The following is a 115,343-nucleotide window of genomic DNA, read 5'->3' as shown; positions in this document are numbered from 1 at the left end:
CGACCAATGTCGCCGCGTTAAAAAGTATGAAGGGCTAGATCATCAAAAAGAAGATAAGTAGGCAGTAAACATTAACCATAGATATTAGATATACGGCACAAGGGGGCAGATGATGGCACACAAAAAAGTAAATTTACCGCAAAAAACCTGCCCCATCTGCCAGCGCCCATTTACGTGGCGTAAAAAGTGGGAGAAAGATTGGGAGCAGGTGATTTACTGTTCTGAGCGGTGTCGCAGTAAAAAGAAGAGATAAAAAATATTTAAGAATTATTATATATGACTCAAGAACACTAAAACTTTGATATCTCTTTATTCAAATTTTTCCAGTGATTTTTTGTTTGTTTTTTGACTTTATTAGAATCAAGTATCTTACTTGCCATATTAGTATAAGTAATGAAATTTCCCCAATTATAAACGGATGTTTTTTTCCACTGATCTGTTTTACCAAAGACACGTTTATACTTCAAACTACGATAAGATCCTATATAAGAATACTGTTTATACAATGCTCTGTTGAAAATTTTTCCGTTAGAATCATTTCTCATTCTTTTTGAATAAAACGCCCTACGTCGAACGCCAGATTTCATTTTTCTATAATATCTAGATAAAGAACTTGTCTTTAAATAGGTTTGTTCTCCATCAAAGCTAAAACCTAGATATTCAAAATTGCTATTAATGCTATTTGAGTTAATCTTCTCTGAGAATTCCTGTAAACAAACTCTTTTGTTTTTTCTATACTCAAAATGAAATATTTGAGTTTTTTCAGCCTTTATTTCTAATCGAGAAACATTTACAATTGATTGGTTTAATAATGAGGTAATTTGTTCTTTATGTTCTTTATCACAAATAACAACAATGTCATCAGAATACCTTCTATATAAGCCATTTATTTCTTTAACTTTGTTATAAATAATATCATCGAAATCCAACATATATAAGTTTGCTAAAGTGGAACTGATCGGAGAACCTTGACAAATCCCATAATCTTTTAATTTTCCTTTCTTATCATATTTGTTATCTACTATTAGACCCTTAGACCGGATTTTATGAATATCTTTTTTTTCACAAAAAGCAATAGCATTTTGTGTTTTCATGTATTCTATTCTTTTTACTTTTTTACGCTTAATAAAACCTGGGTTTTTTTCAGTTAAAATTTCGTTTTTGAATATTTTAAAAAGTAGGTTTTCTTCGATATGTGAATATTTAGTTATACTCTTGAATACTTTATAGTGGTCGATAGGTAAAGTATCATAGTTCATTACTTTACACCAAGATTTCTTAAGAATTTTATGATCTAGATTATCGAAAAACCCCGTAATATCTACAGCTATAGCGACTAAATGTCGATCATTATTTTCTCTAATATAGTTGAAAACCTCATTAGCAAAATCAATATTACATTTATTTCTATTTTGGTTATGACGTATCTTCCTATATGCAGTAACAACTTCATTTAATTCTTTAGATACTAATAGATTTTCATAGTTCTTCATAAGCAATGATGAATAGTAAGAATAAATATTAGCATCTAGATGACTAGCGTAATAGATATCTCTAATTTTAGGCTGTATTGTTTTACGAATTTTTTTATTTTCATGATTACGACGAGGCGAACCAAATTCATCATATTGTTTTTTAGTTCGTTTAGAATGTATCTGTTTGTGGATAAACGGAAGAAAGGAATGTTTTGATATTTTTTTACTATCTTTAACATATTTACATACTTTGCTCTTTTCTTTTGCTGTTATTGGTAGTCCGATATGAGGGTATTTTCTCAGTTTAAACCATTCTTCATTTGTCATTAAGGTATTACCAATAATAATAAGGTGTAGAGAGCGAACCTATACGGGGCATTGCTTTTTTACGCTTTCGATTAATATCTAATAACGAATCTCACAAGTACTCAGAAACATCACTATCATAAGTGACACCCCTTTTTAGATAGGAAAAGTATAATAACAGAGACTAACATTATTACGGAGATTACAAGCATGTACAAAGAGCTTATACTAAACTTTACCGTGCAAATTATTGTCATATTATTAATAAGTAGTACCAAATATTGGTTGACATCAGTCAATATATTTGGTATAGCCTATACTCACTAACTTTAAAGCCTTAGTAAGCGCTGTATGTGCTTGCTCATACAGTTATATACCTGAACAAACTTGAGAAATTAGCTTCGCTCTCCACAGAGTTAGTTTAACAAATAAAATATCTATATCACACTGCATATTGATGAATAATTTTAAAGTTATTAGATTCTCAATAACTTATTATTTAACTATGAAATATTTTCAAATTATTTACAACTAAATAACAAAATACTTACTTAGCATCTCTCTTAGCAAAAATATTCGCAACCAGCGCGCCACTAAAGTTATGCCACACGCTAAATATCGCACTAGGTAAGGCGGCGACAGGGTTAAAATACGTCGCGGCAAGGGCAGCGCTCAGACCAGAGTTTTGCATGCCCACTTCCACCATAATCGCGCGGCGTTGTTTCTCCGTAAAGCCAGACAAGCGAGCGATGACATATCCCAAGGTATAACCCGTCATATTATGCAAGGCAACCACGATAAATACGATAGCACCGCTATCCAATATGGTCGCTTTAGACACTGCAACCACTGCCGCTATAATGATGGAAATACCCAATACCGACACCATCGGTAATACCTCGGTGACGAACTCGATCTTTTTACCCAAAAATTTATGAAAGATAACACCCAGTAATATGGGCAAGATGACGATTTTTGTGATGGTCATCATCATACTGGCTAGGTCGATATCGATCAGCTGACCAGCAAACACATTTAATAGAATCGGGGTCAAAAAAGGCGCAAGTAGGGTGGAGATAGAGGTAATCGCCACACTCAGCGCCACATCGCCTTTTGCCAAGAACGTAATCACGTTACTCGACGTGCCGCCCGGGCAACAACCAACCAAAATAACACCGACTGCTATTAAAGGATCGAGGTTGAAAATTACTGTTAATAAGTAAGCAATAAACGGCATGAGCGTAAACTGTGCCAACATTCCTACCAGTACAGGCTTGGGGCGTTTGATAATCTCTAGGAAATCTTCCGTCTTGAGCGTCATGCCCATCCCAAACATAATGATGCCAAGTATAGGAACGATCAAAAAAGCCAACGAAGCAAAAAATTCAGGAAAAATAAATCCCAAAACAGCACTGACCAATGCCCAGATTGCAAAGGTTTTGCCAATCCAACTAGAAAGTAATGCAATCTGATTCATAGCCTGTCTCAAAATAATAAAGTAGACAATAATCTAGCATGGTTGTTGTCAGTAAATGATAAAAGTATTTTGCTATGAACGTAGCGATAAGTTTGCTGAGGGTAGGCAAAATAGAATGCCATAAAAAATGGCTTACCCATATTAAATGAGTAAGCCAAAAAGTAACTATTAGGTTTTTATAATTGCATTAGCCAATAGACTACAAATTCGGATTTAACCACTTCTCAGCCGTTTTCATATCCCAGCCTTTACGCTCAGCATAACTCTCTAACTGATCACGGCTTATCTTACCCACGTTGAAGTATTCACTATCAGGATGCGAGTAATAGAATCCGCTGACCGATGACGCAGGCCACATCGCATAGCTTTCGGTTAGCGTTGTACCGATAGCATCTACCGTACCGAGCCAGTCAAACAATTTGCCTTTTTCCGTATGCTCAGGGCAAGCAGGGTAGCCAGGTGCAGGGCGAATACCCACGTATTTTTCTTTAATCATCTCATCATTGGTGAGTGACTCAGTCGGTTGGTAACCCCAATATTCTTTACGAATTAACTCATGCAGATGCTCAGCGAAAGCTTCGGCTAAACGGTCAGACAGCGCCTGTACCATGATGGCATTATAGTCATCACCTGCCGCTTTATATTGCTCAGCCAGTGCTTCTGTACCGACGATAGAGACGGTAAAACCACCCAAGTGATCGGTATGCGTCTCTGATGGCGAGATAAAGTCTGCCAAGCTAAAGTTTGGCTTGCCGCTTGCCTTGTCGCTTTGCTGACGTAAGTGTTCGAACTGATAGGTTGGTTTGCCACCATCAGCAGGCGCATTATCATAGACCGTGACCGTATCGGCTCCAGTACGGCGCGCGGGCATCAGTTTAAACACCCCTTTAGCCACGATTGATTTCTCATCAATCATCTTTTGTAGTAGATCTTCTGCATTTTCAAACAGATCGCGAGCCGCTTCACCAACCACATCATCTTGCAATATTTTCGGGTATTTACCGGTCAGACCCCAAGAGATGAAGAATGGTGTCCAATCAATATAAGGTAGCAGATTCGCGATTGGATAGTCATCCAATATCACTTGTCCTAGCTTATTTGGCACTGGTGGCACATAGGTTTCCCAATCATACTGAAAGCCAATCTTGACCGATTCGGCATAGGTGACTTTGGCAGCTTTTGGTTGACGCTTAGCCAGACGCTCACGCACTTTAACATATTCTTCACGTGTCTCATCGATGAGTGCTTGACGATGCTCTTTTGATAGCAATTTGGTCACCACGCCGACTGAGCGCGACGCATCCGATACATAGATGACGCCGTCGTTTTGATATTGTGGCTCGACCTTGACAGCAGTATGCGCTTTCGACGTCGTTGCACCGCCGATCATCAGTGGTAGTGTCATGCCGCGCTCTTGCATTTGCTTGGCGACATAGACCATCTCATCGAGACTTGGAGTAATTAGACCAGACAGACCGATGATATCAACTTTCTCTGCGATGGCAGTATCGAGGATTTTTTCACATGGCACCATGACGCCCAAATCGACGATATCATAGCCGTTACAGCCAAGCACCACGCCGACTATGTTTTTGCCGATATCATGCACGTCGCCTTTGACGGTTGCCATTAGGATTTTACCTTTGACCTCGCCTTCGACTTTTTCCGCTTCGATATATGGGTTTAGCCATGCGACAGATTGCTTCATCACGCGGGCAGATTTTACGACTTGCGGGAGGAACATTTTACCAGCACCGAATAGATCACCGACGATATTCATACCGTCCATGAGTGGCCCTTCGATGACTTCTAGCGGTTTAGGATATTTCTCCCATGCTTCTTTGGTATCCGCTTCGATAAAGGTCGTTACACCTTTGACCAGTGCGTGGGCGATACGTTCTTCTACCGTACCTTCGCGCCAACTCATATCGACGGTACTGTCTTTTTTCTTGCCGCCATCTTGGTAGTTTTCAGCGACGGTCATCAGACGCTCAGTCGCATCTTGACCAGTTTCACCTTGATTGCGGTTGAGCATGACATCTTCGATGGCGTCACGCGCTTCCTTTGGAATATCATCGTACAGCTCAAGCATGGCTGGATTAACGATACCCATGGTCAGGCCGTTTTTGATCGCATGGTATAAGAATACGGAGTTGATCGCTTCACGGATTGGGTTACCACGGAAACTAAACGAGACGTTGGATACGCCACCCGAGACCATCGCGTTCGGTAGATTTTCCGTAATCCAGCGTGTGGCATTGATAAAGTCAGCGCCATAGTTGTTATGCTCAGTGATACCCGTGGCAACGGCAAAGATATTTGGGTCAAAGATAATGTCTTCTGATGGGAAACCCACTTCGTTGACCAATACATCATAGCTGCGCTTAGATATTTCAATCTTGCGCTCGTAAGTGTCAGCCTGTCCGTCTTCATCGAATGCCATAACGATAATCGCAGCACCATAACGCATGCATAATTTGGCACGTTCAACGAACTCAGCGTGACCTTCTTTTAATGAGATAGAGTTGACGACCGACTTGCCTTGCGTACGTTTAAGGCCTTCTTCGATAATGTCCCATTTAGACGAGTCAATCATCAGTGGGACACGGCTGATATCTGGTTCGCCTGAGACCAAGTTGACGAAGTGAATCATCGCCTGCTTGGAGTCGAGCATGCCTTCGTCCATATTGATATCGACGATCTGCGCGCCGCCCTCGACCTGATCGCGAGCGACATCAAGCGCTTCGGTATAGGCTTCGGTTTTAATCAAACGTAAGAATTTTTTAGAGCCTGTGACGTTGGTACGCTCACCGACATTGACAAACAAGCTATCAGAATTGATGGTAAATGGCTCTAGACCTGATAGTCGGCAGGCAGGCGCTATCTCAGGAATGACACGCGGTGGATAGTTCGCCACGACTTTAGCAATTTGACGGATGTGCTCAGGCGTCGTACCACAGCAGCCGCCGACGATGTTTAAGATACCTGCTTTGGCAAAACCTTCAAGTAGGGCAGCCGTTTCTTCAGCGGTTTCATCATACTCACCAAACTCATTGGGCAGACCAGCGTTTGGATGCGCAGAGACAAAAGTATCAGCGATGTTTGACAATGTCTGAATATGTGGACGCAGCGCATCAGCACCTAGCGCACAGTTAAAGCCAACAGATAGAGGCTTGGCATGGCGAATCGAGTTATAAAACGCCTCGGCCGTTTGTCCCGATAGTGTGCGACCTGACGCGTCGGTAATCGTACCCGAAATCATAATTGGCAACTCAAAGCCAATATCGTCAAACACACCGGTGATGGCAAATATCGCGGCTTTGGCATTTAGCGTATCAAAGATCGTCTCAATCAAAATGATATCGACGCCGCCTTCTATTAGGCATAAGGTCGCTTCACGGTAGTTGAGTACCAACTCATCAAAGGTAATATTACGAAACGCAGGATCATTGACATCAGGTGATAGCGAACACGTACGTGACGTCGGACCCACAACACCCGCAACGAAGCGCGGTTTCTCAGGCGTTTTTGCGGTAAATTCATCTGCTGCTTCTCGAGCAATCTTGGCCGCCGTCCTGTTCAGTTCTGGGACCAAATACTGCATGTCATAGTCAGCCATCGACAGACGCGTACCATTAAAGGTATTGGTCTCGATGATATCAGCGCCCGCTAGCAGATGATCGTGATGAATGTCTTTAATCATGTGCGGCTGAGTCAGTACCAGCAAGTCGTTGTTGCCGCGTACATCTTGGTCAATATCAGCAAAACGCTCACCACGATAATCCGCTTCTTCTAGTTTATAAGTCTGAATCTGCGTACCCATCGCACCGTCTAACATCAAAATGCGTGATGCCATCTGCTCAGTGATACGGGCACGAGCGGTTAGTTGCTGCTCTTTAAACGGAAATACAGCAGGTGGCGTCAATATAAAGTCATTAGCGGATGAGGAACTAGAGGCGGTATCGGTATGAGAATCGTTTGGTGAGGTCGTCGTTGGAATCATAGGTGTGCTGCTTATATCGTAATTATTAAAAAAAGAAGGAATAACAAACCAGTAGCGTGCAGAGTCTCACGAAGAGGACCGCAAATTTGCATTATTTTAGCATGAAAAGTTTGCTACATAGGGATACTGCATATTCCTCTTTGGCAATAGATAAATAAGAGGAGAGCTAAGTAACAAATCAAGGTATTAGAGTCTATTTCATAAAGCAGATACGCACAAATGAATATCATTTCGCTAAGGGCTTACATAAAGCTTTTCTTTTGCAAATGAAAGCCAACGGGAACGCTAAGAAGTCAGACAGAATTTACACCCATACTACAAAAAATTGCGCAAAGGCAGGTTGATAAAGATTGCTTACATGTTAATTTAATTTCAGAAATACAAGGTCTTAGTAAGTCCTACTTATAAATACAGGCTCATTTATTAGCAATAACTGGTACTAAGAGTAAGAGTATTAGTGTTAGCAGTACACTATGGTGAGCAATTGGCATTAGCAGGCAAGATGATCTGTAAGACAGTAATATCATAGTTGAAACAATACCAACGTCAAAGAAATTTAAATCATTAAGGAAAATGTTATGAAACTTACTAAAATTGCCACCATCGGTACATTGGCTATCTCAATCGCAGGTCTAAGTGCTTGTAATAATATGATGCCAGCAAAGACGGGCGATATGAAAGCACCAATGCACAGTCAGAGTATGGCTAAGATGAATGTTGTACAAATTGCCCAAAGCAATCCTGATTTCTCAGTATTGGTAGAAGCGGTACAAGCAGCAGGTCTAGTCGATATGTTGTCTGATCCTAACGCTCACTATACAGTATTTGCACCGACCAATGCCGCCTTTATGCAAGCATTGCAAGAAACAGGTATGACCAAAGCACAGCTATTTGCTAACAAGCCACTATTGACCAAAGTATTGGGTTATCACGTAGTCGCTGGTGATATGGCTATGTATGCCAAAGATGTGAAGCCTGGTAACGTAATGACCGCTAGCAAAGATACGTTGATGGTAACTAAAGAAGGCAAATTGATGGATGAGAATGGTCGCACGACGAACATTGTGAAGACTGATATTGCTGCCAACAATGGTGTTGTCCATGTAATCGATAGAGTATTGTTGCCTAAATAAGTATTTACTGAGGCATACCTACTGTATTTATTATAAGACTAAGCAGCCATTGTTTGTGATGATTTCATTATCAGACAATGGCTGTTTTAGACTTTAGAGTTTTATCTATATAAGTTTCTATTTAGGTTGGATTTTTAAAGTAAAAATCCGAAAATAGTTAATTACCATCATTTTGTCTGAAAAATCGCAATAACTGATATACAAGCAAACAATGCTATATACGTGATTGATACAGTGTTGCTACTTAAGTAAATACCATTTAAAAATTAAACAGTTAGACTGAGAACTATCAATATAACGGACTAAATAGTATGACTAAGTAGTTGATACATTTATCAATCATTGGTCGCCACTATATTTATCGGAAGTTATTAATTTAAATAAATCCCCTAATCAATTATTTATCCAAAAAGGAATTACCTATGTTAAAGAAGAACTTATTATCTATCGCAGTTGTAACCGCAGCCATGTCATTAGCGGCGTGTAATGACACTGAAACTGTTGCAGAGCCAACTGAACCAGAAGCCACTGAAGAAATGGCAGTTGAGCCAGTTGCTGAGACAGAAGCTGTTGAAGCAGAGCCAATGGCCGAAATGGACATGGAAGCGACTCAAACTATCGCTGAGATCGCAGCAGAGAACGAAAACCTAACTATCTTAACCGCTGCGCTACAGGCTGCTGGTCTTGATACCATGCTAATGGAAGAAACCAAGCATACTGTATTTGCCCCAACTGATGATGCGTTTGCGCCAGTACTAGAGAAACTAGGCGTGACTAAAGAAGAGTTATTGGCCAATACAGACTTGCTAAAAACTGTCCTTCCTTACCATGTGTTAGCAATGGAAGTTAAAGCAGCTGATATCCCATACGGTACTGAGATTGAAACGGCGAACGGTAAAACTATTACTATCAGTGAAGATAACGTGATTACCGATGCTACTGGTAATACAGCAAATATCACTGGTACAGATATCATGGCAACCAACGGTGTGGTTCATACTATCGATGCAGTATTAATGCCTGAATAAGTTATCTTTTAGTTTGTAGGTTTTGAATCTACAAGTTAATTAAAGAAAGCCTAGCCATCGCGCTAGGCTTTTTTGTGTCTATGAATTAGAAATAGAGGAACTGTGGGTTAATTATACGGGTACGACCACCTAATAAAAATAAGGTCATAAAACACTAAGGTAAGCTTTATAAAAGAGGATAAAAAAATAAGGTGACTGTCATATGTTATTTCAAAGACAGGTTAATTTTGAGAGATAAAAGGGTAGCTTTAAGGTATTGAATCAGCTTGTATGAACGTGGGCTTTGATGTTTTTTCGGTAAGCTATTCTTTAACAGTGTATAAAATTAACCAAACAAAAAAGCCCGAGAACATGGTCTCGGGCTTTTTGTTTATTCAATAAGATTAAATATCAATCTTATTAAATCGACTTACACTTTATCTTTACGTAATGGGTCAGCGTTCATGCTTTTTTGCTGTGCTAGATGACGCTCTTCCCAATACGGTGCGTTTTTGATACCGAATTTAGCAGGATCAAAACTATAGCGAGTTACGCCAGCTTTGCGCTGAGCTTCATAGTCTTTAAGCATAGTAAGGGTTGGACGAGCCACGATGAAGATGACAAGAATACCAACAATGTTAAGCCAAGCCATAAGACCAACACCGATATCACCGATTGCCCAGATATAACCAGCTGAGTTTAGACCACCATAAGCAACCATCGCCATGATAAGAACTTTCACTAGGAATAAACCAGTTCTGTTCGCACTACGACCAAGGAAGCGTGTTAAGTAAGCGACGTTTACTTCAGCGATGTAGTAGTAAGCCAGAATTGTTGTAAAGGCAAAGAAGAATACAGCGATTGCGATAAAGGCATTACCAAACGTACCGTATACAGATTCCATTGCCATTTGCGTGAACGCAGGAGCATTGATTTCAGTAGTAGCAGCAACGTTCTGTACGATGAACTGACCATCTGGTAGCGTACCTTGAATGTTGTACATACCAGTAGATAAGATCATGAATGCAGTAGCAGAACATACTAGCAATGTATCAACATATACTGAGAATGCCTGAACTAGACCCTGCTGTGATGGATGCTCAACTTCAGCAGCAGCAGCAGCGTGAGGACCCGTACCCTGACCAGCTTCGTTAGAGTAAATACCACGTTTCACACCCCAACCGATCGCAGCACCAAAACCTGCTTGTGCAGTGAATGCATCACCAACGATCATACCAAATACATCTGGAATCAAGCTGAAGTTGCTGAACATGATGATTAGCGCTAGGGCAATATAACCTAATGCCATGAAAGGTACTGCAAACTCGGTAAAGGTTGCAATACGCTTAATACCACCAAAGATGATGATACCTAGCACGACTAAGATGATAGCCAAGCCGACCAAACGCATAGAGCCAACTTCTAGGCCTGCAACGTTCATGATCGTACCTTCGCCCATTACCTGTGCAAATGCACTGATAACACCGTTCGCCTGTACACCAGGTAAGAACATACCACATGATAAAATAGAAGCGATTGCGAAGAGGATACCGTACCACTTTTGACCAAGGGCACGTTCAAAGTAATAAGCTGGGCCACCGCGATATTCGCCAGTTACCACATCTTTTTCTTTGTAAATTTGAGCAAGAGTAGATTCGACATAGGCTGTAGATGCGCCTAGGAAGGCTACGATCCACATCCAGAAAACGGCACCTGGGCCACCGAAGCCGATAGCAGCAGCTACCCCAGCGATGTTACCCATACCCACACGACCGGCGAGTGAGACGGCAAGTGCCTGAAATGATGAGATACCCTGTGCACTAGATTTACCAGTGAATAGGAGTTTGATCATCTCACCGAATAGACGTACTTGTACAAAGCGCGTCATAATGGAATAGAACAGACCGGCACCCAAGCAGAGATAAATCAGCGCTGGGCTCCAGATAATTCCATTTACTAAGTTAACTAAACCTTCCATATTTATGTTCCTAGTACTGTCTCAAGGTGGCACTGTTTGCTAGGAGTAAACTAACTGGTTAACTTACTTATTTAAGTTAAGCAGTTAAAGTCTCTGCATCGACTTATTTGTTGTCTAAGTCTCATTTGCTTGGCCACCAAGAATGGACTGTAGTTGTCTGTATTTACCCGCGTATCTCATCAGTAATACGGACTATTTGCATAGCGCTTATCACTGACAATATAAATATCAGCTGCGTTTACTATTATTCTACAACCTCAACTACTGCGGTCTTCTATCATCATGTTATACATCAGATGATTCATAAGTTGACCGGCGGATAAAACAGGCGGTTATATAATTAAATATCCATCACCATGATGGCATTCAACTTACTATGAGCTGTCCTGAATGAATCCATGGCTGGTATGGCGAATTGACAGTATTTAGCGATAATTTGACAGTTAATTGATGTTTTTATTAAGAAATTAACAACTCGCTAATACTAATCAAACTATAAGTCCACTACCAAATGTATTCAAACCGTACGGCTACGTAACTGCAATTTGCCATATTTTTGTACTAATTACTAGAAATTTCTTTATAGACGGTAGATATATTCGTATTTTATTTGGCTGATACATTAGCAAGATTTAGATAATATATAAATAATTGTTTGTACTTTCATAACATTTAGTCTAATTCCTCTAGACTGCTAGATTTTTGCTCTATATCTATCATGATAAAAACGCGTTATCGTTGACACTATGCGGTTGTGTTTTGGTAACGGTCAATTGTAAAAAGCCGTATATAACGCCATCATTAGGAGAACTTCTTTTGATATCATGCTGATAGAGTGATGCGAAAATATACAATATATAGAGCGTATGACCGCCGTATGAATACCAAGAAAACTTAAAAATATTAAAAACGTGCTACTGGATATTTGTTATTTATCATTATTAGGAGAATCAACAATGACGCGTAAATCTATTATGAAGCCGATGTTGCTAGCCACTTTATTGACAACTTCTACGGTTGGTCTAAGCGGCTGTGGCTACAACAACCTGCAAGCACAAGATGAGCAGGTCACTGCTTCATGGTCAGAAGTGGTCAACCAGTATCAGCGCCGTTCTGATTTGGTGCCAAACTTAGTCAAAGTCGTACAGCAATACGCCGAGCAAGAGCAGGAAGTCTTCACCCAAGTGGCAGAAGCTCGCTCACGTGCAGGTGGTATCACGGTAACGCCAGAAGTGCTTAATGATCCAGAAGCGATGGAGCGTTATGCAGCAGCGCAAGAGCAGATGACAGGTGCCTTGTCACGTTTGATGGCAGTATCTGAGCGTTATCCAGATCTAAAATCAGATGCACTGTTTCAAGACCTGCAAGCACAGTTAGAAGGTACTGAGAACCGTATTGCTGTGGCTCGTAACCGTTATATCCAAGAAGTGCAGGGATACAATACAACGGTACGTCAGTTCCCAACCAACATCACTGCAAAAGTATTTGGGATGGACACTAAGCCCAACTTTAGTGTGGCCAATGAAGAGGCGATTTCAACCGCACCAAGTGTTGATTTTGGCGACTCTACAGAAAAGTCTGCTGAATAAAATTTAGAATTAATGTGACGACAGAGCAGTATAGGCAGCTCTGTTCATTTAGCTAATGGTTTGACAATGATTAGTTAGAGTCTATCAATTGGTAAAGATGTTATCTGAGGTGGTATAGATTAGATGAATAATTCAAAAGCAATCTTATCAGCATTACTGTTTACGTTAGGTGTCGTCAGCGTGCCTGCATTGCACGCTGCACCCAATGATACAGCGGTGGCGACAGATAGCACCTCGAATCTGCAAAACCGTAGTGTCGAAGAGTTGGTGGCTGTTGCTAAAGCAGGCGAGTCTAACGAAGCAATCAATGATGCTGTATTAAATAACGATGCTATCAATGAAGCGGTGCTCGGCAACGACGCTATCAATCAAAATGCAGATAACCAAAGCACAGCAAATGATACTGCCAATGCCCAAACAACCGCTCAGCCACCTGTACGCTCCAGTGCCGAGGGTGTTGACGCTGATAAGTTGATACTCAATGAACCAGTCGTTGATCAGGCCAATATCCTAAATCCCCAAGAGAAGCTACGTCTAGAGGCTCAGCTTCGAAGTATCTATCAGCAGGGTCTAGCACAAGCAGCGGTAGTTATCGTACCGACTACCAATGGCGTACCAATATTTGATTATGCATTGCAAGTTGCTGAGAAGTGGGAATTGGGTGATGAAGCTATCGATGATGGTCTACTGATTGTCGTCGCTGTCAATGACCGTGATATGTATATCCTAACGGGTTATGGATTAGAAGGCGTCTTGCCCGATGCGGCGGTTAACCGTGTCATTCGCGAAGATATCACGCCGCTATTTAAGCAAAATAACTATGGTGCAGGGATAATCGCTGGCGTTGAAGCTCTTAAAACACGATTGACTGCTGACCCTGAAGTCTTAGCCCGTGCTGATGCACAAGCTGCAGAACGTACTGCTCAGCAAAGCTCAGACGAGCTGCCGTCACCTATTTTCTTATTTATCATGGCGATGATTTTTGGTAGCTTTATTACTAATATATTGGGCCGAGTATTTGGTTCTATTATTACCGCTGGCGGGTTTTTTGCAGGTTCGATGGCATTAGGCGGCGGTTTCTTCATGACGCTGATTATGGCAATCTTTATCTGGATGTTTTTGATCTCACGCGGCGGTGGCGGTGGAAAAGGCGGCGGCGGTAAAGGTGGGCGCAGAGGCGGCATGATTTTCTTACCCGGTATGGGCGGCGGCAGTGGAGGCGGCTTTGGCGGTGGTGGTTTCGGTGGCGGTGGTTTCGGCGGTGGCGGCGGTGGTTTCGGCGGCGGCGGAGCAGGTGGCTCGTGGTAAGTATTCCACATACGCAAACAAAATAAACTCTACATAACCATCGAAATGACGTACTTGAGGAAATAATATAATGGTAGAAGACAACGCTTCAAACCCCAGTTTTGCCCGCTGGTGGCGTCAAGTTTTGTTCGTCCCTTTATTACATAGTAAGTGGCTAACAACAGAATCCAAGGCGCGTTTAACAGATGCTGTGACAAGAGCTGAGCGTGGACATCGTGGTGAGGTGTTCTTAATTGTAGAAAACCATCTGCCTATCCAAGAAGCTTATCGCATGAACTGCCGTGAGCGTGCGATTGATTTGTTTAGCGAGTATCGCGTCTGGGATACCGAAGAAAATACGGGCGTCTTGATCTATGTCAATGTATGCGAGCGTAAACTAGAGATTGTCGCAGACCGAGGTATCAGCGCTCACGTTAGTCCAACGGTATGGAATGCAATGTGTGAAAAGGCAGTATCTGGTATCGCTACCCAAAAGACAGAAGAGAGCTTGGCTGAACTGCTAGACGAAGTGGGGCAGGTATTACGTCAATACTATCATCTAGAGCATGATCCAGAAGGCAATGAGCTGTCTGATACAGTGGTGTTTTTAAAGTAATTTGCGCCTTATACAGTTGTATTAAGAAGGTTGCTTTTATAAGTAGCTTATCTATAAGGTCAAAGGGTTTTGTTTTAGGCGATACGCTTTTAGTGTTAAAATGATTTTTCTGAGACAGATAACGCCTCATATATGCATGGTTTGATTATCCTACTGTGCAACATTTACTAGGGCTCGTCTCGATAACACCATTATTGGAATACTATGATTGAATTAATAAAGAAACTACCGAAAGCTGAACTTCATCTACATATTGAAGGTTCGTTAGAGCCTGAGCTGATGTTTAGACTGGCCAAAAAGAACAACGTAGAGATACCTTATAAAGATATCGAAGATGTACGCAGTGCTTATAACTTCACCAATCTACAGACCTTTTTAGATATTTACTATGCGGGTGCCAACGTCCTGCTTACAAAGGATGATTTCTATGATTTGACGTGGGAATATATTCTTAAATGTGTCGAAGATAATGTCATCCACACAGAGATATTCTTTGATCCGCAGACGCATACTGAACGTGGCGTACCTTTTGAAGCGGTCATCACAGGTATCAAAGAAGCGCTTGCAGATGCCAAAGTAAAATACGGTATCACGTCATGCATCATCATGTGTTTCTTGCGTCATTTATCACAAGAAGAAGCGTTTGAGACATTAGAGCAAGCACTGGAGTATAAAGACGACATCATCGGTGTTGGCCTTGATTCATCGGAATTGGGTAACCCACCATCGAAATTCAAAGAAGTCTTCCAAAAAGCCAAAGAAGAAGGCTTTAAGTTGGTCGCTCATGCAGGCGAAGAAGCAGACTTCTCGTACATCTACGAAGCATTAGATTTATTGAATATTAATAGAATCGATCATGGTGTGCAGTCTATAAAAAGTCCAGAGTTGATGCAAAGACTCAAAGATGAGCAAATGCCACTGACGGTTTGCCCGAACTCAAATATCGAGCTAAAAGTCTTTGAGACTTATAAAGAGCACAATATTAAAGAGCTTTTAGATTACGGTCTAAATATCAGCGTTAACTCGGATGATCCTGCGTATTTCAAAGGCTACGTGAATCAAAACTTTATCAATCTATATGAGAATTTACCGATTACGGAAGACGATGTTATCACGTTGGTCAAAAACTCGTTTAAATCGGCATTTATCAGTGATGAGTTAAAAGAAGCTTACTTGGCGAGAGTTGATCTTGCATTGAAATAACTTTAACGAGCTTATTCTTAGTAGCAAAGGCTTAATGATTTATATAAATCGTTAAGCCTTTTTTATTGTCTGTCATGCAGCAATGTTTATAAGTAGTAGCATTTATAAAGTAGTAATCTCTTCTATAAGCAGTGGTAAAACGATTCCTGCCTTTTCTGCTAATGTGATATCGACGATAGTATTTGGCGTTGGGTCGGGGTTTATCTCAATAACTTGCGCGCCATTCTGTTTGGCTGATTGTGCCAATCCAGCAGCAGGATAAACCAAGCTTGATGTACCGATACTGATAAACACTTCGCAATTAGCTGCAGCTTCTTCGGAAGTGTGCCATGCCTGCACAGGTAGAGCTTCGCCAAACCAAACAATATCTGGTCTAATATAACCACCGCAATGCGGACAGCTAAGCAGTGTTTCATCAAAGTTCATGGTGCCTTGATTGTCGTATGACGCTCTCGATTGATCTTGATAGGGTGTCTCACACTGACTACAGCGGTTACGCCACAGATGACCATGTAGGTGGGTCACTGCGCTACCAGCTTGCTCGTGCAAATCATCGACATTTTGGGTGATGAGTGTTACCTGCTGATCGGAGGTTTGCGCATGATACTGCCACTGGGCCAACGCATGATGGGCAGGATTTGGTGCTTTGTCTGCGACCATTTGCCGACGCCATTGATACCATGACCACACCAGCTTTGGATCACGAGTGAACGCTTCAGGGGTGGCCAAGTCTTCGACACCGTAATTCTCCCACAGTCCTGTTTGCTTATCTCGAAACGTTGGGATGCCGCTTTCTGCTGAAATGCCAGCTCCAGTCAAAACGCAAATACGCTGTTTCGACGCCAGTAGTTGTGCTGCAAGTTTTACTTCTGCTATTAACGCTGGTGATAATTCTGCTAACATGAGCCAACCCTTGCTAATAATGGATGTTTTTACTTATGATAGACGGAATTTGGTGGCTTGTCATATTGTTCGCTGTCATCGCAGTTTTATGGTTCGTGGCAAAATCGCGCGGCGCAAAAGTAGGCGAAAAGCATAGCGGCATAAAATCAAAAAATGCAACACCGAATGATGCGCTGCAAAAAACATCAGCGATATTAAAACAGCATTTTGCTGATTATCGAGTCACACGTAAGGCAAATCATTTGCTTGTTAGCAAACAAGACAAAAAAATTGCAATGATTACGATTGATAAAAAGATTGCTGAGGGTCAGCGCCGTTTGGGTGATGTGCCAGTGATTAATTATCACCGTATACCTAGCCGTGCTCAGCTAACAGCTAACTTACAAGATGCAGAGTAAGTTATATATAGATGAGAGCACTAGAAATATACAAGCACAGAAAAACCGCAAACATTTTGATATGTAGGTTTGATGAGTATAGGAAGTTTAAGAGAGTACTAAGGGAAAGGTAGAGCGAGATTGTAAACAGTATAGTTGGTGCGCTCGGCGGGAATCGAACCCACGACCCTCGGCTTCGGAGACCGATACTCTATCCAACTGAGCTACGAGCGCATATGATAACGATATGTCTGACTGTCACGCTTAGATGCGCATGATAATTAGCATAAGGTGTCTAGAAATAAAGACCGCTTAGTCTAACAAATAAAAAGCATAAAGCCAATAAATGACAGTCGCGATTGAGGTTTTTTAAGAAAAAACAGTCAAGTCATTAAACAAGCATGGCAATTTACCTGCCTTTTCCCTTATAATGTTGGGGAGAATTCATATTTATAATCACCGATTGCAAGTGCGTTGGCACGCGGGATGGCTGTCTGCTATTGAAGACTTAGAAGTCGTCAAAGGAGGACAGACAGAATGTCCGAGCCGTGCTAGTCCTTGTATACGTAATAAGAGAACGTGACGAATGAGAAAAGTAGTTATGTTATCGGCAGCTGCCATTCTAGGAATCGCTAGTATCGCGGTGAGCCAAGCTGAAGATGTTGTAGACACTCCTGTAACTGCGTCAGACGTAGCAGAAGGCCAAGAGGTCGTAGAAGCTGCTCCTGAAACGCTAGGTGACGATACCCAAGCTGCTGCAGATACGACAGATGGTGCTGCGCCTACTGACGAAGCCGCTCCAGCAGAAGGCGAAGAAACTGCTGCTGCAGCGCCTGCCGCTGATGAAGAGCCAATTCCACAAGATACGCCGCAAGTACAGAAGCTAATTGCTTTGTATCCTAATCTGATTGCGCGTATCCAGCCTGTTGCCAATATCTGTTTTGAAGATGGTGAAGCTTGTGATGTAACGGCACGCTCATCTGGCCCAGCTGCTGGCGACGGTCCTCGTGACGGTAAAGCGGTATATAACGCCGTATGCCATACTTGTCATACAGCAGGCTTGCTAGGCTCTCCTATCTTTGGTGATGCTGGCGCTTGGGGTCCACGTATCGCAAAAGGTAAAGATACGCTATATACCCATGCTATCAACGGTTTCAATGCGATGCCTGCAAAAGGTGGCGCGGATATTCCTGATGAAGAAGTTCAAAATGCTGTAGATTATATGGTCGCAGAAGCAAGCTAATCTTTATTGATTATCTTCCAAGCTTTTACGATAGTTATCTATAAAGCGCCTATTTCAGTGATGAGATAGGCGCTTTTTCATGATGAGTATTATTAATATGGTACTTCGAATATAAGGCAGTTGAAATTCGTCATGAGTAGCCTCATTTTATGAGATTAGTTCGTTTATTACCGTACATTGTCACCTTTAGAGAGTAGAGTGTGTTGAACATTCTTATATGGCTTCTGCCTATATGCTAATGATAGTCGAATGTTCAACACGGCCTATTATTCTAAAATCGCATTTTATATAAATTGATAACAAATAAAGAGGTCTTCATGTCTGATGCACCAGCACTCTCCATAAAAAACCTATCCAAAACCTACGACAATGGGTTTTCGGCATTAAAGGGGGTTGATTTAACAGTACCACAAGGTGGATTCTTTGCGTTACTCGGGCCAAACGGCGCAGGCAAATCTACCATGATTGGCATTATTAGCTCATTGTTTAAGCCAACCACCGGTAGCGTCCATATTTTTGGCACAGACCTATTAGAAAATCCTTCTATTGCTAAGCAATACCTTGGTGTTGTACCGCAAGAATTTAACTTTAATATGTTCGAAAAAGTCGAAGATATCCTCATTACACAAGCGGGTTATTTTGGTATTCCGGCAAAAGAAGCCAAACCACGCGCAAAGAGACTGTTAACAGCGCTGGGATTATGGGATAAACGCGACAGTAAGTCACGTGAGCTATCTGGCGGTATGAAACGTCGTCTGATGATTGCGCGAGCATTGATTCATAAGCCAAAATTATTGATTCTTGATGAGCCAACAGCGGGTGTCGATATCGAGCTACGCCGCTCAATGTGGGAATTCATGCAGCAGATTAATATCGAAGAAAACACCACCATTATTCTGACGACTCATTATCTCGAAGAAGCTGAGCAATTGTGTAAGCGTATTGCGATCTTGGATCACGGTGAGATTCGAATCAATACAGAAATGAAAGAACTACTGGCGCAGTTGTCGGTAGAGACGTTTGTATTTGATTTGGATACGCCGCTCACTGAACAATTGGCTTTGACAGGAGTTACAGGGGTCTCGCAACCAGATGAGCAAACGCTAGAAGTTACCTTGACAGAAGGTGAGTCACTAAACGGTGTCTTTGATCAGCTATCTGAGAAAGGTATCAGTGTGGCAAGTATGCGCAATAAAGCTAACCGACTAGAAGAGTTATTTATGCGCTTGGTAGACAAAAACATTCAGAGTGCAGATAGCATGAAGGAGGCGGGATTATGAGTCAGGAACTAATCGATCATAATAAAACAATGTCATTGAGTAAGAAGTGGATTGCGTTTCGTACTATTTGGTTCAAAGAAGTGCGCCGTATTTTACGTATCTGGCCGCAGACGTTGCTACCGCCAGTTATCACGATGAGTTTGTATTTTGTCATCTTTGGTAAGATGATTGGTTCGCGTGTGGGTGAGATGGGCGGCGTGCCTTACATGCAGTTTATCGTGCCTGGTTTGATCATGATGTCGATCATTACCAACAGTTACTCTAACGTCGTCTCAAGCTTCTTTAGTGCCAAGTTCACGTCTAGTATCGAAGAGCTTTTGGTCTCGCCCGTATCCAAGCATGCTATTTTGATGGGTTATATCAGTGGTGGTATCTTCCGTGGACTGGCTATCGGCGTGATTGTCTCGATAGTGGCGCTGTTCTTTACTGATCTTGGTATCGAGCATTTATTTGTGACTGTATTTACGGTACTTGGCACGTCTATTTTGTTTTCATTAGGCGGCTTTATCAATGCGGTATTTGCACGCTCATTTGATGATATCTCTATCATTCCAAGCTTCGTATTGACGCCATTGACCTATCTTGGCGGTGTGTTTTATTCGATGGAGAACTTATCGCCATTTTGGCAGAATATCTCGCTACTGAATCCTATCGTTTATATGGTTAACTCATTCCGTTACGGTATTCTTGGCTACTCTGATGTCAATGTTTGGTATTCGATGGCGGCTATTTTTGTGTTCTGTGCGATATTTTATACCATCGCCTATCGCTTGCTAAGTAACGGTTCGCGTGTACGTTTATAGTGTGTATTATTCGCTAAGCATATTATTTAGAGCAAATTTTAAACGGTTTAATATTAGGAAGACAGATGAGTATTCACGGTATCTTGGGTGAGCAAACCACAGACTATCCAACTGAGTATAGCCCAGAGACGCTATATCCGATTGCGCGCAGCATGGGACGTGATGCGATTGGTTGGCAAGACGACAAGTTAACCGTCGGTGTCGATTGGTGGCAGGCTTTTGAGATATCTTGGTTAAATCTGCAAGGTATCTCGCAAGTGGCTATCGCGCGCTTTAGCATTCCTGCTAGCTCACCGTTTATCGTAGAATCAAAGTCGCTTAAGTTATATTTGAATAGTATTAACTTTACCGAGTTCGCCAGTTGGAATGACGTACAAGCGTTGATTGCGAAAGACTTGTCAGCTTGTTTGCAAACAGACGTACAGGTAGCGTTATTTGGTCTAAACGATGATCTAGATGGTAATGAAACAGCGTTATTGATTGCTCAGCCTGAGGGTGTTTGTATTGATGAGGCACTAGCAGGAAACACGGACAAAGTTGCGTTAACTGAACATCCTGATGCGTCATTGCTAAGTGCTAGCGAAGAAATAGAGGCGAGTAGTGAAAGCATGGTAAATGATGGTACGCAGCCGTATACCTTTTATTCCAATCTACTGCGCAGTAACTGCCCAGTGACCAATCAACCAGATTGGGGCACTTTGGCCGTATCGATTACAACTGATAAGTCTTTTAATAATGCAAATATGCTGCGTTATATATTGAGCTTCCGTCAGCACAATGGTTTCCATGAGCAGTGTGTCGAGCAGATATTTGCTGATTTGAGCCAATACTATCAGCCAAGTGAGCTAATGGTACGGGCATGGTATACGCGCCGCGGTGGTATTGATATCAATCCTTGCCGTGTTAGTGATATTCGTTTATTGCCTAAGCCAAGCCGTTTGATCCGCCAGTAAGTTCTCGCTAAAAATACAATGTTAAATAGTTTTTAAGCCCATAAAAAGCGCCTATCTCACATGATGAGATAGGCGCTTTTTGTTATATAGTCTTTAATTACAAGACTATTTACCGCTTACTTTTGCCATGACTTCTTCACGGCTTAGCATTTGCTTTTCAGCTTCACGGCGATTGACGTACTCATACTTGTCTTCCGCCAAGTTGCGATCAGAGACGACGATACGATGCGGTATACCAATCAACTCAAGGTCAGCAAACTTAACGCCTGGGCGCTCGTTACGATCGTCCAATAGTACGTTGATACCTTGAGCTTTTAACTCTTCATACAGAGCGGTTGCCGTCTGCATGACCGTCTCTTCTTTAGACTTCATCGGGATGATAGCGACTTCAAAAGGAGCGATTGAATCATCAACCGTTGGTGTTTTTGGCCACATGATGCCGTTTTCATCATTGTTCTGCTCGATAGCAGCGGCGATGATACGGCTAACACCAATACCATAACAGCCCATCATCAAGGTAACAGGTTTGCCATCTTCACCAGAAACCGTACAGTTCATCGCTTGTGAGTATTTATCACCCAACTGGAAGATATGACCAACTTCGATACCGCGTTTGATTTTCAGGCTGCCTTTGCCATCAGGAGACGGGTCGCCTTCTTGTACATTGCGCACATCAACGATGCGAGTAATGCGAGTATCACGTGCCCAGTTCATACCGATAGTATGTTTGTTCACTTCATTGGCACCGCAAACAAAATCTGACAACGCAGCTGCTGAACGATCAACGAACACAGGCATATCTAAATTAACGCCGATATAGCCTTTATGCAGACCTGCTGCTTTTAACTCTTCGTCAGATGCTAATGTCAATGGTACGTTGGCTTCTTCGATTTTCTCAGCTTTGATAGTGTTGAGCTGGTGGTCGCCGCGCAATACGATAGCAATCAGTTGTGGCTCATCATTCTCAGTATGACCATGAACGATCAAGGTTTTAACCGTCGTTTCTAACGGGATGTCCAAGTGTTCAGCAACCATTTTGCAGCTGGTCATGCCTTCGGTTAGAACGTCTTCACGCTCCATTTTCGGTGGTTGACGCTCAGCGGTGCTGACAGACTCTGCTAGCTCTACGTTGGCTGCATAGTCAGATGAGTCCGAAAACGCAATGTCGTCTTCGCCGCTATCTGCCAATACATGGAACTCATGTGAGGCAAAGCCACCGATAGAGCCCGTATCTGCTTGTACCGCACGGAAATCTAAGCCCAAGCGGGTAAAGATGCGTGTATAAGCGTCATACATATCATGGTAAGTCTTGGCCAACGAGGCTTGATCCACATGGAAAGAGTAAGCATCTTTCATGGTGAATTCACGAGCGCGCATCACACCGAAGCGTGGACGAATCTCATCACGGAACTTACCTTGAATCTGAAAGAAGGTAATCGGTAGTTGTTTATAACTACGTAGCTCACCTTGTGCTAGATTGGTGATGACTTCTTCGTGCGTTGGACCAAGTACAAAGTCGCGATCATGACGGTCTTTGAAGCGCAGTAGCTCAGGACCATAATCATCAAAACGTCCGGTCGTCTGCCAAAGTTCAGCAGGCTGAGTCATCGGCATAAGCACTTCTTGTGCACCGACGTTTTGCATCTCTTCACGAACAATGCGTTCGACCTTTTGCAAGACACGCAGACCCATAGGCAACCAAATATATAATCCAGAAGCAATCTTGCGGATAAGACCAGCACGCACCATCAATTGGCTTGAGGCGATGTCGGCGTCACTTGGGGTTTCTTTTAGTGTGGCAAATAAAAATTGACTGGCTTTCATAAATAAAGCGTAACCTTATCAACGATAAAAAAATAAGAAATAGTAGGATGTTGAGCGTATGGCTAATCGTTTCATTGCCGCCGCAAGCTTACCTTTATCACTTAGCAATAATCTAGGGTATTTCCTAGTTACCAACCTGCTTATATACAAAGCACATCAGTAAAAACCACTCTCATAAAAGAGAGGCAAATTTGATTTGATGTATCAATATGCCAAAAATGCAATATATTCAGGTCAAAACCCTGATAAATGCTTTAAGACTGACATTTTATTCATACAATCTGACTATGTTAGGTAAAGTTCGCCTAAGACGCAATGACTTTTTGTCTTTTCAGACCGAACGTGACGCAAAGGGTTCAATAAGGGATAAATAATTGAACTATTTATATGATTTTATAGCGAAAGTACTGCTTATTTTAGAGACAGTTTATTAAGATGATTGCGTAGAGGTTTATGCATAAAGTTATGTAGAGGAATGGTAGCCATTACTTGAAGTTACTGCACAATAGTCGCATTTATAGACTAAGCATCTGTTCCGTTTTTACAACGCTTTTAGCCTTACCAAACGATGCAACATTATAAAGGTAGCTTCTATGGATAATCCTGATATGAATAACGCTAAAGCCACTCAAAAGCCTGAGAAACGTCCTATTGCGACAATGTCGTGGGTGATATTACTCATTGGCTTAGTAGCGATTGTCTTTGCTATTTATAGCGCGCAAAACAAACCAGAAGAAGCGCCGATAGAAACTATTACTCGCGAAGGGGTGGTTACGCAAATTCAGCAGTTAAATCGCTTACATACCGTCGCATTTAGTGTCGATACAGTGATTACGAGCGAGCGACCTGGGAGCTGGATGAAACTGTGGCAGGATGAGCAAAAGGCATTGTTTATCGCCCATGGTCGCGTAGAGGCAGGCGTTGATTTGAGTGCACTGACACCTGAGATGGTACAAGTAGTGCAACCTGCTCAAGCTAATGAGGATGAAGAGCAAGTAGCTGAGCCCAACTCACCAGCTGCCACTATGCCGCAAATCAATATTACTTTACCGCCTACAGAGATATTTTCAGTATATCTGGATGATATTGAAATTTATGACTGGCAGACAGGTGCTTTTGGCATGATGCAAGTCGATCCTAAGATATTGGCACAAGCACAGACTATGGCAAAGAAAGACGTGCTTGAGCGTGCCTGCCGAGGTGATGTCATGAATATGGCACTGCAAAATGCGCAAACCCAGTTGCAGCAGCTATTTGCACTCACGGGAGCGGTAGTGACGGTTAACACTCAGGGTGCAGGCGCTTGTCAGTTGCCAGTCACTACCAATGGCTAATCTGCTAGTTGTTTTTTAAACTTAAGCTTCTTTTTTAAACTCAGCAATAGCTAGCTTGCGTGCTGATTTATGCTCGACCATTGGCGCAGGATAGTCGACATCGGCAAACTTACCACCTTTTGCCAGTTCTTTACGCATCTTATCTTCGTTGTGCAAGATACTGTTAGGAATATCTTTTAACTCTGGTAGCCAAGTTTTAATAAACAGAGCTTTAGGATCGTGCGTATTGGCTTGGCTAAAGGGGTTCATAATACGGAAGTAGGGCGCTGAGTCCGTACCTGTCGACGCGCTCCATTGCCAGCCACCGTTATTGGAGGCAAAGTCTCCATCTATCAGTTGCTGCATAAAGTATCGCTCACCCAAGCGCCAATCAATCAGCAAGTCTTTTGTCAAAAACATCGCGGTGACCATTCGCAGGCGATTATGCATAAATCCCGTCGCATTTAGACAACGCATTGCTGCATCTACGAGCGGTACGCCTGTCTTACCAGTGCACCATGTCTCAAAATCATCGTTATCGTACGACCAATTAACTTTAGTATCAGTCTCTTCTTTATACGCTTTATGACGAATCAGATTTGGTTTTTCGACCAGTACATGACGATAAAAGTCTCGCCACGCAAGCTCACTTATCCAACGATTGATGTCTTCATTATCACCGTCATTACCGTGTAGCTTCTCTTGTGCTGCATTTGCCTGTAGATAGCAAAATCTAGGGCTTATAGAGCCTATAGTGAGATAAGCTGATAGCTGACTGGTTGCGTGCAGATGAGGGACATCACGGCTCACATCATAATTATTGATATCATCATCGACGAATGCCTCTAGACGTTGGCAAGCGGCAGACTCACCTGCAGGATAGGCGTCTCTTGCTTGGTCAAGCTGAGCTGTCATATCGATATGCTGCAATGATTCATTCTTTTCTAATGTCTGCTGATAATCACTGAGCATCTTCTCACTTAGTGCTTTGATATCGTCGATTGTATTGGTAAACGTTTGCGATGATGGTAGTTTGATTTTATAATCGCTATCCACTGCGGATGCTTCATGCATTTGGATGGTGCTGACGTCCAACGTATGTCGCCATTTTTTATAAAATGGGGTAAAGACCTTATACATACTATCGCTATCATTGGTCGTGATACTTTGCGGTGGCAAAATGCATTGGTCATGCCAGCGGACAAACTCGATATCGCCTTTTGCAAGTTGTTTGCTTAACTGCTCATCACGGCCAATCTCATTGCCTTCGTACTCGTGATTGGCCATGACGCAGCTGATTTCATTGTCATTGCATAAAGTCGTGAGCGCATCTATACAGTCAGCAAAGCTTGAGCAGAGCTGTACTGTTAAAGTGATATTCAATTGCGATTGTAATTCCTTCGCTAGAATAGGTAGCGTGCGAGCAATGTGATCAACTTGTACAAGGGAGGTATCGTGTGCTTGCCACTGCTCAGGTGTCAAAAAGAATACGGCAGACACTGAGGCGTTGTCTTCATTGGCACGTTCGCAAAGCGCTGCTAAAGCAGTATTGTCATGGATACGTAGGTCACGACGAAACCACATCAAGTAATGCGGTGGATTTTTGCTAGTATCATTGTCGTCAGTATCAGTATCAGTATCAGTATCAGTAGCGGCTGTCTGTGCAGTCTTAGACATCAAAGTATCCCTATATTAATCAATCGCAATCATAAACAAAACTAAGGATAAAAGTATGCTAGGATAAGTTTTTGGATGCAATGGCTTTGCCGTTTGGTTAACAAAACCTCATCACATCTAACGATTTATCTTTGGCTTGAACCTATCTGATGCCGCTATAATCGGTGTCATATTCAGTACCATGAAACGCAAGGTCACAAAATGCACGTTAAGTTTTGCGGGTTTACTCAGCTTAGTGATATACAGACTGCGGCACAGCTAGGGGCAGATGCAGTGGGTTTGGTGTTTTATCCACCAAGCCCACGTGCGGTCACGATAGCGCAGGCGCAAACCCTAAGCGCTGCCGTACCTGCTTTTGTCAGTGTGGTGGCATTGGTAGTCAATATGACCAAAGATGAGCTGATTAACTTAGCAAGCAACGTCTCTTTTGATATTATCCAGTTTCATGGTGATGAAACGCCTGAGCAGTGCCAACAGCTGGCAGGTATGGTCAATAAACGCTGGATCAAAGCATTGCGTATCAATACAGAGCAAGACAGTCTCGATAGCGTTCGCGCCCAAATTAATCAATTTGCGACCGCAGGTGCCAGTAGTATTTTACTGGATGCTTATCATCAAGATGCATACGGCGGTACAGGGCAGCGTTTTGATTGGAGTCTCATTCCACATGACAGTGCACTGCCAATCGTTTTGGCTGGTGGACTCAATGCCGACAATGTTGCGGCGACATTAGATTTGCCGATTTATGGCGTCGATGTGAGCGGTGGTATTGAGGTTGATAAAGGTAAAAAAGACGCTGCCAAAATGCGTGCCTTTATGAAAGCGGTCAAGCGCGATCGATGGCAAAACGCTACGGTCACTGGCGCCATCTAAGTGGGTGTGTATCTAGCTATTTGCGATAAATAATCTGCTTAGTTGATCGTTATTCCGATTTTTCTGCTTAAATCTGATTAGATTGTTATCCTTTTTATTATTTTCTCTCTATTTATCTAAAGTTATCTAAAAAATACCACTTATTACAGTAGGAATTATCATGAGTCATGTCGAGAACAAAGATTTATCTGCTACCGCACAATCGGTTAATACTTTTACCAACCCTGAAAACGTACAGGACTTTAATCAGTATCCTGATGCGCGCGGTCATTTCGGTGTACATGGGGGGCGTTTTGTCTCTGAGACGCTAATGGCTGCTTTAGAAGAGCTAGAAACGCTTTATACCAAAGTAAAAGCAGACCCAGCATTCTGGGAAGAGTATCACAACGATTTGGTCAATTATGTCGGTCGTCCAACGCCGCTGTATCATGCTAAACGTTTGAGCGATGAGATTGGCGGTGCGCAAATTTACTTCAAACGTGAAGACCTAAACCATACAGGCGCACATAAAGTAAATAACACCATTGGTCAGGCACTGCTTGCCAAAATGTGTGGTAAAAAACGTATCATCGCTGAGACTGGTGCAGGACAGCATGGCGTAGCGACGGCGACAATTGCCGCACGCTTAGGGCTAGAGTGTATCGTCTATATGGGTGCTGACGATGTCGAGCGTCAAAAGATGAATGTCTATCGTATGCGCTTGCTTGGCGCGACAGTTGTGCCCGTCACTTCTGGCTCACGCACGCTCAAGGACGCAATGAATGAAGCCATGCGTGACTGGGTGACCAATGTGGATAGCACCTATTACATTATCGGTACTGTGGCAGGCCCGCATCCTTATCCGCTGTTGGTTCGTGATTTCCAAGCGATTATCGGTAAAGAAGCACGTATTCAGCATCTAGAAAAAACAGGCAAAATGCCAGATGCCTTGGTTGCGTGTGTCGGTGGTGGCTCAAATGCTATTGGTTTGTTCTTTGACTTCCTAAACGATACTGACGTTAAAATGTATGGTGTCGAAGCGACAGGCGATGGTATCGAGTCAGGTCGTCATTCAGCACCATTGGCTGCTGGTCGTATTGGCGTGCTACATGGTAACCGTACTTACCTCATGGCAGATGATGATGGCCAGATTCAAGAGACGCATTCTATCTCAGCGGGTCTTGATTATCCTGGTGTCGGCCCAGAGCATAGCTTCCTAAAAGATATGAAGCGCGTTGAGTATGTTGGCTGTACGGATAAAGAAGCGTTAGAAGGCTTCCATGAGGCAACTCGTAAAGAAGGTATCATTCCTGCGCTTGAGACTGCTCATGCTGTCGCTTATGCATTGAAACTGGCTAAAACCATGACCCCTGATCAGACGATTATCGTTAATATGTCAGGTCGCGGTGACAAGGATCTGCATTCAGTGATGAAAGCAGAAGGGATTGAGTTGTAGTAACGAGTATCTTTGTAAGTTATCAAATTTATAAGTTACTAGATTCTTCTTTATAAGAAAAATTGTTTGACCTTTTATTGTTCAATATAGGTTATTAAATGAAAGGTCAAACAAGCCAGTTTATAACAATTAAGAGACCACTATGACCAGAATTGAAAGTACCTTTGAAACCTTAAAATCACAAAATAAAAAAGCCTTAATTCCTTATGTAATGGCAGGCGATCCTAATCCGACCACTACAGTAGGTCTGTTGCACGATTTAGTGAAACACGGTGCAGATATGATCGAAGTCGGTCTACCATTCTCTGACCCAATGGCCGATGGCCCAACTGTAGCCTTGGCTGGCGAGCGTGCATTAGCAGCAGGTACGAGTACTCGTGATGCATTAAAGATGGTTGCAGAGTTCCGTCAAACAGATACGCAAACGCCAATTATCTTGATGGGCTATCTTAATCCCGTTGAAATCATCGGCTATGACAACTTTGTGGCGCTATGTGAGCAGTCAGGCGTTGATGGTTTGTTGATGGTAGATTTGCCACCAGCAGAAGCGGGTAGCTTCACTCAGCATTTAACTGATCATTCGATGAATGAGATTTTCTTACTATCACCAACGACGTTGCCCGAGCGTCGTGAACAAGTATTGACTCATTGTGGCGGCTATATTTATTATGTATCACTAAAAGGCGTGACTGGTTCAGCCACACTAGATACTGACGATGTAGCGACCCAAGTTCAAGCAATCAAAGCAGAAACAGACTTGCCAGTATGCGTCGGCTTTGGTATCCGTGATGGTGCCTCTGCAAAAGCGATCGGTACTCATGCAGATGGCGTTATCGTCGGTAGTGCCTTGGTACAGAACTTTGCCGATATTGATGCCAATGACGCGGCTGCGGTTGCAAATGCACAGCAGAACATCATGGCAAAAATGGATGAGCTACGCGAAGCGTTAGACAGTTTAAGCGCTTAATAGCTATTGCTTTCATATTGTTATTACTTAAAGAGATAGTTATTTGAAGAAATAGTTATTTGAAACAGCAAAGTCAAATCGCAGCTATTGTTTACCTAAGACTTTACGCAAATGCTTTACGTGAAGACAATACTAAATGACTTTGCTAAAATTAGTTTACGAGTGTAAACTAACATCACTATTATATGGTGTCTGATAGCAATGATTTATTAGTCATTTTGATTGGCAAATATATCATCTATCAACAAGCGCATAATCAAATTACCGACATACGAGATTTATTTATCAGTATGTCGCATGATTGCTCATGTTATGACTGTATTAGACGCTTTGTTTAGACAACCATTAAACTCTCAATGACAAGCGAATGAGCAAACTTGTCAATAAGCCTTTTATGATGGCAAATAATATGACTGATACAATAACAAAACCCGATAACAATACTGCTAAAGCCGCGCCAAACAGCAATACGGATAGGCAGTCATGGTTTAACCGTCCTATTCCAGGCATCAAGCAGCATTTGACTGCGCCACTGTCTGCGGTAGAGACTGAACCATCAACTAAGTGTAGTAATTGTCATTCGATGATTACCAACACAGCGCTGATTTTTAATTGCTATGTGTGCCCGCATTGTGATCATCATTTACCGATGAGTGCTCGTGAGCGCTTGAACTGGCTGCTTGATCAAGTAGACGGCGAGACAGGGCAAGAATTTACGGCAAAAGATCCATTGAGCTTTGTGGATAGTAAACCATATCCTGCGCGTATGAGTGAAGCACAAGAAAAAACAGGTGAGTCTGAGGCGTTGGTTGCGATGTATGGCAAACTGCGTAACCTTGATATCGTCGCCTGTGCTTTTGACTTCCGCTTTATGGGTGGGTCAATGGGTTCAGTCGTTGGTGATCGTTTCGTTCAAGCAGCTGAAAAAGCGCTAGAGCAAAAAGTACCTTTGGTTTGCTTTGCCGCTTCTGGTGGTGCACGTATGCAAGAAGGCCTGCTATCGTTGATGCAAATGGCACGCACGGCAGCGGCGATTGAGCGTCTAAGAATCGCTGGGATTCCCTACATCGTGGTATTGACCAATCCGGTATACGGCGGTGTAACTGCATCACTGGCGATGCTGGGTGATATCCATCTAGCAGAACCAAAAGCGATGATTGGTTTCGCTGGTAAGCGTGTGATCGAGCAGACTGTACGTGAGACGTTAGAAGAGCCATTCCAGCGCGCTGAGTTCTTATTAGAGCATGGCGTAGTGGATGAAGTAGTACACCGTCATCAGCTAATTGATACAATCTATCGTCTGCTTGCAAAACTATGCCGCGTACCAAATGTAGATGCTCAGTAAAATGAGATGCTCAATAAGGTAAATGACTAAGTATAATGAATCATTTATTGAGTGCATAAAGACTTAGCTGCGTGCTAACATCTACTGCATATGCAAGACCCCTAATAGCATTTATCGTCATTGCACGGTAAGTGCTATTTTTGGTTTTAGCTAACACATATATTTTTATCTCTTATTAAATTTTATATAGGTTTTATCCATGTCTGACCTTTTAGCATCTGACCTTCGCAGCCCCAACGCCCATAGTCCTAATGAAAGTGCTAGCCTAACTGAATGGCTCGATTATATGCAGCAGATTCATGTATCTGCAATTGATATGGGATTGTCACGTGTGTTACCTGTCGCAGAAGCGTTAGGCGTGGTGCAATCAGCGAAAGATGACGCTTATGTATTTACTGTAGCAGGTACCAATGGCAAAGGTTCTACAACCGCTGTCATCGCCGAAATGTGTAAAGCCGCAGGCTACAAGACGGCACTATATCAGTCGCCACATCTGAGCGTTTTCAACGAGCGTGTGCGTATCAATGGCGAGATGGTCAGCGACCAGACGCTGATTGAGGCTTTTAGCAAAGTAGAGGCAGCACGCTTACAGTGCGATTTGACGTTGTCGTTCTTTGAGATGACTACACTAGCAGCACTATTGATATTCGCTGAAGCAGACTGTGACGTGTGGGTATTAGAAGTAGGATTGGGTGGACGGCTAGATGTGGTCAATATTATTGATCCTGACATGACAGTTATTACCAATATCGGTATCGATCACGTTGACTGGTTGGGTGATAATGTCGAGGATATTGGTCGCGAGAAAGCAGGTATCTTGCGCAAAGGCATTCCTTTGATTTACGGTGCTACTGAGATGCCATCCAGCGTGCAACAAACCATCGATACTCAGCAGGCAACTTGTTATCAGATTGGACAAGATTTTAGCTACCGCGATATTGATTCAACGACTTGGCAATACAGTAATGCGGCGGTTACCTTGCAGTTACCACGTCCTGCGCTATCGTTAACTAACACGGCCAATGCACTATCAGCAGTATTAGCAAGTCCATTAGATGTTGAAATCAATGCGATTGAGCAAGCACTACAAACTGTCAAATTAGCTGGTCGCTTCGATTATCGTGAGAGCCATAGCCGCCATTGGTTGTTTGATGTGGCGCATAATGAGCAAGGCGTTGAGTTCTTATTAGCCCAGCTATTACCGTTTTGGCAGCAGCACGTAGCCAAGCAAAGTAATCAAAATAGCTCAGCGGATATCCCTACACCAAAAATAAAAATGCTATTTTCTATGTTAGGTGATAAAGATATTGGTAAGGTTGTGCAGCGCCTAACCCAAGCAGGCTTACCGATTAGTGATTGGTTTATCGCTGAAATCGATTATCCTCGTGCCGCGACTACTGAACAGCTGCAAGATGTTTTGGTTAAATATGTTGATAGCACCAATATATATGAGTTTGACGGTCTGTATACAGCGACCCATGCAGTGATAGAGGCGAGCCAGCCGCAAGACCTTATCGTCGTATGTGGCTCGTTTCATACGATTGGGGAAGCATTAATTGCCCTTAGCGTATGATAATTTAAGTTAAAGTAGTGCCTGTTTAATGTTAATCTTAGTCGTAGCCTGATAGCAGACAGCATGAAAAATATGCTTTATAATCAAAATGATTTGCCAGACTGGTAGAAGATGGTCGGCACAAATTTTGAACTCTGATGGCATTAACTGACAGTAACTGGCGGTAAGAGATTATGATTAAAGCGATTGGATACACTGCTTTGAGATTGTCGCTGCACCGCTCAATCAACCTTATTACCAACTAAGAGACGTAAACGGATGAACTTTTCGAGACAAGCCTTATTGGGCATTGGGATGATTATCGGCGGTAGCGTGATGCTATACGCCATGGTGCAACAGATTGGCGATAGCGATCAACCAGAGCCGATGTCAGCGATGGTTGATAAATCAAGCTCGGAGCAAGAGTCTCCGCAGCCGCTCACCACTGATATCGAAACAGAAAAACGTATCCTTGCGCAAAAGCAAAAAGAGCGTGCAGCCCGCGTTGCAGAGCAAGAAAAACGTGCAAAAGAGTTTTTGACAGAGCAGGAAGTTGCAGAAGCAGAAGCATTGGCTAAGGCACGTGCTGAGAGCCAGCAATATGTTGATAATAGTGCGCCAACTACTGATGAAACTACCAATACAGAGGCTACAAAAGACGTTACTACAGATCTGACCGTTCAGCCTCGTACTGAGAGTCAGTCTGCTACTGATATTACAAAGTCTAGCGAAGCCGAGAAGCAAAAAGCGGTTCAAGAGCAACAAGAAGCTCAAAGGCAAGCGGCCATCAAAGAGCAAGCGGCCGCCAAAAAACTTGCTGAGAGCAAAAAACAAGCGGAGGCAGAGAAACTAGCCGAAGCAAAAAAGCAGGCTGAAGCCCAAGCAGCGGCTGAGAGAAAAAGAGAAGCAGCTGAAGCGGCTAAAAATGAGCCACCAAAATCGCCTTCTGAATATCAGATTAAGAAAGGTGATGGACTCATAAAGCTAGCAAGACAATACAATATGCCTGTAGAAGTATTGGCTCAAGCCAACAACCTATCACCATCAGCAGCGCTACAACTGGGTCAGAGCATCACCATCCCATCGAGCAAACAGGTACAGCGTCTGGAGCGTGAAGCGGCGGCCGCTGAACAAGCGCGTGAGAAGAAGCGCCAACAAGAAGAAGCGCTGGCGAAGAAATCTGCCGATGCCAAACGTGAAGCGCAGAAGAAACTGAGCGAAGCGCGTAAAGAGGTTAAAGAAACAGACGCTAAAGGTAGCTTTGGGGTGCAAGTGGCTCTAGCAAATGACCAAGCCAAAGCGGATGAGTTAGCGAAAAAGTTCCGAGCAGCAGGTTATCAAGTCAAGACCAGTGCCACCAGTCGTGGAGTGCGTGTTGTGGTTGGGCCTGAACGTGGCAAAGTCGCAGCATTGGCACTAAAAGATAAAATCAATAGTGACCCCAAAGTAAATACGACCAGCGCTTGGGTGCTTTACTGGCGTTAAGCTAGAGTTTCTAGCGGTCTCGATTCGGCTTTTATCTACTTTATATAAAAACACGACAAATACTGTCGTGTTTTTTGTTTTATAGATTGCTGATTTGCGCCGCCTTAGTTAAGATGAGCGCCATTTTTACAATCCGTTGTTGTATAACCTGTCAGCCTATATAGGTTGCCTTGTCGTGGTCGGTGCATTGTTCATTGCTATTAATAATGACAAGTAGCCCATCACTCTCATATTGTATAAGGTAGAACCATGTCGTTTGGTGTTATATTTTTAATATTGGCCGTTGGGTTTTTGGGTCTGATTACGTTACCGAAGCTGCTACCAACACTACTGACGAAGCGCCCCGTCGTCGAGCCTGATCCAAAACCTGTGCGCGGTGATGAGCTAGCGATCTGGCCATTTGCGCCGATGCCAATCATGACCGATACGGAAGTGATATTTTTTAATAAGTTAAAAAACGCGCTGCCGGAGTATCACATATTTGTCCAAGTACAGCTGTCACGGATCATTGAAGCCAATAGTAGTGAGACATCAGAGCGTAGCTTTTGGTTCAATCGTATCTGCCGTCAGAGCGTTGACTATGTGATTGTGGATGTCGATGCTCAGACCACATTGGTCGCTATCGAGCTTGATGACTGGACGCATAGTAGCAAAGCCCGCCAAAAAGCGGATGATAAGAAGGATAAGGCGCTTGCCAGTGCAGGTATTGCGATGGTGCGCTTCCACGCTGAGCGTATGCCGAGTGCCGATATGCTTAGATATGAGCTAATGCAAGTGATTGAAAGCTATTAAGCATTCTGTGAAAGCTGTCCGATTGTTAAGGCTAAAACATTATCCAAGCAGTTTCATTTTAAAACTTTAGGTTAGCTAAATTTATTCATCGAGTTGGTCTGACTGCCTTGGATAAATAACGACTAGTCGATTACCTTCAAAATATAAACCTGTTTTAGGTAGTTCGCTATCTGACCAAACTATCGGCTGCTGATGACCATCATAAGTATTTCGCTCATCATAAAAGTCGCGCTTGGTGAACCATTCAATATAATGCGCGGCTCGCAAAGCGGTAGTGTCAATCGTTGCAAGACTTGCCATGTCTCTTTTATCACACCATTCGTGTATCGGAAAGCTCGGCGTTAGCCAATATGGCCAGTCATAATCACCGCAATCAGCTGTGTTAATCGGTAAAAAGAATCGCCCTTTGATCACGCCATAACGCTTATCGATTTTTACCTGTCCGTGATTTTCTGTATCTACCCACACCGCTCGAAACTGCTTGGTTTGCATGTGTGTCATCTTGCGCTGTAGATTATCATTGGAATTAATACCAACCCAGTTCACAGGCTCAAAAGGTGCTGATCCCATAAAAAACTTAATGGCTAGCTCCCAATGCTCTACTAGCTGTTCTGCATGGTTATACAAAATCAAATCAAGCTCGCCAGTCGTCTGCTTACCATTATAGAGCTGCACATTGCTAGCCAATGTCTCATACGAATGCAGCTTGCGCGCAAATCCATCCTCTAACCAAAATGACAGTAAGCCTTCAAAATGAAATCCCAGCCGATTGGGACTTGGGCGTTTGAGTAAATAGCGAGTCAGCACTTGATAGGCGGCAGTGGTGTCTAGCTCTGTTAATCGTTGCTCATACGCCTCAAATTGCGTCTGCCAAAATTGCGCGCTATGCACGGCAACGGTATGTGTACTCTGATGTGGCGCAAAGTCTAGCCACTGTGTCAACACATTGGGACAAGACAGTACATAAGACAAATCGCGCACATAAGGTCGGCGGTAACGTTCCCAAGGAGCGTCATTCATGAGGCGATTAGGTGTGGGCTGATTGACAGGCTCGGACATAGGATAAACCAGTGTAAAGGTGTAGCATTTACCCTAACGGCTCGCTCTATAAAAGTCTATAGATGACAAGTATCTGCTAGGGTAGTGCTCAGCTTTTTGGCTTTAAAACATGATATTAATGTGATAAATATGAATGCTGATATCAAGCGGTGATAGCAGGTAGGGTAAAAGGATGCTGAGTACTATTTTAAGTAGAGAGAGTTGCCATTTAGGTTGATGTTGAGATGGTTTTTGTTTTGGCTTAGTTGGAATATGATTTTTCTGTTTCATGTGTCTAGCTCCATACTTACCGTAACTTGATTGCTGCGGCTTATGGTTGCTAGTTTATGAGGTGAAGTTAGTGAATAAATTAAGGTTGATTAATTAAAGTTAAAGTTCATCTTTCAGCTTATTTTTAATAATGTGAGAATACTCTTTAATGGCGTTGCTTATTTTAGCTGTATTACCTTTTAGTCCAAACATATCATCATCAATAACTTGTAGTTCTTGTTGTGCAAGGTTAACGATAGCTTCATTTATCTGTGTCGCATTAGGTCTATTACCTACTTGGAATACATTGGATTTTTGAGCAAGTAAAATCGCTAACATTGCTATCAATTTTTTATCTTGGCTTCTACTACTAACTTCTTCATTTATAGTTTTTGTTAGCGCTTCTTTTTGTGGTATCTCATTAGGCATTGATGCTATAAGATCTATAGCCTTGTTTAATGTCTCTAATGACAGCTTAGGTTGTGGGACATCTTTATCACGCTCTTTAGCTAAATTTATTTTTTTCTGTTGTAAAGTAATAGGATGCCAACCCGTACCGCTAGAAACCCCCTCAGGCTTTACCGTAGCATCAATACCATCACAGCTATAAGTATGATAAATATAATCACTTGCTTGATCAAAATTGAGATTCAAGCCTTTTATGTAATCTAACTCGTAAAGCTCTGCTTTATTTAGGTAGAAGTTGGAATAAACTAATTTATAGTAATCTTCGTTTATAAAGCTATCTTTCCAATGACTACTATCTATACCGTCTTCTTTGTCTCTAATGAAACATACATACGCATGGTAAGCATGGTAACCATCAAAGGTAATCTGTTCAAAAAATCTTTCTATGTTTTTATCAGCTCCAGATTTTATCTTCCCTTTAAAGACTCTGTAGTGCCGATCAATTTCATAAGATGTAATATCCTTTGAAAAGGCGTTGTAAAGTAACCATGAAGCAACGTCGCTAACTGTTTCTTTTTGAGTGAAAGCAACGTAGAAAAGAAAATCTTTTATGGATACATATTCTTTGTAGAAGTCTGTTTTAGGTTTATCCATTAAACTCATAATTTATATTCCTACATCTTTAGATTGAACGAGTCTAGCTCACTTTCTATTTAGTACACCACAAACTAACCAACCAAATTTAGCACAAAAAAAAGCCAACCATTGAAAACAATGATTGGCTTTTCTTATTACTGCTATGTTTGGTCGGAACGGCAGGATTTGAACCTGCGACCACTACACCCCCAGTGTAGTGCGCTACCAGACTGCGCTACGCCCCGAATGACTGACTATTTTACGCAAAACTATGTATATTGCAAGGATTAATTATTGTACAAATAACCCACTAACCTATATTGTCAAAAAGCCACTTGCCTTCTTTTGTACGTCTAAAAAACATGCCCCAAGCGGTATTAACAATGCTTGAAACATACTCTAGATTAACTTCATCGTCTTGCAAATTAATTTCGACTTCATATATGTACGGCTGATACTTTTCAATCGTATTTTGCTGATTTTTGTTTGCCTCTAAATCCATCTCTACTATTTGAGACATAACTTCTCTAGCGCGCTGTAATAAATCAGAGGTAGGTTCGCCTTTATTTAAAGTCAAACGCACATCAAATTCATTTGCAATAATAATATTTAATTCTGCCGCATTTTTATCAAACAAAGCAGAATTAAAATATTGAACGATCATATTTTCTTGCGAATTCAAGGAATCTAGACATTGTATAGACGTAACATTCTTGCTCAAGCTATACTTATTGATCATTTAAAATTTCCCTAAAGCTACGTATGTAGAAATATTTAAAAAGCTTATGAAACACCTAGAATGTATAAATAAAAATGCTAATCTAAATTCATTGCAAGCATAGTAAGAGAATCCCTCTTATAAGTTACTTGTACTTTTATCGATGAATAGTAACTTTTCATGTAAAAGTACAAGCAACGTGCTCTTATCACAAAGTTAACCCAATAATTCTTTTAGAATTTGGTTCACTTGCTGTGGGTTAGCACTACCGCGACTGGCTTTCATGACCTGACCGACCAGACCGTTAAAGGCTTTTTCCTTACCGCCGCGATATTCTTCGACCATCGCTTCATTTTTTGCAATGACTTCTTCGACCATCGCTTTGATAGCGCCAGTATCGGTTTCTTGCTTAAGGCCTTTGTCTTTGATGATTTTATCTGCTGCATCATCGCCATCGCCGCCTTCGCGCTCGTATAGAGCACTAAAGACTTTTTTAGCCAGTTTGCCAGATAGCGTGTCATCTTTGATACGCTTGAGCATGCCAGCCAACTGTTTGGCGCTGATAGGGGAGTCGATGATATCGGTGTCATCTTTGTTCAGCGCGCCGAGCAAGTCGCCCATGACCCAGTTGCCAGCCATTTTGGCATCTTGCTGTCCGATTTCAGCTACCACATCTTCGAAGTAATCAGCAATTTGACGACTACCAGTCAAGATACGAGCGTCATATTCTGACAGACCAAGTGCTTCTTCAAAGCGTGCGCGACGAGCAACTGGTAGCTCAGGCATCGCTGCTTTGATCGCATCAACCGTATGCTGCTCGATACGGACAGGTAGCAGGTCAGGATCAGGGAAGTAGCGATAGTCGTTGGCGTCTTCTTTGGTACGCATGGTACGCGTTTCATCACGCTCTGGATCATATAGCATCGTTGCTTGGACAACTTTGCCGCCATCTTCTAGGATATCGATTTGACGCTCGATTTCACGATTGATAGCACGTTCGATAAAGCGGAACGAGTTTAGGTTTTTTAGTTCAGTACGTGTACCGAGATCAGCGCCTGGCTTGCGCACAGAGACGTTACAGTCACAGCGGAATGAGCCTTCGGCCATTACTGCGTCTGAAATACCTAGCCACGTGACTAGCTGATGGATGGCTTTGATGTAGGCAAGTGCTTCGTGAGCTGAGCGCATGTCTGGCTCAGAGACGATTTCGATTAGTGGCGTACCTGCACGGTTCAAATCCACACCAGTCATACCGTCGACTGCATCATGGACAGATTTACCAGCATCTTCTTCTAGATGTGCGCGGGTGATACCCATACGCTTCGGATATTCGTTCTTTTCCCCTTCATTGACCACGACATCGATATAGCCTTCACCTACAATAGGATTGGCCATCTGAGTGATTTGATAGCCTTTAGGCAAATCAGGGTAGAAGTAGTTTTTACGGTCAAACGTATTAAATAGACCCAACTCAGCATTAACACCGATACCGAATTTTAGCGCGCGATCGACCACACCAGCATTTAGCACTGGTAATACGCCAGGCAAACCCAAATCGACGATACTTGCTTGGCTGTTTGGCTCATGACCAAAGTCAGTCGGCGCACTTGAGAAGATCTTACTTTCCGTATTTAGCTGGCAGTGAATCTCGATACCGATGACCACTTCATAGCCATCGACAAATAGCTCTTTACGCACGGCGTGTTCACGGACGGCATTGTTATCAGTAGTAGCTGTACTCATTATACCGTCTCCTTTGCGATGGTAGAGTGTTGTAGGTGATGATCAGTATGTTGCTGGAACAGATGCGCAGTCGTGAGCAGTTGACTTTCTTGCCAGTGCTTACCGATCAATTGCAAACCAATAGGTAGACCTTCCGTCGTCAAACCAACTGGCTGACTGAGGGCAGGTAGACCCGCTAGGTTGACCGCGATGGTATAAACGTCACCTAAATACATCGTTGCAGGATCTAGGTCTTCACTGAGTTTATAAGCCGCAGTCGGTGCAGTCGGGCTAGCGATCACATCACAGCTAGCAAATGCTTCGTCAAAGTCTTTGACGATCAAACGACGAATCTTCTGTGCCTTAGTATAGTAAGCATCAAAGTAGCCAGCCGATAGCGCATAAGTCCCTGTCAAAATACGACGTTGTACTTCAGGGCCAAAGCCTTCAGAGCGTGAGCGTGTATATAGATCGATAAGGTCGGTTGGGTTCTCACAGCGATAGCCAAAACGTACGCCATCGAAGCGTGAAAGGTTCGATGATGCTTCAGCAGGTGCTAACATATAGTAAGTGGCAAGCGTGATCTCAGGATCAGTGATGTTTACTTCTACAATCGTTGCACCAAGCTCTTCGTATTTCTTGAGCGCAGCACGTGCTGCTTGCTCGACTTCGCTATCAAGCCCTGTACCAAAGTATTCTTTGGCTACACCAATACGAAGACCTTCAAATGGCTTATCACCAGCAGCAGCCTCCGCATCATTGATGTCTTGTACGTAGTCAGGCATCTCGTATTTGATAGAAGTGGCATCGCGCGGATCATGACCAATCATTGGCTGGAGCAGATAGGCGCAATCTTTAGCGCTGCGTCCCATGCTACCCGCCTGATCCAAACTTGAGGCGTAGGCAATCATACCAAAGCGTGACACACGGCCATAAGTAGGCTTGATACCTGTTAGGCCACAGAATGAGGCAGGCTGACGAATAGAGCCACCCGTATCACTACCGGTAGCAACAGGAACAAAACCAGCAGCAACAGCAGCAGCACTACCACCTGACGAGCCACCAGGCACGCGCTCTAGATTCCAAGGATTCTGTACCGTACCGTAGTAAGAGCTACTGTTGTCTGAGCCCATCGCAAACTCATCCATATTGAGCTTACCTAAGCTAATCATGCCAGCTTTGTCGATGTTAGAAACGATAGTCGCGTCATATGGTGAGACAAAGTTATGTAGCATCTTAGAGCCACAAGTGGTCAGTACGCCTTGGGTACAAAAGATATCTTTGTGCGCCATTGGTACGCCGAGTAGTGGACGCTGATCGCCTTGTGCACGCATCTCGTCTGCCGCTTTTGCTTGTGCGCGTGCTGTCTCAGAAGTATGAGTGATAAAGCTATTGATCTTGCTGTCTAGCGCATCGATACGCTTGATGTAGTGTTCGGTTAATTCCGCGCTGCTAAATTGTTTGTTTTGCAAGCCAGTAATGAGCTGCTCGGTACTTAATAAATGAAGTTCAGACATAAGGTGTCGTCCGTCAAAATGTTAATAGCATAAAATAAAATAGGATAGTGACAAATGCATGGTTGTATTATTCAGCCACTATTATTCAATCACCTGAGGCACTAGATACAAGCCTTCTTCTACAGCAGGCGCGACTGACTGATTACGCTCACGATTGATATCGTGTTTTGCCACATCAGCACGCAGCTCTTGGCAAGCTTCATGGATATTGGCTAGTGGCTTGATGTCTGTCGTATCAACGTTAGATAGCGTATTCATCAGTTTTAATACTTTACTGATATCATCAGCATAGCTATCGGCTGTACTTTCATCGACACCTAAGCGGGCAAGGTTGGCAACTTCTAGGATTTCTTCACGGCTGACGTTGCTGTCAGACGTTGCTGGCTGCTGAGACATAGTTTCTCCAGTTAAGGACAGTTTTTGTTAGAGTAGTTGATTACGAAAACGAAAATACGTAAGCGCTAAAATAGAAACAACTAAAATAGAGATAAATAATCAGTGAGCTTATTATAAAGCATCTGACTCAAGTTTACAGAGCATGACGCTTGATTGATGCACAATCTCAACCAAGAGGCTGAGTTGATAAAGACGTAATATTAAATAAGATATGGTGCTAGCTGATCCATAATGCCAATTAAGACACAATGATTTACAGAGAATTGCAAAACTGACCCCCTAATTCATCATTGTTCCTCAATTGCTCTCCAATTAGCTTCTAAAATACGTTACAGTATGCATCTGCTATTAAGCAAAACATTCATCTGCCTGTAGAGCCTTGTTAGTTATCAGATTAAATGATGTTTCATTGAGTTGAATGATATTCACTACTATTTCAAACTTTGTAACAACTTTTGGCGTCTAAGACAAAAATCCTTACTTACTGATGCAAATATCTATGTTTTTTTTGAGCTAAATCGGTATAATTTAGCTCAGTTTTTTCATTTCATCATTATAGTTTGGATTTTGACTTGTTGGGATGATTAACTGTTGCCACAAGTAATGTTTAACGACGACCTGCTCAACACTGACGAGTAACACCTCAGTCAATCTCATTCGCCTCATTCGTAAGACGCTGGATATATTAGTCATGAACCTGTTTGGATTTTTATCAAATAATATCGCTATCGACCTCGGTACTGCGAACACCCTAATTTTTATTCCTAATAAAGGCGTCGTGCTTGACGAGCCTACGGTGGTCGCGTTACGAAGCAATCGTACTCAAAACCCGACCGTCGCCGCTGTTGGTATCGATGCCAAGCAGATGCTAGGTCGTACGCCTGCGAACATCACAGCGATTCGCCCGTTGAAAGACGGTGTGATTGCTGATTTTGAAGTGACGCAAAAAATGCTTAAGCACTTTATCGCTAAAGTAAAAGCCAAGCGTTTTATGGCACAGCCTAACGTCGTGGTTTGTGTGCCATGTAAGTCTACCTTGGTTGAGCGTAAGGCGATTCGTGAGGCAGTATCATCAGCAGGTGCGAGCAAAGTACTATTGCTAGAAGAGCCAATGGCTGCGGCAATCGGTGCTGGTATGCCAGTTCATGAAGCCAGTGGTTCTATGGTGGTGGACATCGGTGGTGGTACAACTGAGATTGCTGTTATCGCACTATCTGGTTGCGTATATGCTGAGTCGATTCGTATCGGTGGCGATATGTTTGATGAAGCGATCATCACCCATGTACGCCGTACGCATGGTTGTGTCATTGGTGAGACGACTGCTGAGCGTATCAAAAAAGAAGTCGGTTCTGCATTGAATGAAGACAGCCAACTAGAAGTAGAAGTTCGTGGTCGTAGCATGGCAGAAGGTGTGCCAAAGACCTTTACTGTCAATTCAGAAGAAGTGCAAAAAGCGTTGACTGATCCATTGAGTGGTATTGTTAGCGCTGTAAAAGTAGCACTTGAGCAGACTCCGCCAGAGTTATCATCAGATATCGCTGAGCGTGGCATTGTATTGACAGGTGGCGGCGCACTATTACGTGACTTAGATAAACTTATCTCGCAAGAGACCGGTTTGCCAGTGACGGTAGCAGAAGACCCATTAACCTGCGTCAGCCGTGGTGGTGGTATCGCGCTTGATTTCATCAATAACAAAAGTTTAAACATGATTTTTGTTTAAGTCATCTTTATCCTTAATTGCTATATAGTCTTGGCAATATATGATGATTTATGTGAATGATGAAACTATAAATATAGTCGGTTCAATATAATTTGGATACAAAGAAGCCGAGCGAAAGTACTACAAATAGTAGGCTGAGCGTGACTGACACCGTATCCAATTTATAGAAAATTGACTATATATAAAATTAAAGGTAGCCGATTGTGCTACCTTTAATTGCATTCATTTGTGCTAGAACACAATATCCTCGATAAACACTCATGCTGTAAATAAGTGCTATTGTTCATTTTAGAATCCTTAAATCAGACGACTTATGACTCCAAGTATTTTTGCTCGCCAGCCGTTATCACTTCGTAAGACTGTTATTGTATTGATAGCAGCCTTAATTTTGATGTGGTTTGATAGCAAAAACTCTGATTGGTTCAAGCCTGTACGTAGCACCAGTCATGCCGCCATGCAACCAATCTATGAGCTGTCTCTATTACCAAGCTATGCCAAGCACTGGGCAGGTGGTAGTCTACAATCAAAAGAAGCACTGCGTCGCGAAAACATGCAGCTAAAGTCGCAATTGATACACGCGCATGCCAAGCTACAACAGCAAGATTATATCTTGGCGCAGAACGCACGTCTGCAAGGTATCTTATCTACCACCAAGCCTGAGCAGTTCGATCTTAATTTGGCGCAAGTCATCGGCACAGATACCAACTTGCTCAGACAGATTGTCGTGCTTAATAAAGGTGAGCAAGATGGCGTACAAGTTGGGCAAACGGTCATCGATGAAGACGGTGTATTAGGACAGATTATCAATGTCTACCCGAATACTAGCCGTTTGTTGTTGATTACAGATGAGCAGCAGTCAGTTGCGGTTACTGTTAAGCGTACTGGTCAGCGTGCTATCGTCACAGGCCAAGGCATCCCATCTTCATTAAGTCTCAATTACGTCTTCAAAACATCGGATGTGCGAGTAGGTGATGAACTAGTGTCTTCAGGACTGGGCGGTCGTATTCCGGCAGGTTATCGAGTAGGGCGTATCGCGCATGTCAAAGACGAGCAAACCGATAACTTTAGAACGATCGAAGTTACTCCAGCAGCCAACTTTATCGATAATGCCTATGTTTTAATACTTCAAGACAAGCTGTTAAATGAGAACAATGCTGCTGCTAGTGATCCATAGATAACGACGTAAGCCACAGTATTGACGGCTAATTAGCTGGCTTATTAATGTTTTAAAGCTTTCCATTTATGGTATTCACCTTGCCAATATCCAATCAACAATATAACAGCAACCATCAAACACTCGCTAAGGTAAGTACCCATGTCGTATCCTGATTCTGAGAATGCCACGGTACTATTGATAGTTGTGATTGTTCTGAGTTTCATCGCTGCATCATCACTCAATGTCTATCCACTAAGCCCAAGCATGGCCACATTGCGTCCCATGGTCATGATCATGGTGCTGATTTATTGGTTGCTGTTTCAGCCGCGCTATGTCGGCATTTTTACCGCATTCACAGTTGGACTAATTGCTGATTTATTGATGGATACCCATTTAGGGCAGCAAGCGTTCGCCGCTGTTGTGGTTGCACTGGTTATTAAAATTACTAGTATCTACGTCAGACAGTTGAATACCGTGAGCGCGTGGCTGATTGCTAGTCTAGGGCTGATTGTCTTTCAGTTAAATCTATGGATACTACAGATGTTTATTCAAAACGTCTTTGTCGCCCAGTCTGCATTGTCATTGTTTATGAGTATTATTAGCTGGCCACTCGTGCTGTTTGCTTTGCGCAAGTTTTCGCGTTGATAAATCATCAGTTATCAAGATTACTTTGTTTAACAGCTTAGCTTGCTCTGTATACAATATTGTACAACCACACACATCATAAATTTATAAATGAAGAGAAGATTGATGGATATCGTTTTGGCATCTGGCTCTCCGCGTCGTCGTGAGCTACTAGAAAGAGTGCAACTAGATTTTACTATCTTGAGCGTAGATATTGATGAGACGGCGTTAGATAATGAGTCGCCGACAGACTATATCGAACGCATGGTCGCAACCAAAGCCGATGCCGCGATACAAAAATTGTGCGACACGTCTCGAGCAGATTACGATAGCCTCACATCACCATTTATGATTTTGACCTCTGACACCATCGGTGTGCTGTCAGATGGTAAGACAGTCTTGGTCAAGCCCGTCGATCGCGATCATGCATATAGTATGTGGCAGCGTATGTCTGATAACGTCCACGAAGTATGGACTGCCGTTCAAGCGACTCAAGTACAGTTATTGCCTAAAGCAGAACCAAGCCCATCAGAACCTACACAGTCCTTGCAAATTATTAATCAGCAGCGAATCACTGAGCGTACGGAAGTGACCTTTATACCACTGACGACACAGATGATGAGCGATTATTGGGATAGTGGCGAACCTGCTGATAAAGCGGGCGGGTATGGTATTCAAGGACTGGGTGCGGCATGGGTTAGTCGTATTAATGGCAGCTATACCAATGTCGTTGGTCTGCCACTGGCACAAACACTGGCACTAATCAAAGGAATCAAAGAAGGCAGTATGGACACAGTCAACCCGTTATAATGGGATATGCACATAATGACACGGTAGGGTAATGGGCAAGAGCAAGTCGCATTTGTTACACTGTCAATCTAATAGGCGATGACCGTCTAATAAGAAAGCTGAGAGATAAGAGAAAAAACTATGTCCGAAGAGCTGCTGATTAATATTAGTCCAATGGAATCCCGTGTTGCGGTTTTAGACAATGGTATTTTGGGCGAGATTTATATTGAACGACATCACAAACTGGGGTTGGTCGGCAATATCTATCTGGGGACGGTCGTACGTGTCCTTCCTGGTATGCAGGCAGCCTTCGTAGATATTGGTCAATCACGGACCGCATTTCTACATGTCAACGATATGCAGCGTGAACCACGCCCCGTTGCAGAAAAAAACAAAGCGGCTAAGGTCACTAAGCACGAGATAAATGAGGACGATGCGACTACCAACGCTTCTGCTGATAGCTTGGCTGTGACACCGCCTATTGTCAGTGCACAAAGCACAGAGATCGTACCAGCGTCTAAAACTTTGATTCAGCATCGCCTACATGAAAGTCAGCGTATTTTGGTACAGGTAACCAAAGACCAGTTAGGAAGTAAAGGTGCTCGTCTAACGACCAACATCTCACTACCATCACGTTATCTAGTATATTTGCCATCGAGTGATCATATTGGCATATCGCAGCGTATCGATGGCGAAGAAGAGCGTAGCCGATTAAAGACCGAACTTAGCAGCCTAATGCAGACGGTCAATCTAAAAGGTGGCCTTATCGCCCGTACCGCTGCTGAGCGTGTGCCCGTCGATAAGCTAGAAGAAGACATCTATTATCTATTGCAGCTGTGGCGTACTATCTGTGCTCGTCGTCAAGAGATTAATCATCATCAGAGCTCAGAGCTAATCTATCAAGAACTGTCATTACCATTACGTTCTATCCGTGACTTGGTTCACGCTGATACCGAAAAAGTCATCATTGATAATACGCAAATCTATGAGCAAGTCAGATACTTTGCTAAAGAGTTTGTTCCATTTGTCTATGATCGTATTGTGCATTATACTGCTGAGCAGTCGCTATTCGATGTACACCGTGTTGAAGATGACTTGCGTGACGCATTAAAGCGCCGTGTCGATCTCAAGTCTGGCGGCTATCTGATTATCGATCAGACCGAAGCTATGACCACGATTGATGTTAATACAGGTTCTTTTGTGGGTGGTCGCTCATTAGAGGATACGGTTTATAAGACTAATCTAGAAGCCACACATGCTATCGCTCGACAGCTACGACTACGTAATCTAGGCGGCATCATTATTCTAGATTTTATCGATATGCTTGAACAGCAGCATAAAGATGACGTGCTTGAGAGCCTACAGGCACAGCTTACTCAAGATTATGCAAAAACCAAAATTACGCAGGTTAGTGAACTTGGCTTAGTAGAGATGACACGCAAACGCACGCGTGAATCATTGGGTCAGCAGCTTTGTGAGCCGTGTTCGACTTGTCAAGGTCGAGGGTTTGTCAAAACCGCAGAGACGGTTTGCTTTGAGATTTTCCGCGAAATCATGCGCTGCGCCCGCACTTATAATTCTCCCAAAAAGTTCACAGTGGTTGCTCATGCGGCAGTCATTGATTTATTGCTTACAACAGAGTCAGACACAGTGGCTGATTTAGAGTATCTGCTAGGTAGGGTGATTACTTTTGATGTAGAGAATCTATATACCCAAGAGCAGTATGATATTGTTTTAGATTAATATTATCCAAAACAAATAATAATTTTAGATGAAAATATTTGTGTGATTAGTGGCTAGTATAAGAAGGAGCATCTCTAATGATACTAGAGATTGCTCTTGCAATACCTAAAATACTATGTATAATATACACCACTGAATTATATATGCGCAGCTGAATAAAAAAAGCTAGCGCTATGACAGCTAGAGCATCGTTTCTAGCACTATTTCATTATGCCTTTGCTACTTTCCAATTAATAGGAGGGTTGGCGGGGCTTTAAACTATTTTGCTTTTGGCACGCTATAAGTTCGGATAAAGAACTCATTCTGGTTAAGAACAGAAGGCCGCTTTAAGTGAATATTTAACCAAACTGCTTTTGATCATGGTCTTGCGACGCAAGAATGACAAAGGCACATATTAGGAGCTTGCTGGCATGGCTAACCAGAGAATCCGTATCCGTCTTAAGTCTTTTGATCATCGTCTGATTGATCAATCTGCACAAGAGATTGTTGATACTGCAAAGCGCACCGGTGCGCAAGTTTGTGGTCCTGTACCGTTGCCGACTCGCATTGAGCGCTTCAACGTTCTAACCTCACCACACGTTAACAAAGACGCTCGTGACCAGTACGAAATCCGTACTCATAAGCGTATGGTTGATATCGTTCAGCCAACTGACAAAACTGTGGATGCGCTAATGAAATTAGATTTAGCGGCGGGTGTTGACGTTCAAATTGCTTTGGGTTAATGCACATTAAACACCCAACCCATTAATATAAGATATAAAGAGGTCTAAAATGGCGATCGGTTTAGTCGGTAAAAAGTGCGGCATGACCCGTGTCTTCACTGAAACAGGCGCATCTATCCCTGTAACAGTTGTTGAGGTCGATGCAAACCGCATTACTCAAGTAAAAAATACTGATGTAGATGGTTATCAAGCCATCCAAATTACCACAGGTACTCGTCGTGACAGCCGCGTAACAGCTGCACAAAAGGGTCACTTCGCTAAAGCTGGTGTTAAAGCTGGCCGTGGTGTTTGGGAATTCCGTGCCAACGAAAGCGATCTTGAAGGTCGTGAGATTGGTGGCGAGATTCTAGCTGACTTGTTCGAACAAGGTCAGATGGTTGATGTGACAGGACAGAGCAAAGGTAAAGGTTTCCAAGGCCCTGTTAAGCGTCACAACTTTAGTATGCAAGATGCTACTCATGGTAACTCAGTGTCTCATCGTGCGCATGGTTCAACTGGTCAAAACCAGTCACCAGGTAAAGTATTCAAAGGCAAGAAGATGGCGGGTCAGATGGGTAACAAGCGTGTTACCGTTCAGGGCCTAGAAGTGATTTCGGTTGATGCCGAAAAAGGGTTACTTGTCATCAAGGGTGCTATCCCAGGTGCCACCGGTGGCGATGTTATCGTACGTCCGTCAGTCAAAGCCTAAGCAAGGGGATTAACGTGGATTTAAAAACAGTTACAGGTGCGGCGGTTGAGCTTTCTGATACGGCATTTGGTCGTGAATTCAACGAAGCACTAGTGCATCAAGTCGTCACCGCTTATTTAGCTGGTGCTCGCCAAGGTACACGCGCACAAAAAACACGTGCCGAAGTTTCTGGCGGTGGTATTAAGCCATGGCGCCAAAAAGGTACTGGTCGCGCTCGTGCGGGTTCTATTCGTAGCCCAATCTGGCGTTCAGGTGGTCGTGCATTCGCTGCAAAACCACAAGATTGGTCACAGAAAGTAAACCGTAAAATGTATCGCGGTGCGATGCAGTGCATCCTAGCAGAATTGATTCGTCAAGAGCGTCTGATTTTGGTAGAAGAGTTGAGCGTTTCTGGGCCGAAAACCAAAGAACTGATTGCTAAGTTAAACGATTTAAATGCACCTCGTGCACTAATCGTTACTAAAGAAGTTGATGAAAACTTATACTTAGCTGCTCGCAACATTCCACATGTCAATGTACTTGGTACAAACGAAGTGGACCCAGTGAGCTTGATCGCATTTGATAAAGTGATCATGTCAGTTGAAGCTGCGAAACAATTTGAGGAAGCACTAGCATGAATAACGCAAGACTTTATCAGGTCTTAAGAGGGCCTGTATTCTCAGAAAAATCTCAAATGCTTGGCGACTCACTTGGTGTGCAGGTATTTAAAATTGATTCTAATGCTACTAAGCTTGAAGTCAAGAAAGCAGTTGAGTTGATGTTTGAAGGTGTTGAAGTCACTAAAGTAAACACTTTGAATGTTAAAGGTAAGACAAAGCGTTTTGGTAAAAGCATTGGCCGTCGTAACGACTACAAAAAAGCCTATGTTACCTTAAAAGCTGGTCAAGATGTACAAATGGCTGATGCTGGTGAAGAAGTAGCGAATACTACTGATTCTACTAGTGAAACAGCGAATAACGAATAAGGATTACACTCATGCCTATCGTAAGAGCAAAGCCAACATCACCAGGCCGTCGTTTTGTTGAAAAAGTAGTGCATCCACACCTGTACAAAGGTCGTCCGTTTGCAGCACTTCTAGAATCAAAAAGCAAGTCAGGTGGTCGTAACAATAATGGCCGCATTACTACTCGTCACATTGGCGGTGGTCATAAGCAACATTATCGCATTATCGATTTCAAACGTACTAAAGACAATATCCCAGCAACGGTAGAGCGTATCGAATACGATCCTAACCGTACTGCTCATATTGCTCTACTTAAGTATGCTGATGGCGAACGTCGTTACATTATCGCTGCTAAGAAACAAGTAGTTGGTGATACAGTAATGTCAGGCGAGACTTCTCCAATTCGTCCAGGTAACTGCTTACCGCTAAAAAACATCCCATTGGGTACTGTGATTCACAATATCGAGCTTAAAATCGGTAAAGGTGCACAGATGGCTCGTTCTGCGGGTGCTAGCGTTCAGTTACTAGGTCGTGACGGTGTTTATGCTATTCTACGTATGCGTTCTGGCGAAACTCGCCGTGTACACGTAAATTGCCGCGCTGTTATTGGTGAAGTTTCTAACACTGAAAACAACTTGAAATCACTTGGTAAAGCCGGTGCTTCACGTTGGCGTGGTGTTCGTCCTTCTGTTCGTGGTGTCGCTATGAACCCGGTTGATCACCCACACGGTGGTGGTGAAGGTCGTAACAAAGGTCGCCATCCAACCAGCCCTTGGGGTCAGAAGTCTAAAGGACTTAAAACGCGTCACAATAAGCGTACTGACAACATGATCATCCGCCGTCGCGCCAAGAAGAAATAAAGGAAGAATTTCATGCCTCGTTCATTGAAAAAAGGTCCATTCATAGACGCGCACTTGTTTGCTAAAGTTGAGAATGCATTAGACACCAACTCACGCAAGCCAATTAAGACTTGGTCGCGCCGCTCGATGATTCTGCCACAAATGGTTGGCCTAACTTTATCTGTTCACAACGGCCGTACTCATGTACCGGTTATCGTGAGCGAGCAGATGGTTGGTCATAAACTAGGTGAATTTGCCCCGACTCGTACGTATCGTGGTCACGGCATTGACAAAAAAGCTAAGAGATAAGGTGCTTACCATGGAAGTAACTGCAAAATTACGCGGTGCCGCCATATCGGCACAAAAAGTTAGACTCGTTGCTGATGAAGTTCGTGGCAAATCTATTGAGCGTGCTTTGGATATCCTAACGTATAGCAATAAAAAAGGCGCTGTGTTTGTTAAGAAATGCCTTAACTCAGCCATCGCCAATGCCGAAAACAACAACGGTCTAGATATCGATACTCTTAAAGTATCAACTATCTACGTTGATGAAGGCATTACGCTAAAACGTATCCTACCACGTGCCAAAGGCCGTGCTGATCGTATCAGCAAGCGTACTTGTCACATCACTATAAAGGTAGGAGAATAAGTTATGGGTCAAAAAGTACATCCAATCGGAATTCGTCTTGGTGTTGTAAAAAAGCATAACGCAAACTGGTATGCTAACCCTAAACAATACTCAGAATACCTAATCAACGACATTCAAGTTCGTGAATATCTACGCAAAAAGCTAGACAACGCTATGATCAGCAACATCATGATCGAGCGTCCTACTGGCGCTGCTAAGATTACCATCGCCACTGCGCGTCCTGGTATTGTTATCGGTAAGAAAGGCGAAGATATCGAAAGACTTCAAAAAGAATTGACCAAAATTATGGGCGTACCTGCTCAGGTCAACATTGAAGAAATCACGTCACCTGACCTTGATGCACGTTTGGTAGCAGACGGCATTGGTAGCCAGCTTGAGCGTCGTGTTATGTTCCGTCGTGCGATGAAACGCGCGGTACAGAACAGCATGCGTTCTGGTGCTAAAGGTATCAAGGTTGAGCTGTCTGGCCGTCTAGGCGGTGCTGAGATTGCTCGTAGTGAATGGTACCGTGAAGGTCGTGTGCCATTGCATACACTCCGTGCTGATATTGACTACTCGTCAATTCGTGCAGAGACAACTTACGGCACCATCGGTGTTAAAGTTTGGATTTTCCGTGGCGAAATCCTTGACGGTATGAACAGCGTATATAATCCCGTCAAAGAAGAGCAGACTCGTGCGCCAAAACGCCGTGGTCGTGGAAACCGTCGAAACTCAGACAGAGGTTAAACTATGTTACAGCCAAAACGTACCAAGTTTCGTAAAATGCACAAAGGTCGTAACACTGGGCTAGCTCATCGTGGAAGCACCGTTGCATTCGGACAAATTGGTCTAAAATCATTGACGCGTGGTCGTATGACAGCTCGTCAAATCGAAGCAGCACGTCGTACCATCACTCGTAAAATTAAGCGTGGCGGTAAGATTTGGATTCGTGTATTCCCTGACAAACCAATTACCAACAAACCATTAGAAGTACGTATGGGTAAAGGTAAAGGTCCAGTTGAATATTGGGTATGCGAAATCAAACCTGGTAAAGTGCTATATGAAATTGAAGGGGTATCTGAAGAGCTTGCTCGTGATGCATTAACGCTCGCTGCAGCAAAATTGCCCTTTAAAACTACCATTGTTAAGCGGACGATAATGTAATGAAGATCAGTGAATTACGTGATAAATCATTAGAAGAACTGACCCAGTTACTTGATGAAAAGCAACTTGATGCTTTCCGTATTCGTATGGCTAAAGCAACTGGTCAGTTGGGTAATACCCATGAAGTTAGAGCCAATCGTCGCACGATTGCCCAGCTTCAGACTTTGATTAACGAGAAACAACGAGGCGACTCATGAGCGATAACAATCAAACAGCTACCAATGCTAGCGTATTGACAGGACGAGTTGTCAGCGACAAGATGGATAAGTCCATCACAGTTTTGATTGAGCGTCTGGTTCGTCATCCTTTGTATGGCAAGCAGCTTCGTCGTTCTACGAAAATCAAAGCTCATGATGAGAATAACGTTTGCCAACAAGGCGACCTTGTCCGCATCAAAGAAACGCGTCCAATCTCAAAAACTAAGTCTTGGACTTTAGTTGATGTGGTTGAAAAAGTAGAAAAAATCTAAGTAAATTGCATTAAAAGCCAGAAGCTGTTAAAATAGCCGCCTTTTTAAGGATGCTGATTGCGCCGAGCGTATATCACTCACATTAAGAGTAAGTCGCGGTTATTTATATTAAAATGCCGTCCTACTCATTCTGTGCTAGCGGCAGCAACTGGTTTTTATTGCTCATACGTGTGGAGTAACGCTATGATTCAGGTTGAGTCAATGCTGGAAGTTGCAGACAATAGCGGTGCAAGGCGAGTTCAGTGCATTAAAGTACTGGGTGGTTCTCATCGTCGTTATGCATCAGTTGGCGACATTATTAAAGTAACGGTTAAAGAAGCCATTCCTCGTGGTCGTGTTAAAAAAGGCGACGTGATGAATGCAGTAGTTGTACGTACCAAAAAAGGCGTTCGTCGTCCAGATGGTTCTGTGTTACGTTTTGACGACAATGCTGCGGTATTGTTGAACCAAAACAAAGCGCCGATTGCAACTCGTATTTTTGGACCGGTAACTCGTGAACTACGTGGTGATCAGTTTATGAAAATTGTATCACTAGCACCAGAAGTATTGTGAGGTAATCCATGTCAAAATTACGTAAAGGCGATACAGTTATCGTGATTGCTGGGAAAGACAAAGGCAAGCAAGGTACTGTACAAGCTGTAAAAAACGATCGTATTAAAGTTGAAGGCATTAATATTGTTACCAAACATCAGAAGCCAAATCAGGCAACTGGCGTTGAAGGTGGCATTCTTAAGCAAGAAGCTTTTCTGCATATCTCAAATGTCGCAATCTTAAATGCGCAAACCCAAAAAGCAGACCGTATTACTTATCAGTTTGGCGAAGACGGCAAGAAACAACGCGTCTATCGTTCAAGCGGTGAAGTAGTGGCGACTGCGTAAGACACTAAGGGTGTAATGGTAATGGCAAGATTAAAATCTTTATATAACGATGAACTAAAGCAGCAAATCAAAGAAGAGCTTGGTTTGGCAAATGTGATGCAAGTGCCTAAAATCACTAAAATCACACTTAACATGGGTGTAGGCGGCGCGTCTCAAGACAAGAAATTGTTGGAAGGTGCTGTAGCTGATATGACCGCGATTGCTGGTCAAAAACCTGTTGTCACCAAAGCGCGTAAATCAGTTGCTGGCTTTAAGATTCGTGAAGAATGGCCAATTGGCTGTAAAGTAACGCTACGCGGTGAGCAAATGTACGAATTTTTAGATCGTCTCGTTGCCATTGCAATTCCTCGTATTCGTGATTTCCGCGGTTTTTCACCTAAAGCCTTTGACGGACGTGGTAACTACTCATTGGGTATCAAAGAACAAATCGTATTCCCAGAAGTAGATTTTGACAAGATTGATCGTATCCGTGGTATGGATGTGACAATCACCACGTCAGCTCAATCTGATGAAGAAGGTCGTGCGTTGCTTAAAGCATTCGGCTTCCCATTTAAATAAGGTAAAGACGTTATGGCAAAGAAGAGCATGATTAACCGCGAATTAAAGCGCGAAAAAATGGTTGCTAAATATGCTGAAAAGCGTATCAAGCTAAAAGAAACTATCAGTGATATGACTGCAAGTGACGAAACTCGTATGGAAGCGATGTTAGAGCTACAAGCTCTTCCACGCAACTCATCACCAGTACGTCTGCGTAATCGTTGTGCTATCACCGGTCGTCCTCACGGTTACTTCCGCAAGTTTGGCTTATCACGCAATATGCTGCGTGAGCGTGTCATGCAAGGCGATGTGCCTGGTGTTCGTAAAGCAAGCTGGTAAGGAGTAACTATATGAGTATGCAAGATACCGTTGGGGATATGCTAACCCGTATCCGTAACGCACAAATGGCTAACAAAGTATCGGTAGCAATGCCGAGCTCTAAATTACGTAAATCAATTGCTGATTTACTAGTTAGCGAAGGTTATGTGGCTAGCGCTGTTGTTGCTGAAGAAGAAAACAACAAAGCAACCCTTACTATTGAATTGAAATATTTCGAAGGCCGTGCTGTCATCGAAACTATCCAACGTTACAGCCGTCCTGGTTTACGCCAGTTCCGCGGTAAAGACGCTATCCCTACTGTTAAGCAAGGTATGGGTGTTGCTATCGTATCTACTAGCCAAGGTATCATGAGCGATCGTGCTGCACGCGCTGCTGGTATCGGTGGTGAAATCGTCGCATTTGTAGCGTAAGCTATACGACGATGAAGTCTATTTGATGGTTGTTAGGCTTCTATTGATTGAGTAATATTAAATTATTTCGAATTGATAGATGTCTAACACAGTCAACTATGCTAAACTAACACGCTTTTTAGCCTGTTAGTTTTTTCGCTAATATAAAGAAGTTAAATTTTTTAAGGAATATTCCTATGTCTCGTGTGGCTAAAGCCCCAGTGACGCTGCCAAACGGCGTAAGCGTTACTTTGAACGATCGGCAGGTCGAAGTTAAAGGCAAGAACGGTTCTATGTCTTTACGCCTGCATGAATTGGTCGAGCTGAAACAGGAAGATGATGCTATCATTTTCTCACCTACAGTCGATTCAAAAGAAGCTATGATGCACACTGGCACCATGCGTGCTCTCGTTAACAACTATGTTACTGGCGTGAACGAAGGCTTTGAAAGACGTCTTCAGTTGATTGGTGTTGGTTATCGCGCGCAAGTTACTGGTAACAAAGTAACCTTGAACGTTGGTTATTCTCATCCAGTAGAGTATACGTTACCTGAAGGTGTATCAGCTGAAACGCCAACGCAAACTGAAATTGTTTTGAAATCAAACAATAAACAGCAGCTTGGTCAAGCAGCCGCCAACATCCGTGGTTTCCGCCCACCTGAGCCTTACAAAGGCAAAGGTATTCGTTATAGTGACGAGCATGTGATTCGCAAAGAAGCTAAGAAAAAATAAGGTGAGTTGAAATGTTTGATAAAAAAGCAGCTCGTCTGCGTCGAGCTAAGAAAACACGCGCGCATATCCGTTTCTTAGGCGTTCATCGCTTAACGGTTAACCGCACGTCAAAACATATTTATGCCCAGATTATCTCTCCAAATGGTGGTGAAGTGATTGCTCAGGCATCTACCTTAGACAGCAGCTTGCGTTCAGGCGCGACTGGTAATGCTGATTCAGCAACGTCTGTAGGCCAAATGATCGCAGAACGCGCAAAAGCAGCTGGCATTACTAAAGTTGCCTTTGACCGTAGTGGTTTCAAATATCATGGTCGAGTTAAAGCTTTAGCAGAAGCTGCTCGCGAAAACGGATTGGAGTTTTAATCATGGCTAGAAATGATAAAAATGATAAAAATGAACAGACTGACGGTCTAGTAGAACGCTTAGTTACCGTTGATCGCGTAGCGAAAGTTGTTAAAGGTGGTCGTATTTTCTCTTTCACTGCATTGACTGTAGTGGGCGATGGCAATGGTCGTGTTGGTTTTGGTCGCGGTAAAGCACGTGAAGTGCCAGCTGCTATCCAAAAAGCACTAGAAGCTGCCAAACGTAATATGATTACTGTTGAGCTAAATGATGCAACTTTGCATCATCCAATCAAAGCACGTCATGGTGCTAGTAAAGTCTACATGCAACCTGCATCTGAAGGTACTGGCGTAATCGCTGGTGGCGCAATGCGTGCTGTATTAGAAGTTGCTGGTGTCAAAGATGTTTTGACTAAATGTTATGGTTCTACCAATACTGCTAACGTTGTTCGCGCAACGTTTAACGGTTTACGTGATATGTCAACTCCAGAGAAGATGGCAGCTAAACGTGGTAAATCTGTAGACGAAATCTTGGGTTAACTTAGACTAGGTGAGTTACGATGAAAAAAATGAAAGTCACTCAATTTAAATCGGGTGCCCATCGCCTAAAGAGCCACAAAGCGAGCTTGAAAGGATTGGGTTTACGCCGTATTAATCATACTGTAGTAGTAGAAGATACTCCTTCGACTCGTGGTATGGTCAATCGCGTTAACTACATGGTAAAAGTGGAGGAAGCGTAATGGGTCTTAGATTAAATGAATTATCACCAGGTGTTGGCGCAAAGAAAACTGCCCAACGTCGTGGTCGTGGTATCGGTTCAGGTCTTGGTAAGACTGGTGGTCGTGGTGTAAAAGGTCAGAAATCTCGTTCAGGTTCTAGCATTCGCTCAGGATTTGAAGGTGGTCAAATGCCTTTATATCGTCGTCTACCAAAATTTGGTTTTACCAGTAAACTGGCTATGAAGACTGCTGAAGTACGTCTTTCTGAACTGAATAAAATTGAAGGCGATGTAGTTAGCCTTGAAACACTTAAAGCTGCTAACCTTATCCGTCACGATATGAAACGTGCTCGTGTAATGCTATCAGGCGAAGTCACTAGAGCTTATACTTTCAAAGGTATTAAAGTGACTAAAGGTGCTAAGCAAGCTATCGAAGCTGCTGGTGGTAGCATCGAGGAGTAGTAACGTGTCAAAACAATCAATGTCATCGGCTGGTATACCGCTTAATCCATTCGCATTTATACGTAAGTATGATGAGCTATGGACGCGTTTATTATTTTTAATCGGCGCATTGATTGTTTATCGTTTAGGGTCACATATTCCAGTTCCGGGTATCAACCCAGTTAACTTGGCTGATCTGTTTTCGCGCAACGAAAACACCATTCTGAGCATGTTTAATATGTTCTCAGGTGGTGCACTAGAGCGTATGTCTATCATGGCACTTGGCATTATGCCATATATCTCAGCATCGATTATCGTACAGATGATGTCTGCAGTATTGCCATCGCTTGAAGCCCTCAAAAAAGAAGGTGAAGCGGGACGACGCAAGCTAAACAAGTATACCCGTCAGGGAACGCTTGCTTTAGCACTAGTACAGTCATTAGGAATGTGTGCCGGCTTAATCAGCCAAAACCTTACTTTATCTACTGGTCTTACCTTTTATATTCCAGCTGTTACTTCTTTAGTAGCAGGCGCAATGTTCTTAATGTGGCTTGGTGAGCAGATTACAGAGCGCGGCGTAGGTAATGGTATTTCAATGCTCATTTTTGCGAGTATTGTGGCTGGTACGCCAGGTATGATTTCGCAGTCTATTGAACAGGTCAATCAAGGTCAGATGAACTTGATTGTGCTATTTATTTTTGTACTGCTAGGTATCGCGGTTACTGCGGGTATCGTTTATATTGAACGTGCTCAACGCCGTGTTCCCGTGAACTATGCACAAAAACAGCAACAAGGCCGCAAAATTTATGCTCAGCAGCAATCACATTTGCCGCTTAAGCTAAATATGGCAGGGGTTATCCCAGCTATTTTTGCCAGTTCTTTGTTATTGTTTCCTGCAAGTTTAGGGCAGTGGGTTGGTCAATCGACTGATCCTACCTTTGTACAGAAAATACTTCAAAATATGGCATTGGTGTTGTCTCCAGGGCAGCCGCTATATTTAGTACTGTTTGGCGCAATGATTATTTTCTTCTGTTATTTTTATACGGCATTGGTATTTAGTCCGCGTGAGGTAGCAGAGAACCTTAAACGTAGTGGTGCGTATATCCCAGGTATTCGCCCAGGACAACAAACTCAGCGTTACCTCGATCATGTATTAAACCGACTGACCTTTATTGGCGCGATGTATATGACGGTTATTTGTTTAATGCCAATGGTCGTCCAGTCATCGTTTGGTGTGCCGTTTCAACTCGGTGGTACGTCTTTACTGATTATGGTGGTTGTGGTAATGGACTTCATCTCGCAGATTCAAGCGCATTTGATGACCCATCAATATCATGATCAGACGTTAATTCAATCGCCCACTCAACCTTAAATGAGCGGTACGATATTTCAAGGAGCATGCTATGAAAGTTCAAGCATCAGTTAAAAAGATTTGTGGTAGCTGTAAAGTTGTGCGCCGTAAAGGCCGTGTACATATTATTTGTACAGCAGAACCTCGCCACAAGCAACGTCAAGGTTAATATTTAGTATTAGAAAACATTTAGTTTTCGCTGCTAATTAAATTAATACTTGAAAAATAACGGCGGATGCGATATCATCCGCCACTTGCCGTGTTTATACAAAATCTTTTATAATAGAATCGATGAGCAGACTTATAGTCAAAACATCGATAATGACTATAAAAGCTCTAGTATTGACAGCAACAAATCTGAAGAGTAAAGCCTTATCGCTAGATAACGCTTATTTTTCTTTAATGGAGAGAAATCAATGGCTCGTATTGCCGGCGTAAACATTCCGGATAATAAGCATGCTGTTATTTCACTAACTTACATCTTTGGTGTAGGTCGTACCACTGCTCAGAAAATCTTAGAAGCAGTTGGCATCGCCCCTACTACTAAAGTCAGTCAGTTAGATGATACACAGTTAGATGCTATCCGTGCACAAGTTGCAAACTACATGACCGAAGGTGACCTTCGTCGTGAAGTTTCAATGAACATCAAGCGTTTAGTTGATCTTGGTTGTTACCGTGGCATCCGTCATCGTCGTAACCTACCAGTTAGAGGTCAGAACACCAAGAACAACGCTCGTACTCGTAAGGGTCCGACACGCCCTCTCAAAAGATAATTAACTTAGGAAGCTAAAAGATGGCAAAAGACACTCGCAGTCGCAAAAAGGTGGCTCGTCGTTCAGTATCGGAGGGCATTGCCCATATCCATGCGTCTTTTAATAACACCATTGTTACGATTACCGATCGTCAAGGTAATGCATTGGCTTGGGCCACTTCAGGTGGACAAGGCTTCCGTGGTTCACGTAAATCTACACCATTTGCAGCTCAGGTTGCAGCTGAAGTCGCTGGTAAAGCGGCCCAAGAATATGGTGTTAAGAATATCGATGTTTTGGTCAAAGGACCAGGACCGGGTCGTGAGTCTGCGGTAAGAGCACTAGGTGCATTGGGTTATAAAGTTAACAGCATCTCTGATGTAACCCCAATCCCACACAATGGTTGCCGTGCGCCGAAAAAGCGCCGCGTCTAATATTAAAGACGAAGCTTTTTATACTAAAAGCTTATAGGAGACATAACAATGGCCCGCTATATTGGACCAAAACTGAAATTATCACGTCGTGAAGGTACGGATTTAGGCCTTAAGTCTGGCGTTAAACCGTATGACGTAAAAACGAAGAAAGCTGGTCGTCCACCAGGTCAGCATGGCGTAAGCCGTAACAAGACCTCAGAATATGCTCTACAGTTGCGTGAAAAGCAAAAAGTTAAGCGTATTTATGGTGTACTAGAGCGTCAATTCGCGAACTACTATAAAGAAGCTGCTCGTAAGCGTGGCGCTACTGGTGAAAACCTACTAGCAATGCTTGAGAGCCGTCTAGATAACGTTGTATATCGCATGGGCTTTGGCTCAACTCGCGCAGAAGCACGTCAGCTAGTCAGTCATCGTACTGTTATGGTAAAAAAAGCTGGCCGTGATGAGTTTGTTCGTGTGAACATTCCTTCAATTCAGCTTCAAGATGGTGATGTCATCGCTATCCAAGAGAAATCTCGCGAACAACTACGTATTAAAAACGCTATCGAATTAGCGACACAACGTGGTATTCCAGAATGGCTTGATGTTGACCACAGCAAACTACAAGGCACGTTTAAACATGCGCCTGATCGTATTGATCTACCTGCTGAAATCAACGAAAGCTTGATCGTTGAGCTATACTCTAAGTAATGACGTAATGCTCAATGTTATGAAAATGGCATTGAGCAATTAACGTTAATTAAACCAGTTTAATAAATCGAGGTGACATCATGATGCTAAATGCAACTGAGTTTCTAACGCCGAATGCCATTAATGTGGATACGGTTAACGAAACGATTGCGAAAGTCACGCTCGAACCGTTAGAACGCGGCTTTGGGCATACCCTAGGTAATGCTCTGCGTCGCATCTTGTTATCTTCATTACCTGGTGCTGCAGTCATTGAAGCTGAGATTGATGGTGTTGACCATGAATACTCAACGCTTGAAGGCCTGCAAGAAGACGTACTTGATTTGCTTTTGAACCTAAAAGGCTTAGCAATTACTCTTCATGACCAAAATGAAGTATTTTTGACCTTGGATAAACAAGGTCCAGGCACTATTACTGCTGCAGACATCGCGTTGCCGCACAATGTTGACATCATCAATCCAGAATTGGTCTTGGGTACATTGAGCGATCGTGGTCATCTTAAGATGCGTTTGCGTGTAGTGATGGGTCGTGGATATGAGCCAGCAAACCAGCGCCGTGAAGATGGTGATACTAAAGCAATTGGACGTTTAAAGCTTGATGCAAGTTTTAGTCCTGTGCTTCGTGTTGCTTATCAGGTTGAGAACGCTCGTGTAGAGCAGCGTACTGATCTTGATCGTCTTATCATTGAGCTTGAAACTAATGGCACTATAGATCCAGAAGAAGCAATTCGTAAAGCAGCCACTATTTTACAACAACAGATTTCTATCTTTGTTGACCTAGAAGCTGAAGAAGCGCCTGAGCCTGTGAAAGAGAAAGAAGAGGTTGATCCGGTGCTATTACGCCCTGTGGACGATCTTGAACTAACGGTTCGCTCAGCCAACTGCTTGAAAGCTGAAAACATTTACTATATCGGTGATTTGGTACAGCGTTCAGAGACTGAACTTCTAAAAACCCCAAATCTTGGTAAGAAATCATTGACAGAAATCAAGGACGTATTAGCGTCTAAAGATTTAGAGCTCGGTATGCGCCTAGATAACTGGCCACCAGCTGATTTACGTGTTGATGATCGCTTTTCTTATCGTAGCCGTTAAACTTTAAGGATTTTTGACTATGCGCCATCGTAAGAGTGGAGTCAAGCTGGGTCGTACCGGCAGTCATCGTAAGGCAATGTTTCAGAACATGACTAACTCATTATTTGAGCATGAACTGATTAAAACAACTTTACCAAAAGCTAAAGAACTACGTCGCGTTGCCGAGCCATTGATCACTATGGCTAAAGAAGACAGCGTTGCTAACCGTCGTTTAGCATTCAGCCGTATGCGTAGCAAAGCTATGGTAGGCAAATTATTTGGCACGTTAGGTCCTCGTTACCAAACGCGTCCAGGTGGTTATTTGCGTATCGTAAAATGCGGTTACCGTGATGGTGACAATGCGCCAATGGCTTATGTAGAATTGGTTGATCGTGACTAGTTTTACACCTAAGACATATTCCATAAAAAAGCTCCAATGCAATTGGAGCTTTTTTTTGTCTTAAATTTGACTATTTATACTATTAGCTGTTTAGAGCAATAACTAGCGATTTAGAGTAATAACGAATCGACATCAGCCGCACCTTGCCTGATAACTTCAGGAACGCTGCTAGTCATATCTACGATAGTAGTAAGCTTGGTCGTCTTTATACCTGCATTGATTAGTCCATCGATCTGGTTGCCTAGCAAATCTTCAATCTCAAATGGGTCATCCAAAATATCGTCTCGATTAGGCAAAATCAGTGAGCTGGTTAAGATAGGTTCATCCATCGCTTCTAACAATGCTTGAGCAATGGGGTTGCTAGGTACCCGAATACCAATGGTTTTTTTCTTTGCATGCGCCAGTTTTTTCGGTACGTCTTTGGTGGCAGTAAGAATAAAAGTAATTGGGGCAGGTGTGTGGGCTTTCAGCTGTTTAAATTGCACATTATCAACTGTTGCATAATTGGCAATTTCGCTTAGGTCTCGGCACAATAGCGTGAATTGATGCTTATCATCGAGTTCGCGGATTTGCTTAAGCTTCGCTAGGGCATCCTTTGCACCCAAACGGCAACCGAAAGCATAACTGGTATCAGTTGGGTAAATAATTAACTGATCTCTGCGCAATAGGTCAGCGGCTTGCTCAATGAGACGTGGCTGCGGATTATCGGGGTGAATATAGAAGACTTCCATAATGGTTCCTTATTTTATAATTATTGGTTTTTAATTGAGACAAATTCTTCATTGATTAGATGTAGTTCAATCATAAGTTATATTAGAAAAACTATTCTAGAACTAAAGCAGATCGATATCTTCAAAATACCACTTCAGTTACCAGTATAGCTCAAAGCAGATATAAGTTTAGTGGCAAGGCGTTACCAACCGTAGAAAATCGTTAATAAGTAGGGAAGCTCAGTAATTTAAACTAAGCGCTGATCTGAGATGAAGAAGTGCAAGCACTAAGTAACGCAGTCAATAATGTCTTAGCGTCACGTGGTAGAGTATGAGGTTTGGCTATATAGCTTTGGACTTGCTGGTAGACATCACTAGCAAAGGTGCTACTACTGGTGTCGAAGTCGGCAAACAAGTTATCTTGTGAGACTTGGAAATTTCGTCCACACGCCAAGGTGAACAAACACTCTAATGCTTGAGGTTTGATTTCTACACGCTCAAATGCCTGCTGCTGAGCCGCTGATCGTCCATCTGGGGCATACCAGTAGCCAAAGTCAGATAGCTGTCTACGAGTGTCACCAGCCACGCACCAATGACTTAGCTCATGCAGAGCACTGGCAAAAAATCCATGAGCAAATTCAATTCGAGCGGGTTCATTATCTTGAGCTGGAAAATACTCGGGTTCATCATTGCTACGAGCCAATATAACTTCCTGATTAGCGAACAAAGTATTAAATAGCTGTATGAGCCAATCGGTAGCTAATCGTTCGCTATCAATTATCAATTCTGCTGTGTGAGTATTGTCAAATTGAGTAATAGACAACTCTTGCCACTGACTTCTTAATTCGTTTAAATACTCATCTTTATCGAAGCACAGTCTATTATTAGGAACATTTTCAGTATGACCCCTTAATTGAATAAGCTGTTGTAGCAACGAACTTGCTTCAGCAGGAGGAAGTAAGTCAGAAAAATTCATTTTATTATCGGATAGATTCATAGAGAAGACATTGACTTAATAAATACTAAAGACAAAAAACTTTAGGTAAAAGGTAAGTAGTAGAAGAGCTTAAACAAATTTACTATCAAAAAATCTTAACATACTAGCGCTAGCAGAATATGGCACTTTCCGTTAGTATGGCAGGCAATATTATACACCGTTTTTATGAATGAGGCCGCGCATGTCAAGCACTCCAGAAACTAAACCGTCAGCACCTCACGCTGACAATAAAAAAGCGCCTGTATCTACTGGCATGCCTGAGCACATCTCCTTAGATAAGTGGGCAGACACTGGTTACGAATGGTCAGGAGAGGTCAAGCCAAGCTCGTTTGATCGTCTTGCTACTACTTTGAGTACTGAACATGAGCAGTCAGACATACAGCTCAACGCTAACTTGTATCGTCGTAACAACGTCTTGCATTTAGCATTTACTTTGACAGGTGATGTTTGGCTAACTTGTCAGCGCTGCTTACAACCAATCGCGATAGACTTGTCTGATGATTATGACATCGCGCTACTAGAAAACGATAGTCAGGTTCGCCTAGTTAAAGATGAACAAGATTATTTATTACTGGATGAAATCGTCACCGAGCAATCGCCAGAGCGTCTGTTACCATTTAAGAAGTTGGTAGAAGACGAGATCTTGCTCAAGACCCCAATGGCGCCAAAGCATGACGATTGTGAGATGTCTGTTGAGCAGTTTGGTGAGATACCAGAAGAAGAGGAAGGTGAAAATCCTTTCGCTGCTTTAGCCTCATTAAAAGGCAAACTATAAGCGTCAAAATTATCTACTCAATGCATTTAAAAAGCCTTTTATCAGCTTTGTACAGAAGAGTGCAAGGCAGGGCTTTATTAATTTAATAAACATGCGTATAATGTCCGGTTTATTGCATTCGAGCAACCTGTTGCTTGCTGATAGAAACTGACTGGGTAAATTTTTTATAAGATTCAGCCTTGGTCAGTGCTTTATGTGAGTGGCAATCTATTTAACTAATGATGCTTAAGACTTAGGTTGTTATGATTATATAGCCTCTGTCAGTATCGACTTAAGCTGAATTTCAAGCTTATCCCTTTTAAGTATAGGAGCTATATCATGGCTGTTCAAAAAAGTCGTAAAAGCCGTTCTCGTCGTGACATGCGCCGTTCACATCACCGTATGGAAATTGCTGAACTAAGCGTAGATGCTACTACTGGTGAAAAACATCGTCGTCATCACATGACTAAAGATGGTTTCTACCGTGGTCGTCAACTGTTCAAAGTCAGCCAAGACGCCTAAGACATTGGCTCTGTGATAGCTTAGGCGAAAACAATAATAGTACTGGTGACTATTATTGTTTTTGCCTAGTTATTACTAGTCAATAAGCTTTGAGCTAAAAAAAGCCAAGTTATTTCGCTATCATATATTATGTGGCTGGATAACTTGGCTTTTTGTTATTTATAACTAGACTTATTGCTTAATTCGCTTGTTATTTTTAGTAGATTTAAAAATGTGCTGATATAATCTGCTCGTTTAATTTGGGCAGCGTTACTCTTGCTGTTTGGTTTGCATCCGCTATGATAATAGTGTCTGTCAGTGTATAGTTTACTGACAATCCGTTTTCTTGCATAAATACTTGAAGTAGCGGCTTTGTATAACATCTAATAATATAATACACCCCATTGTTTTTAGGGATATTTCTAATCAGATAAGGAATATTGGTTATGGCTTCTGTACCCGATATGGTAAAAAAGCAACCCGCTCGTATCGCGGTCATTTTTCCTGGACAAGGATCTCAAGCAGTCGCGATGACGAGTGAGCTTGCCGAAATCTATCCAGAGATACGCGATACATTTACCGAAGCGAGTGATGCGCTTGGCGAGGATTTGTGGGCAATCTGTCAGGACGAAGAAAAACTCAATCAAACCCAATATACTCAGCCTGCGCTTTTGACAGCTAGTATTGCTATTTGGCGTGTCCTACAACAAAAAATAGAAGAGACGCCTTGTTATTTAGCTGGTCACTCTCTGGGCGAGTACAGTGCCCTGTGTGCTGCCAATGTGATATCGCTGGGTGATGCAGTCACTTTAGTACATAAGCGCGGTCAGTTGATGCAAGAGGCCGTTGTAGGTGTTGATACTGCTATGGCTGCAGTACTAGGACTAGAAGACAACCGAGTTGAAAACTTGTGTGAGCAAGCAACTGAACACGTCGAAGATGCCGTTGTTGGGGCAGCCAATTTCAATAGTCCAGGACAAGTGGTTATCTCGGGTAACGCTGCTGGTGTTAATGCTGTTATTGATAAAGTCAAAAATACTGGCAAAAAATCTGTTCCTCTAAAAGTGAGTGTGCCATCTCATTGCGCACTTATGGAACCTGCCAGCAATGCATTGGCTGAGATACTAGCGGGTATCAAGTTTGATCAGGCAACCATTCCTGTGATACAAAATCGCTACGCACGTGTTGAAACCAGTGCGGTTGGAATCAAGCAAGCATTGACTGAACAGCTGAGTGAGCCAGTATTGTGGTCAAAAACCATGCAAGAGCTGGCTGATAAGCAAATTAATATCTTAATCGAATGTGGCAGTGGTAATGTACTGAGCAATTTGGCGAAGCGTCAGGCGCAGCCAATCGCAAGCTATCCTACTGACAAGCCTGCCCGTCTAGAAAAATTATTGGAGGTGTTATCATGAGCCGTACGATTACATTAGTAACTGGCGCTAGCCGAGGTATTGGCAAGGCAGTGGCCAAGCGTTTTGCTAAAGAAGGACATTTTGTCATTGGAACTGCGACCACTGAAAAGGGCGCAGAGCTTATTGATGATTACCTTCATGATACTGGTGGTATTGGTCGCGTTTTAGACGTACGTGATACTGCTCAAATTGACAAATTATTTGAAGAGATTGAAAGCGTCTACGGCGCGGTACAAGTATTGGTTAACAATGCTGGTATCACTCAAGATGGCCTACTGATGCGCATGAAAGATGAAGATTGGGAAAATGTCATCGATACCAATTTGACATCAGTATATCGCATGAGCAAACGTGCCGTACGCGGTATGATGAAAGCACGCCGTGGTCGTATTATCAACATTACTTCTGTCGTCGCTCAAATGGGCAATGCGGGCCAATCTAATTATGCGGCGACCAAAGCTGGTGTTGAAGGGTTTAGTCGTACGCTTGCACGTGAGATTGGTTCACGCCAAGTGACCATCAACTGCGTGGCACCAGGCTTGATCGAAACGGATATGACAGATGAGCTTGATGAGCGTCTATTGAACTCTATGTTAGATGCTGTACCTATCAGCCGTCTTGGTCAGCCAGAAGACATCGCTGCAGCGGTACATTTCTTGGCTAGCGACGAGGCCAGTTATATCACAGGTGCTGTCATTCCTGTCAATGGCGGCATGTATATGTAGTCAATATACGAGCGTTACATAGTTATAATAAAAAACTGTGTGAACGAGTGTAAACTATAATAAAGGGTGCTATAATGACGAATACTTTTGAGTCAAAGCCCTGTATGATAACAGGGCTTTATTAGACATCAGACAAACTGTGTAACATGTCATAGAGTACTCAGACAGCATTGCTGGTCTGGCAAACGCATTTTATATACCATGCTATAGCGTTAAATAAGGCGATATGGCAGTTTATTAAAAATAATAGATGATAACGGAGTGATCTACATGAGTAATGATATCGAGCTAAGAGTAAAAGCAGCAGTAGCTGAGCAACTAGGTATGAATGTTGAAGACATCAACAACGATGCTTCATTCATGGAAGACCTAGGTGCAGATTCTTTAGACCTAGTTGAATTGGTTATGTCATTTGAAAGTGATTTTGGTATCACTATTCCTGATGAAGATTCTGCAGAATTGACTACTGTTCAAAAAGCAATCGATTACGTACAAGCCCAACTATAATCTGCTACTTATTTAGTAGATTTATAATGCCGCTTATCTGATTAGATAGGCGGTTTTTTTATGGGCGCGTGATTGTTATTTTTAAGCACAGCAATCGAATTTAACATTGACTACGTCAATTCAACATTATTCAACATACTATTACTATCTACATCGACTCACTTTATCTATACTCATAATAGTAAGTCGTAGAAAAAGATGCCAGTTAGACATTTAAAATATTGTTTGATTGCGTGTTTTACTAAAAGAATGATAAATAATAATATTTCAAGGAGTAGATATATGGGTATGTTTAGCTTTGCAAAAGATATCGGTGATAAGATTTTTAACCGTGATGACGAAAAGCATGATGCTAAGACAGAAACGAAAGCAGATGCTAATACACCAGTACAAAGCAGTGAGCCGAGTGCACAATCAGTTGCTAATATTCTATTGCGCCGTATTCAGCAGCAGAACCTCAATATCAGTAACCTAAAAATTAAATATAATGGTTCTACAGATACTGCAGAAATTAGTGGTAACGCTAAAACTCAAGCTGATCGTGAAAAAGCAATTATCGCTATCGGTAACGTGCAAAACGTTGCAAAAGTTATTGATAACATCGATATCGAAGAAGATGCACCTGAATCTACAATGTATACGGTAAAATCTGGTGACAGTTTATCTAAAATCGCTAAAGAAGTGTATGGTTCATCTGGCGATTATATGAAGATATTCGAAGCAAACAAACCAATGTTATCTGATCCAGATAAAATCTATCCAGGTCAAGTATTACGTATTCCGAAGCCATAATTCTAGAAGAAGCGTATAGAACAATAATATTTTAAATATGACATTCTAATGAAAAAGCCTCTTATTATTAAGAGGCTTTTTTTATGTTGTACACTTCAAATAAACACTTTATCTCAGGAATATTTGATAGTCATAAAATAATTGGTTAATTGGTTAATTGGTTAATTGGTTGAGCCTAGCTTACTATGCTGCTCAGTTAAAGCCCATTCGATATGCTCATCTAGCATGTCATTATGTAAGGTCAATTTAGATTTTAATTGTTTGACCACTTCTAAGCTGGCATTAGCATTGCCAAGTCCGATAGCGATATTACGTAAAAAATTCATATAGCCGGTGCGTCTTAGCGGGCTACCTTGAGTGTTCTTCATAAAGTCGGCTTCTTGCCACTGCCATAGTTCAAGCAAGCTACTATTATCTAATCCATGCCTTGGTGCGAAGTCATCAACAGTCGTAAGGTTGGCATAACGATTCCATGGACAGATTAACTGGCAATCATCACAGCCAAAGACCCGATTGCCTATCGCGCGTCTATATTTGGTATCGATGACACCATCATGTTCGATAGTCAAATAGGAGATACAAGCAGAGGCGTTGAGCTCATGGGGCGCCACAATTGCTTGAGTAGGGCATATGTCAATACAAGCGCTACAACTACCGCAATGCTCCTTGACTGGTTTATCGTCGGGCAGCTCAAGGCTCAAAAACAGCTCACCGAGCACAAAAAATGAGCCTGCTTGCTTATTTATAAGTAATGTATGTTTACCTGTCCAACCGAGACCTGCTGCATCTGCAATCGGTCGCTCAAAGATAGGTGCCGAATCGCTAAAAGGTCTAAACACAAACTCTTTCTCTGAACCGATATCCAAATGTTGCCATTCAGGCAGCATTGTTTCGATCTTTAAAGCCAATTGCTTTAAACGACTACGCATCGTTTTATGGTAGTCACGCCCTCTTGCATAACGCGCAATGATGCCTTTATTGGGATGATCGTTATCAGTGACAGCACGCGGTGTGGGTGCTTGAGTTAGATAGTCCATACGTACGCTGATGATGGTCTTTGCGCCTTCGACTAACTGATCAGGATGAGCGCGCAGATCATGATTATTATGCATAAACTGCAGCTGGCCCTCATAGCCTTTATCTAGCCACTTCTGTAGTTGTTCAATCTGCTTAGTAAACAAAGGATGATGCACAGATAAAAAACCACAATCAGCAAATCCTAGTGCCTGTGCTTGTGCTGTAATCCACTGCTTAACATCAGCTGTGGTTGTAAATACAGTTGGATTGGTAATGGTAATTCTGTTTTTATCAGTAGACATAGAGAATAGGTGCTTATTAGATGGTTTTCTCATTTGTTGCAATCAGATTATTCATATCTGACAATCAGAGATAATGTAAATACGGCTATGATAAGCCAGTGAGCAATGAGTGCAAGTATAAAAGAAAATAAACTCATATTCATATTGATACATAAGTCGAGGTAAGCTTTTGCTAAGCTGATATGAGAAACGAGCAATCAAATTTAAATAAAATAAAAAATGAGTAGAAACACCAAGGATAAGTTATGAGAAATAATACCAATTTATCACCTATAAAAAATACAAAACCTATTGCGCTATATAATAGTGAGCAGGTTTATGCGATGGAGCAGGCTTGGTTTGCAGAGAGGTACGATAGTTTTGGTTTGATGAAACAAGCCGCTTGGCAAATGACACAGCAAATAGAGCAGATTTATGAGCGAAAAACCGTCAGTACTAGCCACTCTGCTAATACTAACGTTTATCACCGTAGTGCTCATCCATATCGAGCAAGTATCTGGGTAGGGAAAGGTAATAATGGCGGTGATGGTTGGCTTATCGCTCATTATTTACAGCAAGCTGGCTGGCAAGTAGAAGTAATAACAGTTGGTTTTAGCGAAAATGATTTTGATATCCATGATCAATCAGTCACTTCCAAAACTCTTAGCGATAAAGATAGCGATAGTAGCAATATTACTGACGCGACAAAGGCATTACAGATAGCTTTAGCGAGCAACTGTAACTATCAACAATTTGAAGGCATTATTAGTCACGATGATGCGGATAAAATAAACTTGCCAGCTGATGTTTATATCGATGCATTATTTGGTATTGGCTTAGATCGTGCACCAGAAGGTATTTATGAATTAGCTATCAATACCTTCAATAGTCTTACTCAGCAAAATAACGCACTAACAATTGCAGTTGATGTTCCGAGTGGGTTAGTGGCCTCTACCGGTGAGGTGTTTGAGCGCATGGCAATACAAGCTGACGTGACTCTATGTTTGATTGCGCGTAAGTTTGGTCTACACACTAAAGACGGTACAGACTATAGCGGAAACATAATCGATATACCGTTGATACCTTATCAAATGACGCTTCACCAAACAGCTAGCAATCACACGATACCTGAGAAAAATACCATTCAAGCATTTGAGCCAGTTGCCACGCTGCTGACAGCTGCGCATAGTGTAAAGCCGCGTCGCCAAAACAGCTACAAAGGCAGCTATGGTCATGTATTAATCATTGGCGGAAATCGCGTTGATGGCTTTCAGGGTATGGGCGGTGCTGCCATACTGTCTGCGGCCAGTACGATGGCGACAGGTGCCGGTAAAATAACAGTTGCTTGCCATGAGGCTTTCCATGGGTCGTTACTGACCTCATTGCCAGATGCGATGACCATTAATTTACATGACGCCAGCGGCGTAAAAGATTTAATCAAACAGGCCAGTGTCGTTGCTATTGGGATGGGACTTGGCCGTGACGAAAAAGCTAAAGCATTATTTATTAATTATGTACAGGCTGTTATAGAGAATGAAAAATCAATCGTGATCGATGCTGATGGTCTTTATCACTTGGCATCACTGCACATGGGTAATCATGAGCTAATAACAGAGCTAAGAAAATACAGTACGAATCATCGGGTTTGCTTGACGCCGCATAGTGGTGAAGCAGCTAGATTGCTTGAGCAAAAAGTAAGTAAGATTGAGTCCAATAGACTGCAAGCTATAAAACAGTGCGCTGCAACATATGGTGGTGACTGGGTGTTAAAAGGGGCAGGATCGTTAGTGTTAGAACAAGAAGAGGGAAAAGAGCAAATATACGTCTGTGATGTGGGTAATGCGGGCATGGCAACCGCTGGCATGGGTGATGTGCTATCTGGGGTGACTGCTGGACTATTGGCACAGCAAGATTTATCAGCAGAGGCGCGTAGCTTAAATCAAGCGGTTCTTATACATGGGTTTGCAGGAGATGCATTAGTGAATCAAGCGAATAGCGACACCAATACATTGCTAGTAGGGCAACGAGGGCTACAAGCTCAGGATATGCCAGCAGCCATTCGTCACGTCATGGAGCTTATGATAGTTTGATGTATTGCTTGAGATAGAGAGTTAAGTAGAAGAGTTAGCACAGTATTGATCAATCGCCTGCTGTACACGCTCGCGCTTAAGCTCAATTTCACGACCATCTAGATATTGACGCTTACCGTTGGCATCCATTTCATAGATACGGCCGCCGACATTGAGGTTAGTTAGATTGTTACGTAGTGATTGGCAGCGCTGAGCATTTTCTTTTGCATCTTGCTCTTTAATACGTGCTTCCAATTGTGCAATTCTTTGCTCTTCTGCAGTTTGGGCATTATTACTCTGGTTGGGATCTGTTTTTCCTGCCATTTGGCCTGCGTTACTTTGTCTACCGTCACTACGAAATTCAATCAGTTCGATATTTTTACCGGTCTGAGGGGCATGTTGACTATATTTAACTTCGCCATGCGCTCCGATAGACTTATAAACCTGAATAGCCTGACTGGCGTTCATAGACAACATTAGCATACACGCGGTACTCGTTAATAATTTGGCTGCGGTATTTATCTTAGACGCATATGCCATAATAGCAATCCTCTCATATAGTAAAAATCAAATGTATATAGGTGTAAATATAACACTTGAGCGTTTAATTAGTAGTAATAATGTATCTACTTCTGATTCTAGCAAATAATACTTATCAATGTATATTATTTAATAACTAATAGTTTGGGATAGGCTTTAGAAGTTTTTCTTGACAATAACTCGTAAACCATCGAATATAATAGCAGTTGATTGGTCAGTGAGCGGCTTTTACGATGTTGCCGTGGCACTTGAGAATGAGAACTACGAGTTACTTATCGGTAGCTTACGCAGTTTTATTTCCTTTGTGATAATGATATAGCAAGCATAGTGGCACAACGCCCACTATTGATAGCGATACATTGTCTCCGGACTTATCTGTCTACAATGACTAAGATAAACTTATTATTTGAAATGTGCTAAATGTGTTTTTAGCAGTTGTATCAAAAGCGATATAGTATGCCGTTAAGAGGTTTCACCAAAGCCTATTGTAAGTTCTAAAGATCTTATAATTTAGCATTGGCTATGAAGTTTTTTTACTTGTGTATATCGATGCATCTGTACAAATAAAGTCACACAAATAAAGTTACAATAGGTACTTGCTAGTATCGAACCTCAATAATAAGCCTCTTCTTTTATAGATGCACTCGCATCTTGTCACTGTATATCGATAAACATCCATCACAAAGCTGACCTAAAATACACTGCTATGTTTGATTAGTATTGTCCTATGAGACAGTTTTAATTAAACCTATTGGGCAGATATTCTTGATATGGACAAGAATTAGCGATCATTCAGTAAGTGAAAATAACGACAGTAAGTAATTGTTTTTACTCATAGAACCCCGCAAATTCTCGCCGCAAAAAAAGGTGATGACAGTGACGCAAACCACGCAAAGTCCGAACATGACGGGACATACCCAAACGGGTAATGCCGCCAAAAATTTTGAACAAAAGCAACAACGTCTTGCAGAAGGTAGTGCACAGCCTGTGATGCTATCGGGCGCTGAAATGCTGGTGCAAGCACTGACTGACGAAGGTGTCGAATACATCTTTGGCTATCCAGGTGGCGCGGTCTTACACATTTATGATGCGCTGTTTCAGCAAGAAAATATTGAGCACATCTTAGTACGTCACGAGCAAGCAGCGGGCCACATGGCCGATGCTTATTCGCGAGTGACTGGTAATACTGGCGTCGTGTTGGCCACATCAGGCCCTGGTGCGACCAATACCGTGACAGCTATTGCTACTGCCTTTATGGACTCTGTACCAATGGTTGTAATCGCAGGTCAGGTGCCAAGCAGCCTAATCGGTGAAGATGCTTTCCAAGAAACAGATATGGTAGGCGTATCACGTCCTATCGTTAAGCATAGTTTTCAGGTACGCCATGCTAGCGAAATTCCAATGATTGTAAAAAAGGCATTTTATATTGCCCAGACTGGTCGCCCAGGCCCTGTCGTCATTGATGTACCAAAAGATATGACGGCGCCTAGCGAAAAGTTTGCTTATGAATATCCAGAAGAAGTATTTATACGTTCGTATCAGCCGTCACTCAAAGGCCATAGCGGTCAAATCAAAAAAGCCATTGAAACGCTATTAGCAGCGCAGCGTCCTGTTATATATGCAGGCGGCGGTGTGATTTGGAGCAATGCGCACGAAGAGTTGACAGATCTTGCACATCGTCTGAATTTACCAGTGACCAATACCTTGATGGGTCTTGGTACATTCCCTGGCTCTGACCGTCAGTTCTTAGGTATGCTTGGCATGCACGGTACTTACGAAGCCAATATGAGCATGCATCACGCTGATGTGATTTTAGCTGTCGGCGCGCGTTTTGATGATCGTGTGACCAATAACGTTAAAAAATTCTGCCCTAACGCAACCATCATTCATATCGATATCGATCCTGCGTCAATTTCAAAAACGATTCTTGCGCACGTTCCTATCGTAGGTGATGTGAAGTCGGTCTTAACGGACATGCTAGAGATTGTTGGTCAAGACAAGCAGTTAGAGCAGCACGCATTGCTCGATTGGTGGTCACAAATTAATGAGTGGCGTAAGCGTCATGGCTTACGTTATGACACCAGCACAGACAATGGCATTAAGCCACAAAGTGTCGTACAAGCTCTAGATAAAGTGACTAATAGTAACGCTATTATCACAAGTGACGTCGGTCAGCATCAGATGTTTGCGGCACTTTACTATACTTACAATGAGCCACGTCAATGGCTGAATTCAGGTGGTCTTGGTACCATGGGTGTTGGTCTGCCGTATGCAATGGCTGCCAAACTTGCCAATCCTGAGCGTGATGTGGTGTGTATTACTGGTGAAGGCTCTATTCAGATGAATATCCAAGAACTATCGACCTGCTTACAGTATAACTTACCAGTTAAAATTCTGAACATTAACAATGCGCAGCTTGGTATGGTGAAGCAGTGGCAAGATATGCTGTATGAAGGTCGTCATGCCCAATCTTATATGAACTCCTTACCAGATTTTGTCAAATTGGCTGAAAGCTATGGTCATGTCGGTATCAAAATTACTGACCCTGCGACTATGGAAGAACAATTGGCTGAAGCAATGGCTATGAAAGACAAACTGGTATTTATCGATGTTTACGTCGATCGTAATGAGCATGTATATCCAATGCAAATCGCTGGACAGGCCATGCGTGATATGTGGTTAACAAAAGGGGAGCGTACCTAATGCAACAACAACATCTGATTTCGGTATTGATGGAAAACGAAGCGGGTTCGTTGTCGCGGTTAGTCGGCTTGTTCTCGCAACGTGGCTACAATATCGAAACTTTGAACGTCGCGCCTACTGATGACCCAAGTATTTCACGTCTAACGGTTACGACCATTACGTCACCTGAAAGAATTGAGCAGATCACCAAACAATTGCATAAATTGATTGAAGTGGTTAAAGTGCTTAATCTGACGGAGAACGTACACGTTGAGCGTGAATTGATGCTCATTAAAGTCCGTGCAACAGGCGGTGTTCGTGAAGAGATCAAACGTAGCGCAGATATTTTCCGCGCACAAATCGTCGATGTAAATTCGAACTTATATACGATTCAAATCGTGGGCGACAAAGCCAAACTTGATGGTTTTATCGATGTGATTGGCCGTGAGCGTATTATGGAAGTGGTTCGCTCAGGTGTGATCGGTATTGCCCGCGGTGAAAAAACCCTAAGCATTTAATTGTTTATCAAAACCAGTTTAAACCAATATTTATTTATCTAATCAACAAAGCGCTTATCTTAGTTATTATACTGACTACAGCATAAGCGTTTACTATCCATGGCAAGCCATGATTGAGAACAAGGACTCTATTTATGAACGTTTATTATGACAAAGATTGTGACCTATCTATTATCCAAGGTAAAAAAGTTGCCATTATCGGTTACGGTTCACAAGGCCATGCACACGCGCTTAACCTACAAGATTCAGACGTCGATGTAACTGTTGGTCTACGTGCAAATTCAAGCTCATGGAAAAAAGCTGAAAATGCTGGCCTAAAAGTTGCTGAAGTAGAAGAAGCGGTAAAAGCTGCTGACGTTATCATGATTTTGACGCCTGATGAGTTCCAAAAAGAGCTTTATAATGATGTGATCGAGCCAAACATCAAAGAAGGTGCGACGTTAGCTTTCGCTCACGGTTTCGCGATTCATTATAACCAAGTTGTACCACGTGGCGATCTTGATGTCATCATGGTTGCACCAAAAGCACCAGGTCATACTGTACGTTCAGAATTTGCTAAAGGCGGCGGTATCCCTGATCTTATCGCTATCTATCAAGACGCTTCTGGTCAAGCCAAACAGTTAGCATTATCGTATGCTGCTGGTGTTGGTGGTGGTCGTTCAGGCATCATCGAAACAACGTTCAAAGATGAGACTGAAACGGATCTATTCGGTGAGCAAGCCGTACTTTGTGGGGGTGCAGTAGAGCTAGTTAAAATGGGCTTTGAGACGCTAACAGAAGCAGGCTATGCACCAGAAATGGCTTATTTCGAATGTCTACATGAGCTAAAGCTTATCGTTGACTTGATGTATGAAGGCGGCATCGCTGACATGAACTACTCAATCAGTAACAACGCTGAATACGGCGAATATGTTACTGGCCCTGAAGTTATCAACGAGCAGTCACGTGAAGCGATGCGTAATGCACTAAAACGCATCCAGTCTGGTGAATACGCGAAGATGTTCATCTCTGAAGGCGCAACCAACTACCCATCAATGACTGCGCGTCGTCGTAACAACGCTGATCATCAAATCGAAATCACTGGTGCTAAGCTACGTGGCATGATGCCATGGATCGGCGGCAACAAAATCATCGATAAAGACAAAAACTAAGTTTTATACAGATAAAAGTCTTATTCAGATAAAAATCTGATTTAGATGCAGTAGCCCGTGTTATCACTTGATAGCATGGGTTTTTTTATGCAAAGTATTTGATAGGCGCTTTTCGCTTTGATTTGAATCAGGGTTATTGGTTGAAAACCATTAATTGCTACCCAATATAAGCAGGCACCTTAACATTGGCCAAAGCGACTTTGAGATCAACATTCATTGTTGTTCTCATTCGTTTCTAAGTATTCGAAGCGGATGGATGCTTCATTCTCACTTTCTATAGATAATAGGTTGTATGCTGTGCAAATATCTTATTCAGACTGGCTAACGCCGCAATTCGTATATATTACTCTTAGCGCTGTGGTAGCAGTTTTAATTTGGATAGAAGGGGAGATGCTCAAACAGACCGATGGCAAACTGCCTCAATCTAAATTCTTCAAAGTCAGTTCATTGTTAGATACTCTATGGTTCTTCATATCAGTGGTGATTTTATACGTTATTGATTTGACCCCATTAGCTATCGCAGTGCCTGCAGCATATGGCATATACACGACCTTTGGTTGGATATACGGTACCAAGCTACTTAAGCGCAAAGGCATCCCTGACTCTCCTAAAGACTTAGTCATTCCAGCCAAGTATATTGCCTATAGTCAGTCATTTTCATTGGTGTTTTTTGCGTTATGTTTGCTTGTATTGAGTTCAGCATGGCTACCAACATCGCCATTGCAATAACTGATATTCCAACCTACTATCATCTATGTCGACTTATTTAATTAGTGGTTTACTGATGAAGTTGTAGTACATCTATAAATAAAAACTATTTTATATCAATTAGATATGGAACTGATTACTATCGATGTTAGCTTGCAACAATAGTTAGTATTTATTTACAAAAATCAGCAATTTAGACTGTTCCTACCATGGAAAACTGTTATAATCAGACTGTACTCAAAATATTTGAGGCAAAAAATTCAAATTTTCTTTAAGAACATTTAGCATTTTTGGCCGCCGCATTTAGCAGAAAATATTAGGGTATATATCAATTAATCGGTGATGACACAAGTCTCGCCAACAGTTAAAGAGTCAGGAAAATTTATGTCAGATAAAGTTGAAGGCACTGTAAAGTGGTTTAATGAAGCTAAAGGTTTTGGTTTTATCGCTCAAGACAACGGCGGACAAGACGTATTCGCTCACTACAGCGCTATCCAAGGTAACGGTTTCAAAACTCTAGCCGAAGGCCAAAAAGTGTCTTTCATCTTAGGTGATGGCAAAAAAGGCCCACAAGCTGAGCAAATCGAAGCTATCTAATCTCATTTATTGTTAGGCTAACTGCTTGCTAGAAAGCTTAATAACAATAAGATTATCAATATGCATTGATTACTTTGTTTGTTAAAACAATAAAAATACTGTATCGACTTTAAAAAGAAGCAACCTCTTATCAGGTTGCTTTTTTTATGGGACTTTTTTGGTACGACAAAGTGTTGGTAATGTAAGGTGCTATTGATTTTGACGACTAATATCATCAGGTAATAACGAACAATAATTTAATAAAGATGTAATAGATAAGGTTGTATTATGAAGTGGGAAAACTGGCTTTCAATTGACTGGCAACAGGTGCTCGGGATTTCTTTATCTGCTATAGGCTTTTACGTAGGGCTGATGCTGTTTACTCGATTGATGGGTTTACGCAGCTTTTCCAAGTTATCAAGCCATGATTTTGCAATGACGGTCGGTATTGGTAGTATATTGGCGTCGACGGTATTGTCAGATAAGCCCTCTCTATTTCAAGGATTGTTTGCTGTTGCAGTGCTATTCTTAATTCAGGGCGTTATTTCAGTTATCAGACGTAAGATAAAACCGCTAAAAGCACTGATAGACAATCAAGCTATTATCCTAATGGCTCATGGTGAGTATTTAGAAGACAACTTAAAAGAAGCCAATCTTAGTACTAGTGATGTTCAGGAAGTGCTACGTAAAAATGGTATCAAAGCGAAAACAGAAGTGTTTGCAGTGATTATGGAGACGACAGGTGATATGAGTGTTATCAAGAATAATGAGATTGAACCTGATTGGTCTTTATTTGATGATATACGTGATAGCGAATTATTGCTTGGTGCTAGTAAGAATGGTAAGTCGCAGGTCTGACTCGATTAACTATTCTTATCCGTTAACTTTGAAGAGATAAATAATAACAAAATATTAAGTAAAGCTAAGGCTTAGAATGCTATAAAGGGTATGAGCATCTTAAGCTGTTGAACCATGAAAATCGTGAAACGATGTGCTTATAGAGTATTTATTATAGAGTGTTGACAAATTTATGACGCATTATTCACGGCGTTGTCTTGACCTTATCTGCCTGCTGACGCAAGATACATAGGTCTGATAATAACGGTTGGCTTAGCTTTAGCAGATTTCATTAGTAAGAGATACAATGCTAATATGCTCTTAGATATTGGCTCATCTTTCTTAGTTAACTATATTCTGTTGATGTAGTAATAACCTTGAGCAGTATTTTGAACGACAATTTGAACCACAATGAACCTTTGGTTCTTAACTGACAATTTTTAACTCATAACATTAATAAACGAGGAACGTATGAAAGCATTAGTAGCGGTCAAGCGTGTCATTGATTATAACGTAAAAGTTCGTGTAAAAGCCGACAACTCTGGCGTTGACTTATCAAACACTAAAATGTCAATCAACCCTTTTGATGAAATCGCAGTAGAAGAAGCGGTTCGCCTAAAAGAAGCTGGCGTCATTGATGAGATCATTGTTGCTTCAATCGGTCCAAAAGAGTCACAAGAGCAGATTCGTGCAGCCCTAGCGCTAGGTGCTGACCGTGGTGTATTAGTCGTAAGTGACGAAAAACCATATCCATTACAAGTTGCTAAGATTCTAAAAAGTATCGCCGAAGCTGAAAGCACTGATATTATCTTATTAGGTAAGCAAGCGATTGATGATGACAACAACCAAACTGGTCAGATGCTAGCAGCATTGATGGGTATCGGTCAGGGTACGTTTGCATCAGAAGTGAAAGTTGAAGGCGACAAAGTAAACGTAACGCGCGAAATCGATGGCGGCCTACAAACTGTTGCACTTGATTTGCCAGCGGTTATCACGACTGATCTACGTTTGAATGAGCCACGTTATGCTAAATTGCCTAACATCATGAAAGCGAAGAAAAAGCCACTTGATGAGAAAACGCCAGCTGATTTCGGTGTTGATATGACATCTAAGCAAGAGATTATTAAAGTCGTGCCACCTGCTGACCGTAAAGCTGGTATTACAGTAGGGTCAGTTGATGAGTTGGTCGATAAGCTAAGAAACGAAGCAAAAGTCATTTAATTTTTTAATGATTGAATACTTCGCTACGGCATATCCTGTACAAGGTTAAGAATTTGAAGGCTATAAGTTTGACTGCTTTATTTCATATTAAACGATAGTTGCTCAAATAGCTTTGTACACAAACAACCGCATGAATAGATAATACGAATATATAAAGGACTAAAACCATGGCAATTTTGGTATATGCAGAACATGACAATGCCAGTCTAAAAAAGGCAACTTTAAACACGATCGCTGCTGCTAAACAAATGGGTGATGATATCCATGTATTGGTTGCTGGTAGTGGTAGCCAAGCTGTTGCTGATGAAGCGGCAAAAGCAGAAGGCGTGACTAAAGTACTATTGGCTGATAATGCTGCTTATGAGCATCAATTGGCAGGTAACGTGGCGCTATTGGTTGCTGATATCGCTGGTGATTACAGCCATATCCTAGCGGCTGCGACCACGACTGGCAAAAACTTTATGCCACGCGTTGCTGCGTTACTTGACGTCAGCATGTTGTCTGAAATCTCAGGTGTAGTAGATGCGCAAACGTTTGAGCGTCCTATCTATGCAGGTAATGCAACGGCAACAGTAAAAACGACAGAAGACAAAGTGGTACTAACAGTACGTACTACTGCGTTTGATCCAGTGGCAAGCGAAGGTGGTTCAGCTACTGTTGAAACTATCGATAACGTACAAGAAACTGGTAAAGCTAGCTTCGTTAACGAAGAAATGGCTAAGTCTGATCGTCCAGAATTGACATCAGCTGGTATCGTTGTTTCTGGTGGTCGTGCATTGGCAAACGGTGAAAACTTCACCAAGTACATTGAGCCATTGGCTGATAAGCTAGGCGCTGCTGTTGGTGCATCACGTGCTGCTGTTGACGCAGGATATGTACCAAACGATATGCAGGTCGGTCAAACGGGTAAAATCGTTGCACCGCAGCTATATATCGCAGCTGGTATCTCGGGTGCAATTCAGCATTTGGCTGGTATGAAAGATTCTAAAGTCATCGTTGCTATCAACAATGACCCAGAAGCACCTATCGCTAGCGTTGCTGATTACTTCTTAGAAGCTGATCTATTTGAAGCATTGCCTGAGCTAACTAGCAAGGTTTAATATATAGTCACAGAACTACTAAACGGCTACGGCGTTACCCTCCTTAGATGTACTACTTGTACAGTCTGCAGTCGGCTGCCTTGTATCCGTTTTAGACTTCTTTAACTATATTAGTAGTAGACGTATAAAAAACCCACTATCAATTGGTAGTGGGTTTTTTTATGCTTGATAGATAGGGTTTTGATAGCAGTTATAAAGGACGTTAAGAGTATTGTCTTTGGCGTAAGGTTTCATACAGACATAAAGACCCTGCAATCGCTACATTTAAGCTCTCTTGCCCGTTTGGCTGCGGTAATGCTATCGGCGTGGCACATTGCATTAGCTCGTCGCTAACGCCCTGGCCTTCATGACCCATAATCCATGCCACAGGCGCAGATAAATCGTGCTCGTAAATGATAGTATCTGTGTGTGAGCTAGTCGCCAAAAGCGGCACTTGTACGTGATCCAAAATATCTTGCGTACTCAAGCCTTCATAAATAGTCAGGGCAAACTGTGCCCCCATACCTGCTCGTAGCGTCTTGGGAGACCAAGCTTGAGCGGTCGCACTGGTACATAGAATATTGCGGATACCAACGGCTGCAGCTGTGCGTAGCAGCGTACCAACATTCCCGCTATCTTGTACGTCATTGAGAATTAGGCAGTCTTCATCGATCATCGATAGGCCAGGCGTTGGTATTTTGATTATTGCCATGATATCGATGCCAGTGCCCAAGCTACGAATACTCTCATAGAGTGAGTCTGACAAAGTGAGGATAGGCGTATAAGTGGGCAGGCGAGTGAGTACCTGCTGAACTTCAGGGTGGCTACGCGCTGACTCAGACAGTAGTATCTGAGCAAAAGGATAGTCACTACGTAGCGCAGCATCTATCAAATGGACGCCTTCTATGACTGTCTGACCGTTTTTTTTACGCTGGCGTGCTTGGGACAACAGTGCTTTTACAAGCTTCACGGTTGTGTTCTTATCTGAGGTAATCAGCTCGGTGGGATTTAATACCATAGTGGATCGCTTAGAGAAGAGTAAAGGAGTTGTTTAGATAACCAGCAGAATACCTATTATTAATTTAGCATTCTGCTGGCTATTCTTAACAGGTGCGTCAATCAATTATTTTTCAGAATAATTGACGTGTAAGTCTTTCACGTAATTGACTTCGTTTTTGCTACCGAGTACCACAGGGACACGTTGATGAATATCAGTCGGTTCGATATCTAGGATACGATTGACAGCGTCTGTCGCACCGCCACCCGCGCGCTCAATCAATAGGCTCATTGGGTTGGCTTCATACATCAAGCGTAGTTTACCCGCTTTGTGAGCGTATTTGGTATCAAACGGATAAGTGAACAGACCACCGCGACATAAAATACGATGGACGTCACCAACCATAGCGGCTACCCAGCGTGTATTGAAATCACGTCCACGTACGCCTGTCTCGCCAGCGATTAACTCATCGATGTACTGTTGCATCGGTGCACGCCAGTAACGATAGTTTGAGCTATTGATAGCATACTCACTCGTATCGGCATCGATTTGAACATTGTCTTCTATCAGCACATAGTCAGACGTCTCTGGATCTAGGCTAAACATAACGACTTTATCAGCGATGGTTAGCGCTAGGACAGTAGAGGTACCATATAGCAGATAACCGGCTGCTAGCTGTTTGTTACCTGCCTGTAGATAGTCGCTGTTTTCACTGGTTTGACCTTGACGACCATACGGCAGAACAGAAAAAATCGTACCTACTGCCATATTGATGTCGATATTTGATGAGCCATCTAATGGGTCAAATAACACCAATAGGCTACCATCGTCATTAGCAGGAGTCGCGTCATCGAGCTCTTCTGACGCGACACCAGCACAATGTGCGTTTTTTGCCAATGCATCTAGCAGTAAGTCATTTGCTAGTACGTCTAGTTTTTTCTGATCTTCGCCTTGGACGTTTTGATTACCTGCTTCGCCCAAAATATCTGCTAAAGCCCCTTTTCTGAGCAGTTGTGAAATCGTCTTACCGACATCAGTGACAGTGGTAATCACATCGTTAAGTGCAGGGCTAGTGTCATGTTGGTTTAGATAGTCTGCTAAGGTCGTCATAAGGCTTCCTAATAAATGGTATGGAAAGTAAAAGAACGGATAGGTGTCAAAGTAAAGAAGTAGGTGGCATTTAGCACACCTGAAATAGGTAAATTCTTAAATAGCTAATAGGGCATCTTTGTCCCGACCACAAAATCGGCTACACTATATCTATTGTTATTCATTTATAGTTTTGTCAGAATTATTCTCTATGAGAATACAGCATGTCTACTCACGCTTTCTGATTGTCTGCTGAGGCTGTTTTTTGGTCGAATTTGATTACGGTAAATTGTAGCAAATAAGCGTCAAAATGTCCTTTGTATCTATGCCTATCAGTGATAAATGATCGAACAAAGATGAATAAGTGATTACTATAGACTCATATAAACCCACAATAAAGACTCGCCATTATGTCAAATTCTATCGATAGTAGCGCTACACAACCAGTCTCACCGACTGATTATGCAAAATTTGATCCCAATACGATTCATCAAAGGCTCAATACCTCATTGAGTCGTCCGCAGCTCAATACCGATGGCAGTATCAGGCATTTCTTAGGTGTTGAAGGTCTTAATAAAGCACAGCTCAAAGCTATTATCGCAAAAGCAGAGACTTTCTTTGATGAAAACGGACAGCTAATCAATCGTCCTGAGTTAGACGGCTATACGGTCATGAATTTGTTTTTTGAACCATCGACTCGTACCCGGACAACTTTCGAGGTCGCAGAAAAACGCTTGGGTGCCAATGTACTCAATATCGATATCGAACGTTCTAGTACCAAAAAAGGCGAGAGTCTGCGCGATACGCTGTGGAATCTACAGGCAATGACTGCGGATATCTTTGTAGTTCGACATTCAGCATCAGGTGCCGCGCATTTTATGGCGACAGAGGTGACGCCTGATATTGCTATTATCAATGGCGGTGATGGCTGGCATGCGCATCCTACTCAAGGAATGCTCGACATGTTGACCATTCATCGTGAAGCTCCGCGCCCATTTGAAGAGCTGTCTATTGCAATCGTTGGTGATATTAAGCACTCACGCGTGGCACGCTCTGATATCAGTGCACTGCAAACGCTAGGTGTGACCGACATCCGTGTTTGTGCGCCGCGTACTCTACTGCCTAAAGGCATTGAGCGTTTTGGCGTGCAAGTATATGAAAACATGGATGAGTGCGTCACTGATTGTGATGTGATCATGGGATTAAGAATACAAAATGAGCGTATTGGTTCGCCGCTATTGGCATCCTCAAGTGAATATTATAAGCATTATGGGATCACGCCAGAGCGCGTAGCTCTTGCCAAGCCAGATGCATTAGTGATGCATCCAGGGCCGATGAATCGCGGTGTTGAAATTGCCTCTAGTGTGGCTGATGGCGCGCAATCCGTTATCTTAAAGCAGGTAAATAACGGCATTGCCATTCGCATGGCGGTCTTGTCGCTTGCAATGGAAGGTCAACGTGCTCATCAAGCGGCTGGCAAGTAACAGCCTGCCGCGCGACTTATGCTCATTTATTTCATTTTATTGATACGGTAATAACGTTATGTCTACCATGCTTAATACTGATGCACCCATTCTTGACCACTTACCAAAAGCATTTAAAGATGCATTGCCACAAACTGCAACAGAAAAACTGTCTACACTCAATTCTGGCCGTGAGATGTGGTTATTACCACCACTAGTAGATCTATGTGCGCGCCTGCGTGAGCCAGGCCAGCAGCAACATGGTACGCTAAAATCAGAAGGCAGCGCTGCTCGTGGTAATGGATTTTTGCATGTGGTGACGCCGCCTGATACAAATCCTATTTTAGAAAATGGCTCACTCTTAAAAGGCTTACGTGAGCGCGCCTTGAGTGATGGCGGGATTTATTTGCATATTTTGGGTGCATTGACCACAGGATTAGAGGGCGAACGACCGTCTAATATTGCAGGGCTTAAAAAGGGCGGCTGTATCGCAGTATCCAATGCGCGTAGACCTTTTCGCAATGACTTAGTATTGCTACGCACACTAGAATACGCAGCAACCTTTGGTATGAAAGTATTCTTTTATCCTGATGAGCCAAGTCTGTCTGGAGATGGGGTGGCACATGAGGGCTATATTGCTTCTTATCATGGACTGCAGGGGATTCCTTGGATTGCAGAAACTGTTGCACTGTCTACGCAGCTATTGATGGTGGAAGAGACCGGAATCGCTGCTCATTTTAGCCAGTTATCCTGTAAGTCCTCTATCGAGCTCATGCGCTGGGCAAAAGATAAAGGTCTGCCTGTTACGTGTGATGTTGCGATGCATCAGCTGTATTTAACTGATGATAACCTTGAAGGCTTTAATGCTCAGGCATATGTGTTACCACCGCTACGTAGTAATACTGACCAGCAGGCAATTCGCCGTGGATTAAAAGATGGCACTATCGATGCTATTTGTAGTCATCACGAACCACTAAATAGCACCGCTAAGAAAGCACCATTTGCTGAAAGTACGCCAGGTATTTCAAACTTCGATACGTTTATGGCGTTGGCTTGTCAGCTGGTCAATGATGAGGTGTTAACACTCTCGCAACTGGTAGACAAAATCTGCCTAAATCCTGCAAAAATCGCAGGTATTAGTGAGCAGTATGAAGCTATCGGCGGTGCAGTATTGGTCGATCCTAATCTTGAGTGGCAAGTAACCGCGCAATCTATGCTATCGAGTGGTAAAAACACGCCGTTTTTCAATCAGCATTTGCAAGGACGTGTTGTGGAGACATTCTTTGGCTAATTTGCCCCAACAGGATGACCGTCTGCCGCCATCCTCGAAGGATAAAGGGGTTACCATGAATGGTCAGCAAGAAAAATCGCGCAGTACGGCGAGTGAGTCTATCAAAGCAGTGGCCATTTATGAGGTAGTAAAAGGTATTGGTGCGTTACTAGGAGCAGGGGCATTATGGTGGTGGCATACCAATCTTGAGCATTGGCTGACGACGGCAACCGTTACTTGGCAGCGCAGCTTCGGCCATATGCTTGCCCCGCAAATCGATAGTGCCGTACGTATTGCTCAGCAAGCAAGTAAAAACTGGCCGATGTTTTTATTATTGATATTCGCTTATGCCAGTTTGCGCTTCCTCGAAGCCTATGGCTTATGGCATGACAAAACATGGGCATATTGGTTTGGGGTACTAGGCTACGGGGTATTTATTCCTATAGAAATCTACTATCTGATCGTTAGCCCGTTTGACTGGTTTAAGCTTGGGATACTGGTTTCTAATCTGCTTATTATTATCGTGGTTTATCGCAATATGAAACGAAAGGGCTTGATATAACGTTTAAATTTAAGTCAAAAAATCCAGCATAAGACAAGTATCTTATGCTGGATTTTTTGTGCCTGTTATATTTTTAGCTTATACGTTTGCTACTCTTTCATCCTTACGAATGCTTTTAGCGACTTTACCGACGCTTAGACCTTGTACCAAGATGGAGAAAATCACCACCGCATAAGTGAGTGCCAATAGAATCTCGCGTTCAGCCCCGATTGGTAGCTGTAATACTAGCGCGACTGAGATACCACCGCGTAAGCCGCCCCACGTCAGAACTTTCCATGCGCCTGTAGGCAAATCAAGCTGACGATGAAAGGTCTTGGTCGTCATGCCTACCACGATAAATCGAGCAATCAGCGCAATCAAAATCGTCAAACCACTCGCAATAAATAAATTGCCTGAATAAGCAATCATCACCACTTCTAGACCGATGAGCACAAACAAAATGGCATTTAAAATCTCGTCAATCAATTCCCAAAACAAATCAATATAGTGCCGTGTCTTGTCACTCATAGCTAGCTCGCGACCACGATTACCAACCATCAGGCCCATCATGACCATGGCAAGTGGCCCTGATAAATGCCAATGACTGGCCAGCGCATAGCCACCGATGACGCCAGCTAATGTTAATAGCACCTCTTCTTGATAGCTATCAATGCTTTTGAGCAAGTAATACAAAATTGCACCAAGTACCAGTCCGAATACAACGCCGCCACCAGCTTCAACCGCCAAAGTATGTGCGACGTAGTTGGCAGTAGGGATATCACCGCTAGATAAAATCCCTAGCAGTAGGACGAAGATGACCACGCCGATGCCATCATTGAACAATGATTCGCCAGCGATGACAGTCTCGATGCTCTTTGGAGCGCCTGCTGACGACAAAATACCCATCACAGCAATAGGATCGGTAGGGGATATTAGTGCCCCAAATAACAGACACCAGAGAAACGGCAGGCCAAAACCAAACAACGGCAACATAAAGTAAATCGCGGTCGCAATGAGCATCGCCGATATGATTGTACCAAGTCCCGCAAGGATGCCGATAGGTAGCTTGTAGCGTCTTAAATCACCAATATTGACGTGTAATGCACCTGCGAATAGCAACATCGATAGCATGCCGTCTAAGAGCACTTCGGTAAAATCAAGCTGCTCCAATAAACTGACTTCGTAATCAATCAGCTGATCAAATCCTAAGAAGCCCAAAAATATCGCACCGATTGACAGTAAGATAGAGATGACCATGACACCGATAGTGGTCGGCAGACCAATAAAACGGTGATTGATATAAGTTAATGAAGCAGTAATCGATAAAAATATGGCGCTGATTTCTAGGATAGTTAGGCTGGTTGCAGATGCCATAAAAAGTAAGTCTCATATAAATATAAAAGTAACCAAAGCACAGGGCTTATAGGGACGTTATAAGTGTTGCTAGCTATAGGGATTGTGATTATAAGTAATGTGTTTATAAAGACTGATATTGCCATCTATTTAAACAGTTAATTGGTCATATCATTAACTAGACTGTGTCTGTAACGCTTGACGAATATCCGCTTCAAAATCACTCACGTAATTAAAATGCTTGTGTTGCGCATCGTTATCAAGGATAAATTGCTTGGCTTGTTCGCACATAGCGACCAAGTCATCGACCAGCTCTTGATAATTTAAATTCTCTTCACCAGCGCGCTGAATCAGATGCAATTCATGTAATAGCGTTTGCTGCTGTGCGCTGTTTACCCGTGCATAGTTCAGATTGACCATTGCCTGACAGAGTGCTTTTAAGACCATGAGGTCAGCAGCTGCATAACGACGTATCTCACCGAGTGACACATTAATAAAGTCAGAAATTTTGGGGATATGAGTGACTAGTACCAATATGGCAAGACGCTTCTGTTTGATAGTAGTTTCAGAGCTATCGTTAGTGTCTGACTGCGGTATGTGAAAATGATAAGGGCTCGGTGGCTGACGACGCATCATAATACTCAGACAGCTGGTTAGAGACTGAACGCAATTGACCGCAGTCTTTGGGTCATTGATACCAGGGGATAGAGCGCGTACAGCAATCTCCGTCATCTGACCTAGGCTATAGGCGATGTCGTTAGAGTGCGCCAATCGTTGCTCAAGTCGTAGGCAACCTGCAAGACGTTGCCAAAACAGTCCATCAGGCGCTCGCGGTATTACTGCCAGATGCGGGGTTGCTGTCCTTTGGCGGTTATTTGGATGAGATGCAGGCCGCTGATAAAAGTAGCCAATGACGTTTTTGTCAGTGACGTAATTACCGAGGTTGACATGCATTTGTACCACGCCACCATAATCTTGTGACAGCGCAACCAATGACTCAAGATAAATCTGCTGTAGATAACCTGAAGTTGGTGAATAAATCGGCATAGCAGGCCAGTTTTGGAACTGCTCAATATCATGGTGCTCAGCATCGCGTTGATGTTGAATATCACATCGATCATTATACCAATAGTAAATGTTTGCGATTGCATCGTTGCTAGCATTTTGAATGACGTGTGACGCTTGAATGGCATGTACCATATGCTGTACAAAATAAACCAAGAGCAGCGCACAGATAATCGCCATGATAATAGCAAAGGTCACTGCCAATTGCGGCACACCAAAAGCCACGTCAGACTTATGGATAGACTTTAATACCAGTAGGCTATAGCTAAATGTACCAATAAAAGCGCCAAGGACAAACTGATTTGGAGTGTCGGTTAAAAAGTTACGTAGCAGTCTTGGACCAAATTGTGAAGAGGCCATCGACAGGACAGCGATTGTAATCGAGAACGTCGTACCTGCCACGCCCAGTACCGCACCAGCGATGGCTGTCATAATCGCGCGCGCCGCCTCGTCATCACCAGTAAAAGCAAAGGAGATTTCTTTTACCGTTTCACGATCAAAATGCTGATCAATCGCGACTAGTAAAGGAGCAAGCAAAATACCGACGATGACACAAGCGGTTGGAATAAACCAATAAGAGCCAATCAGCCACTGCCACAAATTATTTAAGCGATTAGGCAAGTCGGTCAGCGTTTGTATTGACCACAACTTAGTGAACTGCTTAAGCCTGTTTTGACTTGCATTGATCGTACGTGCCCAGATGCTGTCTCCATCATTTTTATTCACTGTGATAAGCCTTGGGGTTATCTGCTTCTGTAATAATAGCGTTTTTATGCGCACGTCTGGTCATATCTGTCTCAGCATGACTCTCACTAGTCCCTAGAGGTATGATGGCCTCATTGTCGTGATCGTCATATTCAATATCACTGTCTTTGTCATAAGCCATCGGCTCTAGGTGCGGTGATGCTTCTAGATGTGGATCATTACCGTTGTAAGCACTCTCACCATGTCTATCTAGATTATCATGTCGTTGTACATTTTCAGTGGCGGCAGAGGTTTTTCTAAATAATTTATGGTCATCGCTATGCTTACTATTAGATTGTTTACGAGGTTCGCTATTGGCAAAGATAGCATTTAGCGGCAGATGCAGTTGCTGTTTGGCATACGCTTCAGTATTCTCAAAACGTTTTACCAGTAAACTTAGCCAAGGCTTTTGACCTTCCAATTTCATCTCATCCAACTCGTCCTTGATAGGAAGTGGATAGGGCAAGGTACGATAAAAGTCCCATAACGTCATCCTACTCAGGTCTCTTTTGAGCACATAGTCATCATCATCTGTCATGGTGATAAGATTGCTGTCTTGTAGGTAGTTGATATAGGTATACCATTTCGGCAGCTCTTTGCGACCTAAGACATTGCGCAGTGCTTGTTCGCTAACGGCTTCACCTTTTAAGTGGTGGGTATAGACCAAGTTCAACATATCTAGCAAGCTGAGTAACGGGTGACGAGGGTAGACTTCTTCTGTCTCAAAAATGGTCAAGGTATAGCTAATTTCAACGCCTAATAAAATCAAATTCCACGACAGATAAATCCATAGTAGAAAGATAGGCAGTGCGGCAAAAGCGCCGTAAATCGCTTCGTAGCTGGTAAAGTTAGCCATTACTGTACCAAACAGATGCTTCATTAATTCAAAGACAATGGCCACGAACACGCCAGCGATGGCTGCGTTCTTTGCTGGTACGCGCGCCTTTGGAATAAACCAGTACATACCGATAAAGCCTGCCATCGTAATACCAATCGATGCCATTTGTACCCAAAAGCTCCAGTCGATACCGTAGCCTGCAATTTGACGATTAAGAAAACTCAGACTCTGTACGGTACTGGAAGCGATAAAAGCGGTACCCAATACTAACGGTCCTAGGGTAACGATAGTCCAATAACGCAGCATGCTTTTGATGCCACCAGAGCGATCTTCTACTCGCCAGATTTGGTTAAACGCGCGCTCAATGGTGGTCAAGGTCATGATAGTCGTAAAGAATAAAATCATGGCACCGATAATGGTTAGGTTAGATGACTTTTCAGCAAAGCTATTAATGTACTCACTAACTTGCATGCTCGATTGCGGTAACAGATTGCTATAGATGACATCATAAATCTGCGCTCTAACCGATGCGAGAGCTGGTACGGATGATAAAATCATCAGTAATACCGTTAATACAGGCACAATCGACAGCATAGTGGTGTATGTCAGTGAAGCCGCCTTTTGCTGGCAATTATCTTCAAAAAAATGCCGAGTCAAAAACCGTAAGAACTGAAACCAACGCTGTTGTAAAAACGGGAGTTTTTGAGATAATTTTTCCATGTCGACCATTAAACAAAAGTAAGAGTGACAATAGTGTAACAAAGATGAACGGTTATCATCTGCGGTTTAATTGTGTCAAAATGCACTGCGTGGCACATCAGATACAATATAAGTCAGGTTATCAATCATGGTTATTTGCATGACAGTGAATGACTCGGGCATAATGTGCACATATTCTACAATGCCAGTTAGTCGTATATTTCGCCGCATTTTTGGTGGCTAGTATGGTTAACGATTTTATAAGGAAGCTTTGCTAATGAGTCAGACCGACCCTTATGTTTTGGTGCTTTATTATTCTAATTACGGTACGACTAAGACATTAGCATATGCTATCGCTCAAGGTATTGAAGATGCTGGCATGACTGCGCGTATCCGTACGGTACCGACAGTGGCACCTGAAACCACGTCAAGCAAACCTGCGATACCTGATGAGGGTGACTTGTACTGTACGATGGATGATCTGAAAGACTGTAGCGGTCTAGCGCTTGGTAGCCCAACGCACTTTGGTAATATGGCCGCACCCATGAAGTATTTTTGGGATAATACCGTGACTTTATGGCTAGCAGGGAACCTACAAAACAAGCCTGCATCGGTGTTTACGGCGACAGGCTCTATGCATGGTGGCCAAGAAACGACATTGTTGACGATGATGTTGCCGTTGATGCATCACGGCATGGTTATCGTAGGTGTGCCCTATGCAGAGCCAGCATTGAACCGTACTCATCGCGGCGGCACGCCTTATGGTGCCAGCCATGTCAGCGGTGCATCGCATGATCAGCCAATATCTGCTGACGAACGAGATTTAGGTATTGCGCAGGGTCGCCGTTTAGCGATTACTGCGGCTGCATTAGCACAGGCTAATTGGAGCCGATAAGTAACTTTTATAAACCTGCTATCTAGAGTCGTCTAAGTTTCAAAATCTACGATTCAATGCTTATGACCACTCGGTTATAAGCAAGCACTAACTATTCATATTCAGCAGTATATTATTCATTTAGGAAATCAAAATATCTAATGGCCACAACCCGCTCTAATACAAAGCCTCTTAAAACGGTTAAGCCTATCGCACCTATTGCACAGCGCTTAAAGGTTACGTGGTTAATTTGGCTCGTTTATAGACTGCTCGGATTGCCTATCTTTATTAGTATCTTTAATCCTAGTAGCCCTGATATCGTTGGCGGTATTGCTTGGCAGGCATTATGGCTAGTGCCTGCATTGATTCTGACACCATGGATATTGCGCGGTCGTTCACCTTATGCATTGTTAATAAGCAGTATGTTCACTCTGGTATATTTGGGCGCGAGTGGCGTGGTGTTATTTACTCGCATATATGGCAGTAGCTGGGCAGAAATCGCCGTATACTTAGCGGATTTCTTACTACTACTTGCTATCAATGTTTGGCTATTTATTTTGCTTAAACGTTTGCCTTCGATGAACAACGTTGTGAAGAAACCTCGTCAATAATTGAAGTTATCTGAGCCTAATAAATTATATCCATTAATCTAAAACCATAAAAAAGCGGCACTCCATCTGGGGCGCCGCTTTTTTGTTTATAACTTTAAAGATAAGTAGATTAGTTAATCTTAGTTAATTCTAAATCCATTTTCTTACCATCGTTAACTTGGCTAACTTTAACTGGCATATAGTCCAAGCTTGGGGCTAACCAAAAACTGGTAGAACGGCTATCGTCATCGTGGACGCGGTCAACACGTACCGTATCAAAGGTACCCGCTGGTACGGTAATCTTAGTACTGCCTGATTTTTTAAATGGCGTCTTCTCGATTTTGTCTTTTTTCGCCATGTAGTAGTTACCAGAGAACTTACCGTTTAATAAATCCTGACGAATCTGTACCTCAAGGCTCAAGTCATCAAAGGCTTGTTGCGACATGTTCATAGTCGTCGACTTGCCTTTATAGTTACTGGTGACTTTTTTGCTGCTTGGGTTAAAGTCTAGTTTATGCGTGCGACCCATGCCAAGTAGTTTGTACGTAGTACTTGCCTGCGTCGGATTGACATTGTTGCCATTAATCGTAAAAGTGCTGTTTTGCGAGGCGCTAGCCACACCAGCGACGCGAGCCTTAACGTTATATTTCCACGTATTACCAGATTTGCTTAACGTACGAGTTGCTGTGCCTTTGTACTTGTCCTCAACGGTAAAACTATAATCGGCAGTCGATGGTTGAACAGTTTTTGCGCTAGCTAGGGTAGGTGCGGTCATACTCAAAGCTCCAACGGTAGAGATACTGATGCCTGTTACTAAGGCAGATAAAAATTTAGATGGACTGCGTTTTGCGTTATTAGCATTATCAACATTGTCGCTTGATGACTTCTTGTGCATTGATGAAAAACTCATAGATACCCCTTCATTAAGTTATTGCCGATATAGCAATTTTTTCGTTCGTTCTTATTATGTTTACCAGACCTATAATGGTCATACGCTGTTACATTTTCAAGCGTGGTGTCATACCGCTTCGTGTAGAGCTTGTAGCAAATGTTTCTATAGTTAATTTGGCATTGGTCAAAATATAAATTCAGCTCGTTAATCTCTTCAAATATCCCTACTTTTTGTTCTTCATTTGATTAGCATATCGACTCTATTAAACGTAAGGCATCGATATGAGATGTTGATTGATCAATTTTTGCAAAATAATCTTGTAAATTTTTGGGCTTTACACTTGAACCGAACTCACCTTGCCCCCACTTTTTGTTACAAGCTCAAGGCTTATCTATAAAGCGTTGTTTTTGGCAGTGTTCCCTATAGATACTGGTATTGAGACCATTAATTCAAATAAACCCTTAATTTTATTAACCAACTTTTGGAGTCATATCGATGAACATTCGTCCTTTACATGACCGTATTGTCGTCCGCCGCATAGAAGAAGAAACAAAGACAGCTGGTGGTATCTTGCTTCCTGGTTCAGCACAAGAGAAACCTTCACAAGGTGAAGTGCTTGCAATTGGTAATGGTCAAGTTCGTGACAACGGTGAAACTCGTGCGTTAGATGTAAAAGCTGGCGACAAAGTTTTGTTCGGTCAATATGCTGGTCAAACCGTAAAGGTTGACGGTGAAGAACTATTGATTATGAAAGAGTCTGATGTATTGGGTGTGCTAGAAGGCTAGTCCTTTTGAGTATTATTTTATACTCAGCACATTTTGATAGCAGTTTCTAATAATCGCTTTTGATAAGCAACTATCAAATCAATCAATTGTATTCTCATACTTATAATAGTGGAGTAATTTAACATGGCAAAAGACGTAAAATTCGGCATTGATGCCCGTAAACAAATGATGGACGGCGTAAACGTTCTAGCAAATGCAGTACGTGTAACATTAGGCCCTAAAGGTCGTAACGTTGTTATCGACAAATCATTTGGCGCACCTACCATCACTAAAGATGGTGTTTCAGTTGCCAAAGAAATCGAGCTAGAAAACAAATTTGAAAACATGGGTGCACAGCTGGTACGTGAAGTGGCTAGTCGCACTAATGATGTCGCTGGTGATGGTACAACCACTGCAACTGTATTGGCTCAGTCAATCCTACAAGAAGGCATGAAGTCAGTTGCTGCTGGTATGAACCCAATGGATCTTAAGCGCGGTATCGACAAGGCGGTACGTGAAGCGGTTAAAGAAATCCATAAACTATCAACGCCAGCTGACGATCACAAAGCAATCGCTCAAGTTGGTTCTATTTCTGCAAACTCAGACACCAAAATCGGTGAGCTGATCTCGCAAGCGATGGAAAAAGTAGGCAAGCAAGGCGTTATCACTGTCGAAGAAGGTTCAAGCTTCGAAGATACCCTAGAAGTTGTAGAAGGTATGCAGTTTGACCGTGGTTATATCAGCCCATATTTTGCTAACAAGCAAGACAGCCTAACTGCTGAATTTGAAAACCCATATATCTTGCTAGTTGACAAAAAAATCAGCAACATCCGCGAGATCGTGCCATTACTTGAGCAAGTAATGCAACAGAGCAAGCCGTTGCTAATCATCGCTGAAGATGTAGAAAACGAAGCACTAGCGACACTAGTTGTAAACAACATGCGTGGCGGCTTAAAAACTTGTGCTGTTAAAGCACCAGGTTTCGGCGATCGTCGTAAAGCAATGTTAGAAGACATCGCAACGCTAACTGGCGGTACTGTAATCTCTGAAGAGATTGGCCTAAGCTTAGAGACTGCTACCCTAGAGCAACTTGGTACTGCTAAGAAAGTGACTGTCGGTAAAGAAAACACCGTTATCGTTGATGGTGCTGGCAACAAAGCTGACATCGAAAACCGTGTTGAGTCTATCAACCGTCAAATCGAAGAGTCTACTTCTGACTATGATAAAGAAAAGCTACAAGAGCGTGTTGCTAAACTGGCAGGTGGCGTAGCAGTAATCAAAGTCGGCGCAGCAACCGAAACAGAAATGAAAGAGAAGAAAGACCGTGTTGACGATGCGCTACATGCAACTCGTGCAGCGGTTGAAGAAGGCGTTGTACCTGGCGGCGGTGTTGCCTTAGTTCGTGCGATGAATGCATTGTCTGAACTACGCGGCGATAACGATGATCAAAACGCTGGTATGAACATCCTACGTCGCGCGATGGAAGCACCACTACGTCAAATCGTAACCAACGCTGGCGAAGAAGCTTCAGTTGTGGTTAACGAAGTGAAGAGTGGCAGTGGTAACTACGGTTACAACGCAGCAACTGGTGAATATGGCGATATGCTAGAGATGGGTATCCTTGATCCAGCTAAAGTTGCTCGTTCAGCACTAGAAAACGCTGCATCTGTTGCAGGCCTAATGCTAACGACTGAAGTTATGATCACTGATTTACCGCAAGGTGATGACGGTATGGCTGCTATGGGCGGCGGTGCTGGAATGGGCGGTATGGGTGGAATGGGCGGCATGATGTAATTTTACTTCTGCTGCAAAGCGATTTATCTTTGTCAGATACGCTCAATGTACAACAAGTACTATTTTTGCTTATCTTCCTCGGTAAATCGCTTTTCGCTAAAAATATGATTTTGTCATAAAGTATATTTGACTATTAAAAGCTCTGTTATCGAAAGATAGCAGGGCTTTTTTATGCTCGATAATAAAGTTATGTAATCATTCAAATTAACCAGCTATTTATAATTATCTTAATGCACTTAACGTAAGTGAAGGCCGTGCTCGACGTTGCTCATTAGTATAAAAGAATCTCACACAAAAATAGGTAAAGTTGTCTTATTGATTACCTTTCTCACCGATAAATGAGTGTGAATGTCTTTTACGCTAGCAAGCTTGTGTAGCTTACGGGTGAACCGCTCATAACCATCGAGATTGGGGCTCACCACTTCTAATAAATAATCATAAGAACCCGACACCACATGTCCATTGATTACCTCGTCCATATCGGACAGAGCGCGTTCGAAGGCTGCGATAGATTCTTCTTGGTGGCTGTTGAGACTGACCTCCACAAAGAAACTCATTGCAATACCCGCCTTGGCTTTATTTACGTTTGCTTGATAGTTCTCTATATAGCCTTCGTCCTCCAAACGTTTGAGGCGTCGCGCGCAAGGAGACGGTGACAGTCCTATACGCTCGGACAGTTCCGCCGTAGATAAACGCGCTTCTTTCTGGAGCACTTCCAAGATATGGCGATCGATTTTGTCCATAATTTACCTTTTGGCTTTTTAAGCCAATAATTTTTATTTAATTAGCATTATCCATCAAATATTTGCAAAATTGCAATGAATAAATAGAGATAAAAGCGCGTATTTTAATTGATAATTGGTCTTTGTATACCAGCATAAGACACGACTATGAATACGATATTCCACCCCTCATCGCGCAAAAATCCTTTGTTTGTAATGTCGCCACTAACCAAAGGCTATGTGGCAATGAGCGTTGTCTTATTGATTTGGTCAGGCTTTGCGTTGACTGTGCGAGCGGTTGGAGCATCGTCGCTAAGTATTGCGGATGTTATGCTCATTCGCTTTAGTGTGCCGCTGGTCTTGTTGACTCCTTGGGTACTCTCTAGTTGGCATGAAATCAAAAATATAAGACTGCCAGATATCATGTTCGTTTTACTTGGTGGCGTGCCTTTTCTTTTATTAGCCGCTTTTGGTGCAAGTACGGTACCAGCAGCTTACGTTGGTACTATTTTGACAGGTACGCCAGTCTTCTTTGCCGCAATATTGTCTTTTATTTTTTATCGTCAACGAATATCATTAAGAAAATTTGCCGCATTGATCCTTATTCTCTTTGGTATCGCTACTATGATTGGCGGGCGTGCACAGTCAATACCTAATAGTCTTCTGTACGGTGTGGGGTTACTGTTGATGGCAAGCCTGATTTGGGCGGGTTATACCTTGGGATTAAAAAGCACCAAGTTAAGTCCAATAGCTATCGCTATCGTGCTCTCTTATACCTCGTTTTTTCTGACATTGCTGATGGTTCTGTCTGGTATTGTGGAGACCAATATAGGTTCTGTATCTTTTGATGAAGCGCTTCCGTTTATCCTAGTACAAGGACTTGGTGTAGGGGTGGTATCAACCATTGCGTTTTCTTATGCAGTAAAACAATTGGGCTCCATTCGTACCTTATTACTTGGCTCTTTATCCCCAGGATTAACCGCTATACTAGCCACGCTGATACTTAATGAGTCTCTATCAGTTATCATGATATGCGGCATCGTACTCAGTACCATTGGTGTCATTTTGTCCAATCGAGCGACATAAACTAATTAAGGAAGTATCATGATGTTAGATAATATGCCTGTTATCAATGGTGATCCACTGTGGGCATTGTTAGGTAGGTTTCGCGCTGACCAACGCAAACATAAAATAGATCTATTGGTTGGTGTCTATCGAGACGAGCATGGCAATACGCCTGTGATGAAAACCGTGCAAGACGCAGAAATACATCTTGCTCACCAAGCGCATTCAAAAGCTTATGGCATGTTATCGGGCAACGCTAATTTTAACCAGCAAATGGCAAAATTTGTACTGGGTGACAGTCCAAGTCTAAAAAACCAATGCACGATTCAAACGATTGGGGCATCAGGTGCGTTACGACTCATTGCGGATTTGATCGCCACGCTCTCTCCAGATTCAACTGTTTGGATCAGTGACCCTGGCTATATCAATCATCGTCCGCTGATGGAAGGTGCTGGGTTAACGGTTGATACGTATCCATGGCAAAATAAAAATGGCCAGTTAGACATTGATGCGTGTTTTGCCGCGCTAGAAAAAGCAAAAGAAGGAGACGTGCTGTTATTACATGCGTGCTGCCATAATCCTACCGGTATAGATCCTTCTTTAGAGCAGTGGCAACTGTTCTCTGATAAATGTAAACAGAAAAATATTGTCCCATTTATTGATATGGCGTATCAAGGTTTTGGAGATGATCCTGATACAGATGCTGCAGGGCTTCGTCTAATCATTGAAGACGCTGATTTTGCATTTATCGCCGCCAGCTGTTCAAAAAACATGGGACTATACAATGAGCGTACGGGTATTGCCACGGTAATGACGACGAACCATGAACGCCATGCAGATATACAGACACTCTTAGAAACTATCACACGCGCCAATTACTCCATGCCGCCCAATCACGGTGCCGCAGTGGCTTCTTATTTGCTAGACAAACCAGACGCTTGGCTAGACGAACTGGCAAGCTACCGTAGTAGGGTAGATACTATTCGCCAAGCATTAGGCGCAGCATTAAAAGATAGGGGTGCACCTGCAGAGTTTTTGGACATCTCGCACCAAAAAGGCATGTTTTCTCTATTACCGCTAACAGAAAATCAAATGCTGATATTGCAAGATGAGTTCGCGATTTACGGCATGCCAAATGGCAGAATCAATATTGCCGGTTTGAAAATGACGGAAATCCCTCAACTGGCTGACGCTATCATGTCGATTATTTCACGTTAAAGAATAATTTTTATCGCTCAAGGTAATGGTTCTAGCCATCAATCGCAACAGCAAGAAGGACACGACTATTTATACTTTATATTGGGATAAGGGCGGCGCTAACATGGCTACCCATGCTGTCTTTGAGGAGCTAGGCGTGTCTTATGAAATGATAGAAATAGACCTGTCTAAAAACATGCAAAAATCAGCTAAATATCTAGCCATTAATCCAAATGGCAAAGTACCTACGTTAGTGCATAAAGGACAGGTTATTTATGAATCTGCGGCAATTTTAATGTATGTGTTAGATCAGCACCCAGAGTCTGGGCTAGCACCTGACACAGGATGTCCTAAGCGCGGTGTCTATTACCAGTATTTATTTTGGATGTCTTCTACACTACAAGAAGCCGCTAATCGCTGGGCACATCCCGAGCAGTACATCAGTGGCAAGCACAATTTGCAGCAAGTGAAAGATAAGGCGAATGATGTGCTAACCCACTGCTGGAATATTGTTGAAAAGGAATTAGCTGATCAGGGTCCATGGTTGTTGGGTGATAAATTAAGTGGGGCTGATTTTCATTTGTTTATGATTGCTCACTGGAGTCAGCAATATACGAGTCGAGCACAAGACTGGACACACCTAAATGCACACTATCAAGCCATGCTAAACCGTGCCTCGGTACAAGAAATGATGGCACAAGAAGGGTTGTTGTAATCTGTTTATATGTTCAACTAAAAGATATCTGATGACTGGGCTAGAAGCACTGAATGTAATGCTTCTAGTGACTTCTAGCGACTGTAGTAAATATAGTTTTTATATCAAGCTACTGGCTTGCTTCATCCCTTCTAAACGTCTATGTCTTGTCATCAGAGGCTGCTTTATAATAATATCCCGCCAAATTAAACTGCTTTAGCTGTTCAGCCTTTCACTTTATATTGACCATTTTCTCACCTTTCTTGATGAATCGCGTTTCGCTAAAAGTATGATTTTTTCATAAAGTCTATTTGGCTATTAGAAGTGCTGTTATCGAAAGATAGCAGGGCTTTTTTGTGTCTAATTTATGGTGAGTTTCTTTTAACATATACTACTATATATGTTATTATTTGAATATATAATGGGATGACAATTCAATTAAAAGGAGTTTGGACACGTGTTGCGGGTCAGAATGCGCAAAATATCGTGTGCCATTAAATGTGATCACAATGAAGAAGATTAGGCTTGGAATCCTTGTAGAAGATAAGACCTTGGCGTGGTACAACTTTGAACCACTTAAGTCATTGGTGGATGAAGGAGTTGTCGAGGTTTGTATCGCTATTCAACGAAATATAAAACAGAAACGCAGTGTACTAAAGTCTATCCCCCTAATTAATCAAAAAATATTCTCTTCTCTTTCTAGAACTAAGAGTAATGCTAAGCATTATTCTATTCACGACTTATCAAAAAATGGCTCAATGCCTACTATCATGTCTATACCGAAGCAGGGTGAGTACACTGAAGAAATTGAAGATTCAGTGATTGAGAAAATCGAAGCTGCGGATTTAGATTACCTGCTTAATATTGGTTTCAGAGCGCTGACAGGAAAAATTTTAAGTATTACAAAAAACGGTGTGCTTTTTTTTCATTATGGCAATAATGCGATACAACATGATAAGCCTACGTTATATTGGCAGTTTGCTGAACAATGGGAAAGTAGTGTCGTTACTTTGCAATTATTAAATGAACATCTTAATGTAGATAAAGTAGTAGGGGAAGGTTATGGCACGCTATTTTACTGGGATTATAACTTAACTAAGCGTAAGTCAAATGGGATAGCAGCATCGATATTATATTGGTACTTCCACAGGAATAGAGTTGGAGTTAATACCGGAAAGTCTATTAAGACAACTGACGAACACACGGTTCATCACAAACCTGACTTATCAATGACCATCAAACACTTACCTAGATTCTTAAAATATTATACTGTCAAAACTTTTTATAAGAGTTTTTATCTCAATCAGTGGAGCCTCTTTATTGGATCTGTTGATCAACCAATACATACATATACAGAAATACCGCCTGCGAAAGGCTGCTTTTGGGCTGATCCTTTTTATATTGAACACGACTCAAGACGTTACATATTTTTTGAGAGTCTGAACTATAAAGAGAATATTGGTCGAATAGAGTGGATAGAACTAAATAAAAACCGTCAAATTATTGACACTGGCCCCGCAGATTTAGGTATTAGCACGCATTTAAGCTTTCCCAATGTGTTTGAGCATAAGGGTGCGGTATATATGATTCCAGAAGCTGCAGATACTCATTGTATCAACTTATTGAAGGCAGTAGATTTTCCCCGAAAGTGGAAAAAAGTTAATGAGTTAGTTTCGGGCATTCAGGCAGCAGATAGTGCAGTCATAGAGCACAATGGATTGTGGTATCTTTTTACAACGCATGGTTCAGTGTCAAATATGACAATAGATTTAGAGCTGCATATCTATACTTCTGACAGCTTAGAATCAGATAACTGGCTCATTCATCCTTGTGCACCATTCAAGATTGATGTGCGTGGCTCACGACTAGCGGGCGCACTATTTCGAAAAAATGGTCAGCTATTTCGTACTGCTCAGGATGGAACCATTAGATACGGGCGTAGGATCGCTTTATACCTAGTAGAAGAGCTAACACCGACGTCTTATAAAGAAACCTTTGTACGTTATATTGAACCTGATTGGGAGACTGATATTGATCGTCTCCATACCTATAATGTTTATAATGAAACAGTGGTACTTGATGTATCAAGGAATAAGTTGCGCTTTAGAGTATAGGACCTAAAATGTTTAGTAGTTGGAGAATGAAAAACCCATCATAAGTTTCGGTTTATGACGGGTTTTTTATAATTTTGACTCAAATTATATCAAGCTACTGATGCGCCGCATCTCGTCTAAACGTCCACGTCTTATCATCAGACGCGTCTTCACAGTAATAATAGCCTGCCAAATCAAACTGCTTTAGCTGTTCAGCATTGGTCAGCTTATTATCTGCTGCATATTTCACCATTAAACCACGGGCTTTTTTGGCATAAAAGCTAATCACTTTGTATTGACCATTTTTCTCGTCTTCAAATCGTGGCGTAATAATATTTGCCTTCAGTGCTTTTTTCTTTACCGCCTTAAAGTATTCATTAGAAGCCAAATTAACCAATACCTTGTCATCGCTGTCAACCATACGCGCATTGATAACGTTAGTAACTTCCTCGCCCCAAAATTCATAAAGATTGTCACCGCGCTCGTTTTTTAGCTTGGTACCCATCTCTAAGCGATATGGCTGGATAAGATCGAGCGGCTTTAGTACTCCATACAGCCCAGACAAAATGCCTAAGTGCTCATTGACATAAGTAGCAGTATCTTTGTCCATATGATACATATCAAGTCCAGTATAGACATCACCATCGAACAAATAGCCTGCAGGCTTGGCGGCATTATCAGAGGCATCGTTAGTAAATGGCTGCGCTTCGCTCCAATGCCATTGTTGATTGCGCGTGGCATTAAGCTGAGCCAAATCGTCAGATATACTCATCAATTCTTGTAGGTCAACAGGCTCTTTTGACTTCAGTACTTTCATCAGTTCTTGTGAGCGTTCGATTAGCTCGGGCTGACTATAATAATTGCCTAAATTTAGTGGTATAGCGTCTGTTTCGTTCAGGGATTTGGCAGGGGAGAGCAAAAAATACATGGTTATTCCTTATTATAATGAATCGATGACGGGTTTTTTTAAGTGTCAAGTATTCTTATTATACGGTATGCATGGATGGAACTTGACTCAACCTTGCTTATTTTATGTTCATTGACGTTATTTGTTTAATAAAATAACGGATTTAACATTAGGAGATAAATAGAGGTAGCCCTGTATCTATAAGGCTTAAGCGGTTTTTAGAAAAATAAAAGGCTTTAATATACCAACAAAAAGTATGCCAATGGTGTAAATACCTAAATTTTTATTTTACTTGTGGGTCATCATTAGACAATGAAACTTGACGAACGATATCTCTATAATAAAAAGGCATGATGGTAAAGTAGCTATCATTTATTAAATTGATAACCTTTGGTCGCTGTAATGGATTAATCATGATCAATGGGTTTTGTCCCCTGTGCTTTTTAGATGTGCGTTGAGGGTATTAAAGGTAGTCGTGAGACGTAAATATAGTCATTGGACGTAAGTAAGGAGACGGTATGAAAATCGGTGTAATCAGTGCAGATATCACGAGCGAGAGCCGTGTAGCCATAACCCCAGACGCAGTCAAAAAATTGCGTAAACTTGGGTTTGAAGTCGTCATTCAGTCAGGTGCAGGCCAAGCAGCATACTATGCTGATGAGTTGTATCAGGCTGCGGGCGCCGACATTGCCAGTAGTCGCACCGAGGTGATTACCCAGTCTAAGATTATTACCACCGTCAATGACCTACCAGCGGAAGCCACTGAAAGCTTATCGTCTGGTCAGATCGTCATTGGCATGCTCGACCCGTATCGCAACACTCAGCTTGATACTTATGCGGCCAAAGGCGCGACAGTCTTTGCGATGGAGTTATTGCCTCGCACCCTGTCACGCGCACAAAATATGGATGTATTGTCATCACAAGCCAACCTTGCTGGTTATAAAGCCGTATTGCTCGCGGCCAATGAATATTCACGTCCTTTCCCGATGTTTATGACCTCAGCCGGTACTGTTAAGCCAGCCAAAGTCGTTATCCTAGGTGTTGGTGTTGCAGGTCTACAAGCGATTGCGACAGCAAAGCGTTTGGGTGCAGTGGTAGAAGCCAGTGACCTACGTCCGACGGCTCGTGAGCAAGTGGAATCACTCGGTGGTAAATGGCTTGATGTGCCGATGAGTGCGGAAGAGGCTGAAACAGCTAAGTCTACCGGTGGTTATGCATGGACGCCATCAGAGCAATATGTCAAAGATCAAGCGGCTGTCGTAGATAAAGCGCTCAGCAACGCTGACATCGTTATTACTACGGCGCAGATTCCTGGTCGCAACGCACCGCGTCTGGTACATGGCGCAACGCTTGCCAAAATGAAGGCAGGTTCTGTACTGATCGATATGGCTGCTGGTACCGGTGGTAACGTCGAAGGCAGCGTGTCTAACGAAACCATCACCACAGACAACGGCGTACGTATCGTTGGTGCCGCCAATATCCCTTCACAGCTAGCCGCACAGTCTTCAGATTTGTATGCCAATAACCTTGTTAACTTTATTACGACATTGATTGCACCTGCTGGCGATGACGCATCGGCTAGCTTGGCACTTAACTTAGACATGGAAGACGAGATTCAGGGCGCACTGGCAGTGACACATGACAGTCAGGTACGACTGGCCAAACGCTAGTTTGAATAGTCTATTACCACATATTTTGTCACTACACATTTGCCAGTAATGAATAAATTTTTAGGAGGATTAGATGATTGCCACTATTTTAGCTGCAGCGCCAGCCGGTGCGGCCATGAGTAGCACACCATTTGTAGCGATTTTCACTGTATTTGTGCTCGCTATCTTTGTCGGATACTACGTGGTTTGGGGCGTTACCCCTGCATTACATACGCCATTGATGGCAGTAACCAACGCTTTATCAAGTATCGTCATCGTGGGTGCGATGCTACAAACCGTCACGATTGATGGTTCAATGTTTACACCGACCAGTTTGCTTGGTGCCTTTGCGGTATTTTTAGCCAGCATCAATATCTTTGGTGGCTTTGCCGTGACCGAGCGTATGCTTGCGATGTTCAAACCGAAAGTGAAAAAAGCACCAGTCGCAACCACTGATGTTGGAGGTGACGCATGAACGACTTTTCAGCAATGATTGCAGCAAATGCAGATTGGTTCTATCTAGTCGGCGCTATCCTCTTTGTTTTAACGTTACGTGGCTTGTCTAGCCCAAAGACCGCGATTCGTGGTAACCGTTTTGGTATGGCAGCGATGGCGATTGCCGTCGTAACAACCTTCTTTTTAGCAGAAGGCCCTGTGCTTTGGTTGATTATCGGTGCGATGGTGTTGGGTGCCCTCGTTGGTATGTGGAAAGCGAAAACAGTCGCGATGACGCAAATGCCAGAAACGGTTGCTTTGATGCATTCATTCGTCGGTTTAGCAGCGGTTGCGATTGCACTTGCGACGGTATTACACACTGAACAGCAGCATGGTGCCGTTGCTCGCATCGAGCTATTTATCGGTTGCTTCATTGGTGCAATTACGTTCTCAGCTTCAGTCTTTGCCTTTGGTAAATTGGCCGCGAAAAGCTGGGCGAAAACATTGGTTGGCGGCTGGGTAAAACCGGTCCAAGCGCTACTGTTCATTGCGATGATTGGGTTCGGTGGCGTCTATTTCGTCACTGATTCATTACCCGCATTTTATGCGATGGCAGTGATTGCCGTTATCTTTGGTTGGATGTGGATTGCCCCAATTGGCGGCGGTGATATGCCAGTGGTTGTATCACTACTGAACTCATTCTCAGGTTGGGCAGCAGCAGGTATTGGTTTCACCCTTGGCAACTCGATGCTGATTATCGCAGGTTCTCTGGTCGGTTCATCAGGTGCGATTTTGTCTTACATCATGTGTAAAGCTATGAACCGCTCACTACTTAATGTCTTGTTTGGTGGGATGGGTACATCAGCTGTGGCAGCAGGCGGCGATGATGGTGCACCGAAGAACTATAAAGCAGGCTCAGCAGAAGACGCAGGATTTCTCATGTCTAATGCTAGTAGCGTGGTCATTGTACCAGGTTATGGTATGGCACAGGGCCGCGCACAGAATGCAGTAAAAGAGCTATATGAGTTGTTAAAAGAAGAAGGTGTTAACGTTCGCTTTGCTATCCACCCAGTTGCGGGTCGTATGCCAGGTCATATGAACGTACTATTGGCTGAAGCTGATGTCCCTTATGATGATATTTTAGAAATGGACGAGATTAACTCAGACTTTGCGAGTACAGATGTGGTCTTGGTTATCGGTGCAAACGACGTTGTGAACCCATCTGCGAAAGATGATCCTACTTCGCCAATCTTCGGTATGCCGATTCTAGAAGTTAGCAAAGCCCAGACGGTTATGGTTATCAAGCGTTCAATGAGTACCGGTTATGCAGGTCTGGATAACAGCTTGTTCTACATGGACAAAACGATGATGATCTTTGGTGATGCCAAGAAAATGGTAGAAGAGATGGTACGTACTATCAATGGCGGCGGTCATTAATCTCTAAGCTATGTTTTTAACCATGATTATTTACAGATAAGTTTTTAGATAAAGAAAGTCACTGAGGTGGCTTTTTTTGCGTTAAAGTGGGCGGCATTTATGAGCCGACTATAGACTGAGATGATTTCCAGTTACGGTCAGTTTTTAATGATCACAATATTAACTGTGCTTTATGTACTCACTATACGGTATGCGCCTGATTAACCTTTTAGCCAATTTGAACAGCTTCAACGATAGACAATCACCAACTATAAATACGATGAAATAAGAGAAAGATTTATGAACATGTTACTGCGTTTTTTTATTATGGTTAGCTTACTTAAACAACAGCTCAAGCATCAATCGACGAGTGAGACTATCAGTCTAGAAACATTGACTGCACCGACCGTCCGCCATTATCGAATTTTGCCACATGATATGGGGTTTCGCGATCATTTACCCAATTATCGTTATTTATCATTTATTGAGCTCAACGTAACGCGCTGGGTAAAGGCGTGCTGTCACGAAAAAGGTATTAAGTCACTGAATTGGGTGATTGCCATGCAAGAGATGATTTACCTTAAGCAAATTAAATTTTTGGATAAAATGACGCTTAGCAGTGCAGTCGCAGGATGGGATCATAAATACGTATATTTTGAGCATCGGTTCTTTGTTAAAAATCAGCTGATGGGTGTTGGTATGACCAAGTTTGTTTTTACAGATAGTAAAGGTATGCGCACACCAGAAGTATTAGATATGATGGGCGAGCATTTGACGGATACTATTAACACATGGAATGAGCATCAAGTCGCGGTAAAATCGACTAAGTCAGCCTAAGCCACATCGCAAAACAGTATTGAAACCCAGTATTGAAAAACAACATCGTAAAATAACTTGGCTATAATCATTTGCTGAATTTTGGTAGGATAGAGCCCATCAAATCATCAGTATTAGGACGATAGCATCGTTTTTAAAATGATGTTTCTCAAAACGACTAAAAATAAGGTACCGCTATGACACCACAAAAATTAAAATGGACAGACAGCTTAGATATCGCGATTGAGCTTTATGAAAAATTCCCAGAAACAGATCCACAGTATATTCGCTTTACTGATTTGCATCGCTGGGTAACTGAGCTTGAAGGCTTTGATGATGATCCACAAAAATCAAATGAAGGCATCTTAGAAGCCATTCAAATGAACTGGATTGATGAAGCAGATTAATCGATTCGATCTGCCAGCATTGCCATAAACAGAAAACTAAATAAACAGATAACAAAGGCCGCATCATGACCTCACAAATTAAAGAGCTACCAGAAGCGATAGCTTGTCGCGGTATCAGCGTTCGTACCACTAATAACGCTGAGATAAGCCATGACACTGCCAAACTTGGTAGATTATGGCAGAAATTTTATCAAAATCACGCGGGTGAACTTCCTGAAGGTGAAGACATTTATGGTGTCTATCACAATTACGAAAGCGATGATCTGGCAGGGGCGTTTGACGTTGTGGCCAGTTGGAAAGTAGCCAGCGAGCAAGATGCACAATCAGAAAGCGACAGTGTGGCCAATGCTAGTAATGTAGTGACGGTTGATATTCCTGCAGGAAAGTACTTGGTATTTTCTGAAGAAGGTTATATGCCTAACACTGTGATGAATGCATGGGAAAGTGCTTGGGAGTATTTTAATGCGCCCGATTGCGAGCATACCCGTACTTTTAATGTAGACTTTGAGCATTATATCGGTGGCAATTTAGAGTACGGTCAAGTTGATGTCTATATTGGGATTGAGTAGAATTTTTATACCAGTGAAACATTGAAACCTTAGTAATATTAAATCTTAGCTATTAATTTGGAGTAATAATGAGTCAATTAGATCTAAACTCTAAGGATAGATTAGTTAGTGTTGCTAAAGCAGTAGCAGGTACAATTCCGTATGTAGGAACTCTAATTTCAGAAATTCTTGATAACGTCGTGCCAAACCTGAGGTTTGAACGTATAGTAGTGTTTCTTCAAGAACTTGACTCTAAAGTATCTCAAGTTGATGAAAAGCTTGAGTGTTTTAAAGTAAACTTAGCTAGTGAAGAAGGGGTAGACTTACTAGAAGAAGGCATGCTACAAGCATCTCGTTCAATAAGTCGTGAACGTAAAGAAAGACTTGCGTCTATACTTGAAAAATCTTTAAGTAGAGAAAATCTAAAGTACGAAGAATCAAGAAAAATACTTAATATTTTTAGAGAGCTAACTGATCCTGAAATAATATGGTTGATATATTACTCTCTTGAACCAAGATTGGGTAAAGGTCCACACTCTGATTGGGTTGAAAAGCATCCAGATGTTCTGAAGCCAATATCTAAAACTATTACTGGATTGAACGAAGAGTTAGAGAATGAGCAACTAGAAAAAGCTGCTTTACAAGATAGTTATAAAGAGACATTGTTACGCTTTGGACTAGTTGAAGCTAGCAAACGCACTACTCATATGACAACTCTAGGTAAAATGGTTGTAGAGTATATCAAAGGTTAGAGCTATCTTTTATTATATTTATTAATAATAAAAAAGCGCCATTCATATAGAGTGGCGCTTTTTTAATGTGTAGAGATTGAGCTTATTTCAGTAGTAAGTTTTCCAAAATGCTTTCATAAATTTGAGCAAGCTTTCCTAGATCATCGACTTCCACTTTTTCATCTACTTGATGAATCGTTGCATTACGCACACCCAGTTCGACCACTTGGGCACCTGTTGGCGCGATGAAACGTCCATCAGACGTACCACCAGAAGTTGATAATGTCGTATCAACATCGGTCACTTTTTTGATCGCGTTCTGACATGCCGAGACCAGTTTTCCTTCTGGGGTTAAAAACGGCTGACCAGATAGTTTCCAATGAATATCGTAGCTCGCTTTACTGTTGGCAAAGTGCTTATCAAAGATAGCATGCGTTTTTGCCTTTAGTTCATCTTCAGTAGTCTCAGTTGAGAAACGGAAGTTAAAGACAACGTTTAGCGTTTCAGGAATGACATTGGTTGCGCCAGTGCCACCGTTGATATTCGATATTTGCAATGACGTGGCTGGGAAGTAGTCATTGCCGTTGTCCCATGCGGTAGACGTCAGTTCAGCAAGGGCAGACATCGCCGCATGAATTGGATTAGATGCTAGATGTGGATAGGCGACATGGCCTTGTTTACCTGTAACGGTAAGCTCTGCACCTAGTGAGCCACGACGGCCATTTTTGATGATATCGCCTAATGTATCAGTACTTGATGGCTCACCAACGAGACAGTAAGTGATCTTTTCTTGACGTGCTTCTAGAGTCTCGATCACTTTGACCGTACCATTAATTGACGGCCCTTCTTCGTCCGAGGTGATTAAAAAAGCAATCGAGCCATTGTGCTCAGGATGATTGGCGACGAAACGTTCGGCTGCAACAGTAAAAGCTGCAATACCTGTTTTCATATCGGCGGCACCGCGTGCCCATAGATAACCATCAGCGATAGTTGGGGTAAACGGAAGGTAGGTCCAGTTTTTTTCGTCACCTGTTGGCACGACGTCAGTATGACCAGCAAAGCAAATCACTGGATCGGTAGTACCGCGACGTGCCCATAAGTTTTTGACTTCGGCATGTTCACCGCTTTGTTTTCTATCACCAAAATACATAAACTCGCAATCAAAACCTGCTTGTTCTAACCGTGCTGACAACATATCTTGGCAACCATCGTCATCGGGCGTCACTGAAGGGCGCTCTAACAATGCAATACTTAAATCTAAGGTTTCTTGCTGATGAGTCGTGTGTTGAGATGCGCTTGATTGGTTATGAGAGTCAGACATGGATAAGCCTTTTGTATAATAAATTGAAATGGTAAATATAAATAAAGAGTAGAGGATAAATGCTAAACGGCTACTTCGACAAAGGGTACAAGACCATCACGGCGCATCCAAGTAGCGATAGAGTAGCGTTGGCGATGCGCAGTTTGTACTTGATGACGTAAATCGCTATCAAAAATGATTAGTCTATTGGCAACTGGCATCACTTCATGATTGACACCATGCTTATCAACGATTTCTAGCGCACCGCCATCAGTTGTTCCCCAATCATCATTGAGATAAAACACTGCCGAGATAACACGTTCATCACGTCCAGCAGGGTTGTCACTATGCCATTGATAGCCAAAGCCAGTCGGATAGCACGCATAATGTGCTTCACTATGGCGAATACCAGCAAATAAGCTACGATTGAGTAGCGAGGCCAAAGCATTGATGCGTTGTAGATAGTAATAGCCTGCAAAAAAGTCTTCAGTGATCCAGCGTATTCTATCACCGCGAATATCACTGATGCGAACACCAGCGGTCAGCTCTGCATCACGATAGTCAATAAAACCGCTTTCTGCTTGTAGTGCTAATAAGGCAGTACTATTGAATACATCATCAATGATGAGCCAGCCATCAGTGACAAAGATATCGAGCTGTTTATCCGTCAGCTTATCTTCCCAGTTAACCGCAAAGTCAGACATTTGCAATACGTGCTGAGTAGGAATTTCTTGGCTTTCATTATGAGTATCTGGCAGCAGTAATGGTGGATTATCCTGACCTATCGGATGATCAACGACCAACGCTGTCTTGTTAAGGTTGCTAATAATCTGCGTCATTTCATCTCATTATTATCAATCAGCTGTCAATATACCGTCATTCAATACGTTTTTATTGAAAGCACTTACTAAAACCACATTATCTTTTACTCTGCCTATGCTACCATAGATGCAATTTTTCTTATTTAAACTTTTGAGATTATGAACTATAAACACGCCTACCACGCTGGTAACTTTGCTGATGTGGTTAAACACATTTTATTGGTACAACTGCTTAATCAACTGGGGCAGAAAAACAAACCGTTTTATGTGCTTGACGCTTATGGCGGTCGTGGACTGTATTCACTAAGCAGTGAAGAAGCGCGCAAAACAGGTGAGGCCAAAGGCGGTATTCAAGCTTTTCTAAAAGCAGATACCGAAAAGGCACCAGCTGCTGTCAAAGATTATATGGAAGGCATTAAGCAAGCCAAATTCACTTACGACAATAAAGTCTATCCTGGTTCGCCATGGTGGGTGGCCCATCACGTCGAAAAAACCGCCGCTAAAAAGCCTGATGCTGGCGTGCGTGCTGAGGCTTTTGAAGCCAAAGCGACTGAATACGATGCGTTGAACTATCAGCTACATAAGTTGCCAATTGGTATCCAGCATCGTGATGCTTTTGAAGGTATTACCGCTGTTATTCCACCAAAAGAAAAGCGCGGTTTGATTTTCCTTGATCCTCCTTATGAGCAAGAACACAAAGATTTTACGCGCCTGATCGACTTATTAGTCGCGGCTTATAACAAGTGGCCACAAGGAACTTACGCGCTTTGGTTCCCAATCAAAAACATCGAAGCTGTAGAGCTCTTCTATAAAAAGCTCAAACGTACTGAAATGAGACGTCAGCTGGTTTGTGAGCTAAACATTTATCCTAATGATGTGGCAGTTGGTCTGAACGGTACAGGTCTACTGGTTATCAATCCGCCATGGCAGTTTGATAACCATGCACGTGAGATATTACGTTTCTTACAGCCAGTACTAAAAGTAGAAGACGCGCCAAACTTGACGCCTGATAGTGCGACCAATGTGCGCTGGCTCGTCGGCGAATAGCAATAACGGCCAATAAGGATATTAAGATGACGACTCAGCCACCTATCGGCCAGCCGAATAATGCACCTTTGAATAATTCGTCCTTAAATGACGGCTCGTTGCAAGATAATGCAGCGACTCAGCCACCGTTTATTGATGAGCACGAATTTAATATCCGCTTAGCGGATAACGACAGCTATGATGGTTTGACATTTGAGGTGATTGAAGCTGAAGTAGCTGAAGGTAAGCGAGTGGTCAGTCGCGGCGTCTATTTGGCACCCAATCTGATCACTACCTTGTCGCTACTGTCAGGCTTTTACTCGATTTTGGCGAGTACCCAAGGCGAGTTCTATAAAGCGGCTTTGGCTATCTTTTTATCCGCTATTCTTGATGGCGCAGATGGACGTGTCGCACGTATGCTCAATGCGCAAAGTCCATTTGGTGAGCAATACGACTCTTTAGCAGACATGCTAGCGTTTGGTGTTGCCCCTGCTATTTTGATTTATAGCTTTGCTTTAGAGCCATTGGGTCGTATCGGCATTGGCTGTGCGTTTGTTTTTACTGCTTGTGCTGCTTTTCGCCTTGCACGCTTTAATGTTCAGGTTGGCATTGTCGATAAAAAGTACTTTGTTGGCTTAGCAAGTCCACTGGCTGCTATACTGGTGACGTCCGCTGTGATGGTCGCAGTCGATCATAATGAGTGGATTGGTCAATACGATACAGCTATCATGCTACTGTTTGCAGCTTGGGTCGTGACTTGCGGTCTACTGATGGTCAGCAATGTCAAATACTATAGCTTTAAAGAGTTCGATAAAAAGAAAGTGCCTTTTGTAGTGCTTATCATTGGGGTGCTAGTCATGAGCATCGTGCTCTATGATATTCCTGTTGGTATCTTAGCGATCGGTATTATTTATGCGTTATCAGGTATCGTGACTACGATTAAAGCAAATTTTAAACACTAAATTTAATGTCTTCCATATGCTATTTTAGATTGCTATGAGTTATTTTCAAATTTTAACCATTTAAGTTAGTTAATACTAAAACAACCCTAAATATATCTTACAAGAGTCGCTTATCTATTGATAAGCGGCTTTTTTGTGTCTTATGAAAAATTATTATTCTCTTGATGACTTGCATACTGTCATACGTAGGTTAATGAGTAATCTCATTTACATGTAATAGATAACTCCATCAAACCAATACTCGTCAAACATATATATTAGCCAGTATTTTCTGTTCCAACCTCATAATATATTCTTTAAAGAATATATTTATAAGTTACAAATTCAAAACAAGAACTTTACAATTAACATATAATATTTCATTATGTATTTGTAATGTTTCCTTTTATATCAAAAATTACACAGAAATATTTCTAGAGATGAGAGTTTTAGCTCTCAAAACTTTAAGAATAATATTTCAATTTTCTAGTGGATAGGCCGTTCATAGAAACACTTAACTAATAGCTTCCTTGTTTAACTATTTATCAACACTAACGTCTATGTCTAATAGCGATAGCTTAACTATCAGTCTATTTATATAGCCATCATATAGTTGCCCTAATAGCGACTTTATATATACAGGATACTCTCATGTTAAACCATGTTTACCGCGTTGTTTTTAATCGTTCTACGGGTTGCTATACCGCCGTTAGTGAAATCAGCAAGTCGGGTGGAAAGTCTAATAATAGATCAGGTCAAGTGGGCACAGTGCCAGCTGCGAAACTAGGCAACTCACTACGCCGGAGTGCTATAGGGGTTGCTATTGCTGGCGTGCTAGGATTGACGGCGATGAGTAGTCAGGCAGAAGTGTGTTTGACAGAAAATTTCATGCCAAGTAACAGTGTTGCATCATCTGAATCTATAGCCTGTGGGTTTTTAAACGAGGCATTAGGCACTCGTAGCACTGCAATAGGCTATGACAACACAGCTTCAAATATTTATAGCTCAGCTGTCGGTACTATAAATATCTCTTCTGGTGAAGGTAGTTCAGCGATAGGTTCTTATAACATCGCTAAAGGTAATGTCACCTCAGCCATAGGTTCGCAAAACAATGTTGATGGCCTAGGAAGTTCAGCATTAGGCATACTAAACCATGTGAACAATACTTATAGTACGGCAGTAGGTTCTAGTAATACAGTAAACGGGCAAATGGCTTTAGGGGCAGGGCATAAGAACGTAGCTTCTGGCCGATTCAGTTCGGCAGTAGGTTTCGTCAATACCTCTGCAGGGGATTATAGCTTAGCAATAGGTAGCGACAACTCAACCGCTGAGGAGCGTAGTACTGCAGTTGGTAGTCTAAACGTAGCTTCTAAGTTGCGTAGTTCAGCGCTAGGTTCTAATAATACTGCTTCGGGAGAACGTAGCTCAGCAGTGGGGTATGGTAATACTGCATCAAGTAATGATAGTTCAGCAGTAGGCTCTAGTAATAATGCCTCTGGGGAGGGTAGCTCAGCGTTAGGTCGCAATAATCAGGCTTTGAGCAACAACAGTTCAGCAATAGGCTTCAATAATGCTGCATCAGGTAACAATAGTTCAGCAGTAGGCTACAACAATATAGCATCTGGTTTAGGTGGTTCAGCAGTAGGCTACAATAATACAGCCTCAGCTAACGATAGCTCTTCATTGGGTTTTAGTAATCAAGCGTTAGCAGAGAGAAGTTCAGCATTGGGGAACTACAATATTGCATCAGGTGTTTCTAGTTCAGCGATAGGTAGTTTTAGTAGGGCATCAGGCGCCAATAGCTTGTCCGTAGGGTCAAACGCGACCGCTAATATTGATAACAGCATTGCTCTAGGAGAGCGAAGCGTCACTACTGTAGATGCAAGTGTAGCAGGTTATTCAGCTGACGGTAATACTAGTTCAACGTGGCAATCTACTTTGGCAGCACTTAGTGTTGGCGATACGTCTAGTGTTGACTCAAATAATTGGAAAACCCGCCAAATTACGGGTGTAGCAGCAGGCACATCTGATACTGATGCAGTGAATATTGCTCAGTTAAAAAAGTTAGAAACAACAGGTATTTCTTATTTCAGTAATGTAGCAACCGCTTTAGGTGGGGGTGCACAGTTCAGTAATACAAGTGTGTTCCAAGCACCTACATATAAAATAAGCAATGCGAACTACAATAACGTGGGTGCTGCATTTGCTGCAGTTGATGGCAAGTTGACAGATTTGCAAACACAGATAAATACGATCGAGCTAACACCTGGACCTAAAGGCGATACAGGATCTGACGGCATCAATGGTCAAGATGGTGCGCAAGGTCCTCAGGGTGAACAAGGACCAGCGGGTCAAAACGGTGTTGACGGTT

Annotated in this window: 118 protein-coding genes and 2 tRNA genes (1 of these 120 running past the window's edge); 90 read left to right on the top strand and 30 right to left on the bottom strand. The window is 42.5% G+C overall.

What is annotated here, in order from left to right; translation table 11 throughout:
• Both V6252_RS11860 and V6252_RS11855 read left to right on the top strand, forming a co-directional pair.
• Positions 1–61, top strand: the end of a protein-coding gene (locus tag V6252_RS11860) for a DUF2256 domain-containing protein (RefSeq protein WP_265090691.1). Its footprint begins 149 nt before the window's first position; 61 of the gene's 210 nt are visible here — the last part of the coding sequence; the start codon falls outside the window, past its left edge; it ends in the stop codon at positions 59–61.
• 51 nt (positions 62–112) lie between these two features.
• Positions 113–253, top strand: a complete 141-nt coding sequence (locus tag V6252_RS11855; RefSeq protein ID WP_341610584.1) for a DUF2256 domain-containing protein — start codon at positions 113–115, stop codon at positions 251–253.
• 37 nt (positions 254–290) lie between these two features.
• Here V6252_RS11855 and V6252_RS11850 read toward each other — a convergent pair whose 3' ends face one another.
• The 3 genes from V6252_RS11850 to metH all read right to left on the bottom strand — a co-directional run bounded on the left by V6252_RS11850 (position 291) and on the right by metH (position 7,261).
• Entirely contained in the window at positions 291–1,802 is a 1,512-nt protein-coding gene (locus tag V6252_RS11850) for a reverse transcriptase domain-containing protein (RefSeq protein WP_341610559.1), read from the bottom strand.
• A 526-nt stretch (positions 1,803–2,328) separates the two neighbouring features.
• On the bottom strand, positions 2,329–3,258 hold the full coding sequence (locus V6252_RS11845) for a bile acid:sodium symporter family protein (RefSeq protein WP_341610558.1): 930 nt from the start codon (positions 3,256–3,258) through the stop codon (positions 2,329–2,331).
• Positions 3,259–3,457: 199 nt separating this feature from the next.
• A complete protein-coding gene (gene metH, locus V6252_RS11840) occupies positions 3,458–7,261 on the bottom strand; it encodes a methionine synthase (RefSeq protein WP_341610557.1) in 3,804 nt (1,267 codons plus the stop codon).
• A gap of 578 nt (positions 7,262–7,839) precedes the next feature.
• Here metH and V6252_RS11835 point away from each other — a divergent pair.
• Positions 7,840–8,394, top strand: coding sequence for a fasciclin domain-containing protein (locus tag V6252_RS11835; RefSeq protein ID WP_057758533.1), 555 nt, complete (start codon positions 7,840–7,842; stop codon positions 8,392–8,394).
• Positions 8,395–8,816: 422 nt separating this feature from the next.
• Positions 8,817–9,422, top strand: a complete 606-nt coding sequence (locus V6252_RS11830; RefSeq protein WP_057758535.1) for a fasciclin domain-containing protein — start codon at positions 8,817–8,819, stop codon at positions 9,420–9,422.
• Positions 9,423–9,831: 409 nt separating this feature from the next.
• On the opposite strand, the gene V6252_RS11825 is transcribed toward V6252_RS11830, so the two are convergent.
• Entirely contained in the window at positions 9,832–11,379 is a 1,548-nt protein-coding gene (locus tag V6252_RS11825) for an alanine/glycine:cation symporter family protein (RefSeq protein ID WP_201569401.1), read from the bottom strand.
• 956 nt (positions 11,380–12,335) lie between these two features.
• Between V6252_RS11825 and V6252_RS11820 the strand changes: the two genes are divergently transcribed.
• The 4 genes from V6252_RS11820 to V6252_RS11805 all read left to right on the top strand — a co-directional run bounded on the left by V6252_RS11820 (position 12,336) and on the right by V6252_RS11805 (position 16,074).
• The gene (locus V6252_RS11820) at positions 12,336–12,968 is read left to right on the top strand and encodes a LemA family protein (RefSeq protein ID WP_341610556.1); all 633 of its coding nucleotides are present in this window, start codon (positions 12,336–12,338) and stop codon (positions 12,966–12,968) included.
• Positions 12,969–13,091: 123 nt separating this feature from the next.
• The gene (locus V6252_RS11815; RefSeq protein ID WP_341610555.1) at positions 13,092–14,276 is read left to right on the top strand and encodes a TPM domain-containing protein; all 1,185 of its coding nucleotides are present in this window, start codon (positions 13,092–13,094) and stop codon (positions 14,274–14,276) included.
• A 70-nt stretch (positions 14,277–14,346) separates the two neighbouring features.
• Complete coding sequence (locus V6252_RS11810) at positions 14,347–14,871, top strand: TPM domain-containing protein (protein WP_101204947.1); 525 nt, start codon at positions 14,347–14,349, stop codon at positions 14,869–14,871.
• Positions 14,872–15,075: 204 nt separating this feature from the next.
• Positions 15,076–16,074, top strand: coding sequence for an adenosine deaminase (locus V6252_RS11805; protein ID WP_341610554.1), 999 nt, complete (start codon positions 15,076–15,078; stop codon positions 16,072–16,074).
• Between the two features lie 102 nt (positions 16,075–16,176).
• Here the strand turns inward: V6252_RS11805 and V6252_RS11800 are convergent, their stop codons facing one another.
• Positions 16,177–16,977 (bottom strand): NAD-dependent deacylase, encoded by an 801-nt coding sequence (locus tag V6252_RS11800; RefSeq protein ID WP_341610553.1) that lies wholly within the window; start codon positions 16,975–16,977, stop codon positions 16,177–16,179.
• A 35-nt stretch (positions 16,978–17,012) separates the two neighbouring features.
• Between V6252_RS11800 and V6252_RS11795 the strand changes: the two genes are divergently transcribed.
• Entirely contained in the window at positions 17,013–17,375 is a 363-nt protein-coding gene (locus tag V6252_RS11795) for a hypothetical protein (RefSeq protein WP_341610552.1), read from the top strand.
• Between the two features lie 136 nt (positions 17,376–17,511).
• Here V6252_RS11795 and V6252_RS11790 read toward each other — a convergent pair.
• Positions 17,512–17,588 (bottom strand) — tRNA-Arg (locus tag V6252_RS11790).
• Positions 17,589–17,940: 352 nt separating this feature from the next.
• On the opposite strand from V6252_RS11790, the gene V6252_RS11785 reads away from it, so the two are divergent.
• The 4 genes from V6252_RS11785 (at position 17,941) to queF (ending at position 21,633) form a co-directional block, all read left to right on the top strand.
• On the top strand, positions 17,941–18,597 hold the full coding sequence (locus tag V6252_RS11785; RefSeq protein WP_101204943.1) for a c-type cytochrome: 657 nt from the start codon (positions 17,941–17,943) through the stop codon (positions 18,595–18,597).
• Positions 18,598–18,914: 317 nt separating this feature from the next.
• Entirely contained in the window at positions 18,915–19,877 is a 963-nt protein-coding gene (locus V6252_RS11780) for an ABC transporter ATP-binding protein (protein WP_057758608.1), read from the top strand.
• A gap of 29 nt (positions 19,878–19,906) precedes the next feature.
• Complete coding sequence (locus tag V6252_RS11775) at positions 19,907–20,680, top strand: ABC transporter permease (protein WP_057762348.1); 774 nt, start codon at positions 19,907–19,909, stop codon at positions 20,678–20,680.
• 65 nt (positions 20,681–20,745) lie between these two features.
• Complete coding sequence (gene queF, locus V6252_RS11770) at positions 20,746–21,633, top strand: NADPH-dependent 7-cyano-7-deazaguanine reductase QueF (protein WP_341610551.1); 888 nt, start codon at positions 20,746–20,748, stop codon at positions 21,631–21,633.
• 105 nt (positions 21,634–21,738) lie between these two features.
• Here the strand turns inward: queF and V6252_RS11765 are convergent, their stop codons facing one another.
• Complete coding sequence (locus V6252_RS11765) at positions 21,739–23,457, bottom strand: proline--tRNA ligase (protein ID WP_102093514.1); 1,719 nt, start codon at positions 23,455–23,457, stop codon at positions 21,739–21,741.
• Positions 23,458–24,050: 593 nt separating this feature from the next.
• Here V6252_RS11765 and V6252_RS11760 point away from each other — a divergent pair.
• A complete protein-coding gene (locus V6252_RS11760; protein ID WP_341610550.1) occupies positions 24,051–24,791 on the top strand; it encodes a DUF4230 domain-containing protein in 741 nt (246 codons plus the stop codon).
• Positions 24,792–24,812: 21 nt separating this feature from the next.
• On the opposite strand, the gene V6252_RS11755 is transcribed toward V6252_RS11760, so the two are convergent.
• Positions 24,813–26,447: a cryptochrome/photolyase family protein gene (locus V6252_RS11755; protein WP_341610549.1), complete on the bottom strand. Its 1,635-nt coding sequence runs from the start codon at positions 26,445–26,447 to the stop codon at positions 24,813–24,815.
• A 171-nt stretch (positions 26,448–26,618) separates the two neighbouring features.
• Between V6252_RS11755 and V6252_RS11750 the strand changes: the two genes are divergently transcribed.
• From V6252_RS11750 to V6252_RS11720, 7 genes are all read left to right on the top strand, one after another.
• A complete protein-coding gene (locus V6252_RS11750) occupies positions 26,619–27,320 on the top strand; it encodes a phosphoribosylanthranilate isomerase (protein WP_341610583.1) in 702 nt (233 codons plus the stop codon).
• A 160-nt stretch (positions 27,321–27,480) separates the two neighbouring features.
• Positions 27,481–28,755 (top strand): tryptophan synthase subunit beta, encoded by a 1,275-nt coding sequence (gene trpB, locus V6252_RS11745; protein ID WP_191114778.1) that lies wholly within the window; start codon positions 27,481–27,483, stop codon positions 28,753–28,755.
• Between the two features lie 142 nt (positions 28,756–28,897).
• Positions 28,898–29,722 carry a tryptophan synthase subunit alpha gene (gene trpA, locus V6252_RS11740; protein WP_191114779.1) on the top strand — a complete coding sequence of 275 codons (825 nt, stop codon included), beginning with the start codon at positions 28,898–28,900 and terminating at the stop codon, positions 29,720–29,722.
• A gap of 397 nt (positions 29,723–30,119) precedes the next feature.
• Positions 30,120–31,067, top strand: a complete 948-nt coding sequence (accD, locus tag V6252_RS11735; RefSeq protein WP_180952657.1) for an acetyl-CoA carboxylase, carboxyltransferase subunit beta — start codon at positions 30,120–30,122, stop codon at positions 31,065–31,067.
• A 199-nt stretch (positions 31,068–31,266) separates the two neighbouring features.
• A complete protein-coding gene (gene folC / locus V6252_RS11730; protein ID WP_341610548.1) occupies positions 31,267–32,640 on the top strand; it encodes a bifunctional tetrahydrofolate synthase/dihydrofolate synthase in 1,374 nt (457 codons plus the stop codon).
• A 258-nt stretch (positions 32,641–32,898) separates the two neighbouring features.
• Positions 32,899–34,104 (top strand): SPOR and LysM peptidoglycan-binding domain-containing protein, encoded by a 1,206-nt coding sequence (locus V6252_RS11725; protein ID WP_341610547.1) that lies wholly within the window; start codon positions 32,899–32,901, stop codon positions 34,102–34,104.
• Between the two features lie 249 nt (positions 34,105–34,353).
• The gene (locus V6252_RS11720) at positions 34,354–34,896 is read left to right on the top strand and encodes a DUF2726 domain-containing protein (protein ID WP_057758628.1); all 543 of its coding nucleotides are present in this window, start codon (positions 34,354–34,356) and stop codon (positions 34,894–34,896) included.
• 81 nt (positions 34,897–34,977) lie between these two features.
• Here the strand turns inward: V6252_RS11720 and V6252_RS11715 are convergent, their stop codons facing one another.
• From V6252_RS11715 to V6252_RS11680, 8 genes are all read right to left on the bottom strand, one after another.
• A complete protein-coding gene (locus V6252_RS11715; protein ID WP_341610546.1) occupies positions 34,978–35,955 on the bottom strand; it encodes a DUF1853 family protein in 978 nt (325 codons plus the stop codon).
• 369 nt (positions 35,956–36,324) lie between these two features.
• Positions 36,325–37,275 (bottom strand): hypothetical protein, encoded by a 951-nt coding sequence (locus tag V6252_RS11710; RefSeq protein ID WP_341610545.1) that lies wholly within the window; start codon positions 37,273–37,275, stop codon positions 36,325–36,327.
• 141 nt (positions 37,276–37,416) lie between these two features.
• Positions 37,417–37,493, bottom strand: a tRNA-Pro gene (locus V6252_RS11705).
• Positions 37,494–37,558: 65 nt separating this feature from the next.
• Positions 37,559–37,930, bottom strand: a complete 372-nt coding sequence (locus V6252_RS11700; RefSeq protein ID WP_341610544.1) for a hypothetical protein — start codon at positions 37,928–37,930, stop codon at positions 37,559–37,561.
• Positions 37,931–38,182: 252 nt separating this feature from the next.
• Entirely contained in the window at positions 38,183–39,709 is a 1,527-nt protein-coding gene (gatB, locus tag V6252_RS11695) for an Asp-tRNA(Asn)/Glu-tRNA(Gln) amidotransferase subunit GatB (protein ID WP_102092404.1), read from the bottom strand.
• Entirely contained in the window at positions 39,709–41,205 is a 1,497-nt protein-coding gene (gatA, locus tag V6252_RS11690; RefSeq protein WP_341610543.1) for an Asp-tRNA(Asn)/Glu-tRNA(Gln) amidotransferase subunit GatA, read from the bottom strand. The genes gatB and gatA overlap by 1 nt, the downstream gene beginning before the upstream one ends.
• 81 nt (positions 41,206–41,286) lie before the next feature.
• Positions 41,287–41,601 (bottom strand): Asp-tRNA(Asn)/Glu-tRNA(Gln) amidotransferase subunit GatC, encoded by a 315-nt coding sequence (gene gatC, locus V6252_RS11685; protein WP_057758683.1) that lies wholly within the window; start codon positions 41,599–41,601, stop codon positions 41,287–41,289.
• Between the two features lie 528 nt (positions 41,602–42,129).
• Positions 42,130–42,258, bottom strand: coding sequence for a hypothetical protein (locus V6252_RS11680; protein WP_264757031.1), 129 nt, complete (start codon positions 42,256–42,258; stop codon positions 42,130–42,132).
• A gap of 25 nt (positions 42,259–42,283) precedes the next feature.
• Here V6252_RS11680 and V6252_RS11675 point away from each other — a divergent pair, with 25 nt between their 5' ends.
• The 33 genes from V6252_RS11675 (at position 42,284) to rplQ (ending at position 62,150) form a co-directional block, all read left to right on the top strand.
• Entirely contained in the window at positions 42,284–43,321 is a 1,038-nt protein-coding gene (locus V6252_RS11675) for a rod shape-determining protein (RefSeq protein WP_057758685.1), read from the top strand.
• 313 nt (positions 43,322–43,634) lie between these two features.
• The gene (gene mreC / locus V6252_RS11670) at positions 43,635–44,495 is read left to right on the top strand and encodes a rod shape-determining protein MreC (RefSeq protein ID WP_341610542.1); all 861 of its coding nucleotides are present in this window, start codon (positions 43,635–43,637) and stop codon (positions 44,493–44,495) included.
• A 141-nt stretch (positions 44,496–44,636) separates the two neighbouring features.
• Positions 44,637–45,122 (top strand): rod shape-determining protein MreD, encoded by a 486-nt coding sequence (gene mreD, locus V6252_RS11665; protein ID WP_057758689.1) that lies wholly within the window; start codon positions 44,637–44,639, stop codon positions 45,120–45,122.
• A 105-nt stretch (positions 45,123–45,227) separates the two neighbouring features.
• Positions 45,228–45,911 carry a Maf family protein gene (locus tag V6252_RS11660; protein ID WP_341610541.1) on the top strand — a complete coding sequence of 228 codons (684 nt, stop codon included), beginning with the start codon at positions 45,228–45,230 and terminating at the stop codon, positions 45,909–45,911.
• 120 nt (positions 45,912–46,031) lie between these two features.
• Positions 46,032–47,633: an Rne/Rng family ribonuclease gene (locus V6252_RS11655; protein ID WP_341610540.1), complete on the top strand. Its 1,602-nt coding sequence runs from the start codon at positions 46,032–46,034 to the stop codon at positions 47,631–47,633.
• Positions 47,634–48,043: 410 nt separating this feature from the next.
• On the top strand, positions 48,044–48,355 hold the full coding sequence (gene rpsJ / locus V6252_RS11650) for a 30S ribosomal protein S10 (protein WP_010196670.1): 312 nt from the start codon (positions 48,044–48,046) through the stop codon (positions 48,353–48,355).
• Between the two features lie 49 nt (positions 48,356–48,404).
• Complete coding sequence (gene rplC, locus V6252_RS11645) at positions 48,405–49,043, top strand: 50S ribosomal protein L3 (RefSeq protein WP_057758696.1); 639 nt, start codon at positions 48,405–48,407, stop codon at positions 49,041–49,043.
• Positions 49,044–49,057: 14 nt separating this feature from the next.
• The gene (gene rplD, locus V6252_RS11640) at positions 49,058–49,660 is read left to right on the top strand and encodes a 50S ribosomal protein L4 (protein WP_057758698.1); all 603 of its coding nucleotides are present in this window, start codon (positions 49,058–49,060) and stop codon (positions 49,658–49,660) included.
• Positions 49,657–50,007, top strand: coding sequence for a 50S ribosomal protein L23 (gene rplW, locus V6252_RS11635; RefSeq protein WP_057758700.1), 351 nt, complete (start codon positions 49,657–49,659; stop codon positions 50,005–50,007). Before rplD ends, rplW begins: the two co-directional genes overlap by 4 nt.
• 11 nt (positions 50,008–50,018) lie before the next feature.
• Positions 50,019–50,846: a 50S ribosomal protein L2 gene (gene rplB / locus V6252_RS11630; protein WP_057758702.1), complete on the top strand. Its 828-nt coding sequence runs from the start codon at positions 50,019–50,021 to the stop codon at positions 50,844–50,846.
• 12 nt (positions 50,847–50,858) lie between these two features.
• Positions 50,859–51,134 carry a 30S ribosomal protein S19 gene (gene rpsS, locus V6252_RS11625; RefSeq protein WP_010196682.1) on the top strand — a complete coding sequence of 92 codons (276 nt, stop codon included), beginning with the start codon at positions 50,859–50,861 and terminating at the stop codon, positions 51,132–51,134.
• 10 nt (positions 51,135–51,144) lie between these two features.
• Positions 51,145–51,474, top strand: a complete 330-nt coding sequence (gene rplV, locus V6252_RS11620) for a 50S ribosomal protein L22 (protein WP_010196689.1) — start codon at positions 51,145–51,147, stop codon at positions 51,472–51,474.
• Positions 51,475–51,477: 3 nt separating this feature from the next.
• Positions 51,478–52,200, top strand: coding sequence for a 30S ribosomal protein S3 (rpsC, locus tag V6252_RS11615; protein WP_057758704.1), 723 nt, complete (start codon positions 51,478–51,480; stop codon positions 52,198–52,200).
• A gap of 3 nt (positions 52,201–52,203) precedes the next feature.
• Positions 52,204–52,617: a 50S ribosomal protein L16 gene (gene rplP, locus V6252_RS11610; protein WP_025644399.1), complete on the top strand. Its 414-nt coding sequence runs from the start codon at positions 52,204–52,206 to the stop codon at positions 52,615–52,617.
• Complete coding sequence (gene rpmC, locus V6252_RS11605) at positions 52,617–52,814, top strand: 50S ribosomal protein L29 (protein WP_025644397.1); 198 nt, start codon at positions 52,617–52,619, stop codon at positions 52,812–52,814. Before rplP ends, rpmC begins: the two co-directional genes overlap by 1 nt.
• Positions 52,811–53,086, top strand: coding sequence for a 30S ribosomal protein S17 (gene rpsQ / locus V6252_RS11600; protein WP_021813375.1), 276 nt, complete (start codon positions 52,811–52,813; stop codon positions 53,084–53,086). Before rpmC ends, rpsQ begins: the two co-directional genes overlap by 4 nt.
• A gap of 183 nt (positions 53,087–53,269) precedes the next feature.
• The gene (gene rplN, locus V6252_RS11595; protein WP_010196702.1) at positions 53,270–53,638 is read left to right on the top strand and encodes a 50S ribosomal protein L14; all 369 of its coding nucleotides are present in this window, start codon (positions 53,270–53,272) and stop codon (positions 53,636–53,638) included.
• An 8-nt stretch (positions 53,639–53,646) separates the two neighbouring features.
• Entirely contained in the window at positions 53,647–53,964 is a 318-nt protein-coding gene (rplX, locus tag V6252_RS11590) for a 50S ribosomal protein L24 (RefSeq protein ID WP_101204866.1), read from the top strand.
• A 21-nt stretch (positions 53,965–53,985) separates the two neighbouring features.
• Positions 53,986–54,522: a 50S ribosomal protein L5 gene (gene rplE / locus V6252_RS11585; protein WP_101204865.1), complete on the top strand. Its 537-nt coding sequence runs from the start codon at positions 53,986–53,988 to the stop codon at positions 54,520–54,522.
• A 12-nt stretch (positions 54,523–54,534) separates the two neighbouring features.
• On the top strand, positions 54,535–54,840 hold the full coding sequence (rpsN, locus tag V6252_RS11580; protein WP_010196705.1) for a 30S ribosomal protein S14: 306 nt from the start codon (positions 54,535–54,537) through the stop codon (positions 54,838–54,840).
• 11 nt (positions 54,841–54,851) lie between these two features.
• On the top strand, positions 54,852–55,250 hold the full coding sequence (gene rpsH / locus V6252_RS11575; protein WP_101204864.1) for a 30S ribosomal protein S8: 399 nt from the start codon (positions 54,852–54,854) through the stop codon (positions 55,248–55,250).
• 176 nt (positions 55,251–55,426) lie between these two features.
• Positions 55,427–55,960, top strand: coding sequence for a 50S ribosomal protein L6 (rplF, locus tag V6252_RS11570; RefSeq protein WP_057758710.1), 534 nt, complete (start codon positions 55,427–55,429; stop codon positions 55,958–55,960).
• An 11-nt stretch (positions 55,961–55,971) separates the two neighbouring features.
• Positions 55,972–56,322 (top strand): 50S ribosomal protein L18, encoded by a 351-nt coding sequence (gene rplR, locus V6252_RS11565; RefSeq protein ID WP_057758713.1) that lies wholly within the window; start codon positions 55,972–55,974, stop codon positions 56,320–56,322.
• A gap of 2 nt (positions 56,323–56,324) precedes the next feature.
• Complete coding sequence (rpsE, locus tag V6252_RS11560; RefSeq protein ID WP_057758716.1) at positions 56,325–56,840, top strand: 30S ribosomal protein S5; 516 nt, start codon at positions 56,325–56,327, stop codon at positions 56,838–56,840.
• A 20-nt stretch (positions 56,841–56,860) separates the two neighbouring features.
• Positions 56,861–57,040 carry a 50S ribosomal protein L30 gene (gene rpmD / locus V6252_RS11555; RefSeq protein ID WP_057758718.1) on the top strand — a complete coding sequence of 60 codons (180 nt, stop codon included), beginning with the start codon at positions 56,861–56,863 and terminating at the stop codon, positions 57,038–57,040.
• Positions 57,040–57,480, top strand: coding sequence for a 50S ribosomal protein L15 (rplO, locus tag V6252_RS11550; protein ID WP_341610539.1), 441 nt, complete (start codon positions 57,040–57,042; stop codon positions 57,478–57,480). The genes rpmD and rplO overlap by 1 nt, the downstream gene beginning before the upstream one ends.
• A 19-nt stretch (positions 57,481–57,499) precedes the next feature.
• Entirely contained in the window at positions 57,500–58,831 is a 1,332-nt protein-coding gene (gene secY / locus V6252_RS11545) for a preprotein translocase subunit SecY (protein ID WP_166739245.1), read from the top strand.
• A 31-nt stretch (positions 58,832–58,862) separates the two neighbouring features.
• Positions 58,863–58,979: a 50S ribosomal protein L36 gene (rpmJ, locus tag V6252_RS11540; protein WP_010196721.1), complete on the top strand. Its 117-nt coding sequence runs from the start codon at positions 58,863–58,865 to the stop codon at positions 58,977–58,979.
• Between the two features lie 247 nt (positions 58,980–59,226).
• Complete coding sequence (gene rpsM, locus V6252_RS11535; RefSeq protein ID WP_021813384.1) at positions 59,227–59,583, top strand: 30S ribosomal protein S13; 357 nt, start codon at positions 59,227–59,229, stop codon at positions 59,581–59,583.
• A gap of 20 nt (positions 59,584–59,603) precedes the next feature.
• Positions 59,604–59,993 carry a 30S ribosomal protein S11 gene (rpsK, locus tag V6252_RS11530; RefSeq protein WP_010196728.1) on the top strand — a complete coding sequence of 130 codons (390 nt, stop codon included), beginning with the start codon at positions 59,604–59,606 and terminating at the stop codon, positions 59,991–59,993.
• Between the two features lie 48 nt (positions 59,994–60,041).
• The gene (rpsD, locus tag V6252_RS11525; RefSeq protein WP_057758723.1) at positions 60,042–60,683 is read left to right on the top strand and encodes a 30S ribosomal protein S4; all 642 of its coding nucleotides are present in this window, start codon (positions 60,042–60,044) and stop codon (positions 60,681–60,683) included.
• A gap of 80 nt (positions 60,684–60,763) precedes the next feature.
• A complete protein-coding gene (locus tag V6252_RS11520; RefSeq protein ID WP_021813386.1) occupies positions 60,764–61,771 on the top strand; it encodes a DNA-directed RNA polymerase subunit alpha in 1,008 nt (335 codons plus the stop codon).
• 19 nt (positions 61,772–61,790) lie between these two features.
• The gene (gene rplQ, locus V6252_RS11515) at positions 61,791–62,150 is read left to right on the top strand and encodes a 50S ribosomal protein L17 (protein ID WP_021813387.1); all 360 of its coding nucleotides are present in this window, start codon (positions 61,791–61,793) and stop codon (positions 62,148–62,150) included.
• A gap of 110 nt (positions 62,151–62,260) precedes the next feature.
• Here the strand turns inward: rplQ and V6252_RS11510 are convergent, their stop codons facing one another.
• Both V6252_RS11510 and V6252_RS11505 read right to left on the bottom strand, forming a co-directional pair.
• Entirely contained in the window at positions 62,261–62,881 is a 621-nt protein-coding gene (locus V6252_RS11510; protein WP_160023599.1) for an L-threonylcarbamoyladenylate synthase, read from the bottom strand.
• Between the two features lie 232 nt (positions 62,882–63,113).
• Complete coding sequence (locus V6252_RS11505; RefSeq protein ID WP_341610538.1) at positions 63,114–63,857, bottom strand: elongation factor P hydroxylase; 744 nt, start codon at positions 63,855–63,857, stop codon at positions 63,114–63,116.
• Positions 63,858–64,038: 181 nt separating this feature from the next.
• On the opposite strand from V6252_RS11505, the gene V6252_RS11500 reads away from it, so the two are divergent.
• The 6 genes from V6252_RS11500 (at position 64,039) to lysM (ending at position 68,551) form a co-directional block, all read left to right on the top strand.
• Complete coding sequence (locus V6252_RS11500; protein ID WP_102077932.1) at positions 64,039–64,632, top strand: YceD family protein; 594 nt, start codon at positions 64,039–64,041, stop codon at positions 64,630–64,632.
• Positions 64,633–64,950: 318 nt separating this feature from the next.
• A complete protein-coding gene (rpmF, locus tag V6252_RS11495; protein ID WP_057758809.1) occupies positions 64,951–65,133 on the top strand; it encodes a 50S ribosomal protein L32 in 183 nt (60 codons plus the stop codon).
• A gap of 425 nt (positions 65,134–65,558) precedes the next feature.
• Complete coding sequence (fabD, locus tag V6252_RS11490) at positions 65,559–66,527, top strand: ACP S-malonyltransferase (protein WP_191114795.1); 969 nt, start codon at positions 65,559–65,561, stop codon at positions 66,525–66,527.
• The gene (fabG, locus tag V6252_RS11485; protein ID WP_057758813.1) at positions 66,524–67,252 is read left to right on the top strand and encodes a 3-oxoacyl-ACP reductase FabG; all 729 of its coding nucleotides are present in this window, start codon (positions 66,524–66,526) and stop codon (positions 67,250–67,252) included. Before fabD ends, fabG begins: the two co-directional genes overlap by 4 nt.
• A 270-nt stretch (positions 67,253–67,522) precedes the next feature.
• Positions 67,523–67,759 carry an acyl carrier protein gene (gene acpP, locus V6252_RS11480; protein WP_057758815.1) on the top strand — a complete coding sequence of 79 codons (237 nt, stop codon included), beginning with the start codon at positions 67,523–67,525 and terminating at the stop codon, positions 67,757–67,759.
• 282 nt (positions 67,760–68,041) lie between these two features.
• Positions 68,042–68,551 (top strand): peptidoglycan-binding protein LysM, encoded by a 510-nt coding sequence (gene lysM, locus V6252_RS11475; protein ID WP_057758817.1) that lies wholly within the window; start codon positions 68,042–68,044, stop codon positions 68,549–68,551.
• 161 nt (positions 68,552–68,712) lie between these two features.
• Here the strand turns inward: lysM and queG are convergent, their stop codons facing one another.
• Positions 68,713–69,870: a tRNA epoxyqueuosine(34) reductase QueG gene (gene queG, locus V6252_RS11470; RefSeq protein ID WP_341610537.1), complete on the bottom strand. Its 1,158-nt coding sequence runs from the start codon at positions 69,868–69,870 to the stop codon at positions 68,713–68,715.
• Between the two features lie 245 nt (positions 69,871–70,115).
• Here queG and V6252_RS11465 point away from each other — a divergent pair, with 245 nt between their 5' ends.
• Positions 70,116–71,939 carry an NAD(P)H-hydrate dehydratase gene (locus V6252_RS11465; protein WP_341610536.1) on the top strand — a complete coding sequence of 608 codons (1,824 nt, stop codon included), beginning with the start codon at positions 70,116–70,118 and terminating at the stop codon, positions 71,937–71,939.
• A 21-nt stretch (positions 71,940–71,960) separates the two neighbouring features.
• On the opposite strand, the gene V6252_RS11460 is transcribed toward V6252_RS11465, so the two are convergent.
• The gene (locus V6252_RS11460; protein WP_296207630.1) at positions 71,961–72,458 is read right to left on the bottom strand and encodes a DUF4124 domain-containing protein; all 498 of its coding nucleotides are present in this window, start codon (positions 72,456–72,458) and stop codon (positions 71,961–71,963) included.
• A 990-nt stretch (positions 72,459–73,448) separates the two neighbouring features.
• Between V6252_RS11460 and V6252_RS11455 the strand changes: the two genes are divergently transcribed.
• The 8 genes from V6252_RS11455 (at position 73,449) to V6252_RS11420 (ending at position 81,251) form a co-directional block, all read left to right on the top strand.
• Positions 73,449–75,161: an acetolactate synthase 3 large subunit gene (locus V6252_RS11455; protein WP_341610582.1), complete on the top strand. Its 1,713-nt coding sequence runs from the start codon at positions 73,449–73,451 to the stop codon at positions 75,159–75,161.
• On the top strand, positions 75,161–75,658 hold the full coding sequence (gene ilvN / locus V6252_RS11450; RefSeq protein WP_057758828.1) for an acetolactate synthase small subunit: 498 nt from the start codon (positions 75,161–75,163) through the stop codon (positions 75,656–75,658). Before V6252_RS11455 ends, ilvN begins: the two co-directional genes overlap by 1 nt.
• 134 nt (positions 75,659–75,792) lie before the next feature.
• Positions 75,793–76,809 (top strand): ketol-acid reductoisomerase, encoded by a 1,017-nt coding sequence (gene ilvC / locus V6252_RS11445; RefSeq protein WP_101204856.1) that lies wholly within the window; start codon positions 75,793–75,795, stop codon positions 76,807–76,809.
• A 297-nt stretch (positions 76,810–77,106) separates the two neighbouring features.
• Positions 77,107–77,538 (top strand): hypothetical protein, encoded by a 432-nt coding sequence (locus tag V6252_RS11440; protein ID WP_101204855.1) that lies wholly within the window; start codon positions 77,107–77,109, stop codon positions 77,536–77,538.
• A gap of 363 nt (positions 77,539–77,901) precedes the next feature.
• Complete coding sequence (locus V6252_RS11435) at positions 77,902–78,114, top strand: cold-shock protein (protein ID WP_057758834.1); 213 nt, start codon at positions 77,902–77,904, stop codon at positions 78,112–78,114.
• 267 nt (positions 78,115–78,381) lie between these two features.
• Complete coding sequence (locus V6252_RS11430; protein WP_341610535.1) at positions 78,382–78,951, top strand: DUF421 domain-containing protein; 570 nt, start codon at positions 78,382–78,384, stop codon at positions 78,949–78,951.
• 450 nt (positions 78,952–79,401) lie between these two features.
• Positions 79,402–80,151 (top strand): electron transfer flavoprotein subunit beta/FixA family protein, encoded by a 750-nt coding sequence (locus tag V6252_RS11425; RefSeq protein ID WP_057758837.1) that lies wholly within the window; start codon positions 79,402–79,404, stop codon positions 80,149–80,151.
• Positions 80,152–80,318: 167 nt separating this feature from the next.
• Complete coding sequence (locus V6252_RS11420) at positions 80,319–81,251, top strand: electron transfer flavoprotein subunit alpha/FixB family protein (protein ID WP_057758839.1); 933 nt, start codon at positions 80,319–80,321, stop codon at positions 81,249–81,251.
• A 202-nt stretch (positions 81,252–81,453) separates the two neighbouring features.
• Here V6252_RS11420 and V6252_RS11415 read toward each other — a convergent pair whose 3' ends face one another.
• Positions 81,454–82,248 (bottom strand): RNA methyltransferase, encoded by a 795-nt coding sequence (locus V6252_RS11415; RefSeq protein WP_341610534.1) that lies wholly within the window; start codon positions 82,246–82,248, stop codon positions 81,454–81,456.
• Positions 82,249–82,353: 105 nt separating this feature from the next.
• Positions 82,354–83,337 (bottom strand): class 1 fructose-bisphosphatase, encoded by a 984-nt coding sequence (locus V6252_RS11410; RefSeq protein WP_341610533.1) that lies wholly within the window; start codon positions 83,335–83,337, stop codon positions 82,354–82,356.
• A 389-nt stretch (positions 83,338–83,726) separates the two neighbouring features.
• Here V6252_RS11410 and V6252_RS11405 point away from each other — a divergent pair, with 389 nt between their 5' ends.
• Genes V6252_RS11405 through V6252_RS11395 form a run of 3 tightly spaced genes read left to right on the top strand, consistent with a single transcriptional unit; the run spans position 83,727 to position 86,611 of the window.
• Complete coding sequence (locus V6252_RS11405; protein ID WP_114701674.1) at positions 83,727–84,800, top strand: aspartate carbamoyltransferase catalytic subunit; 1,074 nt, start codon at positions 83,727–83,729, stop codon at positions 84,798–84,800.
• 58 nt (positions 84,801–84,858) lie between these two features.
• Positions 84,859–86,070 carry a dihydroorotase gene (locus V6252_RS11400; protein WP_341610532.1) on the top strand — a complete coding sequence of 404 codons (1,212 nt, stop codon included), beginning with the start codon at positions 84,859–84,861 and terminating at the stop codon, positions 86,068–86,070.
• A gap of 55 nt (positions 86,071–86,125) precedes the next feature.
• Complete coding sequence (locus V6252_RS11395) at positions 86,126–86,611, top strand: DUF2127 domain-containing protein (RefSeq protein ID WP_370587262.1); 486 nt, start codon at positions 86,126–86,128, stop codon at positions 86,609–86,611.
• A 78-nt stretch (positions 86,612–86,689) separates the two neighbouring features.
• On the opposite strand, the gene V6252_RS11390 is transcribed toward V6252_RS11395, so the two are convergent.
• The 3 genes from V6252_RS11390 to V6252_RS11380 all read right to left on the bottom strand — a co-directional run bounded on the left by V6252_RS11390 (position 86,690) and on the right by V6252_RS11380 (position 91,310).
• Complete coding sequence (locus V6252_RS11390; protein ID WP_341610531.1) at positions 86,690–87,964, bottom strand: sodium:proton antiporter; 1,275 nt, start codon at positions 87,962–87,964, stop codon at positions 86,690–86,692.
• Positions 87,965–88,117: 153 nt separating this feature from the next.
• A complete protein-coding gene (locus V6252_RS11385; RefSeq protein WP_341610530.1) occupies positions 88,118–89,734 on the bottom strand; it encodes a DUF2254 domain-containing protein in 1,617 nt (538 codons plus the stop codon).
• Complete coding sequence (locus V6252_RS11380; protein ID WP_341610529.1) at positions 89,727–91,310, bottom strand: YihY/virulence factor BrkB family protein; 1,584 nt, start codon at positions 91,308–91,310, stop codon at positions 89,727–89,729. The genes V6252_RS11385 and V6252_RS11380 overlap by 8 nt, the downstream gene beginning before the upstream one ends.
• Positions 91,311–91,566: 256 nt before the next feature.
• Between V6252_RS11380 and wrbA the strand changes: the two genes are divergently transcribed.
• On the top strand, positions 91,567–92,184 hold the full coding sequence (gene wrbA, locus V6252_RS11375) for an NAD(P)H:quinone oxidoreductase (protein ID WP_114701670.1): 618 nt from the start codon (positions 91,567–91,569) through the stop codon (positions 92,182–92,184).
• 140 nt (positions 92,185–92,324) lie between these two features.
• On the top strand, positions 92,325–92,774 hold the full coding sequence (locus tag V6252_RS11370) for a hypothetical protein (protein WP_238069000.1): 450 nt from the start codon (positions 92,325–92,327) through the stop codon (positions 92,772–92,774).
• Between the two features lie 109 nt (positions 92,775–92,883).
• Here the strand turns inward: V6252_RS11370 and V6252_RS11365 are convergent, their stop codons facing one another.
• Positions 92,884–93,663 carry a DUF3108 domain-containing protein gene (locus V6252_RS11365; protein ID WP_341610528.1) on the bottom strand — a complete coding sequence of 260 codons (780 nt, stop codon included), beginning with the start codon at positions 93,661–93,663 and terminating at the stop codon, positions 92,884–92,886.
• Positions 93,664–94,140: 477 nt separating this feature from the next.
• Between V6252_RS11365 and V6252_RS11360 the strand changes: the two genes are divergently transcribed.
• Positions 94,141–94,431 (top strand): co-chaperone GroES, encoded by a 291-nt coding sequence (locus V6252_RS11360; RefSeq protein WP_341610527.1) that lies wholly within the window; start codon positions 94,141–94,143, stop codon positions 94,429–94,431.
• Between the two features lie 123 nt (positions 94,432–94,554).
• A complete protein-coding gene (groL, locus tag V6252_RS11355; protein ID WP_101204842.1) occupies positions 94,555–96,204 on the top strand; it encodes a chaperonin GroEL in 1,650 nt (549 codons plus the stop codon).
• Positions 96,205–96,491: 287 nt separating this feature from the next.
• Here the strand turns inward: groL and V6252_RS11350 are convergent, their stop codons facing one another.
• Positions 96,492–96,947, bottom strand: a complete 456-nt coding sequence (locus tag V6252_RS11350; RefSeq protein ID WP_341610526.1) for an Lrp/AsnC family transcriptional regulator — start codon at positions 96,945–96,947, stop codon at positions 96,492–96,494.
• Between the two features lie 147 nt (positions 96,948–97,094).
• Here V6252_RS11350 and V6252_RS11345 point away from each other — a divergent pair, with 147 nt between their 5' ends.
• From V6252_RS11345 to V6252_RS11330, 4 genes are all read left to right on the top strand, one after another.
• The gene (locus V6252_RS11345; RefSeq protein WP_341610525.1) at positions 97,095–98,012 is read left to right on the top strand and encodes a DMT family transporter; all 918 of its coding nucleotides are present in this window, start codon (positions 97,095–97,097) and stop codon (positions 98,010–98,012) included.
• Positions 98,013–98,030: 18 nt separating this feature from the next.
• A complete protein-coding gene (locus tag V6252_RS11340; RefSeq protein ID WP_341610524.1) occupies positions 98,031–99,209 on the top strand; it encodes an aromatic amino acid transaminase in 1,179 nt (392 codons plus the stop codon).
• A gap of 25 nt (positions 99,210–99,234) precedes the next feature.
• Entirely contained in the window at positions 99,235–99,903 is a 669-nt protein-coding gene (locus tag V6252_RS11335) for a glutathione S-transferase family protein (RefSeq protein WP_341610523.1), read from the top strand.
• Positions 99,904–100,391: 488 nt separating this feature from the next.
• Entirely contained in the window at positions 100,392–101,996 is a 1,605-nt protein-coding gene (locus tag V6252_RS11330; protein ID WP_341610522.1) for a glucosamine inositolphosphorylceramide transferase family protein, read from the top strand.
• 94 nt (positions 101,997–102,090) lie between these two features.
• On the opposite strand, the gene yaaA is transcribed toward V6252_RS11330, so the two are convergent.
• Positions 102,091–102,903, bottom strand: a complete 813-nt coding sequence (gene yaaA / locus V6252_RS11325; RefSeq protein WP_341610521.1) for a peroxide stress protein YaaA — start codon at positions 102,901–102,903, stop codon at positions 102,091–102,093.
• Positions 102,904–103,400: 497 nt separating this feature from the next.
• Between yaaA and V6252_RS11320 the strand changes: the two genes are divergently transcribed.
• The 7 genes from V6252_RS11320 to V6252_RS11290 all read left to right on the top strand — a co-directional run bounded on the left by V6252_RS11320 (position 103,401) and on the right by V6252_RS11290 (position 108,905).
• On the top strand, positions 103,401–104,552 hold the full coding sequence (locus V6252_RS11320; RefSeq protein ID WP_341610520.1) for a Re/Si-specific NAD(P)(+) transhydrogenase subunit alpha: 1,152 nt from the start codon (positions 103,401–103,403) through the stop codon (positions 104,550–104,552).
• Between the two features lie 115 nt (positions 104,553–104,667).
• Complete coding sequence (locus V6252_RS11315; protein ID WP_298810598.1) at positions 104,668–105,006, top strand: proton-translocating transhydrogenase family protein; 339 nt, start codon at positions 104,668–104,670, stop codon at positions 105,004–105,006.
• Positions 105,003–106,403: an NAD(P)(+) transhydrogenase (Re/Si-specific) subunit beta gene (locus V6252_RS11310; protein ID WP_101204835.1), complete on the top strand. Its 1,401-nt coding sequence runs from the start codon at positions 105,003–105,005 to the stop codon at positions 106,401–106,403. Before V6252_RS11315 ends, V6252_RS11310 begins: the two co-directional genes overlap by 4 nt.
• A 279-nt stretch (positions 106,404–106,682) precedes the next feature.
• Positions 106,683–107,219, top strand: a complete 537-nt coding sequence (locus V6252_RS11305) for an acyl-CoA thioesterase (protein WP_341610519.1) — start codon at positions 106,683–106,685, stop codon at positions 107,217–107,219.
• 176 nt (positions 107,220–107,395) lie between these two features.
• Entirely contained in the window at positions 107,396–107,605 is a 210-nt protein-coding gene (iscX, locus tag V6252_RS11300) for a Fe-S cluster assembly protein IscX (protein WP_021812734.1), read from the top strand.
• Positions 107,606–107,670: 65 nt separating this feature from the next.
• The gene (locus V6252_RS11295; protein WP_191114814.1) at positions 107,671–108,174 is read left to right on the top strand and encodes a GyrI-like domain-containing protein; all 504 of its coding nucleotides are present in this window, start codon (positions 107,671–107,673) and stop codon (positions 108,172–108,174) included.
• Positions 108,175–108,242: 68 nt separating this feature from the next.
• Positions 108,243–108,905 (top strand): hypothetical protein, encoded by a 663-nt coding sequence (locus V6252_RS11290; RefSeq protein WP_341610518.1) that lies wholly within the window; start codon positions 108,243–108,245, stop codon positions 108,903–108,905.
• A gap of 82 nt (positions 108,906–108,987) precedes the next feature.
• Here V6252_RS11290 and dapE read toward each other — a convergent pair whose 3' ends face one another.
• A complete protein-coding gene (gene dapE, locus V6252_RS11285; RefSeq protein ID WP_341610517.1) occupies positions 108,988–110,205 on the bottom strand; it encodes a succinyl-diaminopimelate desuccinylase in 1,218 nt (405 codons plus the stop codon).
• Positions 110,206–110,267: 62 nt separating this feature from the next.
• Entirely contained in the window at positions 110,268–111,023 is a 756-nt protein-coding gene (locus V6252_RS11280) for a 2OG-Fe(II) oxygenase (protein ID WP_341610516.1), read from the bottom strand.
• A gap of 141 nt (positions 111,024–111,164) precedes the next feature.
• Between V6252_RS11280 and V6252_RS11275 the strand changes: the two genes are divergently transcribed.
• From V6252_RS11275 to V6252_RS11265, 3 genes are all read left to right on the top strand, one after another.
• Positions 111,165–112,052 carry a 23S rRNA (adenine(2030)-N(6))-methyltransferase RlmJ gene (locus tag V6252_RS11275; RefSeq protein WP_057758888.1) on the top strand — a complete coding sequence of 296 codons (888 nt, stop codon included), beginning with the start codon at positions 111,165–111,167 and terminating at the stop codon, positions 112,050–112,052.
• A 26-nt stretch (positions 112,053–112,078) separates the two neighbouring features.
• Complete coding sequence (gene pssA / locus V6252_RS11270) at positions 112,079–112,993, top strand: CDP-diacylglycerol--serine O-phosphatidyltransferase (RefSeq protein WP_341610515.1); 915 nt, start codon at positions 112,079–112,081, stop codon at positions 112,991–112,993.
• Between the two features lie 630 nt (positions 112,994–113,623).
• Positions 113,624–115,343 (top strand): ESPR-type extended signal peptide-containing protein (locus V6252_RS11265; RefSeq protein ID WP_341610514.1); only part of this gene is annotated, 1,720 nt, incomplete at its 3' end.

This window comes from Psychrobacter proteolyticus, assembly GCF_038155145.1.
Lineage (GTDB): Bacteria > Pseudomonadota > Gammaproteobacteria > Pseudomonadales > Moraxellaceae > Psychrobacter > Psychrobacter proteolyticus_B.
Note: the sequence above shows the minus strand (reverse complement) of the source record. Positions and strands in the feature narration are given on the sequence as shown.

What these genes read in the sequence shown, in the direction of transcription:
- V6252_RS11855 (WP_341610584.1), top strand. Translation starts at nt 113, where the DNA reads ATGGCACACAAAAAAGTAAATTTACCGCAAAAAACCTGCCCCATCTGC.
- V6252_RS11850 (WP_341610559.1), bottom strand. Translation starts at nt 1,802, where the DNA reads ATGACAAATGAAGAATGGTTTAAACTGAGAAAATACCCTCATATCGGA.
- V6252_RS11845 (WP_341610558.1), bottom strand. Translation starts at nt 3,258, where the DNA reads ATGAATCAGATTGCATTACTTTCTAGTTGGATTGGCAAAACCTTTGCA.
- metH (WP_341610557.1), bottom strand. Translation starts at nt 7,261, where the DNA reads ATGATTCCAACGACGACCTCACCAAACGATTCTCATACCGATACCGCC.
- V6252_RS11835 (WP_057758533.1), top strand. Translation starts at nt 7,840, where the DNA reads ATGAAACTTACTAAAATTGCCACCATCGGTACATTGGCTATCTCAATC.
- V6252_RS11830 (WP_057758535.1), top strand. Translation starts at nt 8,817, where the DNA reads ATGTTAAAGAAGAACTTATTATCTATCGCAGTTGTAACCGCAGCCATG.
- V6252_RS11825 (WP_201569401.1), bottom strand. Translation starts at nt 11,379, where the DNA reads ATGGAAGGTTTAGTTAACTTAGTAAATGGAATTATCTGGAGCCCAGCG.
- V6252_RS11820 (WP_341610556.1), top strand. Translation starts at nt 12,336, where the DNA reads ATGACGCGTAAATCTATTATGAAGCCGATGTTGCTAGCCACTTTATTG.
- V6252_RS11815 (WP_341610555.1), top strand. Translation starts at nt 13,092, where the DNA reads ATGAATAATTCAAAAGCAATCTTATCAGCATTACTGTTTACGTTAGGT.
- V6252_RS11810 (WP_101204947.1), top strand. Translation starts at nt 14,347, where the DNA reads ATGGTAGAAGACAACGCTTCAAACCCCAGTTTTGCCCGCTGGTGGCGT.
- V6252_RS11805 (WP_341610554.1), top strand. Translation starts at nt 15,076, where the DNA reads ATGATTGAATTAATAAAGAAACTACCGAAAGCTGAACTTCATCTACAT.
- V6252_RS11800 (WP_341610553.1), bottom strand. Translation starts at nt 16,977, where the DNA reads ATGTTAGCAGAATTATCACCAGCGTTAATAGCAGAAGTAAAACTTGCA.
- V6252_RS11795 (WP_341610552.1), top strand. Translation starts at nt 17,013, where the DNA reads ATGATAGACGGAATTTGGTGGCTTGTCATATTGTTCGCTGTCATCGCA.
- V6252_RS11785 (WP_101204943.1), top strand. Translation starts at nt 17,941, where the DNA reads ATGAGAAAAGTAGTTATGTTATCGGCAGCTGCCATTCTAGGAATCGCT.
- V6252_RS11780 (WP_057758608.1), top strand. Translation starts at nt 18,915, where the DNA reads ATGTCTGATGCACCAGCACTCTCCATAAAAAACCTATCCAAAACCTAC.
- V6252_RS11775 (WP_057762348.1), top strand. Translation starts at nt 19,907, where the DNA reads ATGTCATTGAGTAAGAAGTGGATTGCGTTTCGTACTATTTGGTTCAAA.
- queF (WP_341610551.1), top strand. Translation starts at nt 20,746, where the DNA reads ATGAGTATTCACGGTATCTTGGGTGAGCAAACCACAGACTATCCAACT.
- V6252_RS11765 (WP_102093514.1), bottom strand. Translation starts at nt 23,457, where the DNA reads ATGAAAGCCAGTCAATTTTTATTTGCCACACTAAAAGAAACCCCAAGT.
- V6252_RS11760 (WP_341610550.1), top strand. Translation starts at nt 24,051, where the DNA reads ATGGATAATCCTGATATGAATAACGCTAAAGCCACTCAAAAGCCTGAG.
- V6252_RS11755 (WP_341610549.1), bottom strand. Translation starts at nt 26,447, where the DNA reads ATGTCTAAGACTGCACAGACAGCCGCTACTGATACTGATACTGATACT.
- trpB (WP_191114778.1), top strand. Translation starts at nt 27,481, where the DNA reads ATGAGTCATGTCGAGAACAAAGATTTATCTGCTACCGCACAATCGGTT.
- trpA (WP_191114779.1), top strand. Translation starts at nt 28,898, where the DNA reads ATGACCAGAATTGAAAGTACCTTTGAAACCTTAAAATCACAAAATAAA.
- accD (WP_180952657.1), top strand. Translation starts at nt 30,120, where the DNA reads ATGGCAAATAATATGACTGATACAATAACAAAACCCGATAACAATACT.
- folC (WP_341610548.1), top strand. Translation starts at nt 31,267, where the DNA reads ATGTCTGACCTTTTAGCATCTGACCTTCGCAGCCCCAACGCCCATAGT.
- V6252_RS11725 (WP_341610547.1), top strand. Translation starts at nt 32,899, where the DNA reads ATGAACTTTTCGAGACAAGCCTTATTGGGCATTGGGATGATTATCGGC.
- V6252_RS11720 (WP_057758628.1), top strand. Translation starts at nt 34,354, where the DNA reads ATGTCGTTTGGTGTTATATTTTTAATATTGGCCGTTGGGTTTTTGGGT.
- V6252_RS11715 (WP_341610546.1), bottom strand. Translation starts at nt 35,955, where the DNA reads ATGTCCGAGCCTGTCAATCAGCCCACACCTAATCGCCTCATGAATGAC.
- V6252_RS11710 (WP_341610545.1), bottom strand. Translation starts at nt 37,275, where the DNA reads ATGAGTTTAATGGATAAACCTAAAACAGACTTCTACAAAGAATATGTA.
- gatB (WP_102092404.1), bottom strand. Translation starts at nt 39,709, where the DNA reads ATGAGTACAGCTACTACTGATAACAATGCCGTCCGTGAACACGCCGTG.
- gatA (WP_341610543.1), bottom strand. Translation starts at nt 41,205, where the DNA reads ATGTCTGAACTTCATTTATTAAGTACCGAGCAGCTCATTACTGGCTTG.
- gatC (WP_057758683.1), bottom strand. Translation starts at nt 41,601, where the DNA reads ATGTCTCAGCAGCCAGCAACGTCTGACAGCAACGTCAGCCGTGAAGAA.
- V6252_RS11680 (WP_264757031.1), bottom strand. Translation starts at nt 42,258, where the DNA reads ATGAGATTGACTGAGGTGTTACTCGTCAGTGTTGAGCAGGTCGTCGTT.
- mreC (WP_341610542.1), top strand. Translation starts at nt 43,635, where the DNA reads ATGACTCCAAGTATTTTTGCTCGCCAGCCGTTATCACTTCGTAAGACT.
- mreD (WP_057758689.1), top strand. Translation starts at nt 44,637, where the DNA reads ATGTCGTATCCTGATTCTGAGAATGCCACGGTACTATTGATAGTTGTG.
- V6252_RS11660 (WP_341610541.1), top strand. Translation starts at nt 45,228, where the DNA reads ATGGATATCGTTTTGGCATCTGGCTCTCCGCGTCGTCGTGAGCTACTA.
- V6252_RS11655 (WP_341610540.1), top strand. Translation starts at nt 46,032, where the DNA reads ATGTCCGAAGAGCTGCTGATTAATATTAGTCCAATGGAATCCCGTGTT.
- rpsJ (WP_010196670.1), top strand. Translation starts at nt 48,044, where the DNA reads ATGGCTAACCAGAGAATCCGTATCCGTCTTAAGTCTTTTGATCATCGT.
- rplC (WP_057758696.1), top strand. Translation starts at nt 48,405, where the DNA reads ATGGCGATCGGTTTAGTCGGTAAAAAGTGCGGCATGACCCGTGTCTTC.
- rplW (WP_057758700.1), top strand. Translation starts at nt 49,657, where the DNA reads ATGAATAACGCAAGACTTTATCAGGTCTTAAGAGGGCCTGTATTCTCA.
- rplB (WP_057758702.1), top strand. Translation starts at nt 50,019, where the DNA reads ATGCCTATCGTAAGAGCAAAGCCAACATCACCAGGCCGTCGTTTTGTT.
- rpsS (WP_010196682.1), top strand. Translation starts at nt 50,859, where the DNA reads ATGCCTCGTTCATTGAAAAAAGGTCCATTCATAGACGCGCACTTGTTT.
- rplV (WP_010196689.1), top strand. Translation starts at nt 51,145, where the DNA reads ATGGAAGTAACTGCAAAATTACGCGGTGCCGCCATATCGGCACAAAAA.
- rpsC (WP_057758704.1), top strand. Translation starts at nt 51,478, where the DNA reads ATGGGTCAAAAAGTACATCCAATCGGAATTCGTCTTGGTGTTGTAAAA.
- rplP (WP_025644399.1), top strand. Translation starts at nt 52,204, where the DNA reads ATGTTACAGCCAAAACGTACCAAGTTTCGTAAAATGCACAAAGGTCGT.
- rpmC (WP_025644397.1), top strand. Translation starts at nt 52,617, where the DNA reads ATGAAGATCAGTGAATTACGTGATAAATCATTAGAAGAACTGACCCAG.
- rpsQ (WP_021813375.1), top strand. Translation starts at nt 52,811, where the DNA reads ATGAGCGATAACAATCAAACAGCTACCAATGCTAGCGTATTGACAGGA.
- rplN (WP_010196702.1), top strand. Translation starts at nt 53,270, where the DNA reads ATGATTCAGGTTGAGTCAATGCTGGAAGTTGCAGACAATAGCGGTGCA.
- rplX (WP_101204866.1), top strand. Translation starts at nt 53,647, where the DNA reads ATGTCAAAATTACGTAAAGGCGATACAGTTATCGTGATTGCTGGGAAA.
- rplE (WP_101204865.1), top strand. Translation starts at nt 53,986, where the DNA reads ATGGCAAGATTAAAATCTTTATATAACGATGAACTAAAGCAGCAAATC.
- rpsN (WP_010196705.1), top strand. Translation starts at nt 54,535, where the DNA reads ATGGCAAAGAAGAGCATGATTAACCGCGAATTAAAGCGCGAAAAAATG.
- rpsH (WP_101204864.1), top strand. Translation starts at nt 54,852, where the DNA reads ATGAGTATGCAAGATACCGTTGGGGATATGCTAACCCGTATCCGTAAC.
- rplF (WP_057758710.1), top strand. Translation starts at nt 55,427, where the DNA reads ATGTCTCGTGTGGCTAAAGCCCCAGTGACGCTGCCAAACGGCGTAAGC.
- rplR (WP_057758713.1), top strand. Translation starts at nt 55,972, where the DNA reads ATGTTTGATAAAAAAGCAGCTCGTCTGCGTCGAGCTAAGAAAACACGC.
- rpsE (WP_057758716.1), top strand. Translation starts at nt 56,325, where the DNA reads ATGGCTAGAAATGATAAAAATGATAAAAATGAACAGACTGACGGTCTA.
- rpmD (WP_057758718.1), top strand. Translation starts at nt 56,861, where the DNA reads ATGAAAAAAATGAAAGTCACTCAATTTAAATCGGGTGCCCATCGCCTA.
- rplO (WP_341610539.1), top strand. Translation starts at nt 57,040, where the DNA reads ATGGGTCTTAGATTAAATGAATTATCACCAGGTGTTGGCGCAAAGAAA.
- secY (WP_166739245.1), top strand. Translation starts at nt 57,500, where the DNA reads ATGTCATCGGCTGGTATACCGCTTAATCCATTCGCATTTATACGTAAG.
- rpmJ (WP_010196721.1), top strand. Translation starts at nt 58,863, where the DNA reads ATGAAAGTTCAAGCATCAGTTAAAAAGATTTGTGGTAGCTGTAAAGTT.
- rpsM (WP_021813384.1), top strand. Translation starts at nt 59,227, where the DNA reads ATGGCTCGTATTGCCGGCGTAAACATTCCGGATAATAAGCATGCTGTT.
- rpsK (WP_010196728.1), top strand. Translation starts at nt 59,604, where the DNA reads ATGGCAAAAGACACTCGCAGTCGCAAAAAGGTGGCTCGTCGTTCAGTA.
- rpsD (WP_057758723.1), top strand. Translation starts at nt 60,042, where the DNA reads ATGGCCCGCTATATTGGACCAAAACTGAAATTATCACGTCGTGAAGGT.
- V6252_RS11520 (WP_021813386.1), top strand. Translation starts at nt 60,764, where the DNA reads ATGATGCTAAATGCAACTGAGTTTCTAACGCCGAATGCCATTAATGTG.
- rplQ (WP_021813387.1), top strand. Translation starts at nt 61,791, where the DNA reads ATGCGCCATCGTAAGAGTGGAGTCAAGCTGGGTCGTACCGGCAGTCAT.
- V6252_RS11510 (WP_160023599.1), bottom strand. Translation starts at nt 62,881, where the DNA reads ATGGAAGTCTTCTATATTCACCCCGATAATCCGCAGCCACGTCTCATT.
- V6252_RS11505 (WP_341610538.1), bottom strand. Translation starts at nt 63,857, where the DNA reads ATGAATCTATCCGATAATAAAATGAATTTTTCTGACTTACTTCCTCCT.
- V6252_RS11500 (WP_102077932.1), top strand. Translation starts at nt 64,039, where the DNA reads ATGTCAAGCACTCCAGAAACTAAACCGTCAGCACCTCACGCTGACAAT.
- rpmF (WP_057758809.1), top strand. Translation starts at nt 64,951, where the DNA reads ATGGCTGTTCAAAAAAGTCGTAAAAGCCGTTCTCGTCGTGACATGCGC.
- fabD (WP_191114795.1), top strand. Translation starts at nt 65,559, where the DNA reads ATGGCTTCTGTACCCGATATGGTAAAAAAGCAACCCGCTCGTATCGCG.
- fabG (WP_057758813.1), top strand. Translation starts at nt 66,524, where the DNA reads ATGAGCCGTACGATTACATTAGTAACTGGCGCTAGCCGAGGTATTGGC.
- acpP (WP_057758815.1), top strand. Translation starts at nt 67,523, where the DNA reads ATGAGTAATGATATCGAGCTAAGAGTAAAAGCAGCAGTAGCTGAGCAA.
- lysM (WP_057758817.1), top strand. Translation starts at nt 68,042, where the DNA reads ATGGGTATGTTTAGCTTTGCAAAAGATATCGGTGATAAGATTTTTAAC.
- queG (WP_341610537.1), bottom strand. Translation starts at nt 69,870, where the DNA reads ATGTCTACTGATAAAAACAGAATTACCATTACCAATCCAACTGTATTT.
- V6252_RS11465 (WP_341610536.1), top strand. Translation starts at nt 70,116, where the DNA reads ATGAGAAATAATACCAATTTATCACCTATAAAAAATACAAAACCTATT.
- V6252_RS11460 (WP_296207630.1), bottom strand. Translation starts at nt 72,458, where the DNA reads ATGGCATATGCGTCTAAGATAAATACCGCAGCCAAATTATTAACGAGT.
- V6252_RS11455 (WP_341610582.1), top strand. Translation starts at nt 73,449, where the DNA reads ATGCTATCGGGCGCTGAAATGCTGGTGCAAGCACTGACTGACGAAGGT.
- ilvN (WP_057758828.1), top strand. Translation starts at nt 75,161, where the DNA reads ATGCAACAACAACATCTGATTTCGGTATTGATGGAAAACGAAGCGGGT.
- ilvC (WP_101204856.1), top strand. Translation starts at nt 75,793, where the DNA reads ATGAACGTTTATTATGACAAAGATTGTGACCTATCTATTATCCAAGGT.
- V6252_RS11435 (WP_057758834.1), top strand. Translation starts at nt 77,902, where the DNA reads ATGTCAGATAAAGTTGAAGGCACTGTAAAGTGGTTTAATGAAGCTAAA.
- V6252_RS11430 (WP_341610535.1), top strand. Translation starts at nt 78,382, where the DNA reads ATGAAGTGGGAAAACTGGCTTTCAATTGACTGGCAACAGGTGCTCGGG.
- V6252_RS11425 (WP_057758837.1), top strand. Translation starts at nt 79,402, where the DNA reads ATGAAAGCATTAGTAGCGGTCAAGCGTGTCATTGATTATAACGTAAAA.
- V6252_RS11420 (WP_057758839.1), top strand. Translation starts at nt 80,319, where the DNA reads ATGGCAATTTTGGTATATGCAGAACATGACAATGCCAGTCTAAAAAAG.
- V6252_RS11415 (WP_341610534.1), bottom strand. Translation starts at nt 82,248, where the DNA reads ATGGTATTAAATCCCACCGAGCTGATTACCTCAGATAAGAACACAACC.
- V6252_RS11410 (WP_341610533.1), bottom strand. Translation starts at nt 83,337, where the DNA reads ATGACGACCTTAGCAGACTATCTAAACCAACATGACACTAGCCCTGCA.
- V6252_RS11405 (WP_114701674.1), top strand. Translation starts at nt 83,727, where the DNA reads ATGTCAAATTCTATCGATAGTAGCGCTACACAACCAGTCTCACCGACT.
- V6252_RS11400 (WP_341610532.1), top strand. Translation starts at nt 84,859, where the DNA reads ATGTCTACCATGCTTAATACTGATGCACCCATTCTTGACCACTTACCA.
- V6252_RS11395 (WP_370587262.1), top strand. Translation starts at nt 86,126, where the DNA reads ATGAATGGTCAGCAAGAAAAATCGCGCAGTACGGCGAGTGAGTCTATC.
- V6252_RS11390 (WP_341610531.1), bottom strand. Translation starts at nt 87,964, where the DNA reads ATGGCATCTGCAACCAGCCTAACTATCCTAGAAATCAGCGCCATATTT.
- V6252_RS11380 (WP_341610529.1), bottom strand. Translation starts at nt 91,310, where the DNA reads ATGGAAAAATTATCTCAAAAACTCCCGTTTTTACAACAGCGTTGGTTT.
- wrbA (WP_114701670.1), top strand. Translation starts at nt 91,567, where the DNA reads ATGAGTCAGACCGACCCTTATGTTTTGGTGCTTTATTATTCTAATTAC.
- V6252_RS11370 (WP_238069000.1), top strand. Translation starts at nt 92,325, where the DNA reads ATGGCCACAACCCGCTCTAATACAAAGCCTCTTAAAACGGTTAAGCCT.
- V6252_RS11365 (WP_341610528.1), bottom strand. Translation starts at nt 93,663, where the DNA reads ATGAGTTTTTCATCAATGCACAAGAAGTCATCAAGCGACAATGTTGAT.
- V6252_RS11360 (WP_341610527.1), top strand. Translation starts at nt 94,141, where the DNA reads ATGAACATTCGTCCTTTACATGACCGTATTGTCGTCCGCCGCATAGAA.
- groL (WP_101204842.1), top strand. Translation starts at nt 94,555, where the DNA reads ATGGCAAAAGACGTAAAATTCGGCATTGATGCCCGTAAACAAATGATG.
- V6252_RS11350 (WP_341610526.1), bottom strand. Translation starts at nt 96,947, where the DNA reads ATGGACAAAATCGATCGCCATATCTTGGAAGTGCTCCAGAAAGAAGCG.
- V6252_RS11345 (WP_341610525.1), top strand. Translation starts at nt 97,095, where the DNA reads ATGAATACGATATTCCACCCCTCATCGCGCAAAAATCCTTTGTTTGTA.
- V6252_RS11340 (WP_341610524.1), top strand. Translation starts at nt 98,031, where the DNA reads ATGATGTTAGATAATATGCCTGTTATCAATGGTGATCCACTGTGGGCA.
- V6252_RS11335 (WP_341610523.1), top strand. Translation starts at nt 99,235, where the DNA reads ATGGTTCTAGCCATCAATCGCAACAGCAAGAAGGACACGACTATTTAT.
- V6252_RS11330 (WP_341610522.1), top strand. Translation starts at nt 100,392, where the DNA reads ATGAAGAAGATTAGGCTTGGAATCCTTGTAGAAGATAAGACCTTGGCG.
- yaaA (WP_341610521.1), bottom strand. Translation starts at nt 102,903, where the DNA reads ATGTATTTTTTGCTCTCCCCTGCCAAATCCCTGAACGAAACAGACGCT.
- V6252_RS11320 (WP_341610520.1), top strand. Translation starts at nt 103,401, where the DNA reads ATGAAAATCGGTGTAATCAGTGCAGATATCACGAGCGAGAGCCGTGTA.
- V6252_RS11315 (WP_298810598.1), top strand. Translation starts at nt 104,668, where the DNA reads ATGAGTAGCACACCATTTGTAGCGATTTTCACTGTATTTGTGCTCGCT.
- V6252_RS11310 (WP_101204835.1), top strand. Translation starts at nt 105,003, where the DNA reads ATGAACGACTTTTCAGCAATGATTGCAGCAAATGCAGATTGGTTCTAT.
- V6252_RS11305 (WP_341610519.1), top strand. Translation starts at nt 106,683, where the DNA reads ATGAACATGTTACTGCGTTTTTTTATTATGGTTAGCTTACTTAAACAA.
- iscX (WP_021812734.1), top strand. Translation starts at nt 107,396, where the DNA reads ATGACACCACAAAAATTAAAATGGACAGACAGCTTAGATATCGCGATT.
- V6252_RS11295 (WP_191114814.1), top strand. Translation starts at nt 107,671, where the DNA reads ATGACCTCACAAATTAAAGAGCTACCAGAAGCGATAGCTTGTCGCGGT.
- V6252_RS11290 (WP_341610518.1), top strand. Translation starts at nt 108,243, where the DNA reads ATGAGTCAATTAGATCTAAACTCTAAGGATAGATTAGTTAGTGTTGCT.
- dapE (WP_341610517.1), bottom strand. Translation starts at nt 110,205, where the DNA reads ATGTCTGACTCTCATAACCAATCAAGCGCATCTCAACACACGACTCAT.
- V6252_RS11280 (WP_341610516.1), bottom strand. Translation starts at nt 111,023, where the DNA reads ATGACGCAGATTATTAGCAACCTTAACAAGACAGCGTTGGTCGTTGAT.
- V6252_RS11275 (WP_057758888.1), top strand. Translation starts at nt 111,165, where the DNA reads ATGAACTATAAACACGCCTACCACGCTGGTAACTTTGCTGATGTGGTT.
- pssA (WP_341610515.1), top strand. Translation starts at nt 112,079, where the DNA reads ATGACGACTCAGCCACCTATCGGCCAGCCGAATAATGCACCTTTGAAT.